General features: G+C 42.8%; 100 protein-coding genes (1 of these 100 cut by a window edge). 62 read left to right on the top strand and 38 right to left on the bottom strand.

All coding sequences use genetic code 11. From position 1 onward, the window contains the following. The 5 genes from G511_RS0107855 to G511_RS0107835 all read left to right on the top strand — a co-directional run. The coding region (locus tag G511_RS0107855) for an integrase core domain-containing protein (RefSeq protein WP_028469156.1) at positions 1-306 on the top strand (306 nt) is incomplete at its 5' end. Positions 307-733: 427 nt separating this feature from the next. Continuing rightward, positions 734-2,056 carry an NAD(P)/FAD-dependent oxidoreductase gene (locus G511_RS0107850; RefSeq protein WP_028469155.1) on the top strand — a complete coding sequence of 441 codons (1,323 nt, stop codon included), beginning with the start codon at positions 734-736 and terminating at the stop codon, positions 2,054-2,056. Between the two features lie 52 nt (positions 2,057-2,108). Then, positions 2,109-3,947, top strand: a complete 1,839-nt coding sequence (locus G511_RS0107845; protein ID WP_028469154.1) for an ABC transporter ATP-binding protein — start codon at positions 2,109-2,111, stop codon at positions 3,945-3,947. A gap of 320 nt (positions 3,948-4,267) precedes the next feature. Further along, positions 4,268-5,650 carry an SLC5/6 family protein gene (locus tag G511_RS0107840; RefSeq protein ID WP_028469153.1) on the top strand — a complete coding sequence of 461 codons (1,383 nt, stop codon included), beginning with the start codon at positions 4,268-4,270 and terminating at the stop codon, positions 5,648-5,650. Continuing rightward, on the top strand, positions 5,650-6,489 hold the full coding sequence (locus G511_RS0107835; RefSeq protein ID WP_028469152.1) for a metallophosphoesterase family protein: 840 nt from the start codon (positions 5,650-5,652) through the stop codon (positions 6,487-6,489). Before G511_RS0107840 ends, G511_RS0107835 begins: the two co-directional genes overlap by 1 nt. Positions 6,490-6,548: 59 nt before the next feature. Here the strand turns inward: G511_RS0107835 and G511_RS0107830 are convergent, their stop codons facing one another. Further along, positions 6,549-7,616 (bottom strand): substrate-binding domain-containing protein, encoded by a 1,068-nt coding sequence (locus G511_RS0107830; RefSeq protein ID WP_028469151.1) that lies wholly within the window; start codon positions 7,614-7,616, stop codon positions 6,549-6,551. 319 nt (positions 7,617-7,935) lie between these two features. Here G511_RS0107830 and G511_RS0107825 point away from each other — a divergent pair, with 319 nt between their 5' ends. From G511_RS0107825 to G511_RS0107800, 6 genes are all read left to right on the top strand, one after another. Next, positions 7,936-8,427 carry a formate dehydrogenase subunit gamma gene (locus tag G511_RS0107825; protein ID WP_028469150.1) on the top strand — a complete coding sequence of 164 codons (492 nt, stop codon included), beginning with the start codon at positions 7,936-7,938 and terminating at the stop codon, positions 8,425-8,427. Then, positions 8,427-9,998, top strand: coding sequence for a formate dehydrogenase beta subunit (locus G511_RS22145; protein WP_051221703.1), 1,572 nt, complete (start codon positions 8,427-8,429; stop codon positions 9,996-9,998). The genes G511_RS0107825 and G511_RS22145 overlap by 1 nt, the downstream gene beginning before the upstream one ends. 1 nt (position 9,999) lies before the next feature. After that, entirely contained in the window at positions 10,000-12,870 is a 2,871-nt protein-coding gene (fdhF, locus tag G511_RS0107815; RefSeq protein WP_028469149.1) for a formate dehydrogenase subunit alpha, read from the top strand. Next, positions 12,870-13,748, top strand: a complete 879-nt coding sequence (fdhD, locus tag G511_RS0107810; RefSeq protein ID WP_245573847.1) for a formate dehydrogenase accessory sulfurtransferase FdhD — start codon at positions 12,870-12,872, stop codon at positions 13,746-13,748. The genes fdhF and fdhD overlap by 1 nt, the downstream gene beginning before the upstream one ends. A 74-nt stretch (positions 13,749-13,822) precedes the next feature. Next, on the top strand, positions 13,823-14,062 hold the full coding sequence (locus tag G511_RS0107805; RefSeq protein WP_028469147.1) for a formate dehydrogenase subunit delta: 240 nt from the start codon (positions 13,823-13,825) through the stop codon (positions 14,060-14,062). A gap of 18 nt (positions 14,063-14,080) precedes the next feature. Next, the gene (locus G511_RS0107800) at positions 14,081-14,476 is read left to right on the top strand and encodes a hypothetical protein (protein ID WP_028469146.1); all 396 of its coding nucleotides are present in this window, start codon (positions 14,081-14,083) and stop codon (positions 14,474-14,476) included. A 96-nt stretch (positions 14,477-14,572) separates the two neighbouring features. On the opposite strand, the gene metH is transcribed toward G511_RS0107800, so the two are convergent. From metH to G511_RS0107750, 10 genes are all read right to left on the bottom strand, one after another. After that, positions 14,573-18,280 carry a methionine synthase gene (metH, locus tag G511_RS0107795; protein ID WP_028469145.1) on the bottom strand — a complete coding sequence of 1,236 codons (3,708 nt, stop codon included), beginning with the start codon at positions 18,278-18,280 and terminating at the stop codon, positions 14,573-14,575. A 227-nt stretch (positions 18,281-18,507) separates the two neighbouring features. Continuing rightward, positions 18,508-18,969, bottom strand: coding sequence for a YHS domain-containing (seleno)protein (locus G511_RS0107790; RefSeq protein WP_028469144.1), 462 nt, complete (start codon positions 18,967-18,969; stop codon positions 18,508-18,510). A 147-nt stretch (positions 18,970-19,116) separates the two neighbouring features. Then, complete coding sequence (locus G511_RS0107785) at positions 19,117-19,638, bottom strand: cytochrome P460 family protein (RefSeq protein WP_028469143.1); 522 nt, start codon at positions 19,636-19,638, stop codon at positions 19,117-19,119. A gap of 116 nt (positions 19,639-19,754) precedes the next feature. After that, complete coding sequence (locus tag G511_RS0107780) at positions 19,755-20,501, bottom strand: NRDE family protein (RefSeq protein ID WP_028469142.1); 747 nt, start codon at positions 20,499-20,501, stop codon at positions 19,755-19,757. Further along, the gene (locus tag G511_RS22140; protein ID WP_036551604.1) at positions 20,501-21,019 is read right to left on the bottom strand and encodes a DinB family protein; all 519 of its coding nucleotides are present in this window, start codon (positions 21,017-21,019) and stop codon (positions 20,501-20,503) included. The genes G511_RS0107780 and G511_RS22140 overlap by 1 nt, the downstream gene beginning before the upstream one ends. A 42-nt stretch (positions 21,020-21,061) precedes the next feature. Beyond that, complete coding sequence (locus G511_RS0107770; protein WP_028469141.1) at positions 21,062-22,327, bottom strand: hypothetical protein; 1,266 nt, start codon at positions 22,325-22,327, stop codon at positions 21,062-21,064. Next, entirely contained in the window at positions 22,327-23,235 is a 909-nt protein-coding gene (locus G511_RS0107765; protein WP_028469140.1) for a cyanophycin synthetase, read from the bottom strand. The genes G511_RS0107770 and G511_RS0107765 overlap by 1 nt, the downstream gene beginning before the upstream one ends. 14 nt (positions 23,236-23,249) lie before the next feature. Further along, positions 23,250-24,011 carry a D-alanine--D-alanine ligase family protein gene (locus tag G511_RS22135; RefSeq protein WP_245573835.1) on the bottom strand — a complete coding sequence of 254 codons (762 nt, stop codon included), beginning with the start codon at positions 24,009-24,011 and terminating at the stop codon, positions 23,250-23,252. A gap of 73 nt (positions 24,012-24,084) precedes the next feature. After that, positions 24,085-24,606, bottom strand: a complete 522-nt coding sequence (locus G511_RS0107755; protein WP_028469139.1) for a hypothetical protein — start codon at positions 24,604-24,606, stop codon at positions 24,085-24,087. Positions 24,607-24,645: 39 nt separating this feature from the next. After that, positions 24,646-25,110 (bottom strand): YHS domain-containing (seleno)protein, encoded by a 465-nt coding sequence (locus G511_RS0107750; protein ID WP_051221701.1) that lies wholly within the window; start codon positions 25,108-25,110, stop codon positions 24,646-24,648. A gap of 529 nt (positions 25,111-25,639) precedes the next feature. On the opposite strand from G511_RS0107750, the gene G511_RS0107745 reads away from it, so the two are divergent. From G511_RS0107745 to G511_RS0107730, 4 genes are all read left to right on the top strand, one after another. Further along, positions 25,640-27,565, top strand: coding sequence for a propionyl-CoA synthetase (locus G511_RS0107745; protein WP_425411388.1), 1,926 nt, complete (start codon positions 25,640-25,642; stop codon positions 27,563-27,565). Positions 27,566-27,786: 221 nt separating this feature from the next. Then, on the top strand, positions 27,787-28,173 hold the full coding sequence (locus G511_RS0107740; protein WP_028469136.1) for a hypothetical protein: 387 nt from the start codon (positions 27,787-27,789) through the stop codon (positions 28,171-28,173). After that, positions 28,146-29,087 carry a DMT family transporter gene (locus G511_RS0107735; RefSeq protein WP_281170407.1) on the top strand — a complete coding sequence of 314 codons (942 nt, stop codon included), beginning with the start codon at positions 28,146-28,148 and terminating at the stop codon, positions 29,085-29,087. Before G511_RS0107740 ends, G511_RS0107735 begins: the two co-directional genes overlap by 28 nt. Before the next feature lie 154 nt (positions 29,088-29,241). Continuing rightward, positions 29,242-30,897 carry a methyl-accepting chemotaxis protein gene (locus G511_RS0107730; RefSeq protein WP_028469134.1) on the top strand — a complete coding sequence of 552 codons (1,656 nt, stop codon included), beginning with the start codon at positions 29,242-29,244 and terminating at the stop codon, positions 30,895-30,897. 30 nt (positions 30,898-30,927) lie between these two features. Here the strand turns inward: G511_RS0107730 and G511_RS0107725 are convergent, their stop codons facing one another. Together G511_RS0107725 and G511_RS0107720 are read right to left on the bottom strand one after the other, a co-directional pair. Next, a complete protein-coding gene (locus G511_RS0107725; protein WP_028469133.1) occupies positions 30,928-31,623 on the bottom strand; it encodes an RES family NAD+ phosphorylase in 696 nt (231 codons plus the stop codon). Next, the gene (locus G511_RS0107720) at positions 31,617-32,018 is read right to left on the bottom strand and encodes an antitoxin Xre-like helix-turn-helix domain-containing protein (RefSeq protein ID WP_028469132.1); all 402 of its coding nucleotides are present in this window, start codon (positions 32,016-32,018) and stop codon (positions 31,617-31,619) included. Before G511_RS0107720 ends, G511_RS0107725 begins: the two co-directional genes overlap by 7 nt. Positions 32,019-32,302: 284 nt before the next feature. Here G511_RS0107720 and ahpC point away from each other — a divergent pair, with 284 nt between their 5' ends. Continuing rightward, positions 32,303-32,872, top strand: coding sequence for an alkyl hydroperoxide reductase subunit C (gene ahpC, locus G511_RS0107715; protein WP_028469131.1), 570 nt, complete (start codon positions 32,303-32,305; stop codon positions 32,870-32,872). 117 nt (positions 32,873-32,989) lie between these two features. Then, on the top strand, positions 32,990-34,564 hold the full coding sequence (gene ahpF / locus G511_RS0107710) for an alkyl hydroperoxide reductase subunit F (RefSeq protein ID WP_028469130.1): 1,575 nt from the start codon (positions 32,990-32,992) through the stop codon (positions 34,562-34,564). 60 nt (positions 34,565-34,624) lie between these two features. Here ahpF and G511_RS22130 read toward each other — a convergent pair whose 3' ends face one another. Continuing rightward, positions 34,625-35,104 (bottom strand): thioesterase family protein, encoded by a 480-nt coding sequence (locus G511_RS22130; protein ID WP_036551597.1) that lies wholly within the window; start codon positions 35,102-35,104, stop codon positions 34,625-34,627. A gap of 151 nt (positions 35,105-35,255) precedes the next feature. Here G511_RS22130 and G511_RS0107700 point away from each other — a divergent pair, with 151 nt between their 5' ends. Both G511_RS0107700 and G511_RS0107695 read left to right on the top strand, forming a co-directional pair. Then, a complete protein-coding gene (locus tag G511_RS0107700; protein ID WP_036551594.1) occupies positions 35,256-35,897 on the top strand; it encodes a glutathione S-transferase in 642 nt (213 codons plus the stop codon). Between the two features lie 89 nt (positions 35,898-35,986). Next, the gene (locus G511_RS0107695; protein WP_028469128.1) at positions 35,987-36,178 is read left to right on the top strand and encodes a hypothetical protein; all 192 of its coding nucleotides are present in this window, start codon (positions 35,987-35,989) and stop codon (positions 36,176-36,178) included. A 23-nt stretch (positions 36,179-36,201) separates the two neighbouring features. Here G511_RS0107695 and G511_RS0107690 read toward each other — a convergent pair whose 3' ends face one another. After that, on the bottom strand, positions 36,202-36,999 hold the full coding sequence (locus G511_RS0107690) for an ion transporter (RefSeq protein ID WP_028469127.1): 798 nt from the start codon (positions 36,997-36,999) through the stop codon (positions 36,202-36,204). A gap of 176 nt (positions 37,000-37,175) precedes the next feature. After that, on the bottom strand, positions 37,176-37,937 hold the full coding sequence (locus G511_RS0107685; RefSeq protein WP_028469126.1) for a DUF4197 domain-containing protein: 762 nt from the start codon (positions 37,935-37,937) through the stop codon (positions 37,176-37,178). Positions 37,938-38,176: 239 nt separating this feature from the next. Between G511_RS0107685 and G511_RS0107680 the strand changes: the two genes are divergently transcribed. Further along, positions 38,177-39,157, top strand: a complete 981-nt coding sequence (locus G511_RS0107680; protein WP_051221699.1) for a TAXI family TRAP transporter solute-binding subunit — start codon at positions 38,177-38,179, stop codon at positions 39,155-39,157. Here G511_RS0107680 and G511_RS22125 read toward each other — a convergent pair. After that, positions 39,108-40,745 (bottom strand): ATP-binding protein, encoded by a 1,638-nt coding sequence (locus tag G511_RS22125; protein WP_084629036.1) that lies wholly within the window; start codon positions 40,743-40,745, stop codon positions 39,108-39,110. The genes G511_RS0107680 and G511_RS22125 overlap by 50 nt on opposite strands. A 320-nt stretch (positions 40,746-41,065) precedes the next feature. Between G511_RS22125 and G511_RS0107665 the strand changes: the two genes are divergently transcribed. The 3 genes from G511_RS0107665 to G511_RS0107655 all read left to right on the top strand — a co-directional run bounded on the left by G511_RS0107665 (position 41,066) and on the right by G511_RS0107655 (position 44,676). Then, positions 41,066-43,243: an adenosylcobalamin-dependent ribonucleoside-diphosphate reductase gene (locus G511_RS0107665; protein WP_028469123.1), complete on the top strand. Its 2,178-nt coding sequence runs from the start codon at positions 41,066-41,068 to the stop codon at positions 43,241-43,243. A 122-nt stretch (positions 43,244-43,365) separates the two neighbouring features. Further along, positions 43,366-44,142: a TSCPD domain-containing protein gene (locus tag G511_RS0107660; protein ID WP_028469122.1), complete on the top strand. Its 777-nt coding sequence runs from the start codon at positions 43,366-43,368 to the stop codon at positions 44,140-44,142. A 114-nt stretch (positions 44,143-44,256) separates the two neighbouring features. Further along, complete coding sequence (locus tag G511_RS0107655; protein ID WP_028469121.1) at positions 44,257-44,676, top strand: group II truncated hemoglobin; 420 nt, start codon at positions 44,257-44,259, stop codon at positions 44,674-44,676. Positions 44,677-44,841: 165 nt separating this feature from the next. On the opposite strand, the gene G511_RS0107650 is transcribed toward G511_RS0107655, so the two are convergent. Further along, positions 44,842-45,744 carry a LysR family transcriptional regulator gene (locus G511_RS0107650; RefSeq protein ID WP_028469120.1) on the bottom strand — a complete coding sequence of 301 codons (903 nt, stop codon included), beginning with the start codon at positions 45,742-45,744 and terminating at the stop codon, positions 44,842-44,844. Positions 45,745-45,842: 98 nt separating this feature from the next. Between G511_RS0107650 and G511_RS0107645 the strand changes: the two genes are divergently transcribed. The 3 genes from G511_RS0107645 (at position 45,843) to bluB (ending at position 47,742) form a co-directional block, all read left to right on the top strand. After that, complete coding sequence (locus tag G511_RS0107645) at positions 45,843-46,562, top strand: NAD(P)-dependent oxidoreductase (protein WP_028469119.1); 720 nt, start codon at positions 45,843-45,845, stop codon at positions 46,560-46,562. 32 nt (positions 46,563-46,594) lie between these two features. Further along, positions 46,595-46,951, top strand: coding sequence for a VOC family protein (locus G511_RS0107640; protein WP_028469118.1), 357 nt, complete (start codon positions 46,595-46,597; stop codon positions 46,949-46,951). A 140-nt stretch (positions 46,952-47,091) separates the two neighbouring features. Next, entirely contained in the window at positions 47,092-47,742 is a 651-nt protein-coding gene (gene bluB, locus G511_RS0107635; RefSeq protein WP_028469117.1) for a 5,6-dimethylbenzimidazole synthase, read from the top strand. A gap of 13 nt (positions 47,743-47,755) precedes the next feature. On the opposite strand, the gene G511_RS0107630 is transcribed toward bluB, so the two are convergent. Further along, entirely contained in the window at positions 47,756-48,637 is an 882-nt protein-coding gene (locus G511_RS0107630) for a LysR family transcriptional regulator (RefSeq protein WP_028469116.1), read from the bottom strand. A 148-nt stretch (positions 48,638-48,785) separates the two neighbouring features. Here G511_RS0107630 and G511_RS0107625 point away from each other — a divergent pair, with 148 nt between their 5' ends. From G511_RS0107625 to G511_RS22120, 8 genes are all read left to right on the top strand, one after another. Further along, complete coding sequence (locus G511_RS0107625) at positions 48,786-49,121, top strand: monooxygenase (protein ID WP_028469115.1); 336 nt, start codon at positions 48,786-48,788, stop codon at positions 49,119-49,121. 21 nt (positions 49,122-49,142) lie between these two features. After that, a complete protein-coding gene (locus G511_RS0107620; protein ID WP_028469114.1) occupies positions 49,143-49,514 on the top strand; it encodes a hypothetical protein in 372 nt (123 codons plus the stop codon). A 170-nt stretch (positions 49,515-49,684) separates the two neighbouring features. Beyond that, positions 49,685-50,569 (top strand): alpha/beta fold hydrolase, encoded by an 885-nt coding sequence (locus tag G511_RS0107615; RefSeq protein ID WP_028469113.1) that lies wholly within the window; start codon positions 49,685-49,687, stop codon positions 50,567-50,569. A 26-nt stretch (positions 50,570-50,595) separates the two neighbouring features. Then, complete coding sequence (locus G511_RS0107610) at positions 50,596-51,327, top strand: ceramidase domain-containing protein (protein ID WP_028469112.1); 732 nt, start codon at positions 50,596-50,598, stop codon at positions 51,325-51,327. An 85-nt stretch (positions 51,328-51,412) separates the two neighbouring features. Then, on the top strand, positions 51,413-51,703 hold the full coding sequence (locus tag G511_RS0107605; protein WP_028469111.1) for a hypothetical protein: 291 nt from the start codon (positions 51,413-51,415) through the stop codon (positions 51,701-51,703). Positions 51,704-51,920: 217 nt separating this feature from the next. Further along, the gene (locus G511_RS0107600) at positions 51,921-54,170 is read left to right on the top strand and encodes a peptidase U32 family protein (protein ID WP_028469110.1); all 2,250 of its coding nucleotides are present in this window, start codon (positions 51,921-51,923) and stop codon (positions 54,168-54,170) included. A gap of 12 nt (positions 54,171-54,182) precedes the next feature. Then, the gene (locus G511_RS0107595; protein ID WP_211224875.1) at positions 54,183-54,869 is read left to right on the top strand and encodes a glutathione S-transferase; all 687 of its coding nucleotides are present in this window, start codon (positions 54,183-54,185) and stop codon (positions 54,867-54,869) included. Positions 54,870-54,876: 7 nt separating this feature from the next. Next, entirely contained in the window at positions 54,877-55,257 is a 381-nt protein-coding gene (locus G511_RS22120) for a LysE family translocator (RefSeq protein ID WP_051221697.1), read from the top strand. A gap of 136 nt (positions 55,258-55,393) precedes the next feature. On the opposite strand, the gene G511_RS0107585 is transcribed toward G511_RS22120, so the two are convergent. Beyond that, entirely contained in the window at positions 55,394-56,323 is a 930-nt protein-coding gene (locus G511_RS0107585) for an NADP-dependent oxidoreductase (RefSeq protein ID WP_028469108.1), read from the bottom strand. 134 nt (positions 56,324-56,457) lie between these two features. On the opposite strand from G511_RS0107585, the gene G511_RS0107580 reads away from it, so the two are divergent. Continuing rightward, entirely contained in the window at positions 56,458-57,378 is a 921-nt protein-coding gene (locus G511_RS0107580) for a LysR family transcriptional regulator (RefSeq protein ID WP_028469107.1), read from the top strand. Positions 57,379-57,471: 93 nt separating this feature from the next. Here G511_RS0107580 and G511_RS0107575 read toward each other — a convergent pair whose 3' ends face one another. Next, positions 57,472-57,966, bottom strand: a complete 495-nt coding sequence (locus tag G511_RS0107575) for a MarR family winged helix-turn-helix transcriptional regulator (protein WP_028469106.1) — start codon at positions 57,964-57,966, stop codon at positions 57,472-57,474. A gap of 216 nt (positions 57,967-58,182) precedes the next feature. Here G511_RS0107575 and ectA point away from each other — a divergent pair, with 216 nt between their 5' ends. From ectA to thpD, 4 genes are read left to right on the top strand one after another with little or no spacing between them, the layout of a single operon-like run. Next, positions 58,183-58,677: a diaminobutyrate acetyltransferase gene (gene ectA, locus G511_RS0107570; protein ID WP_028469105.1), complete on the top strand. Its 495-nt coding sequence runs from the start codon at positions 58,183-58,185 to the stop codon at positions 58,675-58,677. 59 nt (positions 58,678-58,736) lie between these two features. Beyond that, positions 58,737-60,044 carry a diaminobutyrate--2-oxoglutarate transaminase gene (ectB, locus tag G511_RS0107565; RefSeq protein WP_028469104.1) on the top strand — a complete coding sequence of 436 codons (1,308 nt, stop codon included), beginning with the start codon at positions 58,737-58,739 and terminating at the stop codon, positions 60,042-60,044. Positions 60,045-60,091: 47 nt separating this feature from the next. Then, positions 60,092-60,496: an ectoine synthase gene (locus tag G511_RS0107560; RefSeq protein ID WP_028469103.1), complete on the top strand. Its 405-nt coding sequence runs from the start codon at positions 60,092-60,094 to the stop codon at positions 60,494-60,496. Positions 60,497-60,509: 13 nt separating this feature from the next. Next, complete coding sequence (gene thpD / locus G511_RS0107555) at positions 60,510-61,406, top strand: ectoine hydroxylase (RefSeq protein ID WP_036551585.1); 897 nt, start codon at positions 60,510-60,512, stop codon at positions 61,404-61,406. A gap of 77 nt (positions 61,407-61,483) precedes the next feature. On the opposite strand, the gene fghA is transcribed toward thpD, so the two are convergent. Next, complete coding sequence (fghA, locus tag G511_RS0107550) at positions 61,484-62,323, bottom strand: S-formylglutathione hydrolase (protein WP_028469101.1); 840 nt, start codon at positions 62,321-62,323, stop codon at positions 61,484-61,486. 79 nt (positions 62,324-62,402) lie between these two features. Further along, positions 62,403-63,533: an S-(hydroxymethyl)glutathione dehydrogenase/class III alcohol dehydrogenase gene (locus tag G511_RS0107545; RefSeq protein WP_028469100.1), complete on the bottom strand. Its 1,131-nt coding sequence runs from the start codon at positions 63,531-63,533 to the stop codon at positions 62,403-62,405. A 111-nt stretch (positions 63,534-63,644) separates the two neighbouring features. Here G511_RS0107545 and G511_RS0107540 point away from each other — a divergent pair, with 111 nt between their 5' ends. The 4 genes from G511_RS0107540 (at position 63,645) to G511_RS0107525 (ending at position 65,883) form a co-directional block, all read left to right on the top strand. Further along, positions 63,645-64,514, top strand: a complete 870-nt coding sequence (locus G511_RS0107540) for a LysR substrate-binding domain-containing protein (RefSeq protein WP_028469099.1) — start codon at positions 63,645-63,647, stop codon at positions 64,512-64,514. A 73-nt stretch (positions 64,515-64,587) separates the two neighbouring features. Further along, positions 64,588-64,938: a hypothetical protein gene (locus tag G511_RS0107535; protein WP_028469098.1), complete on the top strand. Its 351-nt coding sequence runs from the start codon at positions 64,588-64,590 to the stop codon at positions 64,936-64,938. Position 64,939: 1 nt separating this feature from the next. After that, on the top strand, positions 64,940-65,302 hold the full coding sequence (locus G511_RS0107530) for an MmcQ/YjbR family DNA-binding protein (protein ID WP_028469097.1): 363 nt from the start codon (positions 64,940-64,942) through the stop codon (positions 65,300-65,302). Beyond that, positions 65,299-65,883 (top strand): transglutaminase-like domain-containing protein, encoded by a 585-nt coding sequence (locus G511_RS0107525; RefSeq protein WP_028469096.1) that lies wholly within the window; start codon positions 65,299-65,301, stop codon positions 65,881-65,883. Before G511_RS0107530 ends, G511_RS0107525 begins: the two co-directional genes overlap by 4 nt. Positions 65,884-66,422: 539 nt before the next feature. Here G511_RS0107525 and G511_RS24335 read toward each other — a convergent pair. Beyond that, positions 66,423-66,605, bottom strand: coding sequence for a hypothetical protein (locus tag G511_RS24335; RefSeq protein WP_156905173.1), 183 nt, complete (start codon positions 66,603-66,605; stop codon positions 66,423-66,425). 174 nt (positions 66,606-66,779) lie between these two features. On the opposite strand from G511_RS24335, the gene G511_RS0107520 reads away from it, so the two are divergent. The 5 genes from G511_RS0107520 (at position 66,780) to G511_RS0107500 (ending at position 76,510) form a co-directional block, all read left to right on the top strand. Then, positions 66,780-67,763, top strand: coding sequence for a TAXI family TRAP transporter solute-binding subunit (locus G511_RS0107520; RefSeq protein WP_028469095.1), 984 nt, complete (start codon positions 66,780-66,782; stop codon positions 67,761-67,763). A gap of 75 nt (positions 67,764-67,838) precedes the next feature. Next, positions 67,839-70,463 carry a TRAP transporter permease gene (locus G511_RS0107515; RefSeq protein ID WP_036551582.1) on the top strand — a complete coding sequence of 875 codons (2,625 nt, stop codon included), beginning with the start codon at positions 67,839-67,841 and terminating at the stop codon, positions 70,461-70,463. Between the two features lie 65 nt (positions 70,464-70,528). Continuing rightward, a complete protein-coding gene (locus G511_RS0107510) occupies positions 70,529-70,960 on the top strand; it encodes a universal stress protein (RefSeq protein WP_028469093.1) in 432 nt (143 codons plus the stop codon). Between the two features lie 81 nt (positions 70,961-71,041). After that, positions 71,042-75,850, top strand: coding sequence for an NAD-glutamate dehydrogenase (locus tag G511_RS0107505; RefSeq protein ID WP_028469092.1), 4,809 nt, complete (start codon positions 71,042-71,044; stop codon positions 75,848-75,850). Positions 75,851-76,051: 201 nt separating this feature from the next. Continuing rightward, the gene (locus G511_RS0107500) at positions 76,052-76,510 is read left to right on the top strand and encodes a hypothetical protein (RefSeq protein WP_028469091.1); all 459 of its coding nucleotides are present in this window, start codon (positions 76,052-76,054) and stop codon (positions 76,508-76,510) included. A gap of 30 nt (positions 76,511-76,540) precedes the next feature. Here the strand turns inward: G511_RS0107500 and G511_RS23785 are convergent, their stop codons facing one another. Next, entirely contained in the window at positions 76,541-77,590 is a 1,050-nt protein-coding gene (locus G511_RS23785) for an ATP-binding response regulator (RefSeq protein ID WP_051221695.1), read from the bottom strand. Positions 77,591-77,640: 50 nt separating this feature from the next. Beyond that, positions 77,641-80,796 (bottom strand): AraC family transcriptional regulator, encoded by a 3,156-nt coding sequence (locus G511_RS0107490; protein ID WP_028469090.1) that lies wholly within the window; start codon positions 80,794-80,796, stop codon positions 77,641-77,643. A gap of 165 nt (positions 80,797-80,961) precedes the next feature. On the opposite strand from G511_RS0107490, the gene G511_RS22110 reads away from it, so the two are divergent. The 3 genes from G511_RS22110 to G511_RS0107475 all read left to right on the top strand — a co-directional run bounded on the left by G511_RS22110 (position 80,962) and on the right by G511_RS0107475 (position 83,411). After that, positions 80,962-81,687 (top strand): substrate-binding periplasmic protein, encoded by a 726-nt coding sequence (locus G511_RS22110; protein WP_036551656.1) that lies wholly within the window; start codon positions 80,962-80,964, stop codon positions 81,685-81,687. A gap of 139 nt (positions 81,688-81,826) precedes the next feature. Further along, a complete protein-coding gene (locus G511_RS0107480; RefSeq protein ID WP_028469089.1) occupies positions 81,827-82,030 on the top strand; it encodes a (2Fe-2S)-binding protein in 204 nt (67 codons plus the stop codon). Positions 82,031-82,112: 82 nt separating this feature from the next. Beyond that, positions 82,113-83,411: a tyrosine-type recombinase/integrase gene (locus G511_RS0107475; protein WP_028469088.1), complete on the top strand. Its 1,299-nt coding sequence runs from the start codon at positions 82,113-82,115 to the stop codon at positions 83,409-83,411. Between the two features lie 501 nt (positions 83,412-83,912). Here G511_RS0107475 and G511_RS22105 read toward each other — a convergent pair. From G511_RS22105 to G511_RS22100, 3 genes are all read right to left on the bottom strand, one after another. Further along, complete coding sequence (locus G511_RS22105) at positions 83,913-85,121, bottom strand: NYN domain-containing protein (protein ID WP_051221691.1); 1,209 nt, start codon at positions 85,119-85,121, stop codon at positions 83,913-83,915. Positions 85,122-85,188: 67 nt separating this feature from the next. Further along, positions 85,189-85,365, bottom strand: a complete 177-nt coding sequence (locus tag G511_RS24715; protein ID WP_245573833.1) for a type I restriction-modification system subunit M N-terminal domain-containing protein — start codon at positions 85,363-85,365, stop codon at positions 85,189-85,191. A gap of 420 nt (positions 85,366-85,785) precedes the next feature. Then, positions 85,786-86,727 (bottom strand): MBL fold metallo-hydrolase, encoded by a 942-nt coding sequence (locus G511_RS22100; RefSeq protein WP_051221689.1) that lies wholly within the window; start codon positions 86,725-86,727, stop codon positions 85,786-85,788. A 379-nt stretch (positions 86,728-87,106) separates the two neighbouring features. On the opposite strand from G511_RS22100, the gene rnr reads away from it, so the two are divergent. Beyond that, the gene (rnr, locus tag G511_RS0107445; protein ID WP_028469087.1) at positions 87,107-89,377 is read left to right on the top strand and encodes a ribonuclease R; all 2,271 of its coding nucleotides are present in this window, start codon (positions 87,107-87,109) and stop codon (positions 89,375-89,377) included. Between the two features lie 69 nt (positions 89,378-89,446). On the opposite strand, the gene G511_RS22095 is transcribed toward rnr, so the two are convergent. Further along, entirely contained in the window at positions 89,447-92,113 is a 2,667-nt protein-coding gene (locus G511_RS22095) for a UvrD-helicase domain-containing protein (RefSeq protein WP_156905172.1), read from the bottom strand. 240 nt (positions 92,114-92,353) lie between these two features. Between G511_RS22095 and zigA the strand changes: the two genes are divergently transcribed. Beyond that, a complete protein-coding gene (zigA, locus tag G511_RS0107435; protein ID WP_028469086.1) occupies positions 92,354-93,553 on the top strand; it encodes a zinc metallochaperone GTPase ZigA in 1,200 nt (399 codons plus the stop codon). Between the two features lie 109 nt (positions 93,554-93,662). Further along, the gene (locus G511_RS0107430; protein WP_028469085.1) at positions 93,663-94,997 is read left to right on the top strand and encodes a dihydroorotase; all 1,335 of its coding nucleotides are present in this window, start codon (positions 93,663-93,665) and stop codon (positions 94,995-94,997) included. 53 nt (positions 94,998-95,050) lie between these two features. Here G511_RS0107430 and G511_RS0107425 read toward each other — a convergent pair whose 3' ends face one another. Next, the gene (locus tag G511_RS0107425; protein WP_028469084.1) at positions 95,051-95,668 is read right to left on the bottom strand and encodes a TetR/AcrR family transcriptional regulator; all 618 of its coding nucleotides are present in this window, start codon (positions 95,666-95,668) and stop codon (positions 95,051-95,053) included. A gap of 344 nt (positions 95,669-96,012) precedes the next feature. Here G511_RS0107425 and G511_RS0107420 point away from each other — a divergent pair, with 344 nt between their 5' ends. From G511_RS0107420 to G511_RS22080, 7 genes are all read left to right on the top strand, one after another. Beyond that, positions 96,013-97,263: an efflux RND transporter periplasmic adaptor subunit gene (locus tag G511_RS0107420; protein WP_028469083.1), complete on the top strand. Its 1,251-nt coding sequence runs from the start codon at positions 96,013-96,015 to the stop codon at positions 97,261-97,263. A gap of 31 nt (positions 97,264-97,294) precedes the next feature. Continuing rightward, positions 97,295-100,462 (top strand): efflux RND transporter permease subunit, encoded by a 3,168-nt coding sequence (locus G511_RS0107415; protein ID WP_028469082.1) that lies wholly within the window; start codon positions 97,295-97,297, stop codon positions 100,460-100,462. 3 nt (positions 100,463-100,465) lie between these two features. Further along, complete coding sequence (locus G511_RS0107410; protein ID WP_028469081.1) at positions 100,466-101,854, top strand: efflux transporter outer membrane subunit; 1,389 nt, start codon at positions 100,466-100,468, stop codon at positions 101,852-101,854. Between the two features lie 681 nt (positions 101,855-102,535). Further along, a complete protein-coding gene (locus G511_RS22090; protein WP_051221685.1) occupies positions 102,536-102,964 on the top strand; it encodes a hypothetical protein in 429 nt (142 codons plus the stop codon). Between the two features lie 8 nt (positions 102,965-102,972). Beyond that, on the top strand, positions 102,973-103,179 hold the full coding sequence (locus G511_RS24930; protein WP_036551578.1) for a hypothetical protein: 207 nt from the start codon (positions 102,973-102,975) through the stop codon (positions 103,177-103,179). Beyond that, positions 103,176-103,676: a superoxide dismutase, Ni gene (gene sodN / locus G511_RS0107395; protein WP_028469080.1), complete on the top strand. Its 501-nt coding sequence runs from the start codon at positions 103,176-103,178 to the stop codon at positions 103,674-103,676. The genes G511_RS24930 and sodN overlap by 4 nt, the downstream gene beginning before the upstream one ends. Positions 103,677-103,680: 4 nt before the next feature. Further along, on the top strand, positions 103,681-104,004 hold the full coding sequence (locus tag G511_RS22080) for a S24 family peptidase (RefSeq protein ID WP_051221683.1): 324 nt from the start codon (positions 103,681-103,683) through the stop codon (positions 104,002-104,004). Between the two features lie 692 nt (positions 104,005-104,696). On the opposite strand, the gene G511_RS0107380 is transcribed toward G511_RS22080, so the two are convergent. The 3 genes from G511_RS0107380 to G511_RS0107370 form a co-directional block, all read right to left on the bottom strand. Further along, positions 104,697-104,954, bottom strand: a complete 258-nt coding sequence (locus G511_RS0107380; RefSeq protein WP_028469078.1) for a hypothetical protein — start codon at positions 104,952-104,954, stop codon at positions 104,697-104,699. Further along, on the bottom strand, positions 104,951-106,774 hold the full coding sequence (locus G511_RS0107375; protein WP_028469077.1) for a Na/Pi cotransporter family protein: 1,824 nt from the start codon (positions 106,772-106,774) through the stop codon (positions 104,951-104,953). Before G511_RS0107375 ends, G511_RS0107380 begins: the two co-directional genes overlap by 4 nt. Before the next feature lie 72 nt (positions 106,775-106,846). Further along, a complete protein-coding gene (locus G511_RS0107370) occupies positions 106,847-108,418 on the bottom strand; it encodes an inorganic phosphate transporter (RefSeq protein ID WP_028469076.1) in 1,572 nt (523 codons plus the stop codon). 359 nt (positions 108,419-108,777) lie between these two features. On the opposite strand from G511_RS0107370, the gene G511_RS0107365 reads away from it, so the two are divergent. Next, positions 108,778-109,017 carry a hypothetical protein gene (locus tag G511_RS0107365; RefSeq protein ID WP_028469075.1) on the top strand — a complete coding sequence of 80 codons (240 nt, stop codon included), beginning with the start codon at positions 108,778-108,780 and terminating at the stop codon, positions 109,015-109,017. 6 nt (positions 109,018-109,023) lie between these two features. On the opposite strand, the gene G511_RS0107360 is transcribed toward G511_RS0107365, so the two are convergent. The 4 genes in view from G511_RS0107360 to G511_RS0107345 are tightly spaced (at most 40 nt apart) and all read right to left on the bottom strand, a layout consistent with a single transcriptional unit that may run on beyond the window. Beyond that, entirely contained in the window at positions 109,024-109,839 is an 816-nt protein-coding gene (locus G511_RS0107360) for a hypothetical protein (RefSeq protein WP_028469074.1), read from the bottom strand. Positions 109,840-109,879: 40 nt separating this feature from the next. Further along, the gene (locus G511_RS0107355) at positions 109,880-110,758 is read right to left on the bottom strand and encodes a metal ABC transporter permease (RefSeq protein WP_028469073.1); all 879 of its coding nucleotides are present in this window, start codon (positions 110,756-110,758) and stop codon (positions 109,880-109,882) included. Next, complete coding sequence (locus G511_RS0107350; protein WP_028469072.1) at positions 110,758-111,459, bottom strand: metal ABC transporter ATP-binding protein; 702 nt, start codon at positions 111,457-111,459, stop codon at positions 110,758-110,760. The genes G511_RS0107355 and G511_RS0107350 overlap by 1 nt, the downstream gene beginning before the upstream one ends. After that, positions 111,456-111,861: the final stretch of a metal ABC transporter solute-binding protein, Zn/Mn family gene (locus G511_RS0107345; protein WP_036551574.1), read on the bottom strand. 512 nt of this gene lie beyond the right edge of the window; 406 of the gene's 918 nt are visible here — the last part of the coding sequence; its start codon lies beyond the right edge, outside the window; the stop codon is at positions 111,456-111,458. The genes G511_RS0107350 and G511_RS0107345 overlap by 4 nt, the downstream gene beginning before the upstream one ends.

Genomic DNA, 111,861 nt, shown 5'->3' with positions numbered 1-111,861 from the left:
CAATACTGTTCAGCAGTCTATCAGAAGGCATTGGAGGATAACGGTATGGTGCCGTCGATGACAGATGGTTATGATTGCTATCAGAATGCACTGGCAGAGAGAGTTAACGGGATACTCAAGCAGGAGTTTCTACTGTATCGATGTAAAACGTTTATTGAATTGAAAGTGTTGGTGGCTGAGTCAATCGCTATCTATAACCAAATGAGGCCGCACTTGAGCCTTGGCATGAAAACGCCAGAAGAGGTGCATAAAAAAAGCGGCTGCCTAGGGCAACCGCTTCTATCAAAAACCGTCAACGTATTTTAGGACGGGACAATTCAAATTGCATCATGTAGCTATCGCTTTGCTAGAGGCTCGAGTGCCAATGGGCGTTGAGAAAAGAGAACACATTCGCCAGCTTCTCTTTAAACCGCGTATAAAGTAAGCCTAGTTGGGCGCTCATAGTATGTCGCCTGATGATAACGTAATAGATCAGCTATATGATGAATTTATACCTATTCAAAAGACGAGTATTGCAGACCTGCCAATAAAAAAACGCTCAACTATTTGTTATTCCTAGTGAACTAACGTCTAATGATGCAGCCAAAGTAGCAATGTTTTGCACCTAAACGCCTGATGCCAAGCTGGCTAATGCTTCTGTAACCTGAAATTGGTTTAGGTATGTGCTTTGAGATAGATCAGGCAAGAGCTTTGTCCCTAGAGCTTTCGCCTGACACTATTTTAAGGAATTAATATGAAAACTATCGTAATTGTTGGTGGTGGCGCTGGGGGGCTTGAATTAGCGACTCGGCTGGGGCATCAATATGGTAAAAAAGGCAAAAGTAAATCTGACCAGCAAATAGAAATTATCCTTGTCGATAAAAACCGCTCACATATCTGGAAGCCACTGCTTCATGAAATAGCCACAGGCTCTTTAGATATCAATACTGATGGGGTTGTTTATCGTGCCCACTCTAGTCTTCACTATTACCAGTTCCAGCAAGGAACAATGATAGGTGTTGATCGAGAGAATAAAACTATCCTTCTGCAAGCACTCGATGATAATGAAGGTAAAGAAATACTCCCACAGCGTGAGATTCAGTACGATACGCTAGTAATGGCTGTTGGCAGTGTAAGTAATGACTTTGGCACACCTGGCGTAGCTGAGCATTGTTATTACCTTGATTCACACCTTCAGGCAGAACGCTTTCATCAATCAATGCTTAATCACTTTCTAAGGATTAACCAGCAGCCCGATAGCCCTGATGCGGAGCAAGGTGTTTTAAAGCTAGCCATTGTCGGTGGGGGGGCAACAGGTGTTGAGCTTGCCGCTGAGCTTTATCATGTAGCTGATTTATTAAAAGTTTATGGTATGCCTGAGATGTCAGCTAAGCGATTAAAAATAGCATTGATCGAAGCCGGTCCTCGCTTACTTCCTGCCTTACCTGACCGCATTGCGATGACAGTAAGGCGAGAGTTGCAAAAGTTGGGTGTAGAGATACGTGAAAATACACGTGTTATAGCGGCAGATGCCGAAGGGTTTGAAACAGCAGACCAACAACGTATATCCGCAGATATTACCGTATGGGCTGCTGGAGTTAAGGCACCAGATTTTATTAAATCACTTGATATTTTTGAGACTAACCGGATCGGCCAAATTATTGTAAAGCCAAGCTTACAAAGCAGTGTTGACGATAATATTTATGTTATTGGCGATTGTTGTGCATGTGAGCAGCCAGATGGTAGCTGGGTTCCGCCAAGAGCACAGTCGGCTCATCAGATGGCTGATTTGGTCAGAAAGAATATTAAACTGCAATTAAAGCAAAAGCCTTTGCAAGACTATATCTATAAAGATCACGGGTCATTAGTGAACTTAAGCAAATACAGCACTGTGGGTAGCTTGATGGGGAACCTCAATAAAGGGACTATGTTTATCGAAGGGCGCCTTGCGCGCTTTGTTTACATCTCACTATATAGGATGCACCAGATAGCCATACATGGCTGGTTACGTGCCTCTGCCGTGATGCTTGCACAGAAAATTGCTAATAGCGTTAAACCCAAAATGAAACTGCATTAATGGTATGATTTGTCGCTAGAATTTTTATAACGACAAATCATAAGGACATACCATGTTTGCATTTTTTGAGCGGTTGGTTGCACCGTTTCCACCAGAGGAGCCGCAGCAACCGCCCAAAGGTATTTATGCGTTTTGCCGCCATTATACGAAGGGGAGTGAGGTTTACCTTTTATTGATGGCGGTGTTAACAGCCTTAATCGCTATCTCAGAAGTTATGCTGTTTGGCTTTATGGGAGAACTTGTTGATTGGTTAGTCACGAAATCTCCTGAAACGCTGTTTCAAGATGAAGGTGACCGTCTTATAACGATGAGCATAGTGGTACTGGTAGTTTTACCGTTACTCGTACTGCTACATGGCTTATTAGTTCATCAAACATTGCTTGGGAATTACCCCATGTCGATTCGTTGGATGACTCACCGCTATTTATTAAAACAAAGCATGTCTTTTTATAGCAATGATTTTGCTGGCCGTATAGCGACCAAGGTTATGCAAACCTCTTTGGCTATTCGTGAAACCGTCATGAAGATACTCGACGTACTGATGTTTGTATTGGTGTACTTCATCTCTATCGTTGTACTCGTTGCTCAAGCGGACATTAGATTAATTTTCCCTATGATTATTTGGATGGGATGCTATATCGGTATTCAGATGTACTTTGTACCCAAGCTTAAACGGGTGTCAATGGAGCAAGCTGATGCACGCAGCATCATGACAGGGCGCATTGTTGATAGTTACACCAATATTCAAACGGTTAAGTTGTTTTCTCATACTGACCGTGAATCGCGCTATGCAGAAGAGGGAATGAATGGTTTTTTAGATACCGTTTATCGCCAGATGCGTTTAGTGACAGGGCTTAATTTTTGCGTGCAGTTCATCAATTATTTTTTAGCATTTTGTGTTGCTGCATTTTCAATTTGGTTGTGGAAAGACAGTGCTATTACGGTAGGGGCTATTGCTATTGCAGTGAGCCTTGCGCTGCGTATTAACGGAATGGCTCAATGGATCATGTGGGAAATAAGCTCTCTGTTTGAGAACATTGGAACAGTCAGCGACGGTATGAAAACAATGTCGACACCACAAGAGGTAGCCGATATTCCCAATGCATCAGCATTAGATGTCAAACAAGGTGCTGTTGAATTTGATCAGGTTGGTTTTCACTACGGTCAAAAATCAGGGGTAATTGATCACCTTAACTTAGATATTAAACCCGGTGAGAAAATTGGTATTGTAGGGCGCTCCGGTGCTGGAAAATCAACACTGGTCAATCTGTTGATGCGTTTCTATGATGTCGAGACTGGTCGAGTTGTAATTGATGGACAAGATATCAGCCAAGTGACGCAAGAAAGCTTACGCCAACACATCGGCATGGTGACACAAGATACTTCTTTGTTACACCGCTCGGTGAGAGATAATATTTTATATGGCCGTCCAGATGCAACTGAAGAAGAGCTGCGTGAAGCGACTGAAAAAGCTGAGGCGAGCGAGTTCATACAAAAGTTAACCGACCCAGCAGGGCGAGTTGGCTTAGATGCTCAAGTAGGAGAGCGTGGTGTTAAGTTATCAGGAGGGCAACGCCAACGAATAGCGATAGCGCGTGTATTGTTAAAAAATGCACCCATTCTTATTCTTGATGAAGCGACTTCAGCCCTAGACTCAGAAGTTGAAGCCGCTATTCAGCAGAGTTTAAATCAACTGATGGAAGGCAAAACGGTTATTGCGATTGCGCATCGCTTATCAACAATAGCAGCAATGGATCGCTTAATCGTTATGGATCAAGGTGAAATCGTTGAGCAAGGCACTCATCAGGAGCTTGTAGCTTTAGGTGGAATTTATGCGAAACTTTGGGCGCATCAAACAGGTGGGTTCTTGGGATTGGATGTAAGTGATTAATCTTAATTGTAATGATTAAACAACGATCGGCTCATGTGCACTCCTAACAACCAGCTTACTCTTGTACATTATAAAAGTGAGCTGGTTTTAGAATTACTAGACATAAAGTAAGAAGGGTGTCTCTTCGCGATTACTATTTTCTAGTAGCTTTTATCGGTACTCTTTATTCCTTGACCCTATGTATTGAGAGTGTTGTAAAAACTGGCTTAATATTCGTTAACATCATAAAAAATATAATCTTTATCACTCTATGGAACTAAAAAACATTCGTGTAATCACATCATCTAAAGGGGGTAATTTAGCCCCAATAAGGGGGTTCTATGGAGCAATCGCTCGCCATTGCTGTTGGTTTTATTGCTGTACTCTCTCTCTTACTATCGCCAAAAGCGAAAAGTGACGGAGCATTTTTTAAAGGGTTATCTCCAACAGGGGAGCAACCCGGGTTATTACTCCTTATATTTTCACAAGTGACGACATGGATTTTTGCTCGCTCTTTACTTAATGCCGCAATCCTGGGTTTCTATTACGGTATGTGGGGCACGCTCGCTTATGCCGCATACTATTTATCATTTCTTAGCGGCGCTAAAATTATTGACTCCGTACGTTTTCAACACGGCTTCAGTAGCATTCAGGCGTTTCTAGATGATCGTTTTGGCGCTTGGGGTACTCGTTGTTATAACTTTGTTGTTGGCATAAGGTTAGTGAGTGAAATTTTCGCCAATATTTTAGTTATTGGTATTTTGTTTGGTGTTGCTGGCAGTAGTTCGTACATGTTTGCTGTTATTGCTTTTGCTGTTGTCACACTTGTGTATTCGATGCTGGGTGGCTTACATGCTTCTTTGCGTACTGATCTAATGCAGATGATATTGTTTCTTGTTGTATTAGTTGCGCTTACTATCCTAGTGATCACTAGCGGTAACGCTACACTGGATAACTTACTGTTTAAGCCTTTTGAAATCACTGATCCTGGCCCTATCTTATTGCTGGTCGCTTTGCTGCAAGTATGGAGCTACCCAATGCATGACCCTGTCATGATGGATCGCGGTTTTCTTGCAGACAGAGACACCACACGAAAAAGCTTTTTGCATGCCGCATGGATAAGTGTGATCTGTATTACACTTTTCGGGACTTTCGGTGTAATAGCCGGTGCCCAAGCACAGTCGGGAGAAGCAATGAATGCAGTTTTATTACGCATTTTGGGTGATGTACCGATGTTTCTTTTTAATGTGATGTTAGTGGTTTCAGCTATGTCTACATTAGATAGTACCCTATCGAGTTCTTCCAAGTTGGTCGCTGTTGATATGAAGTGGGTCGCGCCGAATGTGAGAAATGGCCGTATGACGATGGCGATCTTTATGTTGGCTGGTTTGCTTTGTGTTTTCTTAGGTAATAAAGACCTATTTAGTGCCGTTGCTGTAAGCGGTACCGCCTCTATGTATCTTGCACCGGTTATTTTCTTCTCTTTGTGGGGTGGTAAAATAGACATTCCAGTGTGGAGTTATCTGGCAACATTCTTGCTGGCTTTAACAGGTGCCGCGCTCTATTTTGTTGAATCAGCAGGGCATACGCAAATGCTGGGTGAATATCACAAATACACTAAGCTACTGTTTATATCCGTCTCTATTTTAACAGTGGGTTGTTTATTTTTCTGGTTGGGTTCATTAAGTAATTCACAAAAACAACGAATGCAAGTAGCAGCATAATGACAATATTTAACCCTATATCAACGCGCCCCCTTCTTGTTTTTGGAGGGGCTTATAGTAATGCTCAAGCCACTCAAGCATTAATTGCTGAGGCGCAACGGTTAAGCATTCCACCGAGTAATATCCTGTGTACAGGTGATCTTGTGGCTTATTGCGCCTCACCTCAAGAAACAATCGATTTAATCAAAAATTGGCAGGTTGGTGTTGTCATGGGCAACTGCGAAGAGTCATTTGGCAATGATGCTGATGATTGCGGCTGTGGCTTTGAAGAGGGTACAGCTTGTGATTTGCTCTCAGCAGGCTGGTTTAACTTTTCAAAGCCAAGAATTAGCTTAACAGATAAACAGTGGATGAAAGCACTGCCTCGTTCTATTGAGTTTGATTTTGCAGGGTTTCGTTGTAAAGCGATTCATGGCGGAATAGAGCAGATTAACCAATTTATCTACACTTCTGATGAGGACGAAATCGCTCAACAACTAGACAAAGTCGATGCTGATATTGTCTTTGGTGGCCATTGTGGAATCCCGTTTGGTAAACGTTCCGGAAATAAAACGTGGCTCAATGCGGGAGTGATTGGCATGCCAGCTAATGACGGGACACGAGAGGGTTGGTATATGCTTGTGATTCCCACAAAAGAGGGGGTAGACGTTGAGTGGCATCGTTTAGCATATGATGCACAGTCAGCAGCGAATACCATGCAAAAGGTAGGTTTAAATACTGGCTATAAAGACACATTGCTTACGGGCATTTGGCCTAGTACGGATGTGTTACCAGATGAGGAGCGATCCGTTTCTGGACAACAGTTGAATCTAGATAGTCTGTATCTACATCGTAAATAGAGAATGCCTACTTTAAACACCCAGAAAGGGCGTATAGATTTAGGGTGTTTGATATTTTATTAACGTGGCATAAAACCTGATAAATCTTCTATTTTGCCGCTTAGCTCACTTTTATAGCCTGCAAGGTCCTGCACTTTATTATTGAATAGATCACTTTTTATGATCTCTATGAATTGGCTCACCGCGGCCTTTTGAAGACTCTTTTGGTGACAAACAAACACATAATCTTCGCTACATACAGGGATAAACCCTAACCCAAATTGATGCGCTGCCTGCTCAACACCAAAGCCCACATCAGCCATGCCCGCAGCAATATACGCAGCCACTGCTGAATGGGTGAACTCGCGATTGTTATAACCTTGGATATTTTCGGCAAAAATGCCCTCATTAGTAATGAGTTGGTCTAATAATGCACGTGTGCCTGAGTCCTCTTGGCGATTAATAAACCTAATACCCTCGTGCTCTAAGGCGTGTATTGATTGGATGTTTAAGGGATTATCTTTTTTGATCATTAATCCTTGCTGTCGTGATATAAAACGAATGATCTTGTGTGATCGAGGCTTTAAAAGTTGCTGGTAGCGCTCAGTTAGTGAGGGGATAACTACACCGGCAGGCATATGAAATCCTGCAATATCACAAGCGTCACGATTGAGTGCGGTCAGCGCTTCTAATGGACTACTATATTGCAGGTCAAGTTGCAGCCCTGCACAAACATCAGGCAAAAGGGCTACGGCATAACCGTGGCTTGCTTGAATACGCAGTAGAGGAGTGAGGTTGACGAGCGCTTTCTGTATTTCTACATTGAGCTCTGATGCCAAATTAGCCATTTGTGGTTGAAAGCGAGCCATCACACGCTGTTCTGCCCACAGTAATTTTTCTCCTAGTGGGGTAAGTGTTGCTCCTCTGCCTTTTTCAAGTTTAACTAACTGAGCCCCAAAAAAATCAGCCCATTTATTAAGCATATTCCAAGCATGACGATAAGAAATACCGGCAGACTCAGCGGCAGCGGTAAGTTTTTTGTGCTGGTTAATGGCTGCCAATAAGCGAAAGAGCTGTGGGTCCAGTGTATTTCCGGCTTCATCCCGAAACGACCAAGTAGGATCGATATGTATTCTTTTACCAGACATTAACGTATCTCATTCTTAGAAAATCTATTGATTACTCAGTTGTTCAAATAGGTATTAAAGTTCATATATGGTGAATATTTATCAATTTACTAGCATTCAATGCCAGTATTTTCACATAAAATTATAATATGCACAAAAATTCATATTTTTTGTATCCCTTGGGAATGGTAATTTATTAGATATAAAGTATGACAGGTGGATTTATAAGGGTTTCATTATTGTAATTTGTTCCTTTTAAAAGCCTGTTCACAATAAAGCTATTAAATACAGTAGCACTAATAACAAGATCTCTGACAGAAACTGAGTAGGTACCAAACGTATGAATGACAAGGCTAAATGGGATCCCCAAGCAGTACAGGGAATCATTGCATCTCTGCAACATAAACCCGGTGCTTTATTGCCCATCTTGCATGGCATACAGAATGCTTTGGGTTATATCCCACCTGATTCAGTACCAATGATTGCTGATGCAATACAGCAGACGCGCGCTGAAGTACACGGGGTCATCACGTTTTACCACCATTTTCGTTTAACGCCTCCAGGCCGCATCAAGCTAGAAGTATGTCGTGCTGAAGCCTGCCAAGCACGAGGGGCTCGTGATCTTGAATCTCATGTCAAAGAAAAACTAGGCATTGATTATCACCATACAACGCTGGATAGAGAGTTTAGTTTGGAGCCTGTTTATTGTTTAGGGAACTGCGCTTGTGGTCCAACTATCCGTGTTGACGACGATATAATAGGAAGGATCACACCTGAAAAGTTTGACCTTCTCGTCGATGAGCTAACAACCACTGCGTTGGAGATAAGATAATGAGCCATAAAGTTTTTATCCCACGTGATACAACTACTCTAGCCCTTGGTGGTGAAAGAGTCGTTAAAGCTATTCTGAAAGAAGCACAAGCACGCAAATTAGATATAGAAATTGTTCGCAACGGTTCTCGGGGCATGTCGTGGCTTGAGCCTCTTATTGAAGTTGAAACGGAAACAGGGCGTGTTGCATACGGCCCTGTCGAACCACATGATATTGCGGCCTTATTCGATTCAGAATTTTTAAACGGTAAAACTAGCCATCGTTTATCACTGGGTGATCCTGAAGAAATTCCTTATCTGAAAAAACAGCAGCGTTTAACATTTGCCCGTGCAGGTATTACAAATCCTGTTTCTATTGAAGATTACAAAGCACACGATGGTTTTAAAGGGTTAGATAAAAGCCTAACTCTGACTGGCCAAGATATTGTTGATGAAGTTAAAGCATCTGGGTTGCGTGGCCGTGGTGGTGCAGCATTTCCCACAGGTATTAAATGGCAAACTGTTCACGACTGCAGTGCGGATCAAAAATACATCGTCTGTAATGCAGATGAAGGTGACTCAGGAACATTTGCTGACCGGCTTGTTATGGAAGCTGACCCGTTAATGCTGGTTGAAGGCATGATCATTTCAGGCCTAGCGGTTGGAGCTACGCAGGGGTATATCTATTTACGTTCTGAATACCCTGTTGCTCATCAAATTATGAATCAAGCAATTGCCAATGCTTACGCGTCGGGTTATCTCGGTGATGACATTCAAGGAAGCGGAAAAGCATTCGATTTAGAAGTGCGTTTAGGTGCAGCCGCTTATATTTGTGGTGAAGAGACCTCTTTGCTCGAAAGTCTTGAAGGTAAGCGCGGCTTAGTGCGTTTTAAACCACCACTGCCTGCAATAGAAGGACTGTTTGGTAAGCCAACTGTCGTTAATAACGTACTGTCATTGGCGGCTGTACCTTTTATTATGGATAAAGGCAGTAAAGCCTATGCTGATTGCGGCATGGGTCGCTCTCGTGGAACGTTGCCGTTCCAGCTAGCCGGAAACCTTAAACAAGGCGGATTAGTTGAGTTAGCGTTCGGTCCCACACTACGAGAGCTCATTGATGATTTTGGCGGCGGAACCGAATCAGGACTGCCAATGCGAGCGATACAAGTTGGTGGCCCATTAGGAGCTTACCTGCCAGAGAGCCAATGGGATACGCCCCTAGATTATGAAGCCTTTTCTGCTATTGGCGCAGTACTTGGTCATGGCGGTATTGTAGTATTTGATGAATCAGTTGATATGACTGAGCAAGCACGTTTCTCAATGGAATTTTGTGTTGCAGAGTCATGCGGTAAATGTACACCTTGTCGAATAGGTTCGACGCGCGGTGTTGAAGTGATCGATAAGATCAGATCAGGCAATAATGTAGAAGCCAATTTGGCACTATTAAATGACTTATGTGAAACCATGATTGATGGGTCTTTATGTGCCATGGGTAGCATGACGCCGATCCCTGTTAAAAGTGCATTCCAATACTTTTCAGAAGATATAGCACTCGCCAATGCATCTTCTTCAGCTCAGGCGGAGGCTAAATAACATGTTGCAACATTTTGATCCTAATAAAGATTACGGTACGCCAGCGCGTGTATCTGAAAACCTAATTACGCTTGAGATAGACGGCGTTGCTGTCACAGTGCCTGAAGGCACCTCGGTATTGCGTGCCGCAGCATTGGTTGATATCAACATCCCTAAATTATGCGCCAGTGATAACCTAGATGCTTTTGGGTCGTGCCGACTTTGTGCGGTACAGATTGAAGGCCGCCGAGGCTATCCTGCGTCTTGTACTACACCGGTGGATGCCGGAATGAAAGTAGTCACACAAAACGAAAAAATTGCAAAGCTACGCCGTAATATCATGGAGCTGTATATTTCAGACCATCCATTAGACTGCTTAACTTGTCCTTCAAATGGTGACTGTGAACTGCAGGATATGGCTGGTGCCGTTGGCTTAAGAGAAGTACGTTATGGCTTTGATGGCCATAATCATCTAGACGCAGAAAAAGATCTTTCAAACCCTTATTTCAGCTTTGATCCTAGCAAATGTATCGTTTGCTCGCGCTGCGTGCGGGCCTGTGAAGAGGTCCAGGGAACATTTGCGCTAACAGTCGATGGCCGTGGTTTTGACTCTAAAATTGCAGCAGGGCAGGACGACTCGTTTCTTAATTCTGATTGCGTCTCATGTGGTGCTTGTGTACAAGCATGCCCAACCTCAACCTTGATGGAAAACAATGTCATAGAGATGGGCCAGCCCGAGCATAGCGTTGTGACAACCTGTGCATATTGTGGTGTTGGTTGTTCTTTTAAAGCCGATATGAAGGGCGACCAAGTTATCCGCATGGTGCCATACAAAGGTGGAGAAGCTAACCAAGGGCACTCTTGTGTTAAAGGTCGTTTCGCGTTTGGTTATGCAACACATAAAGACCGCATTAAAACACCCATGATTCGCGATAGTATTAACGAAGCATGGCGCGAAGTAAGCTGGGAAGAAGCGATTGGCTTTGCTGCAAAACGCTTAAAAGAGGTTCAAGCAACCTATGGGCGTGAGAGTATTGGCGGCATCACATCTTCACGTTGTACTAACGAAGAAACTTATTTGGTACAGAAGCTTATTCGAGCAGGGTTTGGTAACAACAATACCGATACCTGTGCGCGTGTTTGCCATAGCCCTACGGGTTATGGTCTGAAAACCACACTGGGTGAGTCTGCTGGAACACAAACTTTCGATTCGATTAAATATACCGATACGATGTTAGTTATCGGTGCGAACCCAACCGATGCTCATCCTGTGTTTGGTTCAATGATGCGCCGCCGTTTACGCGAAGGTGCGCAGTTGATTGTTGCTGACCCTCGTAAAATTGATCTGCTCAAAACACCTCATCTTAAAGATGCTATACATCTACCGTTGCGCCCAGGTACCAATGTCGCCTTAGTGAACTCACTGGCACACACCATTATGAGCGAAGGCCTTGAAGATAAAGCGTTTATAGCCTCGCGTTGTGACGATAAAGCATTTATCAAATGGCAGGCATTTATTACAGAAGAGCGGAACTCCCCAGAAGCGATGCAAAGCATTACGGGTGTTGATGCAGAAGATGTTCGCAAGGCAGCTCGCGTGTATGCCAATGCGGGGAATGGTGCGATCTTCTATGGGCTAGGTGTAACTGAGCATAGCCAAGGCTCGACTATGGTCATGGGTATTGCAAACTTAGCATTGGCAACCGGTAACATTGGTCGTGAAGGTGTCGGCGTTAATCCACTACGCGGCCAAAATAACGTACAGGGCTCTTGTGATATGGGCTCTTTCCCACATGAACTGCCAGGCTATCAGCATGTTGCTGATGATGAAGCTCGCGGTCGGTTTGAAGCAGCATGGGGCGTTAAGTTAGATGATGAACCCGGTTTACGTATTCCAAACATGTTTGACGCGGCACTGGCTGGAAGCTTTAAAGCCTTGTATGTCCAAGGCGAAGATATTGCACAGTCTGATCCAAATACTCAGCATGTAGAAGCAGCACTTAAAGCATTGGATTGCGTGATAGTGCAGGATATATTCCTCAATGAAACAGCAAAATTTGCTCATGTTTTATTGCCGGGGTCTACGTTCCTAGAGAAAAACGGCACCTTTACCAATGCCGAGCGACGCATCAACCGTGTTCGTAAGGTTATGCCTGCGTTAGCAGGGAAGGAAGACTGGGAAGTAACAGTAGCATTATCTAATGCGCTAGGTTATGAAATGAATTATAACCATCCGTCAGAAATTATGGATGAAATTGCTAGCCTTACTCCTAGCTTTACCGGTGTGAATTATGAGCGCTTAGAAGAGCTGGGAAGTATTCAGTGGCCGTGTAATGAACAGCATCCTGAAGGGATGCCGATTATGCACGTGGAAGACTTTCCTATTGGTAAAGGCAACTTGGCCATTACTGAATATGTCGCAACTGATGAGCGCGCGACTCGTCGCTTCCCGCTGTTGTTAACAACGGGGCGTATTCTTTCGCAATACAATGTTGGCGCACAAACACGTCGTACAGAAAATCAGACATGGCACAACGAAGATGTCTTGGAACTTCATCCACATGATGCAGAAGAGCGCGGTGTTAATGAAGGCGATTGGTTAGGTATTAGCAGTCGTGCAGGACAAACCGTATTACGTGCAGTAATTAGCGAGCGTATGCAGCCCGGGGTTGTGTATACAACCTTCCATCACCCTGGCAGTGGCGCTAACGTTATTACGACCGATAGTTCAGACTGGGCGACAAACTGCCCTGAGTATAAGGTCACGGCAGTACAGGTTGAGAAAGTAACGCAACCGTCTGAATGGCAGAAGAACTTTGAAGACTTTAACAATAAGCAACAAGACTACCTTAGAAAGGGTCGCCGCAGCCGTTCTGAAGAGGTCGGCCAGTAATGGCTGCATGCCCGCAAATGGTCATTCATAAGGACAATGCACCTCGTTCAGAATCAGGATTGCAACATGAGCCGCAGCTTGAGCTGCAAGCCCGTGTTTCTGTTAGCCGTTGGGAGCAGGGAAATCAAAGCCTTGCTTACGACAACGTCGCTGAAGAGGTGGCGGTTGCTTTAGTCTATAACGGCATTTCACATGTCGTTATGATGACCAGCCCAAATGACTTAAAGGATTTTGCGCTAGGCTTCAGTATTACAGAAGGCATTCTGACAAGTGCTGATGAGCTATATGACATTGAGCTACAACAACACGATAGCGGTGTTGAGGTACAGATGAATATTGCTTCTTCGTGTATGATGCAGCTGAAACAGCAGCGACGAAACTTAACAGGCCGCACGGGGTGCGGTTTGTGTGGTGCTGAATCTCTAGGGCAAGCGGTGCGACCTATTAAGGTGCTGCAAAGCCCAAATAAAGTCACTGATGAAGCCATTCAAAACGCAGTGCTAAAATTAGATGAGAACCAACCACAGCAAGCAATTACCGGTGCTTGCCACGGCGCAGCCTGGTGTAATAAACAAGGCGATATATGGATGGTCCGTGAAGATGTGGGTCGTCACAATGCTTTGGATAAGCTTATTGGTGCATTAGTACGCGAAAGCATAGATATGCAGCAGGGATTTGTATTGATATCAAGCCGTGCCAGCTATGAAATGGTCCAAAAAGTAACAGCCGTAGGTATTAACACGCTTGTAGCTGTTTCTGCACCGACAGGGTTGGCCCTGCGCTTAGCAAGAGAGGCTGGATTGCAACTCATTGGTTTTGCCCGCCCTCAACGGCATGTGAGCTACAGCCCTGAGCCGATGAATAGCCCTGAGCAGTAGAACCAAATAGTTAATAGCACAGAAAAATCATTCTATTTATTACGTAAGATTGGCAGTACTGGAGCAAGCAGAATATGAATCACTCACAGTTAGATCAGCTAATTATCATGGCAAACCAAATTGCTGATAATAACCACTTAGATACAGAGGCTGAGTCCATTGAGTTTATTGCAACGCATATAAAAAAATTCTGGGCTCGTTCCATGAAAGAGGAACTTATAACGTATGCTAAAGAAGGTGGCGACAAACTAAATGTATTGGCAACACAGGCAATAATGGTATTGTCTGAACAATACACCTCACGTAGCACCTAACGCATTAATGGAGTTAATATGCCAATACGTATGACCGAAACGAAAGAAGGCACTCATCAAACGATGATAAACATGTCGTTTGAAAGTCGAGTAGTCAGTTGGTTGATGCAAGACGGTTGGCAGGTTTTCTCCCCAGTATTAGATAATGGCCATCAGACTGATATTCTTATCTCAGACGGCCCTAATTATCACCGTATTCAAATTAAAACTGTTGAAGCCTCGGGTGATGACCATGTTATGCATAATAAATGGAAGGGCAGCAACGTCGATGTTGTGGTGATTTTTGCGCGTAACTCAAATTGGGGTTATGTGGCTCCAGCATTCGAAGAGGATACTCGTCCTCTTAACCACCCTGAACACCAAAAGTTTATGCAATCTAAAAACGAATTTCTGAAAGCCTTTCATAAGCTGTAATTGTAAGGTGCTTAAAAGAGCTTCGTAAGAGGTAAGCCCCTTGCCTTGATGCATACCTCTTCATAATGCGCGCTCAAGAGCGCGCATTACTCAATACTAGCCCTCTTCAGGCTCGTACCCTAAGTTTGGTGACAACCAGCGTTCAGCATGTGCCATCTCCATACCGGTACGCTTCGCGTAGCTTTCAACCTGATCTTCACCAATTTTTGCTACCCCAAAATACTGTGAATCGGGATGGCTAAAGTACCAACCACTCACTGCTGCTGTTGGTAACATCGCATAAGACTCAGTGATGGTAATTCCCGTACGAGCCTCTACATCCAGCAACTTCCACAACAAACCTTTTTCAGTGTGATCGGGGCAGGCAGGGTAGCCAGGTGCTGGTCGAATACCTTGATACTTTTCTTTTATCAGTGATTCATTATCAAGGTTTTCATTAGTACCGTAGCCCCACGTTTCTTTACGCACCAGTGCGTGTAGGTACTCAGCAAAAGCCTCGGCTAAACGGTCTGCCAATGCTTTAACCATAATGCTGTTGTAATCGTCATGATCCGCTTCGTACACTGCTGCAAGTTCATCAACACCAAACCCCGTAGTTACGGCAAACGCACCAAAGTAATCAGCTTTACCACTCTCTTTAGGTGCGATGAAATCAGTCAGACACATGTGTGGTTTGCCGGCAATTTTTTCTGTTTGCTGGCGCAAATGATGCAGTGTCATTAATACTTCTGAGCGTGTCTCATCGGTATAGAGCTCAATATCATCGTCGCCAGCGCTATTCGCCGGGAACAGCCCATAAACTGCACGCGCATGCAGTTTTTTGTTATTAATGAGATCATTAAGCATCAGTTGTGCATCTGCAAACAGCTTGGTGGCTTCTTTGCCAATAATCTCATCATTCAAAATACGTGGATAGCGACCAGCTAATTCCCATGAATGGAAGAAGGGGCTCCAGTCGATATAATCACGTAAAATGTTTAGATCGATGCTTTCCAGTACTTGTACACCGAGTTGCTGAGGTACTGGAGGCGTGTAATCTTCCCAGACAATCTTAAATTTATTAGCGCGAGCCGCTTCTAAACCAATGCGGCGCTTCTCATTCTGGCGCGCAGCATGACGTTCACGCACTGCCTGATAATCTTCTTTTATCTCATTGATATAGCTTTGCTTTTTTTCTTTTGAAAGCAATGCAGAAGCAACACCAACAGCACGTGAGGCGTTGGTTACATGTACCACTTGGTCACGCTTATAAGCAGGTTCAATTTTAACCGAGGTATGTGCTTTTGATGTAGTAGCGCCCCCAATCATCAATGGGATGCTAAAGCCTTGTCGCTCCATCTCTTTGGCAACATGCACCATCTCATCGAGCGACGGTGTAATCAAACCAGAAAGACCAATTAAGTCTGCATTGGATTCGCGGGCAGTAGTAAGAATCTTTTCAGCAGAGACCATGACGCCGAGGTCAATTATCTCAAAGTTATTACACTGAAGAACCACACCTACAATGTTTTTACCGATGTCATGCACATCACCTTTAACGGTTGCCATGACCACTTTACCAGCAGAACTTGATTCGTTGCCGGCTTTACTGGCTTCAATAAATGGCATTAAGTACGCGACTGCTTTTTTCATCACGCGAGCCGATTTAACGACCTGGGGCAGAAACATCTTACCCGAGCCAAATAAGTCACCGACAATGCCCATGCCGTCCATTAATGGGCCTTCAATCACTTGAATTGGGCGCTCATAATTCTGGCGACACTCTTCAACATCATCATCGATAAAGTCAGTAATACCTTTTACCAGCGCATGCGATAAGCGTTCGTTTACTTCCCAAGAGCGCCACTCTTGCGTTTCGGGTGCTTTTTCTTCTGAACCATCGCCGCGATATTTATCAGCAACAGCCAGCAGACGTTCAGTTGAGTCTTCACGGCGGTTCTGAATAACATCTTCTACTAGTTCTTTAAGCTCTTCAGGCAGGTCATCATAAATAGCGAGCTGGCCCGCATTAACAATACCCATATCCATACCTTGCTGAATCGCATGGTAAAGAAACACACAGTGAATGGCTTCACGTACCGGGTTGTTACCACGAAACGAGAAAGAAACGTTAGAAACACCACCCGAGATTTTTGCATAAGGTAGGTTCTTTTTGATCCAGCCCGTAGCTTCAATGAAATCAAGGGCATAGTTGTTGTGCTCTTCTATACCCGTAGCGACCGCAAAAATATTAGGGTCAAAGATGATATCTTCAGGTGGGAAACCCACTTCATCAACTAATATGCGATAAGACTCAGCACAGATTTCGATTTTTCGCTCGCGCGTATCTGCTTGTCCTACTTCATCGAACGCCATAACGATAACGGCAGCACCGTAGCGTCGTACTAGCTTAGCCTGGTGCTTAAACTTCTCAACGCCTTCTTTCATCGAGATAGAGTTAACAATCCCTTTGCCCTGAATACATTTAAGGCCAATTTCGATGACTTCCCATTTGGAAGAATCAATCATGATAGGAACACGTGAGATATCAGGCTCGGAGGCAATGAGTTTTAAGAAACGCTCCATCGCCGCTTCTGAATCCAGCATGCCTTCATCCATGTTGATATCGATGATCTGAGCACCGTTTTCAACCTGTTGGCGCGCAACAGCTAAAGCCGTTTCATAGTCACCTTCTTTAATTAGGCGTTTAAAGGCTGCTGACCCGGTAACGTTAGTTCGTTCTCCAACGTTAACAAACAAGGTATCAGCGCCCACATGCATAGGTTCTAAACCCGCTAAGCGCATTTCGACCGGCAAGTCTGGAATTTGGCGGGGTGGGTGCTTCTCTACAGAGTCACGAATTACACGAATATGTTCTGGTGTAGTACCACAGCAACCGCCCACAATATTCACAAAACCTGAACTAGCCCACTCGCCGATTTCATCAGCCATCTCTTCTGGAGACTCATCATATTCACCAAAAGCATTCGGCAAACCAGCGTTGGGATGAACAGATACATGGCATTGTGCAATACGGGATAGTTCTTCAATATACTGACGCAGTTCTTTTGGCCCAAGAGCACAGTTCAGGCCAATAGCAATCGGGTTAGCATGGCTAACTGAGTTCCAGAAAGCTTCTGTTGTTTGGCCAGATAAGGTACGCCCTGATGCGTCAGTAATGGTTCCTGAGATCATCACCGGCAAACGCATTTCATGATCATCAAAATACTGTTCAACGGCATAGATAGCGGCTTTAGCGTTAAGCGTATCAAATACTGTTTCGATCAAAATTATGTCTGAGCCACCTTCGATCAAGCCATCGATAGATTCAGTGTAGGCTTCAACAAGCTCATCAAAAGATACATTACGATAGCCCGGATCATTTACATCCGGTGAAATAGAACATGTACGGTTTGTAGGGCCTAACACACCAGCAACATAGCGAGGTCTGTCTGGTGTTTCTCGTTGAATCTCATCACATGCTGCGCGAGCAAGTCTTGCGGCTTCTACGTTAATCTCACGGCTGAGGGATTCCATGTTGTAATCAGCCATGGCAATCTGTGTTGCGTTAAAGGTATTGGTTTCAACAATGTCGGCACCTGCATCCAGGTAATCACGGTGGATGTCTTTAATGATCTTTGGTTGAGTTAACACTAATAGGTCATTATTGCCTTTAACATCGGAAGCCCAGTCTGCAAAACGTTCACCACGATAGTCAGCTTCTTCCAGTTGGTAGCCCTGGATCATCGTCCCCATACCCCCATCAAGAATCATGATGCGTTGGTTGAGTGCTGCTTCAAGTTGTTGTGTGATCGTCTGTGCCATCGAATCTAATCCAATACCAATAATAAAAGTGCATATAATAAAGCAAATCACGATTAAATTTACTGAGATCAATTCAATTTAACGTGAATGGCACTCATATGGACGCAATTAAACAGGAAAAGAGATAAAAAGAGAGAATTAAGAAAGGAGATCTAGAGGCTAAAATGGTTTTAACCTCTTATTTTAAGTGCATGGTAGGGTTTCTACCCCTCGGCTGTGTTATTAGTTTATTGTGTTCGCAGGGTTTTCCAAGCATTATCAGCTTCTACTTTATATGCCTCCCAATCGCCTTCTAACCAACGCTGGCGGCCTCTTTCAGCATAAAATAGATGTAGCTTGTCACCAAAAAATTCCCACACCGTTCCATCGGTAGAAATTAAACCTTCACCCAAGCTAAGGGCATTAGAACAAAAGCCGTTATACAAAGGTCGGTAGCGTTCAGGGTGTGCTGCAAATTTATCGGCAGAGGCTTGGGATGCAAAAAACCATTGTGCTTTATTCCACTCAACTACAAAGCGTTTATTACCTACGACTTCCTTATGTTGAGTTCGGACATCATCAGAGTGATATTCAACTGTATCGTGCCCTCCGATTGCTTTTGAGCCCCAATAACTCTTACTAACGGGCCCATCAGCAAAACTGCTGAAACTAGCAAATAATACAACTAGTGCTATTAAAAACTTTTTCATGCTGTTCATCCTTAGTCATTCAAAAACACTGATTAGCTATAAATAGAATATTTGAAATCGATAGCGAAGATTCATTTTCGTTATAAAGCCACTCAGAAAGTGGCTTTATAAAAAGGTGGGTCGAAAATCTAGATAATCAGCGCCGACCTAATAATGCTGCTTTAAGAAGTCTTCGTTTGTAAAGACAAAATCATTCTGTGTAGCAATAGAATGGCAACCGCTACAAAAGGCGTTGGTTTCTTCTAACTTAGCGTTGTAACCTGCAACCCAGCCCCAGTTTTTAGCATCAGGTGTCGCACCGTTTCGTAATTTAACCATAATGGTTAAATCTGTGGGCTTTTGTGCTTTAAAAGCTGCAAGGTCATCAAACTGTTCTTTTACAATCACTGTTCCCTCAGGGTAGTTGTAAGGCGCAGTGCCTTGGATAACAGCTAAACCAATATCGTTTACATAAACGTCACGATAACCGTCACGGCCTTTATGCACTGTGCTGACAAAACCAGTTGGATCCCCTGTACTGGTTCTATTTTCTGTGATTTTTGTCCAATTTTTAAAATTAGCCCATCGGCTATCAGTATTACCGGAGTAATCCGGTGCAGAAGCGCATGCAACAATTAAGCCGCTGATGGATAGAAATAAGCCTGCTTTGAGATAGATACTGGGTTTCATATTATTATTCCCCTGTTTTTATTGCCTGACTAAATCTGTGCTCTTTGTAAGTATAGAGCCTTAAAAGTCTTTATTAAGGGGGATATTAGTACTCTTATATGAAATGAAACTGAAAACTAGACTAAGTAAGGGCTTGATAAGCGCTCTAGCGTTAACCCGCTTTGGTGGTTAATGTACTGCTTTTTATCTTCATCTAGCGAGGCATATAAGCATGGTGAACCGTCAACATAAGTGAAGCTTGCTTGCTCACTGGAAACGCAGATGTGACTAAAGCTGACAGTTTTGGCATCACTTCGATGCATGCAAACGGATTGATAACCTTTATCTGGGTGATGCCCACTATGGTAGAGAATGTGCTGCTGGGAAGTATTCATTGACGCACAATAACTGTTTATACGGGCAGCAGAAACTTTGTCAAACATTACGGACGAAGAGGTTAGGGGGCTATTCACGTTTAGTTGAACAAGCTTACGTCCATCCCATTGATAACCTTTTACACCTGAATAAAGTTCAAAAGCAAGGATTGTAAAGGGGGCATAACACTCAAGATCTAATAACGTCAGCTGCTCGTTGAAAGCGTTAATATCATCACAACACGAAAGTGATTTTAAGAGCTGTCCCCGGCTATATAAAGAACCGCTTGGCATATCCCCTTGATAAAAATTTAATAAGCAAAGACTGAAACCACGCTCGTTAACACTGATCCAGCTTCCGCCACCATCTGGGTCCTTTGGCATGATGACAGCAACGCCGTTGATATTACCATGCTGTGGAGGCAGCGCTTTGCTGCGGCTACGTTGCTCATCTCGGTTAAAGAAAAGCTGGTAACCGTTTTGATTAATTAGCCAACTGACAGTGCACACTACGATTGAGCCAGTTGACGATTATATGTTGCTGTAGCAGGTGCAACACCATAGTTAGCACCAATACTGCAACCCAGCACTTTTGCAATAGTCACCATGAGTGCTAAATGATGAATAGTATGATTAGAAGCAAAAAACAACTCGCGACCAAACGACGTATCTAAAACAGAGCTGTGTTGCTCAGATATCGCTATTTCAGTGCGGATTTTCACGCAACGGGTTATCTCGTGCGGGCAAAGAGCAGCCAGCCATGTTCTTATATCGCTTAATGTTTGTAGGGCATCCCTTCTACTAACTTCAACAGAGCTGCCACGCAGGCGAATATCGTAGTCCACAATATCATCAGTCATGTTTCTGATAAGAGCGTGATAGATATCTAAAACATGTCTTAAGTGCTGCCCAATGCTGCTTTCAAACAAAGAGGATGAATTATCCTGATAAACATCATCATCAATACTTTCAATGAAGTCATTAAGCTGATCAAAAATTTCTATACTACTATCAATTATTTTTTGCATAAAATTCTACCGTGAGACAAATCTTTATAAATTAAGAAGGCGCTAAGTTTTGGATGTCCTCAACGGCGCGTTAGCTGCAACATTCGAGCTAACGTTGGACTCCTTAGGGCCGGAATAAACCATATAGATTAATGCGATAGGAGTTAAAACTAAGTACAGGGTTGCCAGAGAGGCGTGAACGTCTGAGAAGTAAGAGGCAAGTAGAGCAACAGCTAAATAAAAAACAATAATACCCGTTTGAGATAAGTAACTTTTCGCCAGTAAGTAATTCAAAGGACGCTGCTCTTTTGCATGATCAAAAAAGCGTTTATTAAAACTTAAGCGGAAAAATGTAGTTAAAAATGCAATCAGCAAAATGGCTGGGTACACAAAGTGATTAGGGAGAGAAGGGTCCAGTACACTTCTTAGCCACCATGAAACAGCATAAAAAATAACGGCACAAATATATACTTTATTACGGTCAATACTGTCGATCTTGTTTTTTAACAAATAGAAAATGACAGACAGCAAGACGGTCAATGAGACAATAACAATACCTAGCTCCTTGACGCTTTCTTGGGAAATCAAAAACAAAGAGACTACCCAGAAATAGCTTTCAAGAAAAAGGAACACGCCATCAAGGTAAAATACTACAGCAGAGTTGTTAGCGTCCTTAAAGCGAAATATTGAGGTGCTTTTAGGTTTTTGTGCATCGGTATTAACGGGGAAAAACTGGCTCACAGTCAGGAATGCATTCATCCGCTTTGCTTGAAAGAACCACATAAGCCCAGCTAAAGAGATGAACGAGCTAACCAACCATAATGAGTACTTTAGACTATCTTCTAGCATCAGGGCTCCCACTAAAATACCTAACTTTAAAACCACAACAACTAAAATTTGAAAGTTCCCAAACTGCTTGCCGGTTTGGTTATCAGTATTGGTTTGGCTAAATGGATTTTTGGGTTCAGATGTCATCGTGCTGAACAATACTCGCTGTGTTGTCCAGTAAAAACAGTTATATGCGCCGTTTAGTAATGCAGCAAACGCCCATATAAGTGGGGAGTCACTAAAAAGTAAAACGCCAACAAGAATCACTTCCGTAATAAATGATAAACCAATGATCCAGCGCCATTGCGACTGCTGGAACAATGCTTCCCATATCTTAAGTGAAACAATAAAGCCAAAACCGGTAGCGGCAATAAATAAAGCTATTCCCTCAACAGATACGCCTTGTTTTAGCAGCAGCACAGGTATGAAGAAGGGCAGTAGCCCAATCAAAAATGAGTGAATGCCTGCAAATTGGAAGAAACTCGAAGATACGGTTTTCATTAGTAAATATCTGCGTTACTAATTTCGATTTGATTGAGCTTATTGTAATAAGGGCTCAAATCTTCTTTTTTTCCATAGCGAGGGTAGTCATGCATTTTCAGATAAGGACGTGAATTCACTTCTAGGAAAATACACTTCTGATCATGAAATGAATGCTCTATACCCTTTTCGAAAATCACATCAATACCTAGTATGTTTGCATCAAACATGCCCAGTACATCTAAGAACAGTTGTTTGTTATCTTCTGGAATCGTGTCTTTATCAATAGTACGAACAGTACCACCTGGTGCTAACGATATGCGGTAAAAGAGTATGACGTCTTCCCCTTCTGGTGGAATGCTCTCGAGCGTATACTTGCTTTTTTTCAAGTAATTGATGGTTTGCTCGTTCTTTTCTATTGGGTAAATACAAGGATGTAGCTCCATTGCTTTACGAATGGTGTTCTCTTCGTCAATAAGTTCGCTAATCGTGTGTATCCCATCACCTGTAATAGTTGGTGGGTAACGTTCAATCACTGACATTAGCTCGCCTTTGATAGCGACGACACGGTAGTTGTGACCTTTTAAATACTGTTCAACTACGGTGGTAGGCCACCAAATTTTTGCTAGGAAAATAGCTTTCCATAACTCAGTAAAGCTGTTGATAGGAAAGTAACTACCACGAGAATAGCCGCTTACATTTGGCTTAATAACTAAAGGAAAACCATGTGTTTTTGCAAAACGGTGTGCGGTCATTGGGTTTAAAAATATTTGCCCTCTAGCATGAGGGACATTACCTTGACTAAATACAGCGCGAGCTTGTTCTTTAGAGCGGCAGCTTTTTCTCACTTCTAAATTATTGTAGCTACTACAGCCGTTCATATAACGCTGGCTTATCCAGCTATAAATTATCTTTTTTATATTTTGCATTACATGTGCTCGTCTTAGTCAGTGCGCTTAGTGCGCTGCATGAAACCTAGTTTCTTAAAGAATAGAAAAGGCTCATTGTGTTCTTCTGGTATAGTTCTTGTGATTTTTGCCAGCAACCAAGTACATTGGATTGCTAAGCTTAACTTTCTCTTTAGCGATGTGTTTTTGGTCAGCAGTACGAGTGGCATCGGTAAAAACAAGTTGATCTCAATAACTTTAAACTGGCCGTCTATTAACTTCTCTAATGAATCAGCTCGTACGCCGAAACGTGAAATCCGAAAGTGGCCAACCGTCTTTAAATGCCCCCACAATGCTTCGAGCTTTTCTTTGCATAACTGTGCCGTTACATCTTGGTATTCAGTCTGCTTATTATAAATACCATTAATCGGAAACTTGTCTGCACTGTGATTTACCACTTTCGTGACTGACAGCATCGCATACTGATCCGGCGCTTCATCTGATGGTATAACGAAAATTTCAAACTCAATTTTCCCTTGTGCCGCTTCTTGAATTAAGTATTGCGATTGTCCTGGTACCCTTTGGCTGCGAATAGCCTCCAACTCATCGATATTATCTGCTCTTCGAATCCCTTGGGAGTTCTGCCCCCATTCTGGTTTGGCGAAGACTGGGTAGGATTCTGGCTGCTTATCACCAGAGTCCAGCCACTGTTGTAAATGCCATTTTTCCGGAATTAGATCGTTAATATCCTGTTTGGAGTAGATGCCTTTGCCCTTATTAAAATAACCAGCGTTTAATTGAAAGTAATGCCATGGCATTACTCTCAATCGAAAGCACGAGACTATATAGGAAGCCACCAACAGAATTCGAATCATCATAATTATCTAGAACTTACAGTGTGTTGTTGCGGTTAGTATTGTTGTTTTTCCAATACGTAAAGTTAACAGCAGCCATAATCAACCCTAATACAAAGATAGAAACAGCGGCATAAAACAGTGAGCCGTGATCACTTTGACCATTATGCAATACTTCTATTCCTAGTGGTGTTGCTAAGTGGAAAAAAGCGGCTCCTGCCATAATTCCTGCTGCGAGTACGCCACCTACACTATGAATCAATGCACGCTCTGGTGCTTTACTGATAACACCTGCCTTTTTAAGGATAAAGAAGAGAATAGGAAGCAATAAAAAGAGTGAAACAAGCAGCTCGGCACTACCCACCGCGTAAGCTCCATATTCAGTAAACCATTCGCCTAAGCCGTTTGAGATAGTTGTGCTCATCCAAGCACCAATAGTTGAAAAAATATGCTGTGTGTCAGGGTGGCTTGAAAATTTGTAGGGTAAGGAGCTCAAAAATACCTTACATGTCCACGCAACTACCACCCAGCTAAATATTGTGATGATTCGAGATTTCATATCTTATCCTTAATATTCTTATTAGTTTTGTCGATTCAATTACTTAATAACGTTAGGCCAGTTTTTGTCAGCAGAGCTAATAAAGCCTTGTTTATCTTTTAGCCACTTGGATTGCACTTTTGCATCGTAGTTAAGATAAAGTTTCCCTTCATGAACAGTCCACTGAAGAGGATCGCCTTTTGCGGTGTCATTATTGGCAACCGCCCATGCACAATAGCCACCATATTGCGGCGCGTATTTTTCAGGGTTTGCTTTAAAAGCCGCCAAATTATCAGCATTTTTGAAACGCCATTCAGCACCTTTATATTCAGTTACAAAACGCTTATTACCTTCAACGGGCTTGTTTTCAGTAAAGTAAGCAACTGTATCGTAGCCTGCTACAGCTAGGTCACTGAAGTACGACGTATAAATAGGAGATTTAGCACTTGCTTGCAAAGAAAAAACCATCAATATTGCTGCAATTACTGAGCCCCATGCTTTTTTATATGAAAGTAGATTAGTCATTTGCGTACCCTCTGCACTTTTGTACTTGTTATGTCATTTTTGTTTGCATTCAAGTGAATAGCTTGACTACAAAAAGTAAGCTAACTATATATTTTGAATCTGAAATCAAACTGAAAAGAATGATTATTTTAATGTATTTACTCAGACAACACCCATGAAAAGTTATCTGTTTCATATCGGGAGTATTGATTCTAAGCACTTATGCTATAGATGTTATTTATTAACGACGCGGCCTCTCCAAAAACAGCTATTAAATTGATTGTTTTTTAGCCAAAAAATGATAAGTCCTCAGCATGTTTGTTTTTCAAGCCCTGAAAAGGTGGTTTCTGTACAAAAATAGACTAGATTGTCGACAATCTAGTTTTTGAAGATTAAAAAAAACGAATCAAAAATGCATATTTATCTCTAAGAAGGCCATGTTCGCCTTATGTCGTAGTTAAATTCGCCTTTTTTTTAGTTAAAGTACTTGGATCTTGTAGGCCGACTGTCAACAATAACAATAACGGCTCACATTAACGTAGTCCTGAAAATTAACTTACAAGCACAAAGGGCCCGCGCTATGTCCTACCAAGCAGAATATGAAAAATCGATAGAAACTCCAGAGCTGTTTTGGGGTGAGAAAGCAGAAGATATCCATTGGTTTAAAAAGCCACAAAAGATTCTCAGTAAAGATGAGAATGGTATCAGTCGTTGGTTCGCTGATGGGGAGCTTAACACCGCTTACCTAGCATTGGATTTTCACGTTGAAAACGGACGTGCCGAACAAGATGCATTGATCTTTGATTCTCCCGTTACGAATACAAAGATTCGTTATACCTATAAAGAACTGCGTGATGAAGTAGCAAAGTTTGCCGGTATTCTTAAAGCGCAAGGCGTTGCTAAAGGTGATCGTGTCGTCATCTATATGCCAATGATCCCAGAAGCCGTTATTGCTATGCTGGGTGTTGCCCGTCTTGGTGCTATTCACTCTGTAGTTTTCGGCGGTTTTGCTCCACAAGAGTTAGCCGTACGTATTGATGATGCAGAACCGAAAGTGGTTATCACCGCTTCTTGCGGTATAGAAATCAAAAAAGTACTGCCTTATAAGCCACTGCTTGATGAAGCAATTGAAAAATCAGCACACAAACCAAACAGTTGTATCGTATTCCAGCGCCCGCAAGTGACTGCTGAATTAATTGCTGATCGTGATATTGATTGGGCTACAGCCATGAAAACTGCTGAACCTGCTGATTGTGTTCCTGTTAAAGGTACAGATCCTCTCTATATTCTTTATACATCGGGAACTACGGGCAAACCAAAAGGTGTTGTTCGTGATAACGGTGGTCATGCTGTTGCGCTCAAATACAGCATGAAATCTATTTATAATATGGAAGCAGGCGACGTTTTCTGGGCTGCATCAGACGTAGGCTGGGTCGTTGGTCACTCATATATTGTTTACGCACCATTATTAGCGGGTTGTACTACTGTTGTTTTTGAAGGCAAGCCAATCAAAACTCCGGATGCCGGTGCATTCTGGCGTGTATGCGAAGAATACAAAGTAAAATCGTTGTTTGCTGCACCTACTGCATTTCGTGCTATTCGCAAAGAAGATCCTGATTCAGCGCTGTTAAAACCATACGATCTGTCTCACTTGAAAGCTATTTTCATGGCCGGTGAGCGACTAGATCCACCGACGTACACTTGGACGACAGAAACTCTTGGTAAGCCAGTTATTGATCACTGGTGGCAAACTGAAACGGGTTGGGCTATCTGCGGTAACTTGACAGGTGTTGAGATGAAAGAGCCCAAAGCGGGTTCTTCAACACTGCCTATGCCTGGTTTCAATGTGCAGATCGTTGATTCAGAAGGTAATGAGCTACCTGCTGGTGAGCAAGGCAACATTGCCATGAAGCTTCCACTGCCTCCAAGTTGCTTACCGACAGTATGGGGCGACCATGAACGTTTCCGTACGGGGTATCTAGCTGAGTTCCCAGGTTACTATTCAACGGGTGATGGTGGATATAAAGACGAAGAAGGCTATGTATTCATCATGGGTCGTACCGATGATGTAATCAACGTAGCCGGGCATCGCCTGTCAACAGGTGAGATGGAAGAGATTGTCGCTAGCCACTCAGCAGTAGCAGAGTGTTGTGTTATCGGTGTAAATGATCCGCTGAAAGGTCAGCAGCCTATCGGGCTGGTGCTTCTCAAGAATGGTATTGAGTTAGACGAGCAAGAGCTGGAAGCCGAATTGGTTGCCATGGTCCGTAAAGAGATCGGAGCGGTTGCCTGTTTTAGAAAAGCAATGGTTGTGCAGCGTCTTCCAAAAACCCGTTCAGGAAAAATTCTGCGTAAGTTGCTGCGCCAGATTGCTGATGGTTCTGGATACTCAGTTCCTTCAACAATTGATGACCCAGCTAGCTTACCGGAAATCGAGGAAATTTTGACTAATCACGGACTCGTGTCTAGTCAATAGTACCTCACCTAAGACCCTTAGTAGTTTTCAGGCAGCCTTTTGGCTGCCTTTTTTGTGGCTGTTTATTTTTATACCAGTTATGCATTGCCCGCCTTATTCTCTGCTAGGTGTTTAGGAAACAGTCTGTCCCTGTTATCTTTAATTTTTTTGAGTCTGTGTCTTATTGCCTAATTACCCTAATCTTTATGTTTATTCATAAAGGTAGGATAGGTGTGTCAGTAATGGAGATTATTAAATCGTCACAACTTCTAATTGATAAGTCACGTAACCATCTTCTCTATAACGGTGATGTGATCATTTTTGAGCAGCTACCGGCCATATTGGAATTAAATGCTTTAGACAGGCTTGTTCAAAATACCTTTTGGGAGATAGCTAAAGATTTTGTTTTTGGTGAGCCTATTAGCAAACAATTTAGTGCAGCATTTAATACCCAAATAGAGCAACTCCAAAAGTGTTCCTCTGAAGAATCCAAGTTAACTGCTTTGTTTAGATCTGGCCTTAAAAAAATAAGTATGGATATAGAGCGTAAGCATCATAACCTCTTCTGGAGATCTTGCTTGCTCTTCAAGTGCTCATTTACATGCCAGTACATAGAACTGCCACATTAAACAAATTCGATAAAATCGAGATACTCACTACTATGCAGAATACGTTAGCATCATCAAGAAGCTATAGAGGTTGTGTTTTTATGCTTCTTGCTATGGCAGCTTTTTCTATAGAAGACATGTTTATAAAAAGTGCTTCACAAGTTGTACCTCTCGGTTTTACTGTTTTACTTTTTGGCCTAGGAGGTTCATTTATTTTCTATTGTTTGATGAAGCATAAGGCAGAAGCAGTTTTTCCACCAGAAATGCGTAGCCGTACAATGCTTGTTCGTACTTTTTGCGAAATTATAGGACGCAGTTTTTTTGCCTTAGCCATTGTCATGATGCCTTTATCGAGCGCTTCAGCCATTCTTCAAGCCACTCCATTGGTTGTAGTGCTAGGTGCTTCGCTCTTTTTAAAAGAAAAGATACCAGTGACACATTGGATAGCTATTCTTATCGGTTTTATTGGTGTGATAATGATTGTTCGCCCAGGCTTAGATGACTTTGATTTCGCTTCTCTGTTTGCTGTTGTTAGTACCTTAGGTTTTGCAGGACGTGATCTTGCAACACGTGTCGCATCACCCAGGCTATCCAATGCTCAATTAGGGTTTTATGGTTTTCTTGTCTTAATAGCGGCAGGTTGTTGTTTATCACTAACCACTGATAAACCATTTAGCATAAATTTTGACTCTGGCTTACAAATAATAGGCGCAATACTTTTCGGTGTTATTGCGTACCACTCTTTAACAGTTGCAATGCGGTCGGGCTCTATATCGGTGGTTGCTCCTTTTAGATACTCACGAGTGATTTTTGCCATGATTCTAGGCATTATAATTTTTGATGAACGCCCAGATATCCTTACTATTTGTGGGATATTAGTCATAGTAATGAGTGGCTTATACCTTTTATTGAATAAAAGACGAGCTGCTAATTAGCTTCAACAATAAATATATTTCATATTAATAAACCATCTGATTTCTTTTAGAAATCTTGTACTACACTACAAATCAAATTTCAGCTCTAGCACATCTCTTTTCATGCTTTATCCTTTCTTAGGAATGTTGAAGATAAGAGAAAAAGGACTTTTTGATGTTTTCAACGATACGTTTCAAAGCTTACCTATTTGTAAGCTTTTTTGCTGTGACTCTGTTGCTTCAGGGGATTATGCAGCACTTGCAAGCCGAAAGAGTGCATACGCAGAGTGTTTACCTTGCCCATACGCAGAGCGCAATCATGACTCACCTGCATGTAATGCAGCTGGCAGTTATTCAGGTACAACAACGCCTGACGGATATTAGTGCAACGCGAGGGATGGATGGGTTGAATGATGGTTTTGATAAAGCCGCTAAAAGCGTTGAACTTTTTCAAACATCCGTTAAAACATTACGGCAAATAGATACTAAATTCAGTTTTGATTACTTAGCCTTGTTGCCTCTTATGGATAACTATTATGCTGTTGGACAGAAAATGGCTCATGCCTACGTTGATGGAGGTGCTCACGCGGGTAATGAAATTAAAGGGGAGTTTGATGTTACTGCCTCAGTTCTTTTCGGCAAGGTTGCTGAACTATCTAAACAACTTAATAACAAGGCCGATGAGCAGTTTGCCATTGAGCTAGAGTCCACAGAGTCAGCACAAGACGTTAATGTTCTCTTTTTCTGTATATTTGTAATCTTCCTATTAATCGCGCTGTTTGGTATCCATCGGTTTGTCCTTAAGCCGGTTCATAGTATTGTTGAAATGGCGCAAAACCTTGTGAACGGTGAGGGGGATTTGACTCAGCGTTTACCTATTAATGGAAACGATGAGCTAGCTCAGTTAGCACAAGCGTTTAATGCTTTCATTGAGCATACTGATAATCTAGTTTCACAGGTTACCAAGTCTGTCGTTAGGCTGGTACCTATGGCAAAAGAACTATCACAAACCAATAATAATATTGAGCAAGCAGCTACTGAGCAACGTGAGCGTAGTTTACAGGTCGGTAGCTCAATGGAAGAAACGACTGAATCAGCGAAAGAAGTAACTCTTCGGATTCAACGAATATCAAGTTCAGTAAAAGAAAGTGTTGAAACACTAAGTGATGGTCAACAAGTAGCACAGCAAACCATGCAGGGCATGGATCAGCTGTCTCTGGAGATTACCCTCATATCTGAGTCTATCGTTAAATTACGCACGGATAGTGAAAAGATAGAATCTATTATTGATGTTATTAATGCCATTTCTGAACAAACTAATCTTCTTGCTTTAAATGCAGCGATTGAGGCGGCTAGAGCAGGTGAGGCTGGTCGGGGGTTTGCTGTTGTAGCTGATGAAGTACGAACACTCGCTACCCGAACTAAAGATGCTACTGTTGAAGTTCAGAAAATGATCCTGTCAATTCAAAGCGGTGCTCAGCAGGCATCAGAAACAATGCAAAAGGGTATGTCGTCAGCCCAATATAGCGTTACTCAAGTAAATAAAAGCGCTGATGTGCTCAAGGGATTAACATTGGTCATGAATGAAATAGACAGCCAGTCCAATGAAATACAACAAGAAACTAAGAAGCAGAATCACCATTTTGATTCGGTCACTGAAAGCATTCATCTTATGGAATCTGAGTTTAATAATACGCTCGAGCATCTAAGTAGTAGCTTAGAGTTTGGAAACGATTTGAATAAGTTAAGCGATAAATTGCGCAACCTTATGGAAAAAATTAAAGTGACAGATACCGACTATAGCGATATGCCGCGCGCTAAAAAACGTTAATCTGATCTAAGAATGGCTTTTGAAAATGTATCATAATGTCGTTGAAAGCTTGCTTACTCCGGTAATTGTACCGTTCCATACCATCTCATAATGTGCGGCTTGATGTATGGAGCTTACTTGCAAGGGCGTCATTAGCCCCCAGCAAGCAGCTCCATTACGGCGTACTGAATGGTAACGAATACCATCATGTTTTCCTGCTTTAATTGTTGCCCCTAACTCGCGTGCTTGCGTGTAATCTTTAGGAGAGTAAATAGCATCAGTAGGGGCTATAATCAATCCATCCACTATGCCCACTTCGTTAAATTGGCAAATAAGCCCCCGAAAAACAAAGCGTTCATAAGAAAGCTCAGGCACATTGCTCCAGTAGACTTGTTGATGATATTGCACTTCTGCAATCGCCGTTTCTATGCAATCAGCTACATACAGAACACCAAATGAGCCATCACTGAACCGAGAGCCCTCTGGGTTTACGTGAGTAAAGGGGGCGGTAGCGTATGAGCATCCATGAATGCCAAACGGGATTTCAGTGCGAGGAATCAGCTGCAAGTCGCCTACTTCATTTTTAAGGCGAGGGTTAGTCAGGGCTTGCAGCGCATAGAGGCTTTCAAACTCGCTCGCATCAGCAACATCATCAAATAAACTGATAGGAGGGAACTTAGAATTAATTAACCGGTAACTTTTAATTTCTTCACTAGGTAAAATAGGCAGCTCGTTAATGTTTACCACTGGCTACCTCGCATACTGTCTATTCTACGAAAGGTTTCGTAAACAGCGACAAAGTCACCATTTCCCATTACTTGTAGAGGAGACCTACCTGCAAAGAAAGGATTGTAGTTAATCATCTTCATAAATCCGTAAAGGTTTTCAGGATTATCAAACACAATACGCAATGCCGCATGAATGTTTAAAATAAAACTTATGCGGGTAACCTGGTCACGATCTAGGTTGATGGCTTGCATGGCATCTTTCTTTTTAGCGCGAGCATAAGTGCTGTGAGAGACGCGTAAAATAGCCTCTCCTTGCTCCCCACTAGCGCCCCATTTATCTAAAATGGTAACAGCGGCTTTTAAACCTGTAGCAGCAGCGGCTTTATCAAATGAAGGTAATGGTAGATTTAGCATGGCAGCTCCCTATTGTCTTTACAGATACATTATATGTTTATTTATATCTTAAAATACACAAATGTAAATAAATATATGGAATTTAGCTTATGTAGCCCCTGTGTATTCGCAACGCCGCTTTATAAAAGCTATTTAAGCTTCACCTTCTCACTAATAGCGATTGTTCTTAGTTAACAATAGGAATTCTTTATCGAGCGCTTAGTAACGATCAATTTCTATTCCTTATCATCATTTTTTATTATTTCTCTTGTTGAATAACACATCAGTTCTTAAGGAGAAATACGATGTCTCAGTCTCTAATTAATACCGAAGTAAAACCGTTCAAAGCGAGCGCCTTCCACAATGGTGCTTTCATCGATGTCTCTGATGCTGATATTAAAGGTAAGTGGAATGTTTTTTTCTTTTACCCAGCTGATTTCACTTTTGTATGCCCAACAGAACTAGGTGACTTGGCTGATTATTATGAGCAGATGCAAGCAATTGGTGTTGAAGTTTACTCTGTCTCAACAGACACCCACTTCACACATAAAGCCTGGCATGACTCTTCAGAAACCATTGGGAAAATCACTTATCCAATGATTGGCGACCCCACCGGTGCTATTACTCGTAACTTCGGTGTAATGATCGAGGAAGTAGGTTTAGCTGAACGGGGTACGTTTGTGATTGACCCTGAAGGAAAAATCCAAATTATTGAAATCAATGCTGGCGGCATAGGTCGTGATGCAAGCGAGCTACTACGCAAAATTAAGGCAGCTCAATACGTTGCCGCGCATCCTGGTGAAGTATGTCCTGCTAAATGGAAAGAAGGAGAAGCAACACTGGCGCCTTCACTTGACCTAGTTGGAAAAATCTAAAAGACAAAATCTATTTTTATCATGAGCTTATATTGGCTTCTTCATGTGGGAAGAAGCCAATACCTTGGCTTTTAACAATACAGGCACACCCTAAAATAGCGTCAATAGGACACAGTTATGTTAGATACTAATCTAAAAAAGCAACTGGACACATACTTACAGAACATCGTTAACCCGATTGATATTACTGTGTCCGTAAACAGCACACCTAAATCTGCAGAACTATTTGAGCTAGCAACAGAAATAGCTGACATGTCTCAAAAAATTTCGTTGAATATCAACGAAAACAATAGTGGGCGAGTACCACTGATGGCGATAGCTCCAGCGGGTGAAGCTGCACGAGTAGAATTTGCCGGTATACCCATGGGTCATGAGTTCACATCGCTAGTACTTGCCTTATTACAAGCAGGGGGGCATCCGTCTAAAGTTGAGACGGCATTACAAGAACAAGCGAAACAATTACAGGGGGAATTTCATTTTGAGACCTACATATCTTTAACCTGCCAAAACTGCCCAGATGTTGTGCAAGCACTTAACCTAATAGCAACACTCAACCCTAATGTACGCCATACGATGATTGACGGGGCTCTATTTCAAGAAGAAGTGGGCGAGCGCAACATTATGGCAGTACCTTCAGTCTATTTAAACGGTCAGCTTTTTGGCCAAGGCCGTATGACATTAACTGAGATTCTTAATAAAGTAGATAGCGGAGCCAGCGAGAAGCAAGCAGCACAACTATCTGAAAGAGACCCATACGATGTGCTGATTATTGGCGGGGGGCCAGCAGGCGCTGCCGCAGCAGTGTATGCTGCACGTAAAGGTATTCGTACAGCGATTGTAGCAGACAGGTTTGGTGGCCAAGTGATGGACACTATGTCGATAGAAAACTTCATTTCTGTAAAAGAAACAGAAGGGCCCAAATTGGTGGCTCATTTAGAGCAACACGTACTCTCTTATGATGTTGATCTAATCGACAGCCAAAAAGCTAAGAAAGTGACTAAGGGGTCAATGGTCAGCATTGATTTAGAAAATGGTGCAACACTTCAAAGCCGCTCTGTAATCTTGGCCACTGGAGCGCGTTGGCGTGAAATCAATGTGCCAGGTGAACAAGAATATCGCGGTAAGGGTGTTGCTTACTGCCCGCATTGTGATGGACCTCTGTTTAAAGGCAAGCGTGTAGCAGTCATTGGAGGAGGAAATTCCGGCATTGAGGCTGCTATTGACCTTGCTGGAATTGTTGAGCACGTCACCGTACTCGAGTTCAGTGATGTATTGCGTGCAGACGATGTACTGCTGCGCAAAGCACGTTCAATGAATAATATCCATATCATCACTGAAGCGATGACCACGCAAGTGACAGGTGATGGTACTCGCGTGGATGGTCTTAACTATACTGACCGTGCTACTGATGAGTCGCATCATGTTGAAGTGGAGGGTATCTTTGTCCAGATAGGTTTAGTGCCTAATACCGAATGGCTGAAAGGAGATATCGAGCTGAGCGAACATGGTGAGGTCATCATTGACAGCCGTGGTAAAACATCAATACCTGGTGTGTTTGCAGCAGGAGATATGACGACGGTACCGTACAAGCAAATCATTATTGCGATGGGGGCTGGTTCTACTGCCGCGCTAAGTGCATTTGATTATCTAATCCGAACGCCACTACCTGAAACACAAAACCAAGCAGCATAGTTAACATTAAATAAATGGTCATCAGTGTCATGATGACCATCTAGACTAATAAGTGGGTTGCTATGCAGAACAGCCTTGTTCAGGCATAGCAATTGAATTACCAGCACCTTTGGGCCATTCAATATCAAAATGCCTTTCTTGTAATGCTTGTATCGCTACACGTATTGGCTCAGGCCATGCGGCACTGTGTCGGGTCTGCATATCAACACCCACTAATAAACACTCAATTGCCGCTAAGGTTTCTGTACCTTCTTCATTACGTAACTCATGCCATATACGTAAGCGTTTTCTATCACTCGATAGTAATTGAGAATGAGCAATTACCTTTTGGCCTTGGCGAACTTCTTTAAAATAACGTAAGTTGTTTTGCACAGTAAAAGCACTAAATTGGTGTTTCGCTCTGTGCACTTCATCCAAGCCAGCAGCATCCAAAATGGTATCAGTTGCCAATGAAAGCATAACGAGATAATAACCTTCATTAAGGTGCCCGTTATAATCGCAATAGCTTTCAGGAACGGGAGGGTACTGGGTGGTCAACATGACGGAATCCTTTTTCTGGCCGATGTGATTCATCAAGACTACAGGGTTAATAACTTGAGCATAGCGCATATCAAGTATTGGATGCGTATAATGCTACGAACGAGCGCCTGTTTCTAGTGCATGTTAGTAGAACATTAATGAAATCGAGTTTATGTCAATATCACCTAATGCAACAACACTTCCTATTTTGTATTCTTTTCGACGCTGCCCTTATGCCATGCGAGCTCGTTTAGCCATTTATAATAGCCATCTTGATGTAGAGTTACGTGAAGTTGTTTTAAAAGACAAACCCACATCACTACTCACTATTTCACCAAAAGGAACCGTGCCTGTTTTGCAGCTGCCTGATGGTCGTGTCGTAGAAGAGAGCCTAGATATCATGTATTGGGCTTTGCAACAGAGCGACCCTGATCATTGGTTGCCAAGTGAGTTAGTGCCTGTAATTCAGGCATTAGTAAAGCAAAATGACGATGAGTTTAAATATTGGTTAGATCGCTATAAATATGCAGATCGTTACTTAGAGCATCCGATGGAGTTCTACCGCTCTCACTGTGAAAGCTGGTTCGCCATATTAGAACAAAAACTTATATCGAATGATGGTTTCTTACTAACAGATCGCTACACATTAGCTGATATCGCGCTATTTCCGTTTGTGCGTCAATGCGCACATGTAGACCGTAGCTGGTTTTTACAGACACCTTATCTACATTTACAGACGTGGTTAGAAAAAATGATTAACTCAAGTTTGTTTATTCAAGTGATGCAAAAGCATCCACAGTGGCTGGCAGAGTAGAAAAGAATGGAGGTGGGTAAGCACCGCTAGAATATTCCTGCTAAACTTAGGGTATTGCTAGGATTGCGGTGTTATTTCAGGGAATTAATATGGATTGTTTAACGTGTAAAAGTAAGCTTTTACAGCAGGGAGCTGTCGATCAAGCAGCTGTTGTTGACTCATTAGGCGACAATACCAACCACGCATGGTGCAAAACCTGCGAAGTTATCGTCTGCTTGCCCTCCGATATACCTATGGATATCTTCACTGACTATGATCTATGTGAAGCTGAAGAGCATTAGCGATAAAAGTAATTGACGGTAAGCTATCTGTTCTTCAGCATCTCTTTGAGTTCTTTTATTTGATTAGATAAATCTTGAATGGTTGGTTCACCATCGGCTAATGCTTGCTCCCTTGCTTCAATGGCATGCTCTTCTTCCATTACGTTGACGACAATACCAATGACCATGTTTAAAAAAGCAAAGGTTGTGAGGAATATGAACGAGAGGTAGTAAATCCAGCTAAGTGAATACACAGCCATCGTTTCATACATAACATCTGTCCAATCCTCAAATGTCATGACTCGAAACAGTGTCAGCATAGATATTGAGATGTCGCCCCATAATGTGGCATTGATAGACGCGAAAAATGATGCTCCAACAGCCGCATAAATGTAGAAGATGATAAACATCAACAATATGACATAGCCCAGTTGCGGGAGAGCTTTAAGAAGAGAGTTCAGTAATAAACGTAACTCAGGGACAATAGACACCATCCGCAATACACGAAAAATACGTATTAAACGGCCAACCAACGCAAGTTCACTGTCTTCAACAGGTATTAAACTGACTATAACAATGAGGGTATCAAAGACGTTCCATGCATTTTTAAAGAAATTCCGTTTTTTCGGCTCGCCCATAAAACGAACAGACACCTCGAGCAGGAAAAAGAGTGTAATACCAACATCGAGCCAGCCTATAACCATCAAAATGTTATCGGGAATGTCATAGGTTTTGGCACCAATAACGAGTGCTGAAAACAAGATGACACCAACAACAAATAGCTCAAAAAAACGGTTGTGGCGTAATGAGTAAAAGCGAGATTGTAGATTATCAATATTCATGAATGAGAGAGTTCAGCAAAGTATTGTTATGAGATCCTAAGATGAAAGTTTTTCTAAGCCTATTTTGTAAATGCATGATAAAAAATATCGATGTAGCATGTGGAAAAAGCACTGCACAAATAACAAGCTTCTTTTGCTTATGCGGTGCTCCATAAATAGGACCTGTACTTAGTATATTAATTGCTCCAAAGTTTTTTCAGCAATTCGGTTGAGCGCGCCGCTGGATTCTCACGAATCAACTTTTCTTCAGCGGCTAACTTTAGAAACAGACCATCCAAAGCGGCGTTGGTTACATGAGTGGTAAGGTCGCCATCGACTTGTTTACCAATTACGGGTAAGTCTGCTGCTTGTGCTGCTAGGGTGTTGTAATATTTAGTTGCACCCACTTCACCCAAAGCACCATCAACTTCTGGTTTAAATAAAGCGGCTATTTGCGGGCCTGCCTTTTCACGAAAGTATTGGGTAGCTGCGTCATCAGAACCTTCATAAATTTTACGAGCATCTTCAAAGCTCATACTCTTGATGTTATCAACCAAAATAGCCGTCGCCTGTGGGGCTGCACGCTCTGCTGCATGGTTAATAGATTGCTCAAACTGGTCTACTTGTTTACTCATACCAAATTTTCGCAATGGCCCCGCTAATTGATCTAGTCCTGCTGGCATAGGCACGCGAATTTGCGGATCATTAAGAAATCCGCCTTCAGCAGAAATGAGTTTGATCGCACGTTCACTCCCTATAACCAAGGCTTCTCTTAAACCATTAATAAGTGTCTCGGATGATAGTGATGCGCTACTAGCCCCGGAATTACTCGCGGCAGGCTGTTTGATTAACTCTCCACCTGTTTTTTTCACACTTTCAACTAAATCGCTCCAGCCGGCATGGCTGCTAGTCGCGATGGCTGTACTGAGCAGTAGGGTGGTCATTGTTAACTTACGCATTGATGAAAGCCTCCATCCTTGTCTATAGATAGCGCTAGTGTAACGGATTATCACTAGCCAGTTGTGACAATTTATAAGAAATTTCACCAGCAATGATTCTGTAACAACCTCTACCACCGTAAAATAGCTTATTCTTATATGCAGTGAGTAATAGGCAGTGAAATTTTGCTTTAGGTACTGCTAAAGCATTGCTTCTGCTACACTCTTTGATCAAAATTTGTCGGCTCTTGAGAATAATAATGATACATCAGCTGCAGTATATTAAGCGTTGTTTATTGCTCAGTTTTATTCTGAGCATTGTACCTGCTTACGCTGAAAACCAAGTCATCACACTAGGAACGGGAGGAGTAACAGGTCTCTATTATCCGACGGGTGGTGCGTTATGCAGGCTCATTAACCAAACACGCCAAACGCATGGCATCCGTTGTGCAGTACGCAGTACATTAGGCTCTGTTACCAATCTTGTTCAAGTGGCTAATCATGAGTTGGATATGGGAATTGCAGAAGCAGGGCAGCTCTATAATGCTTATAAAAGCGCTTCTGCTCAGTCTAAAATACCTTTACGGCTACTCACTAGCCTATACCCTGAATACATATCGATATTGGTAAGGTCGGATGCTGGCATTCAACGCTTTGAAGACCTTAAAAATAAACGCATCAATATTGGTAAACTCGGTACTAGCCAGCGTTACACCATTGAATTATTAATGAAGGCTCATGGTTTACAGCAGAGTGACTTTAAAGAAGTCACTGAACTCGCACCTGCTGAGCAAGCAACTGCACTGTGTGACAACCGCATTGATGCAACTCTCTACGTAGTGGGCCATCCTAGTGGCACGATCAAAGAAGCACTAAGAGACTGTCAAAGCCAATTAATTGGTTTATCAAAACAAGACAGAAACACACTTATACGACAAAATCCGCACTATAGAGAAATGAGTGTTTCAGGGAATATTTATTCAGAAGATGTTCCTGATGTGTTAACAGTGGGAGTCAACGCCAGCTTATTTGCTCGTGCTGACCTTCCGGACGATGTTGCCTATGCCGTAGTTAAATCACTGTTTGAGCAGTTTGAAAATTTTAAAAAGCTCCATCCTGCTTTTCGTCTGCTCAATCCAGAGCAAATGATGGCACCTTCGGCGATGCCTCTACCACTTCACCCAGGTGCTGCTAAGTATTTTCGGGAAGTGCAGCCGCTATCACAGGCCCAGCTAGAGTAACCGATGTATCAGAAACGGGCTTTTGCACTAACGCCATAGGCAGCTCCAAGCGAAAGTGAGCACCTGATGTGTCGGCTAAACAGTAAATATGCCCTTGCAGTAACTGACTTACCAAATTAAAAGCGATATGCATCCCTAAGCCACTACAGCCTTCATTACGCTTTGTGGTCATGAATGGTTCAAATACCTTGTATTGCCAGTCTTTAGGAATACCCACGCCGTTATCACGATAATCAATAATCAGGTTATCTTCATCTGCTTTAACATCAATCGTAATAACGCCACCTAGGCGATCCTCAAAGCCATGAATCAACGAATTCAGAATCATGTTAGTGAGCACCTGATAGTAACAGCCGGGGTAGCTATCAATCATGAGATGCTTAGGACCAGTAATAACAACGTCAGGTTTGCACTGCTTAAGACGTGGGTTGAGCGATAAAAGCACCTCATCAAGATACTGGATCAAATCAAAGCGCCGGCACTGCTCACTTGATTGGTCTACAGATACCAGCTTAAATGCATTAATCAACTGCGCTGCACGCTCTAAGTTTTGGCAGATTAAACGGCTACTCTCTACGGCAGTGTTGGCTAAGGGATCATTGGGTGAATGTTGTTGGTATAAGTTGGCTTGATCGGCGAGGAACGAGGCTGCGGTAAAGCCAATGCCAATGGGCGTGTTAATCTCATGAGCAACACCGGCAACTAAACCACCCAGTGCTGCTAGCTTCTCAGACTCAACCAGTTGCTGCTGCGTTGATCGTAATGTTTCTAATGTATCGTGTAATTCTTGGTTTCGCTCTTCTAGCTCTTTGGTGCGATCAACAACACGTTGTTCCAGCTCTGTATTGAGCTTAGCCAATGAGCGCTCTGCATCTTCTCGCTTACTCATATCGTGCAGCATAGAGCGGCGCATGCTGTTCATTGCATCAACAACTTGGCTTAACTCATCATCCTGATGCTTACTGTTGCGTTTAAGGTCAAGCGGAGTGCCTAGGTGGTCTAGCTTAAGACGACGTGCATAAGCTGCCATACTACCTAAATGCTGAGTTATGAGCTGGTGAAATAAGGTAAGGATAAAAATGGAGACAAGAAACGTCTTGATTCCCTGTGATGCCAATATAACGAGTACTTTATCTGCTAAGCGTCGATAAACCTCTTCAAGGCTAAGAATCAGAGTAAGCTCACCAACGGAGATAGACCCTCTGTCTGCATCATGATGCTCAAGTTCATAGTGGCGCTCGACAATAGCCCCGGTAGTTGGCTTACTTCCCGCCACATAAAAATCATTAAACGATGAGTTAATCTCTAAATAGCGCACATCGGGAAGTTGCAACAATCCATCAAGTTGTACTTGGATCTGTGCAGGGCTAATTTCCCACAAACTGTTTGCAAGGCTATTTCTAGAGCTGGCTTCGATCTGCAATAAACGCTCATCAATGGCAGATAATTCGTAACGGTAGTCTAGCCATAGCTGTGTACCGGTAGCAATTAACGTAATAGCAGAGCTATACAGCAAGATAGCCGCAAGCAAGCGTGTCCCGAGTGGTTTTTGATGGCGGAGCTGACGGAAGCGTTGCAACAGTCGCATAGTAATAAATCTTTAAAGACGAATGATCTGCTTATCATAACCGCACAAACGCCAGACGAAACCCTATTCATTCACTTTGTATAGATGAAAGTATACAAACATGATTTTCATTTACTTCATTCACCCACAGAAACACGAATGATTTCACCGATATATTGTTGAAATCATTATTTACTAGGTGGATTGTTTTTTCTTCTTGATACAAATCAAATACTACATATAGTGTTTTTAATAATATTAATATCAACATATAGTTATTTGTATGCATCTATCATCTATTCTTGTCTATATAGGTGCTTTTTATATCAGAGGAAAAACGCATGGCAGCATCGTTAGAAAACACCGTACTCGAGAACCCATTAAATACCTCAGAGCTAGCGGCAACAGAAATCACCCTGCAAGATACATCTCTTGATATTTGGGATACCAAGTATTGTTTAAAATCGAAGCAAGGCGTAATGCTTGACAACTGCATTGATGATTCCTTTATTCGTGTTGCTCAAGCTCTGGCAGCTGTAGAGAGTGATGAGAAAAGCCAATCACATTGGTATAAGCAATTCTTATGGGCATTACGCCATGGCGCTGTTCCCGCAGGCCGGGTTATTTCCAACGCTGGAGCGCAACAGCACAAGCCTGCTACTTCAACAATAAACTGCACCGTCTCCGGTACGATCTACGATTCTATGGATGACATCCTAGGTAAGAACCATGAAGCAGGGCTCACTTTAAAAGCAGGTTGTGGCATTGGTTATGAGTTCTCTACCTTGCGACCTAAAGATGCCTTTGTCTCAGGTGCTGGGGCTTATACCTCTGGGCCTTTGTCCTTTATGGATATATTTGATCGTATGTGTTTTACCGTATCCTCAGCGGGTGGTCGGCGCGGTGCCCAGATGGCAACTTTTGATGTGGGCCATCCTGATGTGCTGGAATTTATTAAAGCCAAACGCGAAGATGCGCGCTTACGGCAGTTCAACCTGTCATTACTTATTACCGACCAGTTTATGCATGCCGTCAATGCAGATAATGACTGGCCGCTGGCGTTTCCAATGACTGAAAAAGAACAACAACGAGACAACATCAGCCTTGATGATACACAGAAGATTTTGTGGCGAGAGTGGCCGATTCAACAAGGTTATATCACTAATAGCGAAGGGCTGGTGGCCTGTAAAATTAATAAAACAGTAAGAGCAACACACCTATGGAACGCCATTATGAGTTCCACATACGACTTTGCCGAACCCGGCTTTATTTTAATCGACAAGGTTAATGAACAAAATAACAATTGGTTCTGTGAAAATATCCGTGCGACTAACCCCTGCGGAGAACAGCCACTACCGCCTTACGGTAGTTGTTTGCTAGGTTCTATCAATCTTACCAAATTCGTACTAGATCCATTTACTAGCCAGGCTCGCTTTGATTGGGATAGTTTTAAAAGCACGGTTATCATTTTTACCCGTATGCTGGATAACGTTGTAGAGATCAACGGGCTACCGTTAGCAGAGCAGCGTCATGAAATTAATCATAAGCGCCGCCATGGTATGGGCTATCTGGGGCTCGGTTCTACTATTACTATGCTTAAAATGAAGTACGGTGATGCAGCATCCGTTACCTTTACCGAACAAGTGACCAAAGAATTAGCCATTACTGGCTGGCGAGCAGGCCTTGATTTGGCAAAAGAGAAGGGCGCAGCGCCCATCATGGAAGAGCAGTTCGAAGTCACGGGCGAGATGCTACGCAAACGCCCCGAGATGCTAGATGATGGTTATAAAGCAGGGGATTCAGTTGCCGGTAGAGTGCTTCACGCCCGTTATAGCCGCTATATGCAAAAGATAGCTAAATGTGAACCTGAGCTAGTTAAGCAATTAGCAGAGCATGGCTGCCGGTTTACCCACCATAGCTCAATCGCACCAACAGGAACCATTGCACTCTCAATAGGTAACAACGCCAGTAATGGGATTGAGCCGAGCTTTGCGCATCACTACTCACGAAATATTATTCGCCAAGGGAAAAAATCTAAAGAGAAAGTAGATGTGTTCTCTTATGAGCTTCTAGCGTATCGCCATCTGATTAATGTAGAGGCCATGCCTTACAGTGATAACACAGAGCAGCAACTTCCTGACTATTTCATCTGTGCTGATGATATTCATCCAAAGCAACATGTCGATATACAAGCGGCCGCTCAAAAATGGATAGACTCCTCCATATCTAAAACTGCCAATGTGCCCACCGAATACCCTTATGATGAGTTCAAAGATATTTATCTTCATGCGTATGAGCAAGGGCTAAAAGGTTGCACTACTTTTCGTTTTAACCCTGAAGCTTTTCAAGGTGTATTAGTAAAAGAACAAGACCTAGAAAATACCCTATATGAGTTTACGCTGGCTGATGGCAGCACCGTAGAATTAAAAGGTAATGATGAGGTTGAATACGATGGGGAGCTGCACACAGCGGCCAATCTATTTGATGCACTAAAAGAAGGCTACTACGGTAAATTTTAAATACCTATTATATCAAATACTTAAATAGCTAATCTAATGTAGAAACTATACGCATGCAAATAAAAATCAGCGACTACCTTACAAAAAAATTTCCAAAAGTAATCAGCCTAGAGGATAGTTAAATGCCATCAATAGAACAGAAAACGGTCATTAAAATTGACCAAGCTATCGTTAGTTATAAAGTCATTACCACACAAGATACCGCGGAAGCACAGGCTGCTATAAAGGCAGTAGAACATAATCCAGAGAAGAAGGCTGAGCCGTGCCTAGAAACAGTACATGAGAACCTAAGCCGCCCCGACTTTCTTATGGGCTCAACCTATAAGATAAAAACCCCGATGTCGGAGCATGCGCTGTACATCACCATAAACGATATCGTACTCAATCAAGATACTCCGCACGAACAACGTCATCCGTACGAAATATTTATCAACTCCAAGAACATGGATCACTTCATGTGGGTGGTGGCGCTTACACGAGTCATTTCAGCTGTATTTCGTAAAGGCGGCGATGTCACCTTTATGGTTGAAGAGCTAAAAGCGGTATTCGACCCCAAAGGTGGTTACTTCAAAAAAGGCGGTAAGTTTATGCCCTCATTAGTCGCTGAGATAGGCGAATCGATAGAGAATCACCTAAAAATGATCGGCTTAATTAAAGATCAATCAATAAACCCGCACCAGCAAAAAATTCTTGATGAGAAGCGTGCTGAGTTTGACCGAAGGAGCGCCACACAGAAAGAACTCGTTAGTAATAGTCCTGTTAATAATAGCGCAGTGAATGATGATAACGGTGGTTTCCCTGCTAACGCTAAGCTATGTAATAAGTGCCACACAAAAGCCGCTATATTAATGGATGGTTGTTATACCTGCCTAAGTTGTGGTGACAGTAAGTGCTCTTAAACACTCCATATTTTTGTATAGCTTTTTAGCTAATCAGTAGCACTGAGTTCTGCTGGTGGATATTATGCACTGGCAGAAGTTAACTCAGATATTGAACAAGCCACGGTAATATTTATGAATACAAGCAATAATGAATACGGAGTAAATGATAACTCTTATAAAGCGGCAGGGGAGCTTCCAGGGCTAACCCAGTTGGTTGATGACTTTTACGATAATATGAGTGAATTCGCAGAATCTAAGAAAATTCGGGATATGCACCCAAGCGACTTAACTGAATCAAGAACAAAACTGGCTTACTTTTTATCAGGTTGGCTCGGTGGTCCAAGGCTCTACTCACAACACTTTGGCGGCATGAGCATTCCTGCATCACATAAACATCTACCCGTAGGTGAAGCAGAAAGTGAAGCATGGCTACACTGCATGCAAAAAGCCATAGACGTACAACCGTATGAAGAATCATTTAAAGTGTATTTAATCACGCAGCTACGTGTGCCAGCAGAACGAATCAGAGCAGTTTGTGCGAGAAATATTTAGCTAAGGAAAAGCAAGTATATACCGTGCCGTGCTTGCCATATTATGTATTAGCTATACTGTCAAAAGGCGTTCTTGGATGAGCATTACTTCTAAGAATGCTTTATTAAGCCTTAATACGAAGGTACGTATGGCAGAAGCAGGGTTTTAGCAGGTTAACTAACTCACTCATTGATCTAAAAACTGACTAAACTCATTAGCTATAAAATCAAAAACTCGGCGAACCCTAAGACTGGTTCTTAACTCCTGATGGCATACTAACCAAACGGGTAGTCGTATTACAGGTCCCATGTGTTCAAATGCACGAATTAAACTTGGGTCATTATCCCCCAAGTGCTCGGGGAAAAAAATAAGCCCCATTCCTTCTTTGCAAAGCTCAAGTTGTAATAACTGGAATGAAGTGATGAGCTTGAAATTATGTTTAGAGAGTTGCCAACCCTGCTGATTGAGCACGTTCGACACCAAGTTACTTCGATCAAAACCAATAATCTGGATATCTTTGAGCTCAGAAAAATCCGTAAATTGTGGTAACTGTTCTAAATAATCCTTTGTCCCATAGAGCCAACCAACTTCTTCACCGAGCTTTTTAGCGATTAAATCATTTTGCGTCGGGCGAAAATTGCGAATAGCAATGTCTGCCTCTCGCCGTTTTAGATCACTCGCGGCATTCGTCACAATCACTTCTATATTAATACCCGGTTCTTCTCGGCGTAATTTTGCGATAATCTTTGGTAATCGAAATGCTGCATCCAACTCTCCGGCAGAAACAATGACAGAACCTTCAATCTGTTGAGATTGCCCTGTGGCTGCTAGTGAAAACTGCAGGGCTGCATCGGCCATTAAGCGTGCATGTTCTAATAGCTCCATTCCGCTATCAGTTAAAACGAGCCGCTGTCCAACCCGCTCAAATAACGTGATACCCAGATCAGACTCAAGTGCCGACACTTGGCGGCTCAATGTAGGTTGTGTTAAACCTAAAGCCTTTGCTGCAGCAGATAAAGTGCCTTCTTCTGCCGTCACCAAGAATGCACGAGTGTGGTTCCAATCAAAATTAACAGCGTTCCAGTTCATACGAATATGCATACCAATTATTCAGAACCTGCAATATATATTCTATTTTTGTATAGGTATAGTTTGCTTCCAATGAATAAATATGCGGAGAACACCCTATGACTACTCTCGTTGTTGGGGCCAGTGGGGCAACCGGTCGGTTGTTGGTTGAGGAGTTATTAGCTCGAGGTGAGCAGGTTAAAATCATCGTTCGTTGCGCTGATAATTTGCCAGATACCTTAAAACAAAATGATCGGCTAATGATTACTGAGTTCAGCCTATTGGATATGACCGATACAGAGCTATTAGAACAAGTTCAAGGATGCAGCGCTGTAGTTTCGTGCCTTGGTCACAACTTAACCCTTAAAGGCATGTTTGGTCACCCAAGGCGCTTAGTCACTGATGCAGTTCAACGTTTATGCAGTGCCATTGAGAAAACAGCACCAGCTGTTCACGTAAAATTTATCTTAATGAACACCAGCGGAAACCAGAATACGCGAGCGGGTGAAAAGGTATCGGCTGCACAATCTTTCATCGTTGGCTTGATAAGGTTTTTGTTGCCCCCACATGCCGACAACGAGCTTGCAGCAGAGTATTTACAACTGAGCTTTGACGATAATCAAAAGTTGATTGAGTGGGTTGCTGTTCGTCCCGACAGCCTCATCGAGCAAGAATCAGTCACAGAATATAATGCCTATGCATCTCCCATTCGCAGCGCTATTTTTGATGCCGGCAAAACAAGCCGAATCAACGTAGCTCACTTCATGTCTGAATTGGTAACAAATAGCGGAACATGGAATAAATGGAAGCGCCAAATGCCTGTAATTTACAATACTTAAATATGTACATGTAAGCATACGGAAACAAAAATATGAAAATGAATTACGTCGTCTTCGGCACTAATGATATGGAAAAATCTGTTCAGTTTTACGATGCACTATTTGAAGGAGATGAAATCAATAAAGTGCATGCACAAGGGCGTATGACGTTATGGGCAGGACAAGGTTTCATGTTTGCTGTTGCAGAGCCATTTGATGGTGAAGAAGCAACTTTTGGAAACGGAACAATGGTTGGATTCAACCTTGGCTCATCATCTGAGGTTGAGCGCTTATACCGCAAAGCTCTAGAAATAGGTGGTATCAATGAGGGCAAGCCGGGCATACGCTCAGGGAGGTTTTCTGCTTATGTAAGAGACCTAGATAAAAACAAAATATGCTTGTTCGAGTAGCAGTGCATAACAAGCCCAAGTAATGTACTGTCTGGCGCATAATATCGAAAAATCATAATCCAAGATTCAAATAACGTTTCCAGCTAAATTAAGCTAGGCAAGGAATATAAGCGTGTATGAATTGATAAAAACGGGCGAATATGAAGATTAATGATGCTGAAAGAGATGCTCTATATAAAGTGATATTTTCTCGTAGAGATGTACGCAAAGACTTTATCTCTACGCCTATTCCTAATGATGTATTAGAACGGATCCTCAAGGCCGGGCATCATGCTCCAAGCGTTGGTTTTATGCAACCTTGGGATTTTATCTTGGTCACTGAAGATCAAACAAAAAACGCGCTAAAAAAAGGCTACGAATCAGCCAGTCTTGAATCGGCTCAGAAGTTTTCCGACGAAAAAAGAGGTGAATACCAAAGCTTAAAGTTAGAAGGTATCCTTGAAGCACCGTTAGGCGTATGTGTTACTTGTGATAGAGAACGGAATGGACCTGTCGTCATAGGCCGAACAATCAAACCTGAAATGGACCTATATAGCACGGTATGTGCTATTCAAAATATGTGGTTAGCGGCAAGAGCCGAGAATATAGGCTTAGGCTGGGTAAGTATTATTCATGATGATGTATTGAGAGAAACATTAGGTATACCAGACAATATAGAGATAATTGCCTATTTATGCTTAGGTTATGTTTCAAATTTTAATGATAAACCTGAATTAGAAGAGTTTGGCTGGTTGCCAAGAGGCGACATTAATCAACTTATCCATAAAGAAAAGTGGACGAATAAAGCGTAATGCAACGAGCAAGTTACCTCTCGTTTATTGATGCTAGTAACAACTCATATAAGCGCTTAGCCGCAGGCCCGGTTTTTGCGCCCTTAGGCAAGGTTAAATGCAACGGAACCTGATAGCAGCTTGAGTGCTCAACATTAAGAATGAGCATTTCAGGGTCGTTATGACTTTCAATAACGTGCATTGGTAAACGACAGTAACCTAACCCTTGTTTGGTCGCTTGCCAAGCATGATCAAAATTATCTACGGTTACCCGCTGGTTTGATTTTAACCAACCTACATCTCTATTGTCAGACTCCCCCAAATCTCTCACTACAATTTGTCTATCCATAGCCAGATCAGCCAAACAAGGCTCTAGCTTGCTCGCTAATGGGTGAGTGCTAACCGCCACAGGCAACATACTAACAATGCCAAAGGCTTCACAAGGGTGGTTAGTGATAGGGAGGTTAATAATCGAAATGTCCGCGTTTTCCTCCACCACCATACGTGTTGTTTTCGAGAGAGAGGTCTCAACAATTTGAATGGATGTCGTATTGTTTTGATCAAGGAATTTAGCCAAAGGCTCGTATAGCCACTTTCGGTCACACAAGTGATCAATAGCAACAACTAACTCCGACTCACACCCTTGAGATAACTGGGTACTGATCTCTTCAAGTACTTTAGCTTGTTCAATCATAGACTTCGCTCTGCGCAACAATGACTTTCCATCGTCAGTCAGCACAGCTCGACGCCCTTCAACTCTTACGAGGGCAACATCAAGCTGATCCTCTAGCTTTTTTATCGCATAAATCAACGTGGTATGGCTTTTATTCATCTGCGTTGCTGCTGCTTGAATACTGCCGGCTTTATCTATTTCAAATAAAGTTAACCATTGCTCTAACGTTGTTTTAAGTCTCATGTGTCTATTTTACTCACAGTAAAGCGCAAATTTATAAACTTTTATGTTTATTTTATCCAGATATTATAACGCATATACCCAAGTGCAAAGGCAAAACATATGGCTTGCTTAGTCAACTTTGGAATAGATGAAATAATTGGAGAAGACGATGAACACATTACTGCAAGTAGATTTTGATTACACTGGCCCGTTTGGCGAGGAAATGGCAGGAATGCTTACTAACTTGGCAGAGTCGATTAACAATGAGCCTGGTATTATTTGGAAAATTTGGACTGAAAGTGAGCAAGACAAATTAGGCGGTGGTATCTATCTTTTTGAAGATAAAAGTGCTGCCAGTGCTTATTTAGCAATGCATACCGCACGCTTGAAAGAGATGGGAGTACAAAAGGTAAGAGGGAAAATCTTTGATATAAATGTTTCTTTATCAAGTATTAACAAAGGCCCGATTAATAAAAGCCTTATCAATAAAGACCCAGTAACTTAAGGCTTGACCAAGGAGAAGATAATGAACAACAAAACGTTTCTAACCATACATAGTGCAATCTATGTAGTATTTGCTTTAGTTCTGTTTTTTATGCCACAAACGGTATGGCCAATCTACGGTGTGGAGTTGAATGATCAGTATGCTTTTTTCTTATCGCAACATACCAGTATTTTTCTAGGTGGGATTGGCGTAATAAGTTACCAACTAAGAGATATCGAAGTAGGAAAATTAGCTAAAAAGTTGTTCATTGCACTACTCATCTCCAATCTATTGGGTGTTGTTGTTACTTTGTATGCAGGCATAACAGGCATCTTTACTGGTTTTGGTTGGAGCGACCCGGCATTTTTTACTTTGCTTTCGATAATGAGTTATTTGCAGTTTAAAAAGCAGTAGGTGAATGGGAAATCTGTGAAATAGATTCACGAGTTAAGGGAGCTGGCACTCCTGTTTCTAGGCCGAAGGTACAAAACCTATTTAATAATTTTCCTTTCAAATGGTTGGAATTATAAACGTGGAAGAATTAGCCTAAAGTCAGTGATGCACTGATTAAGGGATCAATATAGATGATATTTGGAAAAGGGTTTACCAAAACGCGCGTACAAACGGCCTCAGCTGAAATAAATCTCGTACAAGGCGGCTCAGGGGCTCCATTGCTTCTTTTACATGGTTATCCTCAAACCCACGTCATCTGGAAAGAGGTGGCTACACAGCTGATGAATAACTTCCATGTGATCTGTCCTGATTTACGTGGCTACGGTGACAGCGAAAAGCCGCCAAGTGCTGATGACCATTTCCCTTATTCAAAACGCGTGATGGCTCAAGATATGGTCGAGGTGATGGACGCTTTGGGTTATCAGGAATTTTTTGTAGCAGGCCATGACCGCGGAGCCAGAGTGGCACATCGGATGGCGCTCGATCATCCTCTTAAAGTTAAAAAGGCATGTGTGATGGATATCGCCCCGACTCATCATATGTTTACAAATACTAATCAGGCTTTTGCGACAGGCTACTATCATTGGTTTTTTCTTATTCAGCCTAATGGGCTTCCTGAGCATATGATTGGTGCTGATCCTGCTTACTATCTAACTGAAAAAATGGAACGCTGGAGTGCCCCAGATGCCGTATTTGATAGTGAGGCAATGGCCGAATACATACGTTGTTTTAGTTCTCCAGAGTCTATTCATGCCAGTTGTGAAGATTACCGCGCTGCTGCGACTATCGACTTGCAGCATGACGAAGCTGATTTAGAGAATAAAGTTCCGTGCCCGCTGTTGGTCTTGTGGGGTACAAAAGGGTTTGTGCATCGTCATTATGATGTGCTGGGTGTATGGCGTGATAGAGCAGTGCAGGTTGAAGGTAGAGGTATCGAGTGCGGCCACTTTCTACCAGAAGAGGCCCCTGAACAAGTTACCACTGAGCTGCTTAGGTTTTTTGGTGGCTCACAATGATAAAAGCGCAAAGGTTATCTCATAATATGCGCTACACAATACTGGCACTTATCTCTGTTATTGCCGTTAGTGTGCTTGCTCTTGTAGGGCCTATTCCTCAAGACCCACATTATCATCTGTTTGCAGACTCGCAGCAGATTGCGGGCATTAATCATTTTTGGAATGTTGCCTCTAACTTACCTTTTCTGTTAGTTGGAATTCTTGGGCTGTACCGTTACCCGCAGCTACTACACAAAGAAAGTAGCCAAGGCTATTTACTGATATGCGTAGGAACCATTTTGGTGAGCTTAGGCTCCTCTTATTATCACTATGAACCGACAAACCAAACTTTGTTTTGGGATAGGCTCCCAATGACAGTGACTTTTATGGCGCTAATCTCTCTCTTGATAAATGAGCGAGTAAACAAAAAGCCACAACCGCATTTATTATGGTGGCTTATCGCAGTAGGTGTAGCATCGGTATTGTATTGGGCTTGGTCTGAATCCATAGGGCAGGGAGACCTTCGCCCTTACGCGTTAGTGCAGTTTTTGCCAATAGCCTTAATACCGCTCATTCTTATCATGTTTCCTCAGCGCTATCTTAATAATAAGCTGCTAGTCGCAACGCTGTGCCTGTACTTTATCGCTAAAGCGCTTGAACACTTTGATGCAGAAATACTGTCAGCTACAGGGTTTATGGGTGGACATGCTATTAAGCATGTTGCAGCAGCATTGGCTACTGGGTGTGTTGTTTATGCGAATCCCACAAAAGGTGAGTGATAATGTTGCGGGTAGGTGGCACATAGTAAATTCTGTAAACTATCCGTATTACTTAATCAAAGCGTTACATAACTAGGTTTAGATGATGGAAATCGCAATAGATATTCAACAAAAATTGGCACTGGATTTTGGATCAGAAATGCCTTTTGCTAAAGATGAGATTGAAGCCTTATACGCTGCCACTAATTGGCGCATCAGTGACAAAATGATTCGCTCTATTATTTACCTATCCAAAGGTAATATCACTTCACTGAAGAACAGCATACAGCTTGCAAGAACAGATTATAAAGACGTACTGTGGCAAGCGGAATACGACCGTGGTGACGATCAACTAAGAGATTTCAATAAAACTTTTGATGAGTTAGGGCTTCTATAGGTTTAGGTATAGATAGTTAAAAAAATAGCTTAAACAATAAGATAATTACTAAATCGAGTTGATGAGATAGCACCGCTTATCAACTCTGCTTAACCACACTAAAAACATGACATTTCGTATAAATGGGTTATCAATAGCATTACTCATTCGTTCCCGTTAAAATTCCGCGTTAAACCCGCCTGTACGTAAGTATCCAGAATAAAGTGAGTTCGCCACAATGAGTAGAAAGATTGAATTATTAGCACCCGGTGGGGATGTTGAAGCCATTAAAGCCGCTGTTATTGCAGGCGCCAATGCCGTTTATTGCGGTTTGGATACCTTCAACGCTCGTAACCGTGCCACCAATCTATCTTATGAAGACTTAACCGGCATCTTACGTTTAGCGCACAAATACGATTGCGAAGTGTTTTTGACCTTAAATGTCGTCATTCTTGAACACGAAATCCCTGGGATGATCAAGCTACTTAATAAGCTAGTGAATTCCGGTATCGACGGCATCATTGTGCAGGACTTAGGTGTTTTTAATCTCGTTAAGAAACACTTCCCAACGCTTGATATCCACGCATCAACGCAGGTAACTACGCATAACGAAGGCCAAATTCTATTCTTGGCAAAAATCGGTGCATCACGCGTTAACTTATCACGCGAGCTAAACCTACCTGAAATCAAATCACTAACGGCGCTAGCACATGAACACGATGTACTGACAGAAGTGTTCGTACATGGCTCATTATGCATTGCCTTTTCTGGCCAGTGTTATTCCAGCTCGGTGAGCGTGGGTAACTCGGGTAACCGTGGACGCTGCAGCCAAGCATGTCGTGATGAATATGAGATAACGGCTGCTGGTAATCGCTTCCCACTTAATCTGAAAGATAACTCTGCTTATTTTGATTTGCCACAATTAGTCGATGCGCAAGTGGATTCATTGAAAATAGAAGGGCGCATCAAAGGTGCTCACTATGTTTATACCGTCGTTGATACGTGGCGTAAGCAGGTTGATCAGTTTGTTGAAACAGGAAAGCTGTTAGCTGATGATTCTAACTTACACCGTGTATTTAACCGCGACTTTACGAATTCGTTCTTAAAGGGCAATCTCACTAAGGATATGTTTATCGACAATCCACGTGATTACAGTGTTCACCATGCGGTTGAAAAAAGTAATGCTATTTCTGTGGTACAGGTCCAGGAAGCAAGAGAAGAGCTATATGCTCAGAGAAATGATCTTGGGGTAGAGCTTGCCGATAAAATAAAATACCTTAGCATTGCTAAGCAACCTTTAGCGCTGGCCTTTTCTGGTAAGTTGGATGAGCCTTTATGCTTAACCATGATTATTGGCGATAATGACAAGGTCTATACGCTACAAACCACATCATCACTTAGCCCAGCAACAAAGCTAACTATTGACCAAGCGGCGCTAGAAAAGCGCTTTAAAAACTTCGCAATTAGTGATTATACGGTTGAGTCTTTTGATTGTGATGGGTTAGGCGAAGCGCTTAGTCTGCCGTTTAAAGAGCTTACTGAGCTCAAAAACCAAGCTGCCTTATTACTAAATAATTCCGTAAAAATTATTCCTCAGGTCGAAGTAGCACCATTAGAGAAGCACAAAAAAGCACCCGGTAAGCCGACTATGTCGATCTTAATTGCTGATGAAAAAGACCTTCACCTGTGCGACCTGACAACTGCTGATGTATATTTCAAGCTACCCGAAAGCTGGAAAAAAGACTGTAATAAACATATTGATATTTTTAAGCGCAACCCGCACCTGATCCCGTGGTTCCCTGCCGTGTTAATCGGTAAAGATTACGACGAATCAGTAAGGCTACTTGAAGAAATTCGTCCGGCGCGTATCGTTAGTAACAATACAGGCGTGGCGTACAAAGCGTTTGAGATGGATATCGAGTGGATTGCGGGGCCGTTTTTGAATACGACCAATTCCTACGCATTGTTAACATTTAAAGAAGAGTTAAACTGCGCGGGAGCATTTATCTCGAATGAAATTAACCGCATGCAAATTAAGAATATTGCACGTCCGGATAACTTCAAAATGCTCTACAGTATTTATCACCCAATCCTGATGATGACCAGCCGCCAGTGTTTCTTCCAGCAAACCGTGGGCTGTAAAAAACCAAGTATCGAAGATGGCTGTATGCTCAAGTGCGAGAAAGCGACCACCATTACTAATGTTAAAGGTGTTTCTTTCGCTATTGATAAACAGAAGGGCGGCTACCCAAGCATTTACAACGATGAGCAGTTCTTGAACTTCGACGTTGTAAATGACCTTGCTGACCTATTCGATGAATTCTTTATTGATCTCACTAACATTGGTGCAGGCTCAAAAGCAGAGCAAGACAAAGCGCAATTGGTAACGCATTTTGATAACTTCTTAAAAGGTGATGAGCTAGCCCAGCAACAGTTGAGCAATATGATTACTGTATCTACTAATGCTCAATACAGCCAAGGCTTGTGAGGCATTTAATAAATGATGACACTGCCAATTTTGTACTCATTACAAAACTGCCCATACGCGATGCGTGCAAGGTTGGCGATATTATTAGCGCAACAGTCTGTTAGGCTACGGCCTATTGTGATGAAGAATAAACCTGCAGAGATGCTAGCAGTCTCACCAAAAGGCACCGTGCCTGTTTTAGTGCTCAAAAACAGTAAAGATAGCTTAGAATTAAACCATAATAATCAAAGCATTATCGATGAAAGTTTAGATATCATGTTATGGGCACTTAATCGAAACGATCCGCACGATTTACTCTATTCTAACAATGAATTAGCACTGCCTGAGATGCTAAAAATCATTGAAGAAAACGACAAGCAATTTAAGCCAAGCTTAGAGCTGTACAAACACGCCAAGCGTTTTCATGAAGATACGCAAGAGCAGTATCGCTTAGCATGTGAGCCTTTTGTTCAGGTGCTAGAGCGGCGCTTAAGTCGACACAAGTTCTTAATGGGAGACACGCCCAGCTTGCTTGATTATGCGTTACTTCCTTTTGTTCGGCAGTTTTCCAAAGTGAATCGGCAACTCTATTTGCAAGGCCCTTATACGCATTTACAGCGCTGGCTCAACAGCCATCTACAAGGTAGGCTATATGCACAAGCCATGTTCAAGCATCCGCTATGGTTAGATAATCACGAAGAGTCTTTATTTGGCGGATGACATATTTATGTCAGCACAACTAGCATGGAATATGTGGAAGGGTGCAGGGGCTTTTGCATTAGATGATAGTAAGCGTACAGAGAGTATGCTGAAGGTTAGTATTAAAGGTTTTTTAATTAATATTTTAAACCCAAAACTATCACTGTTCTTTTTAGCATTTCTACCTCAATTTATCCCACAAAATACAAACACCCCATTACTCGGTATGCTATTACTAGGTGGAGTGTTTATGGCATTAACGTTATTGGTCTTTATTGGGTATGGATTGCTAGCAAATAAAGTCAGTCGATATGTGGTTAGCTCACCTGAAGCTATGAAGTATATCCAACGCACTTTTTCAGCCAGTTTTGCCATGCAGGGTACTAGGCTGGCATTTTCAGAACATTAAATACATGCCTGTATAGGGCTTAGTTAGAGTGGTTACTCATTAAGTCTGAAAATTATGCGCTAATAAGAGAAAGAGCGAGCTTTAGAGCGCCACTCTTTATGGCGTGGAAAATTGTTATATATAAATCAGTAGCCTTTTATTCCATGTTTATAATAATTTTACCTACGGCTCGGTTACTCTCGCTTTTGAGTACTGCATCGTTTGCCTCAACCAAGGGGTAAACTGAGTCAATTTTCACTATGATTTTTTTATTATCAATCAATTCGCAAATTTCCTCTAAATGGCTGCTATTAGGTTGGACCCACATACGGCTGAAGTTCACAGCAGACGCCTCAGCAACACTGCTATCAATATCATCTAGTGTTGATACTACGTAACCTCCTTTTTTAGTGATCTGTAGCGATCGCGCTACTACATCATTACCATTGGTTGTGACAAAAACCACATCAATATTTTTTACAACATCATCAAACTCTACGCTTTTATAGTCGATAACCTCATCAGCACCTAAGCTCTTAACATATTCCTCATTTTTAGCTGAAGCGGTAGTGATTATATGAGCCCCAATGGATTTGGCAATTTGAATCGCAAAACCACCCACCCCCCCAGAGCCACCTAAAATCAGAACGCTTTGGTCTTTTTTGAGCTGCCCAGCCATAAGTCCTTGCAGTGCTGTCAGCGCTGCCAACGGCACACCAGCGCTTTCAGTCATACTTAACGCGGTTGGTTTTATAGCTACCAAGTTGGCATCAACAGCCAAAAACTCAGCGTATGTACCTTGTTGATCAATAGGAGAAAAGACAAACACTTCGTCACCTACCTTTAGATGATCAACATCGTCACCTACATGAGCAATTATGCCGGCAGCATCCCAACCTAAAATCAATGGAAGGGTATGAGTATTTGAATTAGACAGCATGCCGTTGCGGACATGAAAATCAACAGGGTTAACACCTGCAGCGCTTACTTTGATTAACACTTGAGTAGATGAATAGGCAGGCGTAGGAAGATCGCCTAGCGTAACTTTTGCGTCGCTACCATATTGAGTAATAAATGCTGCTTTCATGATGCTTATCTCTTAATGAGTTATTAAATGTTGAGATAAAGTTTCACAGAATTTATTCATTCTTTCTAATTTATAGTTAATATGTTATTCATTGATTTATATGATGATTTAAAAAGAATGAACGGGAAGCAATTATGTCTAAAACCGATTTAAACTTAATTGTAATGTTTGATGCGATTATGACTGAGCAGTCTGTTACTGCAGCCGCTGAGCGTTTATCTATGACTCAGCCTTCGGTGTCGAATGCTATCGCTAGAATGCGCCATTATTGGAAAGATCCGCTCTTTGTTAAACACGGCCGTGGAGTACGCCCCACACCTTATGCCGAAAAACTGTGGCAACAAGTATCACCACCACTTGCTGAAATTCAGCAAGCAGTTACTCCCGCTCACTTTGTTCCTCTTTATGCGAAACGGCAATTTAGAATTGCATTAACGGACGGTATGACAGGCATGTTATGGCTTCCTCTACGCAAACATATCGAAAAGCATGCTCCTGGTATCGATATACATGCAGTGCCCTATAAAGCGGATGGAGAGCAGCTCTTGCTCGATGCGGATGTAGACTTAGTATTAGATTACTACCCAGGCTCAAGCCCTTTGATTCATAGTAAGTGGATACTTGATAACCACTTTGTTTGTTTAATGCGTCCTGAGCATGAGTTAGCTAGCTCTGTGTTAACGCTCGGTCGCTTTATTAGCCACGACCATCTATTTGTATCCTTATCGGGGGATGCAAAAGGTATCGTTGACTCTGAGTTAGAGAAACAAGGTTTGCAGCGGCGTATAGCGATGACCGTTAACAGTTTCTCTGGTGCTGTAGAAATAATACGTGGATCAAATTTGATTACTGTTTTGCCTTACCCAGTTATTGCAAATGCAGCCATAAGGGGAGAGGTCATTGTAAAACCTGTACCGCTAGCAATCCCACCAGCGTCTATATCCATAGCGTGGCACACTCGTAACGATCGAGATGTAGGGTTAGAATGGCTAAGAGGCGTATTGGGTGAGCTAATATCAGAACTGAGCATTAGTTATGGAGAAGCCAATAGCTAGTCTTCTCCAAAGAATAATAGTATTTTAATATGTCAGCCTTCAATAATTAGCATAAAATAATTATATATTTATACTGAAAATTCAATGAGTTATTTAGATTTCTAAATCCTCATTCTGCTCACGATCAAGCTGGCCAATATCTAATACGGGTGCAGCATTTAAGTGCTGCGCATTTAACATGAAAGCTACTCTCTCAAGACTAGCCACGACCATTGATTGCTCCCAGTCTTGGATGTCATCAAAGTGCCGCAAAAAGATATCCTGCTGTGTTGTGGGAGCCCCTTTCATTAAGTCGGCTCCTTCATCGGTAAGGCTCACCCAAACTTTTCGTTTGTCGTTTGTACCGCGCTCCCGGGCGACCAATTCCTTTTTCTCAAGACGGTCCAAAATACTAGTGACAGTAGCCTGAGTAAGCACTATCTCTTTGGCAAGTTCTCCCGAAGTGAGTTGACCACTTTCACGCAATGTTTGCATTACCATAAGTTGCGGCGGGGTGAGTCCGGTTCGGCTACTGATTTCTTTTACCTGCATATCGGTAGAGCGAATGATCTGGCGTAGCAGTACTAGTGCTTTCTGGCTGTTTTCCATCAATTTCTCTGTACTTATATTTGTTGGGCAATTCTACGTATACCCTCGTCTTTTATCTATTGATTAATAGTATTTGTTTGCATTACAAATTAAATAATATGCCCGTTTGCTCAAAATATAACCATCTTTAGGGTTGTATAGCGAGTTTTAGTATGTACATAATATATAAGTAATTCGTAACACTAAATATATCAAATACTAAATATTCGGAACTCAATGGACTTTTCAAGCGTTATTTTACGCCAACCTACAGCCGAAGATGGCGCTTCTGTTCACCAATTAATTACACGCACACCCGAATTGGATAGTAACTCATGCTATTGCAATCTCCTTCAGTGTAGTCATTTTTCAGAGACTTCCATCATTGCTAAAAGAGATGAAGAAACACTAGGGTTTATAAGTGGCTACATTAAGCCGCAGTCTCCAGAAACACTCTTTGTTTGGCAGGTCGCAGTAAGCGCTAAGGCTCGTGGTAATGGGCTTGGAGTGAAAATGCTGCAGAATTTACTGGAGCGAGAAGAAAACGTTTCGGTTACCCATATTGAAACAACAATTACTGAAAGCAATGACGCATCTTGGGCGCTGTTTAACAGTTTAGCTGGCCGCTTTGGTGCCCCTATCAAACACTCTATCATGTTCGATCGAGCTACACACTTTCATGGTGAGCACGACTCTGAGCTACTGGCTCGTATCGGGCCTTTGTCGCGTTAATACTTAGCTTTTCTAATAAAAATCACACTTATTATCAACTAATTATCAAGAGCACTTTTATGAAAATTTTTGAAGAGATTGAATCTGAGGTTCAATCCTATGCCCGATCTTTCCCGCGAATCTTTAACAAAGCTCAAGGCGAATTCCTTTACGACGAGGATGGCACCCAATATCTGGATTTTCTAGCAGGTGCTGGCACACTAAACTATGGCCATAACAATCCAATATTTAAAGAAAAACTACTGGACTACATCCATAGCGACGGCATCACTCACGGACTTGATTTGCACACCAAAGCAAAAGGTGAGTTTATGGAGGCCTTCAATGAAAAAATCCTTAAGCCGCGCGAGCTCAATTATGTAATGCAATTCACTGGGCCTACGGGTACCAATGCAGTTGAAGCAGCCTTAAAACTAGCTCGTAACATTACTGGACGTGAAAACGTAATTAGCTTCACCAACGGGTTCCATGGTGTCAGCATGGGAGCGCTAGCAGCTACCGGCAACTCACACCACCGTGGTGCTGCTGGCGTAAGTTTGAGTGGTGTTAGCCGCATGCCTTATGACGGATATCTAGGCGATGATATTGATACAACCGTTTATTTAGATAAAGTACTTTGTGATTCAAGCAGCGGTATTGATCTTCCAGCAGCGGTTATTGTAGAAACAGTTCAGGGCGAGGGCGGTATCAATGCTGCCGACCTTGAATGGCTTAAGAGTCTTGACCAAGTCTGTAAAAAGCACAAGGTTCTATTAATAGTTGATGATATCCAAGCGGGCTGTGGCCGTACAGGCACTTACTTTAGTTTTGAGCAAGCTGGAATCAAGCCAGATATTGTGACGCTGTCTAAATCACTAGGCGGATACGGGTTGCCGTTTGCAGTTGTTTTATTTAAACCTGAATTAGATCTATGGAAACCAGGTGAGCATAACGGTACTTTCCGTGGTAATAACTTTGCTTTTGTTACAGCAAAAGCCGCTATTGATCACTACTGGTCTGATGATACGTTTGCCAAGGAAGTTCAAACCAAAGGGCGCTATGTTGCGGATCGCTTGGCAGCAATTATTAACAAATACGGTAACGATAACTTCAGTACACGCGGTCGCGGTATGTTCCAGGGAATTAACTGCGTTAACGGCGAGCTTGCTGGGAAAATCACTAAAAAAGCATTCCAAAAAGGCATGATGATCGAAACCAGTGGCGCAGATGACCATGTTGTTAAGCTGCTTTGTCCTCTAACTATTGAAATGAAAAACCTAGTTAAAGGCATTGATATTCTTGAAGAAGCTATTCAAGAAGTATGCGCTAAAGAAGATTCAATTCCGGAACAGAAGAAGTATTTTGATCCGGTCGATCTTGCTAGCTAAGCAAGCCACTAGCAGAGATGGAATAGAATAATTTAAAAGGAAAAAAAATGATCGTACGCGACCTAATATCGGCAGAGCAGAGTAATCGTAGAATTGTATCCCCAGACGGTAACTGGGAGAGTACTCGAATGCTGCTCAAAGATGATAATATGGGCTTCTCCTTTCATATCACCACTATTTATAAGCATGCAGATTTTCAGATGCATTATCAGAACCATCTGGAATCTGTTTACTGCATATCGGGTGAAGGCGAGGTAGAAACCTTGGCTGATGGAAAGAAGTTCCCAATTAAGCCGGGTACGCTCTACATACTTGATAAACACGACAAGCATATTTTGCGTGCTTTTGAAGAGATGAAGATGGCCTGTGTATTTAACCCACCACTCAGTGGTAAAGAGGTTCATAACGCAGAAGGCGCATACGAATTAGAAGCCGAAGCAATATCAGCTTAAGTGGAGCATTTGTATGAGCAGTCTAAAGAAAACGACTGATATTTATCCTTCTCGTCAGGGAGGCGCTCAATTTATTGAGCGCCAGGACTCTACCGTTTATGCCCCACAAGATAAGGAGCGACCGGTTTCTGCGCAGCAGATTACACACTACGCAGAGAAGGGGTTCATGCTATTGGAAGGCGTGTTTTCAGAAACTGAAATACAAACGTTTCAAGATGAACTGGAGCGTTTGCGTCGTAGTTCTGCCGCGGTAGCGCCCGGAGAAACAATCACCGAACCAGAAAGCGGTGATGTACGCTCAATTTTTCGTATACATGAAAGCAGTCCCACTTTTAAAGCTCTAGCCGCTGATAAGCGGCTAGCTGATCTGGCTCGCTATATTCTCGATGATGAAGTTTATATTCATCAATCCCGGCTGAACTATAAACCTGGCTTTCGGGGAAAAGAATTCTATTGGCATTCAGACTTTGAAACTTGGCATGTCGAAGATGGAATGCCTCGAATGCGAGCATTGAGTATGTCGATTACGCTAACCGAGAACTTTGAGTATAACGGCCCATTGATGCTGATCCCAGGCTCTCATCTACAGTATGCCGCTTGCGAAGGGGAGACGCCGGATAACCATTATGAAGCATCACTCAAGAAGCAAGAGTACGGTGTGCCTTCAGATACGCAGCTAGAGGATATGACTAATAAGGGTGGTATTGTATCGGCCAAGTGCAAACCAGGCAGCGTCATTATATTTGATTGCAATACTATGCACGGATCCAATGGCAACATCTCACCAGAACCCCGCTCAAACGTATTCTTTGTCTATAACGCTGTCAGTAACCAGGTAACTTCGCCTTTTTGTGAGCAGCCACCAAGACCTGAATACATCTGTAGCCGTGAGCATATAAAGCCTCTGTAATAAACAAAAATGGAGTACATAAGGGCGATACAATTGCCTTGATATACTCCATTTATTTAACTCGACGACTGGATTACCTAAGTCTTAAAAAGCTCTGCATGAAAGCGTAAATGCTCTTCAATAAAACTAGCGATAAAGTAATAGCTGTGGTCATAGCCTTCATGGTGGCGAAGCTGTAACGGGTAGCCACTTACTTGGCTTGCAGCTATCAAAGCTTCAGGCTTTAGCTGTGTCGCTAAAAAGTCATCTGCTTCACCCTGATCAACCAGCGCTGGCACTAGCTGTGTTGCTGACTTCATCAGCTCACTAGCATCGTGCTGGCGCCATGTCTCTTTGTCCTTCCCTAGGTAAGCAGAGAATGCTTTCTCACCCCACGGGCAGTTCATCGGATTGTTGATTGGACTAAATGCAGATACAGAGCTGTATCTGTCTGGGTTGCGCATAGCGATAGTCAGTGCGCCGTGCCCACCCATAGAGTGCCCGGAGATGGCTCGCTGCGCAGTAACCGGGAAAGTCTTTTCAATAAGAGCCGGAAGCTCTGATACGACATAGTCGTACATCTGATAATGGCTCTTCCAAGGCTCTTGTGTGGCATTAACATAGAAACCAGCACCTTTACCTAGATCGTAGCTATCTTCATCTGCAACATCATCACCGCGAGGGCTAGTGTCCGGCGCCACAATAGCAATACCCAATTCAGCAGCAATACGCTGAGCATTGGCTTTTTGCATAAAGTTTTCATCACTACAGGTGAGGCCAGACAACCAGTACAGCACAGGTACCTTGGCCCCCGTTAGTGTTTGAGGTGGTAAGTAAATAGCAAAGCGCATCTGGCAATTCAAGCTTATTGAGTGGTGGCTATACTGTTTGTTCCAGCCACCAAAGCTTTTATTGCGACTAAGATTTTCTATTGTCATACAGGACTCCGTACGGCCTTTTGTGTAGTTTCATTTGTTATAAAAAAAGCGTTACAAAAAGGCCGCCGCATTAGCTCAGTTATTTATCAAAGTGAATTACAGTACGAATACTTTTACCTTCATGCATCAGATCAAAAGCTTCGTTGATACCTTCCAAGCCCATCGTATGAGTGATGAAATGATCCAGTTTGAATTCACCCTTCAAATAACGCTCAACGTATTCAGGCAGTTCTGTGCGGCCTTTAACACCACCAAAGGCGGTACCACGCCAGACTCGCCCAGTGACCAACTGGAAAGGACGAGTAGAAATTTCTTGGCCCGCACCGGCCACACCAATAATGACCGACTCTCCCCAGCCTTTATGACAGCACTCTAAAGCAGAGCGCATCACGTCAACATTACCGATACATTCGAATGAGTAATCAACGCCGCCATCCGTAAGGTCTACGATCACTTCTTGAATAGGTTTGTCGTAATCTTTTGGGTTAATGCAGTCAGTAGCACCGAGCTGACGTGCTAAATCGAATTTACTTTCATTAATATCAACAGCAATGATACGGCTGGCTTTTGCCATGGTCGCACCGATAACTGCAGATAAGCCAATGCCGCCAATACCGAAGATAGCAACCGTTGCGCCTTCCTCTACCTTGGCGGTATTCATTACCGCACCCATGCCAGTAGTGACACCACAACCCAGCAAGCATACTTCTTCTAGCGGTGCTGTTTTGTTTACTTTCGCTAACGATATTTCTGGCAGCACTGTGTACTCAGAAAAAGTAGAGCAGCCCATATAATGGTAAATAGGCTGTCCATTTATTGAGAAGCGTGTCGTACCGTCAGGCATTAAGCCTTTGCCCTGTGTTTCGCGAATTTTTTGGCAAAGGTTAGTTTTACCGGATTTACAAAATTTACATTCACCGCACTCTGGCGTGTAAAGAGGGATGACATGATCACCAACAGCGACACTGGTCACACCTTCGCCAATTGATTCAACAATACCGCCACCTTCGTGACCCAAAATGGCAGGGAAAATTCCTTCTGGATCTTCACCTGAAAGCGTAAAGGCATCGGTATGACATACACCAGATGCAAGTATGCGTACGCGTACTTCACCCTTTTGAGGAGGCATAACATCGACTTCTTCAATAGAAAGAGGCTGGCCTGCAGCCCAAGCAACTGCCGCTTTTGATTTAATAATATTTCCGCTCATGACTTACTCTCTTATCTGGTTGTCTATTAAAAACTGATAAGTAGATTCTAGTTGTTTCCTAATAAATGATAATCTATTGTTTTATCAAATCACTTTTACGAGCTGGTAATAATGTTTAATTGGGAAGGCGTATCGGAGTTTGTTGCTGTAGCCGAAAAAGAAAGCTTTACCGCTGCGGCTAAACAGCTCGGAATCTCGACGGCTCAGGTAAGCAGGCAGGTGAGCGCTCTAGAGAGTAGACTAGCGACCAAGTTATTTTACCGCACTACCCGCAAGGTCGCGGTAACAGAAGCAGGAGAGATCTATTATCAACACTGTCGCCAAGTATTGGATGGATTAGAAAATGCTGAACGCGCCTTAAGTAATCTTCAAAGCGCGCCGCGGGGAAATCTAAAAGTCACAGCGCCAACCACTTATGGTGAAAGCAAAATAGCGCCCTTGATTAATGATTTTGTGAACCAGTATTCTGATCTTGCTGTTCATTGTACGTTTACCAATCAAAAAGTTGACCTGATTGAAAGTGGCTTTGACTTGGCAATACGTCTAGGGAAGCTTGAAGACTCTAGCATGATGGCAAAACGACTCTCGTCTCGTCGCTTATATGTGTGCGCATCACATGATTACCTTTCTACTCATGGTGAGCCTCATCTCATATCAGAGTTAGAACATCATAACTGCTTACAAGGCACTCTGGAGTACTGGCGCTTTCAGGATAATCGACAAGAGCGAAACGTTAAAATACATGGTCGCCTTAACTACAACAGCGGTGTCGCTTTACTGGATGCAGCTTTAAAAGGCTTAGGCATTGTTCAGCTGCCTGATTACTATGTGCAAGAGCATCTTCAAAGTGGTGAGCTAATAGCGCTACTAACGAACCACCAGCCATCAGATGAAGGCGTTTGGGCGCTGTACCCGCATAACAGACACCTTTCACCAAAGGTAAGGGGCTTAGTAGATTATTTAAGTGAACACTTAGATTGATAAATCTGTAGGAGTTATTAGTATTCCCAATCATAATTAACAGATTGTTTACTATTGCCGGAATACGCTAGAAATGAACGCAGAAATAGAAGAGAAAAAGAAGTACCTACTTCATTGGATGTACGATTTCATCGAAGATGACGATGAGCCTGCATATTTGAAAAAAGATGTTGATGAGTGTGATGAAATTCTAACTGCTTTTATTAATACGATTGATAGCAGCGAGCAAAAATCTGATTTCTCGTGGATCTCCACTCAAGTAGAGCGATTAGTAAAAACGCTTAATATGATTAATGAAAAGCACGAAAAGCAACTACTCGAAACGCATCAGCAAGAAGACTTTTGTGCATTAGTCAGCTTGGTAATTCAGCATGCAGGGCATGACTACGAAGACGATTTAACAGAGCAGTGGCGCGACTGGTAAGGTGAATACCGATCAGCTAAAAAGCTACTGCCAATCTTTTGCGGGTGCAGCTGAGAATGAAAGCATGCACCCCTCTAATATCTTGTCATTTTCGATTGGCCAAAAGAAGTTCGCCTATTTTAAAACAAGCGAGCCTGAAATATGGCGCTTCAGTATTAGAGTGACACACGAAAGGTTTCTTGAGCTAACAGATCAAGCAGGTATAAAGCCCGCCAGATACATGCACCGTTTTCACTGGATTACTATCATCAATGTACAAGCAATGAATGAAGAGTACCTCAAGCAGCTGGTGTTATGGTCTTATCAAAAAGCAATGAGCAGCCTGTCTAAGAAGCTACAAAATCAATGGACTGAAAATGAATGAATACATACTTAGAAGTAAGCGAGCATATCGACTGGCGAGCGCCAGCGGTTTTTTCTAAAGCGAGAAATTTAGCAGAAGGGCTTAGTGACCCTGAGGAAATTGCCAGAGCATGCTTTGAATTTGTTAGGGATGAAATTAAGCACAGCTGGGATTATAAAATGAATCCCGTGACCTGCAAGGCCTCTGATGCACTTGCACACAAAACAGGTTATTGCTATGCCAAGAGCCATTTGTTGGCGGCCTTGCTGCGTGCTAATAATATTCCCGCAGGTTTGTGCTACCAGCGTTTGACCATTACTAATGATAAATCACCATTTTGTTTGCACGGCCTTAATGCCGTCTACCTTGAGAAATTCGGCTGGTATCGTCTGGATGCCAGAGGTAACAAAGAAGGTGTATCTGCACAGTTTTGCCCGCCGATAGAGAAGCTCGCGTATTCCATTTCCACTCAAGGTGAAGCTGATCTGCCTGAAATATGGGCCCAGCCCCATCCTGCTATTATCAAAGCGCTCTCATTAAAAAGCTACCAAGAGGTAGCAGACAACCTACCTGATATAGAGATATTACCTATATATAAGTAACGCGAGAGCATATGTCTACTTATCTGCGCGGCTGGTTCTTTATTTGTGGCGTTTTTTAGGTATCGCTTATAGTTCGGCTAATATGGCTCTAAACGATTAAAATGCTGGAATGGAATTATTAAAGCTAGTTCAGGGATGTTATTCAATAATGGAACGTAGATCAGGAAGACCAAAAGAAGTTACTTTGCCGTATGAAAGCGAAGAGGATAAGTCGACTCGACATTGGCGAAGGGAAAACTTTGGTTGGACGTCTTTAATTTTATCTATTTCGTTGATTTCTTGGTACGTGGTTTTTGGTTGGGGTAATCTTAGTCTTGAAGGTCGAGTAAATTATGTTCTTATTGGGGGGGATTAATATTATTTGTAGACCGATTGGTTCTACGCCATTTTATAAGACTAAGTACGGCAGGTGCTTTTGCTTCCCTACATCGTTATCTTTTTTTTATTTATGAATTTATCTTTATCAACATTGTGGTAGTGGTAGTGGTAGTGGCTTACATTGTCTGGGCTATTTGGCCAATCCTAACAAGAAATTACACTTAAACAGGTACGCGTATTTTCTTCCAAAGAAAGGAGCACTCATGAGCATGAATACTACCGCTTTTGCGAGCAGCGATAGCTAACAAGGCTTTTACATAGGGTAAAACGTTTGAAACAGCATAATTGCGGGCCAGCAATGTACTAAATAGTGAAAATGGCACGCTAGGAGGTTTAATTGGCATGGAAGGGGGTCTTCTAGTCACGTTGTTTCTCGTATGTTGTACTTACTTCCTCAACGCAGGAAGCAGGGGTCATGCTGTTAGGCATTTGCCATGCAGCTTTTAGTTCGTATTTTGTACGACTAAGATGACTTCACGCAACTCCCTTACGGGAATATAACGATAAGAAGGATTACCATGTCTCTTAAAAGTAAACTCGCTACTACGCTTCTGTCCTCAGCTGTAGGCCTCTCCGCTTCTTTTGGTGCAGTGGCTGCAGAACAAACCTACGTAACTATCGGTACCGGTGGTCAGACGGGGGTTTATTACGTTGTTGGTCAGTCTATCTGTCGTCTGGTTAACCGTGGAACTGACGAGCACGGCGTTAAATGTACAGCGCCATCTACTGGCGGCTCTGTTGCCAACATCAATGCTATCCGTCAGGGCCAGCAAGATATGGGTATGGCGCAGTCTGACTGGCAGAACTATGCACTAAAAGGCACAACTCATAAGTCATTTGAAGAGCAAGGCGAATTTAAAGACCTACGTGCACTATTCGCTGTTCATAACGAGCCTTTCACTGTTGTAGCGCGTGCTGATTCAGGCGTTGAATCTTTCGATGACCTAGTAGGCAAGCGTGTTAACCTGCAAAACCCAGGTTCTGGTACGCGTGGCACAATGGAAGTTCTGATGGATAAAAAAGGCTGGACGCGTGAGTCGTTCAAGCTGGCTGCAGAACTAAAAGCATCAGAGCAGGCTCAGGCACTTTGTGATAACAAAATTGATGTCATGATTTATTCTGTTGGTCACCCATCAGGCGCAATCAAAGAAGCAACGACGTCTTGTAACGCTAAAGTGATCCCTGTCACTGGCGCTATCATCGATAAGCTTATTTCAGAAAACGCTTACTATGCTCCTGCAACTATTAAAGGTGGCATGTATAAAGGCTCTGAAGCTGACGTACTAACTTTCGGTAATGCTGCCACTATGGTGACATCTGCGAAGGTTGATGCTGATACTGTTTATCTCGTAGTTAAGTCTGTATTTGATAACTTTACACGCTTTAAAAAGCTACACCCAGCTTTTGCTAACCTTAACCCTAAAGATATGATCGCTAACGGTCTATCTGCTCCTTTGCATGAAGGTGCAGTTCGTTACTACAAAGAAAAAGGCTGGATGTAATTTACCACTAGCCATATGAAGAGGTGCTTAGCACCTCTTTTTTCTTATTTCTGATTCCAATTTTGGGAGCTGAATATGACGAGCTCGAACAGTAAGCAAACTGAACTCGATGAAAAAGAACTGCAGGAAATGGTCGCCGCCAGTGATACCGGCGCACGTATTCCGCACGGCTGGCAAGGTAAGCTACTTTTAGGTACCGCATTGTTTTGGTCACTTTTTCAGCTATGGATAGCATCTCCACTACCTTTTTATGACTGGCCTATCATTGGCAGTTTTGGCATATTTAACGACACCGAAGTCCGCGCCATCCATTTGGGCTTTGCGATGTTTCTTGCATTTACGGCTTATCCAGCCTTAGCTAATTCGCCACATCACCGTGTACCCATTAATGACATGGTACTCAGCGTTATCGCTGCTTTTTGTGCCTCTTATATCTTCCTATTTTATGAGCAGCTAGTTAGCCGTCCCGGTCTTCCTAACACTCAAGATCTAGTCGTCTCTATTGTCGGCCTATTACTCTTACTGGAAGCAGCACGAAGAACTCTTGGTCCACCGTTGATGATTGTGGCCATTGTGTTTTTAACGTATTCGCTGGCCGGTCCTTATATGCCGGATATCATTGCCCACAAAGGCGTTACACTTAAAGAGCTTGTTAATCACCAGTGGCTAACAACTGAAGGCGTTTTTGGTATTGCGCTTGGGGTGTCATCTGGTTTTGTATTCCTGTTTGTTTTATTTGGCGCATTGCTAGATAAAGCCGGTGCAGGTAACTACTTCATCCAGGTTGCGTTCTCCCTGCTAGGGCATATGCGTGGCGGCCCTGCAAAAGCAGCCGTGGTTGCATCAGGCCTTACGGGTCTTATCTCAGGATCCTCCATTGCTAACGTAGTCACTACCGGCACGTTCACCATTCCGATGATGAAACGTGTTGGCTTTTCATCTGAAAAAGCCGGTGCCGTAGAAGTCGCTTCTTCTGTTAATGGGCAAATTATGCCACCGGTCATGGGCGCAGCTGCGTTCTTGATGGTGGAGTATGTTGGCATCTCTTATGTTGAAGTTATTACGCATGCATTTTTGCCTGCGCTGATCTCTTATATTGCGCTTGTTTATATTGTGCATTTAGAAGCACTTAAGCTTGATATGCAGGGTTTACCACGTCGTGGGGCTATTAAACCTTGGCACCTTCGTATCATCGGATTGCTTACCGGATTTATGGTAACAGCGGTGATTGCAGCAGTTGTGTATTACGGTATTGGCTGGATTAAACCAACCTTTGGTGCATCCGCTGGGTGGGTCATTGCAGTATTACTGACTATCGTTTATCTCTACCTCGTACGCTTTGCCTCTTCAGTGCCTGACCTTAAACTGGATGACCCTCAGTCACCGATGATTCAGCTTCCTGAAGTTGGTCCTACGGTAAAGTCTGGGCTGCATTTCTTACTGCCTGTGGTTGTACTCGTGTGGTGTTTGATGATCGAGCGTTTATCACCTGGCCTGTCTGCATTTTGGGCAACAGTATTGATGGTGGTGATCTTAGTGACACAGCGTCCACTCATGGCTTTTTTCCGCCAGCAAGACAATGTAGCTACTCAGTTGCGCAAAGGCGCTAACGAGCTAGTCGATGGCCTTATTGTCGGTGCGCGCAACATGATAGGGATCGGTATTGCGACAGCAACCGCCGGTATTATTGTGGGTGCAGTATCGCAAACAGGTGTTGGTTCTGTACTGGCTGATCTGGTTGAGATTCTCTCGATGGGTAACTTGTTACTCATGCTCATGCTTACAGCTGTGCTGAGTTTAATACTGGGTATGGGCTTACCAACCACCGCTAACTATATTGTAGTGTCATCATTGTTAGCGCCTGTGGTTGTCTCATTAGGGCAAGACTCTGGTTTAATCGTTCCATTAATCGCTGTTCACCTGTTTGTGTTTTACTTCGGTATTATGGCCGATGTGACACCACCCGTTGGATTAGCATCATTTGCTGCGGCCGCCGTATCAGGTGGAGATCCTATCCGTACTGGCTTTGTTGCGTTTAACTACAGCTTACGTACTGCCGTTCTGCCGTTCTTATTCATTTTCAACACAGATCTATTGTTGATCGATGTCACTTGGTTACAAGGCATACAAACCTTCATTGTTGCTACCATTGCGATACTGATCTTTACCGCTGCGACGCAAGGCTTCTTTATCGTGCGCAACCGCTGGTATGAATCAGCTCTGTTGATCTTGGTCGCTTTCTCTTTGTTTCGTCCGGGTTTTTGGATGGATCAAATAGTGCCGCCTCATCAACAAATTGCACCGACCGAGTTGGTACAAGCCGCCGGTTCAATTGAGTCAGGTACACCATTACGCCTCTGGGTAGATGGTGAAGATGATGTAGGTAATCAACGATCCTTTATGGCTCGTGTATCACTTGGTGACGGCGATGATGGTACATCACGCTTAGATTCAGCAGGTTTAGCCTTAATAAGCAGTAAAGGTAAAACTGTGATTGATTATGTAGGCTACGACAGCCCTGCAGAAAAAGCCGGATTGGTTTTTGATCAGGTGATTACTGGAGTAGAAATACCACAGGCACAACCAGCTAAACAGTGGATCTATATACCCGCACTCGCTTTATTTGCAGTGATTGTTTTATTACAGCGTCGCCGTAAAAAACCTTCTGCTGCGAGCCCTAGTCCGGTACATGCTAACTAAACTGTAAACACAGAAGTACTCTCGCTGTTACAGCGAGGGCCACTGTTTTGTAAGAGGTATGAGCGATGTTTAAAAAAGTACTCGTCCCCATCGATTTAAATGAACCAGCTTTTGCTGATCAAGCACTAAAATTGGCTTTACGCGAAGCACAAAAAGAGGGATCAGAATTACACATGATCACCGTTGTTCCTGGTTTCACCAATGCGTTTGTAGCGTCTTATTTTAGTGAGAAAGACCACAAGAAAGCAGTAAAAGAAGTAGCGCGTAAACTACAAGAATATGCACAGAAAGTGGTGCCTTCTGAAATACAGCCTACACTACGTGTATATGAAGGTTCGCCGGCAGAAGTTATTGTCAATTATATCTCTTCAAAAGAGATTAATTTGGTTATCATGCCCGCTCACCATCGTTCTAAAATTGATGAATTTTTATTGGGTTCAGTATCTGCACGTGTAGCTGAGCGCGCTAAATGTTCTGTATTTTTATTAAAAGACTAATCATGAGCTTTGCGGCAACTACAAAACGAGTTGTCGCAGAGCTAAATCAATCATCCTAACTGGGTTAAAAAATAAACAAACATGTCTGAACTAGCATCCAACAATAATCCTTTGCTGGCTCCACTGATCGACCTTCTGAACTCAAAACTCCCCACCGATAGCATTGATGCTGTTAGGGATTTTGCACAACAGTATTATCAAGCGACGACAAAAGAAGAACTGAGTGAACGTTCGCTAGATAACTTGTATGGTTCAACATTATCTTGCTGGCAGTTTTTACAAAGTTTTAATGCTGAGCAACCTAAAGTACAAGTACACAACCCTGATTTAGAACAACATGGTTGGCGTGCTCAGCACACTGTTATTGAGATTCTGCAGTCAGACATGCCGTTCCTTGTCGATTCAGTTCGCATGGAACTTAATCGCCGCGGCTTAGTTATTCATACCATCCATAACGAAGTTATTTTTACTCAGCGTGACGGCGATAAATTAGTAAAATTAAGCAGTGCTACCGATAAAGCGGCCCGTGCCGAAGCATTAATTTATCTTGAAGTAGACCGTACCAGCGATGCATCAGAACTCAAAGCAATCCTCGCTTCGTTACAACAGGTGCTTGATCAAGTTAATGTCGTTGTAGATGATTTCCCTCAAATGCAAACGTGTGCGAATGCCTTGCTAGATGAGTTATCTTCGCAGAAGGGAGATCAAGCAGAAGATGCACAAGCATTTCTAAAATGGATGCTTAATGATCGTTTCACCTTTTTGGGCTACGACGAAATCAGCATTGAGAATGGTACAGTAGGCTGTATTCCAGACAGTGAGTTGGGCATACTAAAAATCAAGCAATCAGTTGATTCCAATGAGCGAGCCTTTGATGAGCTACGAGCAGCTGAACAAGCTTTCTTACTAGAACCAAGCATCATCATGTTTGCAAAAGATGCGCATTATTCGCGTGTACACCGCCCAGCATACATGGATCGCGTTATTATTAAGCGTTTTGATGAGCAAGGTAACGTAACCGGAAAATGTCGTTTCTTTGGCCTATATACATCACCTGTTTACTCAGAATCGATCGCTATTATTCCTGTTATGCAGCGCAAAGCGGAAAACGTACTTAAGCGTTCTGGTTTTGATCGTCGTAGCCATAATGGTAAAGAGTTAATGCAGATCATGAACGACCTTCCGCGTGATGAGCTGATGCTTTCAAGTGAAGAAGAGCTTCTTGCACTATCGATGGGTGTCTTTAGTTTGCATGATCGACGTCGTATTCGCTTACTGCATCGTCAAGATCGTTGTAACCAGTTTGCTACATTTTTATACTACGTACCACGTGATATTTTTAATACCGCACTTCGAGTGCAGGTACAGGAAATTCTTTCTAAAGCCTGCGCCTCAAGCGATGCTGAATTCACCACAACTTTTAGCGAATCAATCCTTGCAAGAGTGCAATTTGTACTGCGCCTAGACCCAGACAAGCCCGTTGAAGTTAACCTAGCTGAACTTGAAGCTGAGATCATTAATGTTTCTCGTGATTGGGGAGACGAGCTGCATACAGCACTGATGGACTCATGCGGGGAAGAGCAGGGCAACTATTTACAAAATAGTTACCGTAACGCTTTTAACAGCGCTTATCGCGAGCACTTCAAAGTGACTAGTGCTGTGTTTGATATCCAGCGTATCGAAGAACTTAACGATAGCACGCCTGTAACGATGAGCTTTTACCGTGTGCTAGAGCAAAGCCAAGATATTCTGCGCTTTAAACTGTTTAATGCAGGACAGCCTTTAATACTCTCCGATGTCATTCCTGTACTAGAAAACCTAGGCATGCAAGTTGTAGGTGAGCACCCCTACGCAGTACAAAGAAGTGATGGAGACGTCTTTTGGATTCATGATTTCACTCTCATTTATCAAGGTTCAGAAACAGTCGTACTGGATGAAGTGAAAGATGTTTTTCACAATGCATTTGCTAACATCTGGAGTGGCAATGCAGAAAATGACGAATTTAACCATCTCGTCATTGGTGCAAACCTTAGCTGGCGTGAAGTATCTATGCTGCGTGCTTATGCGAAATACAGTAAACAGATACGCTTTGGTTTTTCACAGCCTTATATTGCGGGCACACTGGCACGCCATATACAGGTTACTAAACTTCTCGTTGCTCTATTTAGAGCAAGATTAGAACCTGGCCGCCAAGGCAGCGCTAAAGTAAGTGCTTTGGCTGATCGTATTGAAAGCAGCATTATCGATGCACTCGATAAAGTAGCCAATATCAACGAAGACCAGATCCTACGCCGCTTCCTTGAATTAATAAAAGCAACGCTTCGCACCAGCTACTTTAAGCAAGACGAAAATGGTGAGTTTAAAGACTACTTTGCTTTTAAGCTGAATCCACATGCCATTAATGACATGCCACTACCACGCCCAATGTTCGAAGTTTTTGTCTACTCCGCTAGGGTAGAAGGTGTGCACTTGCGTGGTGGAAAAGTTGCCCGTGGAGGTTTACGTTGGTCGGATCGTTTAGAAGATTACCGTACCGAAGTACTTGGGCTAGTCAAAGCACAGCAAGTTAAAAATTCCGTCATTGTACCCGTGGGTGCTAAGGGCGGGTTTGTTGCTAAGAAACTGCCTACCAATGGTGACCGCGAAGCATGGATGGCAGAAGGCATTGCTAGCTACCAGATCTTTATCAGTGCTTTGCTAGATATTACTGACAATCTAGTAGGCGGCGCAGTTGTGCCTCCTATTGATGTGGTTCGTCACGATGAAGATGACCCATACTTTGTAGTCGCTGCCGATAAAGGCACAGCAACCTTCTCTGATATTGCCAATGAGATCGCAGAAGAACGTGGCTTTTGGCTAGGAGATGCCTTTGCTTCAGGTGGATCACAAGGTTACGACCACAAAGGCATGGGCATTACCGCACGTGGTGCATGGGAATCCGTCAAATTACATTTCCGTGAACTCGGCCTAGATACTCAAACCGAAGAGTTTAGCGTTGTAGCGGTAGGGGATATGGCGGGAGATGTTTTTGGTAATGGCATGCTGTTATCTGAGACAATCCAACTTTGCGCAGCATTCAACCATCTACATATCTTTATCGACCCAACACCTGATGCAGCCAGCAGCTTTGTTGAAAGAGAACGGCTCTTTGCGTTACCTCGCTCAAGCTGGGAAGACTATAACGCCGATCTCATTTCAAACGGTGGCGGGTTATTCTCGCGTGCATCCAAATGGATTGATATCACACCACAAATGAAAACCCGCTTTGATATCAGCGAAGACCGCCTATCACCAAATGATTTGTTAACTGCGCTACTAAAAGCGCCTGTTGATCTGATTTGGAACGGTGGTATAGGCACGTATGTTAAAGCAACCCATGAAACGCATGCTGAAGTGGGCGACAAAGCCAATGACAGCTTACGTATTAATGGCAACCAACTACGTTGCAAAGTATTGGGCGAAGGTGGAAACCTTGGGTTTACACAGCTAGGGCGTATCGAGTTCTGCTTGCATGGAGGTAAATCAAATACTGACTTTATCGACAATGCCGGTGGTGTAGACTGTTCTGACCATGAAGTGAATATCAAAATTCTACTCAATGAAGTCGTTGTTAATGGTGATATGACTGTTAAGCAGCGTAACGCGTTACTACGAGAAATGACTGACGAAGTTGGTATTCTGGTATTAAAGAACAACTATAAACAAGCACAAGCCATTAGTGTTGCGCATACTCATGCACGTCGCTCTATGGATGAATACATATTACTTATCAATCGCTTAGAGTCAGAAGGTAAACTAGATCGTGATCTTGAGTTTATCCCATCAGATGAAGTGTTACAGGCACGTAAAGCATCTGGGGAAGGTTTAACACGCCCTGAACTTTCAGTACTGATTTCATACACTAAGGGTGAGCTAAAAGAGAAACTCAATGTTTCTTCTATTACCCAAGATGAGTACTTAAGCCGTGCAATCTTAACGGCGTTCCCACAACGCTTAGTGAACGACTTTGGCCAAGAAATTGAAGATCATCGCCTACGTGGTGAAATTATCGCCACACAAGTAGCAAACAATATGGTCAACAGTATGGGTATTACCTTTACTGAACGTCTTTGCCAGATCAGTGGTGCGAGCTTAGCCGATGTCGCAGCAGCCTTTGTTATCGCTCGCGATGTATTTGGTATTGATCAGCTATGGGAAGAGATTGAAGCACTCGATAATCAAGTGTCTTCGGCGTTACAGCAGCAAATGATGGGTGACCTAATACGCTTGATTCGTCGTGCGACTTATTGGTTCTTGCGCCATCAGCGACCAAAAATTGATGTTAGCGCAGCCGTATCTCAATTCCGTCCTGGTAGTTTACAGATTAGTAAGCAGCTGTCTGACTTATTAAAAGGAGAGCCACGTGCACGCTGGCAGCAAAAACATGACGACCTTGTTACTGCCGGTGTTCCATCTTCTTTAGCAGCGGTGGTTGCTGGAGCTGATAATCTCTACTCATTGCTTAGTATCATTCAAGCGACTGAGCAAACAGGGCAGTCGCTGGAGCGTGTCGCTCAAATCCACTTTGCTTTGGGTGATAACTTAGAACTGCATTGGTTTGATCATCAGATTAAAGAGATCGACACAAATAGCCATTGGGAATCTATGTCCCGTGACGGCTTCCGTGAAGACTTAACAAACCATCAGCAAGCAATTACCGTTAACGTATTAAAAAGCGGTACAGATGAAGAAGAGGGCGATGCACTGGTCAAACAGTGGTTGCAGAACCGCCATCAGTTAATGCAGCGCTGGCAGCATTTGCTGGGCGAAATCCGCAGCTCATCACAACCCAACTCTGCAATCTTCGCTGTTGCTATTCGTGAGCTACAAGAACTAGCTCAAGCACGCTAAACAACACTCAAGGCACAACGACAGCAGTGCAAGACTGCTGTCGTTTCTTCATTTTAAAACCCCCTCATTCTTCTGCAAACCTCTTAACAACTAAAGCTAATAATACTCTTGTAATATTAACGCTAATGAGTATGATTATCATTTATATAATGATATATCCTAAATCACAGTAACGTTAATAGAATATATAAAGAGGCTTTCATGCAGTTTATTTGTCCAAAACATCGAAGCCAGTACGCTAGTGCTACTGAGAACGAACTCATTAACTACTGCTTCCACTGGATGCAAGAATCAGAAAAACATTATAAAAATAGAGAATGGGCAAAAGTCCTTCCCTATGTTGGAAGCGCTTATGACATAGCAAACATGCTGATGGAAAGGGGCGGTTTCAATCGTATGCCACCCTCATTAATGATGTTATCCGCTATGTACCTGTCCAATGTTTTTCATCACATGGATAGGGAAGAAGATGCAGATATGGTGCTGATTCTTGCCTATAACCGTTTGGCAAAAAGTAAACTTGCTGAGCAGATTAAAACCGATAAAGCACTTGATTATGCCGAGCACCTTATGGATGAACCATCTCATGGGCACATACTGCAAAGCCAGCTAAATATGAAAATGCTTCAGCGCTCATATGATAGCCAGCTATTACATTAATAACGCCTACTCATGCAAAACACTGATAGTTTAATAAGGGATCATGCAATGAATAGCGCCGTTCTCATCTCTTTCTAAAAGGTCACCTAGTAACTCATCACATAAACGTTGAAGATATTGTTGTAGTAAGTTGGACCATTGCGTAGCGGGAAAAACAGGTAAACCGCTACTCTGTTCGACACTCAGTAAAATATGCCCGGTTTGCTTTGCTCGTTGCAGGGTTATTTTTAAATCATTGCCATCAGCTGAAAGAATCGCCAACTCAACGGCGCTTATCAACAGTTGCTTAAAGCGAACAGCATCCGACTTTATTTGGCTAGGTAAAGCGTCTTCTGAACCATTGCTCAGCCGATAATCTAGCAGCCAGCCTTCACGTCGGCTTTGTGGCAAGAATATCTGCAGCACTTCATTGAGCAAATCCACAAGCTCTATAAACTCTGGTTGAAAAGAACAATCTTCTTGATCAAGCAAGTTAATACTATTATTAAGCCGTTGATGCTGCGCATGTAGATTAGCCGTAATATCCTGTGCAACAGGATTAAGATCAAACTTCTGTAAACGCAGGCTATGTTTGAGAATGGGCAGCATTTGTTTTTGGAGCTGCTCTGCTGCAACTTGGCTACTCGAAAACCCCGCATCATTGATGCTCACAGGCTGTACCCGAGCACTTTTAATATCTCTGTATGAACGCAGCCCGACAACGACAGATGTTAATAATCGAGAAGCCGACAGTTCTGCTTTGCTGAGGTAATCATTAATATCGTAATTAACAATGACCTGTGCTTCGGGAGCGTAGCCTGGATGCCCCGTTCGTAAAATAATCCGAATATCACGGTTATTAAGCTCATTACGAATATGCTCAACTAGCTGTAAACCTTCACTGTCGGTTTCCATCACAACATCTAGCAACGCCAATGCAATATCCGAATGCTGATGAAGAAGATCGCGAGCCTGGGCGCCACTCATAGCGCTGATTAATTCAATAGGGCGTTGCTCAAACTCGTAACCACGAAATACCATGCGGGTAATACCGTGAATACCTTCTTCGTCATCTACAACCAGAACTTTCCATGGAACCATAATCGATTAATCACTATTTTTTAGGTATGAGGGCTGCTGCAATATCTGCTCTATATTGCCAGTAAAGCGTGTGTCTGTCTTAGTTGTTTTACTTTTTCGACTGCTCCCCAGCATTGATATAAGTAACAGGCTTCATTTAGACAGAAGCGTGCCAGTCGCGTTTGCTCTTGAGCATATAAGTAGTCTGCATAACGTTCATAACAGAGTGCTTTATGATATCCAAATTCGTGCGCTTCTGTTGCTTTAATAGCTTTCTCAAATAAAACAGCAGGAGCCTCTTTTTTACTATTTTCATCTGAAGAATCTTGCTTAACAAGACGCGCTTTTTCAGCTTGAAGTAAGAGCCATTGCCCTTTGAAATTATCAGGACAGCGACGCGCCCAAAGCTCCATCCTAGATTCAATTTGTTCAATTTCTACTCGCCGCCTACGACCCAGGGTATGTTGTTGCTGTGATTGTATTAAGCGCATCATTGCCGTGCAAAAAAGCGCTTCAGTTACACAAAAGTACCCGGCAAGCTCATTCTCTAACAAGGCCTCCCAAGAGTATAATTCAGGCCAAATAGACTGTCGGTCTAATAATAGAGCACCGATAATAGTGCTTACAGCCTGCCAACCGTGTTTGTATTTTACGGTAGCGGGAAATGCTTTTTCAGAACACAATTGTTCAAGTAATAACTGAGTAGACTCACCTAAATATGTTGCTTTAAATGTCTGCCCCTGATTGATCATTGTATTGTGATTGTCTTGGCAACGTACTAGCTGCTCACTCAATGGCATTGCTGAAAAAAACAATAATTGGTGACGCAGTAATCGACAGTCACTCTGTATTAGCCACTGATTGTGTGTCGTTGCCTGCTCATCAACGCTCAGCAATTGTGAAATAGCGGTTTCTAGCGGGGTAAACCAGTGCAACACTTGGCTACTTTGTAATAACACTGCATTCAGTGATACGTCTTTTTGATCAACTTTTTCGGAACCTGGAAGGCAACCCGCCTGACCATATTGATTAGCTAGGTGCATACCTTGTGCAGAGAACGTCTGAGCTAATGCATAATCAGCACAAAACCAACTGGCTACCCAAGCATAACTAACAAAAGCAAATGCCGTGAAAGGGCTGCGGCCATATTGAATGCTGAGCAAAGTCATACGACTAATGGCACAAGCAGCCAACAAAGGCAGGCCCAGGTGTCGTGCTAACAAGCTGACCTGCTCTAGTAGTTGTAGTCTTAGTAAATGTTTTTGATCATATATTTCAGGCATGCTCGCCATAAACACTGCATCAAAGCGCTCGCTGATCTCATATAATTGAGTTAATAACAAAGACAATTGCTGAACTTCATCAGGCGGGAGTGGCTCCTCAAGTAGCAACATGATATTTAGTAAGTGTGTTAATGACTCCGAATGTAAGCCATTGTGCTGGTATATTTGGGCCTGCATCAAAGCAGCATTTATCGTTTCTTCTAGGTTTATATTTGAAGAGAGTTCTTGTAAGGTTTTTTGAGCGCTTTCGATTTTCCCACCCAATAAAAGTAACCGAGTACGCTGTAGCAACAACGGGGCGCTATTGACGCTTTCTGCATCTGACAACAAATGCTTAGCATGCTGTAAAAATCCATCTGCGCCCAAGTAATCTTGTTGAGCTTCGGCAAGTGACGCTGCCTGAATATTTAATGCTACCAGATTGTTCGGTATGGTATTGCTTTCCATACCGGCTTGCACTGTTAAGCGAGCACCTTGGTTAAGGTGAAACAAAACGGGGGATATCTGCTCAAGTAAAAAAGGCAGAGATAACGTATTAAGCATCGCCTCACCAATGCACAAATGGCGTTGAGCTTGGTTTCTCTCTGTCATACGCTCATAGAGTGCCGAACGAATATCTGCATGTGTAAAAGCGAAACCTGCTTTATCCTCTACCTCAGCATTTTTACTCAGAGGAGGTATTAGTACAGGTTGAATCAACCCTAATTGCTCTGCTCGCCATAGATGTATGGCTACACGTGCTACCGGGTTATTTGTTGCTTCTCCTAACTCGGTAAGATCAAACTTATCGCCGAGTAAAGCAGCATATTCTAGAAGCTCCACACTAAAACCATTGAGCGCTGCAATGCGGTGTTGAATCTCATCATTAATACTGTCGGATTCAAGCCATGCGGTATTGGTAGGTTTTGGCGCAGAGGATGTAACCTGACTTGAGAAAATAACAGGGTTTATTTGCTGACGGTACGCACTAGGAGCAACACCCATCCAGCGCTTGAAGGCTTTTTGAAATGCCGACTGATTAGAAAAGCCAAGCTGAAATGCTATCTCACCAAAACTTAGTTGCCCACGCTGTATGAGCTGCAAACTAACTTCACGGCGAGTGTGGTCATAAACATCTTGAAAACTAGTCCCTAAAACACCTAACTTTCGCTGAAGAGTACGCAAGCTAAGGCCCACACTTGCAGCGACTTGATCACGGCGAACAGTACCGCCACCTTCGTTAAGCTGCTGGCGTATTAAATGACGGGTTTGTGCAATCAACGCGCTTTGTTGGTTGGATTTACTGAGCAGAGAATCAGCAAATTCACGATGTAATTGATGCATTTCTTCATTAGCATCTAAACAGTTATGTGCAAGATAATAACTAGGCAACAATATTTGGTTAGAAGCTGAATCAAACTCTACTTCGGCTGCAAAAAAGCGTTGATAATCTTGTGGATTTTCTGGTTCTGAGAAGGTAAAACTAACAAAGCTTACCGGCACCTGCTGGCCGGTTAATGAGCGGGGCCAATTGACTAAACAGGCAAGAAAGTACTCTATAGGTTGTAACTCAGGAGAGTTCATTTCAACGGTAAGCAACGTTCCTTCGAGCGTTTGCTCCATGTGCAGCACTGCGCCCTCAAACAAAAGAGGAAAGTAATCCACGAGTGTTTGATACGCCTTATCTAAAGTTGGCGCTGTAGACATAAGAAAGCCGATAGAACCGAGTAAACGCGGCTGAGTAGCTTCGCCTAAAGTGAGGGCAATCAACGGATTATTAGATGCTTGTGCTAGCGCTTGTAAAACATCGTTAAAATGTAGAGCAGGAAAACGAGACCCTGGCTTTGTAAATTCATCCGCAGAGAGTTGAGCACTGCTAAAAACCTGCGACGGTTCCATGCGATAGTGTTGAGCCAACTGTAATACAGGCTCCAAGAGCTTTGCAGAAGCCGTTATAACCGACATATAGATGCTACTGGCATGAAAAGAGTCTTTTAATTAGACAGAGTAAGATATTATTGCTTCAAGATTAACATAGAGTGCTTGATAAATATGTCCTTGCGCGCCATTTTTAGAGTAATAGATGATTCAGTGATAGCGAGCCTACTACAACGCTATAAACAATTGTGCATGACAACAGCAAGCTTATGTTTCATCGTTCTCAGCAACACGTCCATAGCGGGTACATTACGTGTTGGTGTTCCTACACCCGGACAAATTCCTTTTTTTTGGCAAGATGAGGCAGGGGAGTATCAAGGGATTTATCCTGATACCTTGCGCTTGATAGCTAAAGATTTGGATCTGACGCTATCGTTCGAGCCTTTGTCACAAGCGCGCTTAAGAAGGCATTTTGAAATAGGTGAGATTGATATAGAAATGGGTGTGTCCGCTAACGTTGACGATAGGTTAGAGCTCAAAAAAGTCTCGCTGTTTACGCGCCCCTTTAGTGTTGTTAATGAAGTGATCATCTATAGGCCTGAGCTTTCATTCCCCGTGTTTATTCTTAAAGACCTCGCAGGGCAGCGGGTAGCAACTGTACGAGGCAATACCGTTCCTGATAATCTAATACGCGAAGACTTCACCAACGAATGGCAGATAGCCCAGCGAGTACACCGTGGCTGGAATAACATTGGGTTAATGAAAGAGGCGGTTGCTCTGTATTATCAGCGCGAGGAAAATCTAGACTATGAAACATCTCTTCCTTACGCCAGTAACCCTGTGTCTTTTCGCATAAATACTCGCATTAAAGAGAAGCTGTCGGATATGAACTCAAGCATTGATCAACTAGATGAGCAGGGGGTCTTAGAACAACTGGTTTGTAAGTATCTTTGCGGGCCCACGATCAATACACAATGATGATGCTAATAGTAGATCGTTAGTAAATGAGTATCTAATTTAAGCATCATTAACTTCATCAAGAGTTGCATCGAATTCACTGCAGGTAATATAAAATACTTATAAGATACATTTTTAACTAGATGTACTTGGAAGTAGTATGAACTTCGACCGCAAAGAGGCAGATCCAACATTGGTATGTACTTGTAATGACTTATATTTGAACGACATACAAGAATCTATTGATTACGGAGAAACAGAGTATCGTGAAATTTTTGCCGTTCATGGTTTACAACCGCGCTGCGGTGAATGTGTTGATCATGTTAACGAAATACTAAATCACAAAGCTGATATCGTCACATAATGCCGATAATGCTATTTATCGGCATTCGCATATAACACATTGTTTTTGCTATACTAGTTGAAATTATTCCAACGTGAAATCAATGCAAAATCTACCTCCTGCGTTACCTTTGTTTGACTCCATTAGCCATCTCGAAGATGGAAACCCAAGCGTTAACCAATTCATTGCAAACATCACAATGCACCGGGTTAACGATGCTGCTTTGATATACGAACACACAGTAGATTGGCTGCTAGAACAAAGACATAGCGAGAATAACTACAAAACGTATCGAAGCGAATTAACCAGCTTTCTATATTGGAGCTTTATAGAGGAAGGCGTATCTGTCTGTGATATTACACGGCGTGTATTGTTACGTTATATCGACTATTGCACAAAACCACCACAGCACCTGATTGCCTACCGTAATGTAGCTCAATTTGTAGTAGATAAAGAGTTAGAAGAACGTGTACCTAACCTTCATTGGCGCCCGTTTCTAGGCAAAAAACAGGAGGGCATTGAGCAACCTTACAAGATTACAGACAAGGCATTAAAAACGAAATTAGCCATACTTTCATCGTTTTTTAGCTACCTTATTAATGAGGAATATACTGAACGTAATCCAGCTATGATGTTGATGAAAAATGGACGATTTAAGTCAAACTCTCAAAATCTAGTGATGAACGAAGATAATGAAGAAGTTCGCTCGTTTACCCAATTACAGTGGTCTTACGTTATCTCGACATCTCTTAAACTGGCTGAATCAGAACCAGAAAGACACGAACGTACACTGTTTTTAATGAGCTTAATGTACAGCTGCTATCTACGTATTTCAGAAGCTGCAGCACGCCCTGGGTTTTCACCAATGATGGGCCAATTTAGGCGCGACACAAAAACATCAGTATGGGGGTTCCATATTCCACGCAGTAAAGGCGGCAAAAAAAGAACCGTTGCGGTCTCTGGCCAGCTACTAAAAGCGTTACAAAGATATCGATGCTTTCTTGGTTTGAGCCCATTGCCAGCACCTAATGAAAATACGCCACTGTTTATTCGACATCGCGCAGCAGGACGTGGCCGTGACGTTGGTTTATTAAATGCTAACTTGGGTATTCGCCAGCTACGCGAACTGATAAGTTTAGTTTTTGACCTAGCCGCTAATGCAGCACACAAAGAAGGTTTTGAACAAGACGCCGTCGAAATGCGGCAAATGACACCACACAGTATTCGCCATACCGGAATATCACATGACATAAATATTAATAACCGGCCACTGTCACATGTTCAAGCAGATGCTGGCCATGACAGCATCAACACCACATCACAATATCTACACACCACGAGAGTAGAACGACACGAATCTGCAGCTAAAAAACCGATCGATCATCTAGCAGACTCGTACTAATTTTGGTGCTGTACGTGCTGCTCAGTGATACTTGGTCCACACAAAATAAATCTTGGCGACTCTCCATACGAAGGCATTTCCCTAGAATTCCAGTGAAGGGTAAAGCAGCTTTTTATCAAACCTCATAATTTATAAGTAAGCACTAACCGCATTTTATAGTACCAATTAACGGGTTCCGTACTTATATATATAACTTCGCATAATGTATATTATGTTAAATTGTATGTTATTCTATTCTAGAGCTCTCCTGATCCTATTGATTTTAGCTAAGCCATAAATTTGAGATTATCTTAGTTAAAACGACCACATCTATCTATTGCAACCACTACACTCTATTCATGGCGTTAACGAGTTTTGATGCTGATAGTTTTAGACAAGCTTTGTTGGATTTATAGTTTCGTGCGGAGAGCGCCGAAGAATACTTTTTCGTGGGTAAAGTGACGCTGTGTGCAACGTACGTGCATGCTTATTTTGTTTAGATATCGGTCTAGATTATTAGTACTAATTCGAGAGCAACAAAATAATATGTATTATGTATCGCTTTAATTGTATTTTTAATACAGATAAACCGATACATAAGCTTCTTAGTATTAAAGCCTGATCTAGCAGTTTTGAATCAAACGCCACATGCTCTTTGCCGCATGCAGACCTAACTCTGACGGTCATCGCCTTGTTTATTTCACTCAGGTAGTTAGCTTTGCCTACGTATTTCCAGTATTTCTCATCCTCCTTGTCAGCTGTCACATCAAATAATTTTGCTTTGAATAAGACTGTTAATCCTTTCTTTATATCGTTGGCCGTTGTTCCAATCATTAGCTTGCTCTTATGCTTAACAGAAACAAGTTGAAACAAATTTTCCTTTAAGTCAGAAACCTCTATTGGTTGTGTGTTGAGCAATGCATCATGAATGTTAATGATTAAACTACGAGGTACAAAAGGCCAATTCATTGTCCGTAATAGTTGTCTATAGGTTTCTGTATTGGCAGGCTGGAGATCTGAAAGGCTACCCTGCTTCACTGCTTTTCTTTTAAGCTGCCCAAGCCAATGTGTCTTGCCTTTCTCTTGAAACATTTCAACGGATTGAATATCACGAATGAAAGCAGTGAAATTTGTATAACCCCAATTGCGTTCATCAAAGGCGTTATCCATAGAGATAAGTTGATTCTTTAACGTACTTAGCCCCATTGGATCACCATACTCATTGAGCATGGTTTCAACCATTGCCACTGCTTCACTCAGTTCGTATTGCGCTTCTTGCTCCTCAGCTACATCGGTATAGATATAACGGGTGCAGGAGGATTTAACACACTCACTTAAAGGAGATCGAGGGCCAACACCGATGACCTCTTTTCCCATTTCGCGTAATCGTCGAAACAGTGGTGAAAAGTCAGAATCACCCGTGGCTAATACAATATGTTCAATATCGGTTGCGCGGATAGCGCTTTCCAGTACATCCATAGTTAGCTGGATATCAGCTGAGTTTTTACCACTAACAGGGTGAAAACTATGAACAAGATCAAACCCTAAGCGATTAAGTGGAGCCTGAAGATTTGATATGTGGTTGTTGCTCCACACGCCATAGGCTTTACGTGTAACGATTCGCCCTGCGGTACTACCCAAATCCGTGACTAGCTTTTCTAGCCCATCTTCTTTTACCCATTTAGTAAGGTTTTCGACATCTACAAATATTGCTATTTTTGACTTTTCCATACATCCTTGTCCTGCTTTCCCTAACTGTATTTATCAAATCTCACGACGGCTATTTATGATTTTTTAATCAGCATATTAAATAGGTGTTGTAAAAGTTTTGCTCGGTGGCCCTTAACACTAACTTCTCTGCTGCCTCTTCAGGCAGGCTCATGCCTTTAACCTTGTCGTTCGCATCCAGAACCGCTTGCTTGTCTGCTTCTAAAACACACTCAAGACGACGTAACAGCGTAAAAGGTAGAATCACTCGGCCATACTGGCTTTGCTTAAACCACCGCGAAGTAGATCAGCGACTGACCAGATAAATGCAGCCGTTTGCGAGAAGTTGTCCATTGATGCGTATGCCTTAAATGCTGATACGCAGGGGAATAACCAGATGAAGCGTCCCCTGCCTCAATTTTGTTTAAAAATCAGTGTACTACATGGCGCTATATGGACTACAGCTCTTGCACTCGGAGTAGATGATAGCGTTGAGAAAGGACGATACGTGGGATTTAAATCGATGATTATTTCTGAAAATACATATAGGCAATCACTGCTGCATCCAAGACTACAAAAATTATCGCTACAGTGATTATTAGACCTATTTTCCCCTTTAATTTCATCACTACTCCGTACTATTTTCCACGAAAGATTAACGATCTTATTAGTCGTAACCAAAACTGCATTATTCCCACTCCATCTCTTCGAATACACGCTGTGCGTTTCGGTTTTTAATCTGCTCGTACACTTTTAAGTAGCTGAATTGGGATTGGTCGATGGCGCTGGCTGAGCTAATGTCTTCATCTGCTTGTAGTAATTTGCTTACTTCATTTCTCAAAAATGTGAGGTAGTTATAGGTATCTTGAGTTGCTATTGCTAACGTGGTCGGGTGCCCATGCCCTGGGACTATTATCTCTGGCTGCAATTCCACAATTTTTTCAAATGCTTTAATCCATTCGTGATGATGAGACTGCGAACCAATGCCCAACATGCGCTCTACATAAACAACATCACCACTAAAAAGTACTTTTTGTTTAGGCAGCCAAACGAGGGTTTCCCCTCCTGTATGGGCTGGCCCCACAGGGATTATTTTCAGTGTGATGCCTGAGATTTCTAATCTTGTGCTATCGGAGAGCGCTTTTTGAGCGGCGTGAGGCTCTGTGCCCGTCCAGCTTGGGCCTGTTAACCTTGCAGTGTTGTCGGCCTGCGATGAGCCGCGTTGTTGCTGGTCGGCTTGTGTCATTGTCGAGGTGATCGTGACCGCCCCTTTTTCCGTAAAATAGTGATTACCAAACCAACGGTGATCTTGCCCACCGGTGTTGATTATATGAGTGATAGGCTTGGGCGTTATTGTGTGAATTACTCTCTCTAATGCTTTAGCACCCTCAAGGGTTCCGCCACTATCAATCAAGATAACTCCCTCGTCTGAAACGATAAAACCAAACGTCGCATTATTGGCTAGGTTTAGTTCAGAACGCTGCTCCAGTGGGCCAATAATTGCGTAGATATTCGGTGCTACTTGTTCAATATCTAAGCTTGCGGCCCTTGCTATGGATGCATAGCTGCTGAGTATAGAAGCTACTAAAATGTATGCGCATTTTAATATGAAGCTTTTATTTGTATTCATAGGAACGCCTTATAGTTTAGATGAGGTCCTAGCCGCTTCGATTCATTGACAACGTACTGTAACTCTATATAGTGGTGGCAGCTTAGAAAAAGCGTATTTTAACCCCTTGTTATGGTTGTATTACTCGTTAGTATCCTCGTTTCACCGTTTTAAATTCCAGTCTTATTTTTCGCTAACGTTATCATTAATGATCAGAACCGTATTCTGGCTGTGATTTGCTACTCCCGTTTGGCTGTCCCCCTTCTGAATACTAATTATTTTTTCACTCACAATATTGAGTGATAACCGCCTATGTATTGCCCCGTTATAACTGTGCTCTCTCTACACTAAAGATCGAGCCGCTACGAAAAATACAAGGCTGTCTTTATTTGAGAGATATATGAGCAAAGATTTACAAAAGGCTATTAATGCCGCCGATTATGAAAAATACAGTAGTCCCATCCCTAGCCGAGAATACATTATGGGGCTACTCGATGAACCAGGAAAAGCCTTGGATCGAGATCAACTCGGCCAACTATTACAGCTTGTCAGCAGTGATGATAAAGAAGCCCTAAGACGACGCCTTAGGGCGATGGAGCGTGACGGACAATTAACTTTTGACCGTAAAAAGGGTTACAGCTTACTACGTGAAGACGACTTTATTGAAGGGTTAGTTATCGGCCACCCCGACGGTTTTGGATTTCTGGCACAGGAAGGTACGGGTAACGATATTTTCTTGCATGATAGCCAGATGCTTAAAGTGTTTAACGGTGACAAGGTTCGCATCGTTATGAGCGGTGTTAATCAGCGTGGCCGCCAGCAAGGACAGATTGTTGGCATTATTGAGAAGAATACCTCTCTGATTGTTGGCCGTTTGATGCAGGAAGAAGGTGATTATTTTCTACAGCCTGAAAACAGCCGCATTCGTAATGAGATCGATATTGCAGGTGATCAGCTAAACGGTGCCAAAGCAGGCCAATACGTCAATGTAGAGATCACTGAATATCCGTGTAATCGCTTTAATGCTGAAGGGAAAGTTGTTGAAATCCTTGGAGATTCAATGGCGCCTGGTATGGAAATTGATGTGGCTATTCGTAGCCATGATATTCCTCATAAGTGGCCGCAAACGGTATTAGATGAAGCCGCAGCGATGCCTGATGAGGTTAAAGACGCCGATAAACTTCATCGGTCTGACCTAAGACACTTACCCTTTGTCACTATTGATGGTGAAGATGCTCGGGATTTTGATGACGCTGTCTACTGTGAAAAAAGAAAATCCGGTGGCTGGCGCTTATATGTCGCTATCGCTGATGTTTCGCATTACGTTGTACCCGGTAGCGCACTGGATCAGGAAGCAGAAGAACGTGGCACCTCAGTCTACTTCCCAGGTCACGTGGTGCCGATGCTGCCAGAAGCACTGTCTAATGGTTTGTGTTCGCTCAACCCCCATGTAGATCGACTGGTCATGATCTGTGAAATGGCGATTAGCCGTGGTGGGAAAATATCCGCCTATAAATTTTCTGAAGGCATCATCAACTCGCATGCCCGCCTGACCTATAACCAAGTTGGTGCTTTATTAGCCTCTTCTGATCAGGGGTTGGGTAAGCAGGTTGCTAAGAATCATCATGCTGTCGTGCCACATATCCATGCCCTGCACCAATTGTATGCGGCGTTAAGAACGGCCCGCACCAAGCGCGGATCGATTGATTTTGAAAAACAGGAAGTGCAGTTCAAATTCACAAAAGGCAGAAAAATTGATCAGATAGTGCCGGTTATCCGTAACGATGCCCATAAGATGATCGAAGAGTTTATGCTCTGTGCTAACGTGGCTACCGCTCAATTTTTAGAAAAGTTAAACTTGCCAGCACTCTATCGCGTGCATGAAGGTCCTGGCGAAAAGAAGCTCACAAATTTGCGTGAATTTCTCAGTGAGAGAGGCCTTAATCTGGCGGGTGGCGATAAGCCAACACCCGCGCATTATGATCTTTTGCTGCGCAACATTAACGAGCGTAGCGATGCTCAGGTCATCCGTATGATGATGCTTCGCTCGCTTAGCCAAGCGGAGTATAGCGCCGATAACCAAGGGCACTTTGGCCTTGCCTATTCTGCTTACGCTCACTTTACCTCACCGATTCGCCGCTACCCTGACTTATTAGTTCACCGTGCTATTCGTTCGGTTATCCGTCGTAGTGAGAGTGGGAGTAAACTGCACCGAGTACTTAAAAAGTTTACCGGCATGGGCTCCGATCCAGTACACAGGATTAAAAGTGCTAGCCCTCTGGAGGTAGGCAAGAGCTACCCGTACGATCTGGATAAAATGAAGACGATGGCGGATCATTGCTCGCGTGTATCCCGCCGAGCCGACAAAGCAGGCTGGGATGTAGAAGCTTGGCTAAAGTGTGAATATATGCAGGATCAAGTGGGGGATACTTTCAGCGGCGTAATAAGTAGTGTCACTAATTTCGGTTTGTTTATTGAGCTTGACGATACGCTGATTGAAGGCCTAGTACATGTCACCGCCCTAAACAATGATTATTATCAGTTTGATACGGCACAACAACGTTTAGTAGGTGAGCGAACCCGAACCAGTTTTGGCATCGGTGATGACATTACTATTCGTGTTGTGCGGGTCGATATGGATCAACGCAAAATTGAATTCGAACTGGCCTAGATACCCTGCTGAGCTAAGCACTGCTTCAGCTCAGAAATCTATGTAACCGGATAAGAGTGGGCGGTTAGTTTAGCTAATCGTCTTTTCTTTATGGCTACACAGTGGGTAATGCGTGCATCCAAAGAAAGCCCCGTACGGCCCTTTCCTCTTTACGAGTGTTCCTGTGTTGCAGGATGGACACTCATGCTCTGGCGCTGTTCGCTGGGAATCTTCACTATTGAATTCATTGAGTTCAATAGCGTAATTATCGGTTAACAACTCTTTTACAAAATCCGACGTTTTGTTCATGTCTGTTAGTAGGTAGCATCGATGCTTGGCACGTGTCATAGCCACATAGAACAAGCGCCTTTCTTCAGCATCAGGAAAAGGCTCTGCTATGGGTAATAAAATTTCTAAAAGCGGATCGGTCAACTTTCGTGAAGGAAATCCATTTTTAGTGTTATCTAACCCCAAGATAACAACGTAATCAGCTTCTTTACCCTTGGATGCGTGGAATGAATGCTGCTCGATATCAAGCGTCGGAACTGAACGCTTTAGCTGCACCAGTTGGTGAGGTTCTAACAACCTGAAGTGATACCTGGCTAATAAGTAGACACAAGCCCCCTGCTTGGCTATACCTGCAATTTTCTTGAGTATCTCTAAAGTTGCTTTGAATATGTCGTTATCTGAAAGAGGCTTCATAACCAACGAAACAGCAGGCTCTTGCACAACGCTATGTGTTGTAATCTGCTTCTTCACCTGAGATGGATTTCGCATCACAAACTGTGAAGCCACCTCATTAATACTGTTGTTAAATCGGAAGGTTTTATCTAACGATGTTATTTGTGTAGGGCCAAACAATGACTCAAAACCTGTGGTGAGGCTTACATCACTGCCAGTAAAACGATAAATTGCCTGCCAATCATCACCAACACAAAACACGGATGTATTCTTTTTGGAGTCTCTTAATGCCTTGACTAATCGCGCACGGGGTTTGGAGATATCCTGAAACTCATCGACCAGAATATACGACCACGGCGATGTGAACGATCCCTCTTCAATGTACCCAATGGCTTTAGCGATCATATCTTCAAAATCGATTTCTTTATTCGATTTTAATAGGGCTTGGTAACGCTCAATAATGGGCCTTAATAAATCCATTGCTGCTTTTAGCTGGCCCGTACTTTCTACGTGGTTTGCTAACCGCTCTAACTCACCGGGTATGTAACAATTAGCGCGATAACGCTTTAAAAGGCTCGACAGCAGTAGGGAAAACTTACTAATAGCGCCAAATTCACGCAATGTATGTAAAACCGAATCCGCCGGTAAAGGCTCGAATACAACACCCTGACTCGCTAGTTTTAATTCCAGATTAGATAACAAGCAGCCTTCGCGTTGCTCATAGTGGTATGTCTCAATGAGTTGTGTAGCGTGTTTACTATGCAGTTGTCGTTTCCACTGTATGCCTGCGTTATAGCGTGCTGCATCGACATAAGGCGCTGTGTTTCCCTCTCTGTCTATACCAAAGTGCTCAATATAGATGCCGAACTCGGTGAGGTAAAAGTCAGGCTGGTACTGCTTGTAATCAGGCGTTCTGGTATTGCTTTCAAGGTACGATAACTCGTATTGATACTCAATTCCCATAGCAAACAACCAATTCGCAATGAGGCACTCTTCAAAGCTCTTAACGGCTTCGCCTTTTAGTGTTCTTATTTCATTCGCTCGGATATATTCGAAGTACTCTCCCTGCGTTTTAAAATCGAAAGGGTTGGCTTCTGGGAAGAGATGATTTTCAAAATACTTCAGGGTTGCTTCTTTGTAAGGCTGGATCTCCAGTAAGTCTGAAAACCATTGCTCTATGTGGTTATTTAAGAGCTTTTCATCACTTGCTAACGGCGAAATCGACGGTTTCTCACCTTCCACACTTGTGATAACCATTTGGCCTAGAACATGAAACGTCCATGCGCTTACGGTGGTACTTCCCAGTTTATCAGTGACTCGGTCACGCATCTCAAGGGCAGCTTTTTTACCAAAAGCGAGCATTAATATTTCTTGCCCTACGGCCTGCTTACTTTCTAATAAGTAAGCCACTCTACCCACCATAGTACTCGTTTTTCCCGTACCTGCACCGGCTAAAACAAGGTTGTTATCATCATCGATGATGCAGGCTTCGCGCTGTTTTTCTGTTAATAGATTAGATTCAATAGTGTCAAAAAGCCTTTGATAATTTTGCTTTTGTTTACAAATATATCTCGTTCTTATTTCATCGATCGCTGATGCATCTAACTCAGCCCAACGCTTAAGTTGGGATAAAGTGTCATTGCTACCTGCTAGCAAATTTAAATCGTCAGAGGGCACTGGTATCTTTACCAATGTTTTGCTGATGAAGTCACTAATGGCCTTACAGTGGCTACTTCTTAGATAACCCGTTTTTTGTAGGTAAGCCGATATTTTGACGAGAACTTTTTCGGCAGATGTGCAGTGATAGCTGTAATATTTTTCTGTAAATAAGTTCGTTAACGATGATGCGTTATTTTTATATAGCCACCCAATTGAAACTGTCATTTCTGCCGACTCAAAGACAACCTTGTCAAAAATAATGCCTGGGGTATGTTTAGCAAGACTACTAATACCCTTCCAAGCCAATTCTGTAGGCTCTTGGTCACTGTTAACCAGCACAAGACCTGATTCGTCTAAATGCACTTCTTCAAATTGATTACCAAAATACCTTCCTAACCAATGGGGTTTATAAGACAATTTTTTTACCACTGAGCAACGCCCATAACGTGTATTAACAAGGCAATACCTACCGCGACAACAGCCATATTTACGATTAACAAATAGCGAAAGACTTTGCGGCGTATTTTCCGTCTATTTTTATAAAATGTAAATCTAGCTTGCTGATTAAGTGACTCATGAGAAATCCAGACTTTACGCTCATTAATGTTATGTTATGTTATAACATAATAGAATTGAAATTTAATGGAGCCCCTTCTCATGACCCAACTACCTGTAACAGTGCTTTCAGGATTTCTTGGCGCAGGTAAGACAACAGTGCTCAGCCATATTCTCAATAATCGTCAAGGTAAGAAAGTGGCGGTTATTGTCAATGATATGAGTGAGATCAATATCGACGCAGCCATGATTCAAAGCGAGGTATCGCTGAGCCATAAGGAAGAGAAATTAATTGAAATGAGTAATGGGTGCATTTGCTGCACCTTACGAGAAGACCTGTTATTAGAGGTCAACAAGTTAGCACAGGACGGAAAGTTCGATTATCTAGTGATTGAGTCGACAGGTATTTCCGAACCGTTACCGGTTGCAGAAACCTTTACGTTTGCCGACGAAAACGGTGTATCGCTGTCAGATGTGGCAATGCTGGATACTATGGTCACTGTGGTCGACGCTGTAAATTTTCTTAAAGATTATGACGAAGCAAAATATTTGCAAGAGTCTGGTGAATCTCTAGGTGAAGAAGATGAGCGTAGCGTCGCCGACTTATTGGTTGATCAAATCGAGTTTTCTGATGTACTTCTCATCAGTAAAACCGATTTGGTAAAGGAGCCTGAAGTCGAGAGGCTAAAAGCTATTCTCAAGACCCTCAATACTCACGCGAGAATAGTCCCTATAGCTCATGGCCAGGTGGCTATCGAAGAGGTACTCAACACAGGGTTGTTCGACTTTGAGCGCGCTCAGCAAGCACCGGGCTGGCTTAAAGAGATGCGCGGGGAGCATGTGCCTGAAACTGAGGAATACGGCATTAGCAGTTTCAGCTATGCCGCACACCGCCCGTTTCACCCAGAGAAGTTCTATCAGTTTCTTCATGACACTCAGAAGTTCGGTAAATTAATTCGATCAAAAGGCTACTTTTGGCTGGCCTCTCGACCTGAGTTTGCCGGGCAGTGGAGCCAGGCTGGGGGAATCGCACGCTATGGCTTTGCAGGGATGTTTTGGAAGTCCGTTCCAAAAGAAAGCTGGCCCACAGATGAAGAGTCTCTAGCCGCAATATTTAAGCAATGGGAGGAACCTTTTGGCGACATGCGCCAAGAACTAGTATTCATTGGCCAAGAGCTTGACCAGCAAGCCATGATCAATGCCCTTAACGACTGTCTATTGTCAGAGAATGATGTACTCAAAGGAAAAGAGTATTGGACAACACTGAAGGACCCTTTTCCAGAGTGGAACGAAAGCGCATAAATATTATTCCACCACCATAGTGGTTTCTTCATTGAATGAGTGAAAACCATATATTTACACATAGCACTCAATAAGCAACACGTTTGGCAGCCGGAGATTATGCATAACCATGTCAGCAACACTTATAAAACATGCCCTCGTCGTGAACGAAGGACAGATCACAGAAACTGACTTACTTATAGTGGGTGATAAAATTGAAAAGATAGCCACCGATATACCTGCGCGACAAACCGACCGTATCATTGAAGCCAACGGTTGCTATCTACTTCCCGGCATGATTGATGACCAAGTGCATTTTCGAGAACCGGGTTTAACCAATAAAGGCACTATTGCTAGTGAGTCTCGCGCAGCTGTGGCTGGTGGTATTACCAGTTATATGGAAATGCCTAACGTTAATCCGGCCACGACAAACATTGAAGCACTCGAACAAAAATATGCCATTGCTGCTGAAAAATCTTATGCTAACTATGCGTTTTACTTAGGAGCAACTGAAGATAATATTGAGCAAATAAAAAGCCTTGATCCTAAAATTCACTGCGGTGTAAAGGTATTTATGGGAGCATCAACCGGGGATTTATTGGTTGAAGCGCCTCAGGCTCTTGATGCTATTTTTCGTGAATCACCAGTACTGATCGTTACTCATTGCGAGAGTAGCCCTGTCATTCGTAAAAATAGAGAAGCACTCCTTCGCTCAAAAGCCGTGCTGACCATTGAGGACCACCCTAAGCTTCGTGACGTAAATGCTTGCTATGCATCCTCTTCATACGCTGTGGACTTGGCTAAAAAATACCAAAGCCAATTGCACGTATTGCATATCACTACAGAAAAAGAACTTAGTTTGTTTGAACCTGGCCCCATTAAGAATAAGCATATTACTGCCGAAGCCTGTGTTCACCATTTATGGTTTAGTGATCGTGACTACGCATCTTTGGGGAATCTAATTAAGTGCAACCCATCGATAAAAAGCGCGAATGATCGTGATGCATTAATTCATGCGCTACACACCAATCAAATTGACATTGTTGCGACAGATCATGCGCCGCATACCTTGGCAGAAAAGAGAGTTGGTTATGAACAGGCCCCCGCTGGACTGCCACTTGTGCAGCACGCACTATTAAGTTTATTGGAGCATGTAAAGCATGGTCGCCTCAGTTTAACCCAGGTCGTCGAGAAAACCGCACACAATCCAGCACTTCGATACGCTATCGCTAAACGAGGGTTTGTGCGTGAAGGTTACTACGCAGATTTGGTCCTTATAGACAGCCAATCATTCACCGCGGTTACGCACGAAAACAGTTTATACCACTGCGCTTGGTCACCTTTTTCTGGGATTGAGTTTTCTTCAAAAATTAAATCTACTTGGGTAAATGGCCGACAGATCTTTTGCAGCGATAACACTGCCATAGATAAACCGTTAGCCATGCCTCTTGTGTTTGATCGTTAATCAACAGAGTTGTCATGCTTTTTTAGGCTCAATATAAGTGCAAACACTAGGTGCTATTGGTTGATAGATGGCATGGCAGAAAGGGCTAGCTCAGCCACTTCCGTTAACTCTTCAGAAGTTGCACCATTATTAGCTTGGATCGCCATACCTTGAATAACGGTTCCAAGATAACGTGCCAACGTCACTACATTAGTGGTAGCCGGGATATCGCCTTCGGCTTGGGCGCGTAATAAGCGGTCACGTACCTTTTGCTCCCCTTCTTGTCGGCGAGCAATGAGGGCCTCTTTTACGGCACTGGCTGTTTCGCTGCACGATAAAGCACCTTGTATAATAACGCAGCCTTGCGGGTGACTTTTATCTGCAAAATTTGTGGCAGCACCATACAGCATTTTTTTAACCACTTGGTGGGCTGTCGGCTCATCAAGTGCTGGCCCAAAAAAAGCACAAGGCCTCTTTTCATATACTTCGATGGCTTTTAAAAATAACTGATCTTTATTACCAAAAGTAGAATATAAGCTTGGTTTATTAATGCCCATTGCTTCCGTCAAATCTGCTAGCGAAGCGCCGTCATAACCCTTACGCCAAAAGACGTCCAAGGCTTTCTCCAGTGCAATTTCTGGATCAAAAGCACGCGGCCTGCCGACCGAAGCTGTACAACGTGATTCCGACATGACTATTCCCCTAATGACATTTATTTGTATTGCTAATCTTTTGTAGTCTAAGTGTAACGCATAGCCATACAAACTACAGGTATATACGTACAGGCAGGCTAAATTACATAGCCATATACCCCTGATTAAAAGCATTGTTGCAATCTTAAGATACTGTGTTCGAAAAATAAAATACCGATCAGTACAAAATAGATTGTACATAGCATATGCAAATTATATTCTTACCGGTCGGTACAAAACTAGTGCAAGCGTCAAGAAAATATAACTTTTCTGCAACCGCTGTACTCAGACACCCGCGGCAAAACGGTTTTACTAAAAATCACATGACTCAGGATAGTAGCACTATGAGCACAACAAAAATGATCAGGAACCTTACGCTTGGAGGCATTGCTGCCATGGTGTTAACTGCGTGTGGTGGTAAAGAAACAAACGCCCCTAGTGCTAGCGCACCTCCCCCACCCGTAGTCTCCGTTGCACAAGTCATTCATGAACACATTACCGAGTGGGATGAGTTCACAGGTCGTTTAGAAGCGCCACAAACAGTGAGCCTTGTCCCACGAGTCTCTGGCTATATCAAAAGAGTTATGTTTCAAGAAGGTGCGTTGGTAAAAAAAGGGGATGTGCTTTTTCTTATCGATTCACAACCGTTTAATACTGAGGTAAAACGCTTAAAAGCAGAGTTGAGTAAGGCTAAAGCAGCGGCACAACTGGCAAGTCATGATTACGACCGAGCAAAGAAACTGGGTAAACAGCGCGCAATTTCTAACGAGGCTGTCGATAACCGACTCGCTCAGCAACGACAAACAGCCGCACAAGTGGCTTCTGTTCAAGCAGCATTAACAAGAGCGCAATTAGACGTCGCATATACTAAGGTTACCGCCCCGATTGATGGACGTGCATCCTATGCACTGGTGACTGAAGGGAATTTTGTTAATGCGGGCCAAAGTGAGCTAACCAGCTTGGTGTCGACTGATACCATGTACGCCTACTTTAATCTGGATGAGCAAACTTACCTTAAATACAACAAGCTAGCTCATGCCGGTAAACGTGTTGATACACGTGATACTAATACCAACAATCCTGTGTATATGGGACTTGCTAACGATACTGGCTATTCCCACATCGGTCATATCGATTTTGTTGATAACCGTATGAACCAACAAACCGGCACCATTCGCGTTCGTGCCCGCTTTGCAAACCAAGATAACAACTTAATTCCAGGTTTATTTACACGCCTTAAGCTCATCGGGAGCGATACCTATAAAGGCATTCTTATCGATAATAAAGCCATCGGTACAGACCTTAACAACAAATTTGTTTTAGTTGTAAATGCCGAGAACACACTGGAATACCGCCCTGTTACCCTTGGCGAAACGATCAACGGCCTTCGCATTGTGACTCAAGGGTTGTCACCTGAAGATGTCATTGTTGTTAATGGTTTACAGCGTGTTCGCCCCGCTATGCAGGTCAACCCGAACTCTGTTTCCATGGCGAGCGATGAAGAGTTAGCAGCACTGCTCTCAGAGCAACAAACCTTAGATCGAGCCAGTGCAGCACTTGGCAGCGCTGTAGAACCAACAGAAAACCGCGGTTAAGCCAACGCTCTAGGTTCAGTAAGGAGCCACTATGTTATCCCAATTTTTTATCAAGCGACCGATATTTGCGGCCGTGCTTTCTTTGTTATTTTTTATTGGCGGGGCAATAGCTGTATGGCAATTACCCATTACCGAATATCCCGATGTTGTACCGCCTACGGTTGTCGTCACGGCTAACTATCCAGGCGCCAACCCAAAAGTTATTGCTGAAACGGTCGCCTCACCGCTTGAACAAGAGATCAACGGTGTAGAAGACATGTTGTATATGTCGTCTCAGGCCACGTCAGATGGACGCATGACACTGACCATCACGTTTGCGATTGGTACCGATATTGACTTGGCACAAACCCAAGTGCAAAGCCGTGTAGAGCGTGCGAAACCGCGTTTACCACAAGAGGTACAGCGCCTTGGCGTAGTCACAGAAAAATCTTCTCCTAGTCTCACTATGGTGGTGCATTTAACATCGCCTGATGACAGATACGACATGCTCTATCTTTCTAACTACGCAGCACTCAACGTTAAAGATGAGCTAGCGCGCATTGAAGGTGTGGGTGCTGTACGTTTGTTTGGTGCGGGTGAATACAGCATGCGTGTTTGGCTTGACCCCAATAAAATCGCAGCTCTTAGCTTATCTCCTTCAGACGTTATTGCCGCTATTCGCGAACAGAATCAGCAAGCTGCTGCCGGAAGCTTAGGTGCTCAACCGAGTGGTAAAGCAGACTTTCAACTCCTGATTAATGTTAAAGGACGTCTTTCAAAAGTAGAAGAATTTGAAGATATCATTGTGAATGTGGGTGCTCAGGGAGAGATCACACGTTTAAAAGATGTTGCACGAGTAGAGCTGGGTTCTTCTGCTTACGCCCTTCGTTCTTTATTAGATAACCAAGACGCCGTTGCTATTCCGGTCTTCCAAGCTTCGGGCTCAAATGCTATTCAGATCTCTGATGATGTTCGCTCAAAAATGGCAGAGCTCTCACAAACCTTTCCGGAAGGTTTGAACTATGACATTGTCTACGATCCCACCGTGTTTGTACGGGGCTCTATTGAAGCGGTGGTTAAAACCTTACTCGAAGCCATCTTATTGGTGGTTATTGTTGTGGTACTCTTCTTGCAAACATGGCGCGCCTCTATCATTCCATTGGTAGCAGTGCCTGTCTCCTTAGTTGGTACCTTTGCGTTTATGCATTTTTTAGGTTTTTCATTAAACGCGCTCTCTTTGTTCGGGTTAGTGTTAGCGATCGGTATCGTCGTGGACGATGCTATTGTTGTCGTTGAAAACGTTGAGCGAAATATCGAAGACGGCTTATCGCCTATCGCCGCAACACAAAAAGCCATGAAGGAAGTAACAGGCCCTATCGTAGCAACCACCTTAGTGTTAGCCGCAGTCTTTATCCCTACGGCCTTTATGTCGGGCTTAACGGGCCAGTTCTATAAACAGTTTGCCCTCACTATTACTATCTCTACCTTTATTTCTGCAATCAATTCGCTAACACTCAGCCCTGCTTTGTCTGCTTTACTACTAAAAGGCCGCCACGAAAAAAAGGATTGGTTAACACGGAGCATGGACACCTTGCTAGGTGGCTGGTTGTTTAAACCATTTAACCTATTTTTTGCAAAGTTATCTCATGGTTACGGCTGGCTGGTTAAAAAAGTAATCCATTTTGGTGCAGTGATGGGCATACTCTATATTGGTTTAATTGGTCTAACCGGTTACCAGTTTAACACGACACCAACGGGTTATGTGCCAGGTCAAGATAAGCAATACCTGATTGCTTTTGCACAGTTACCTGATGCAGCATCATTGGAGCGTACCGAGGCTGTCATTAAAGAGATGTCACGTATTGCTCTTGAGCAACCCGGTGTTTCTCACTCCGTCGCGTTTCCTGGCCTTAACATCAATGGCTTTACCAACAGTCCAAATAGCGGTGTTGTATTCACGCCATTAACGGACTTTGATCAGCGTACAGATCCTTCACTTTCAGCTAAAGCGATAGCCGGTGCACTCAACCAAAAGTTTGCTGGAATCGAGGATGCATTTATTGCCATTTTCCCGCCTCCACCGGTCATGGGTTTAGGCACCATTGGGGGATTTCGTCTGCAAATACAAGACCGAGCAAACTACGGTTATGACGAACTCTATAAGGTCACAATGCAAGTCATGCAAAAAGCATGGGCTACACCAGAGTTGGCTGGTGTTTTCTCAAGCTATCAGGTAAATGTTCCCCAGCTGGATCTGGATATAGACCGGACTAAGGCTAAGCAGCAATCCGTGTCATTAAATGAGCTATTTGACACACTGCAAGCCTACATGGGTTCGGCTTATGTTAATGACTTCAATCAGTTTGGGCGCACCTATCAGGTTAACGTACAAGCCGATGAACAATTCAGGCAAACACCTAAGCAAATAAATCAATTAAAAGTCCGTAACCAAAACGGTGAAATGATTCCTCTAGGCTCATTTATTAACGTAAGTAATACCGCAGGCCCTGACCGTGTTATGCATTACAACGGCTTTACTACTGCAGAGCTAAATGGTGGCCCAGCACCTGGTTTTAGTAGCGGCGAAGCACAAGCGGCTATAGAAAAAATTCTTGCAGAAACTTTGCCTAACGGCATGACCTATGAGTGGACGGAGTTAACCTATCAGCAAATTTTGGCAGGTAACGCCGGCATGTTTATTTACCCATTAGTCATATTATTGGTGTTCATGGTATTGGCCGCGCAGTACGAAAGCTTGAGTTTACCAATGGCTATCATCCTCATCATTCCAATGACGCTGTTATCAGCGCTAACAGGAGTACTTATTTACGGCGGAGATAATAATATCTTCACACAAATAGGCCTAGTGGTGTTGGTGGGCTTAGCAACCAAGAACGCGATACTGATTGTTGAGTTTGCGCGAGAGCTGCAAGATCACGGCATGAATCGACTTGATGCCATTTTAGAAGCAGGACGACTACGTTTACGCCCTATTTTGATGACCTCTATTGCCTTCATCATGGGTGTAGTGCCTATGGTTTTCTCCAGCGGTGCTGGTTCTGAAATGCGCCAAGCGATGGGCGTAGCCGTGTTCTCTGGCATGATTGGTGTCACTATTTTTGGTCTAATTTTAACGCCACTGTTCTATTACGTACTGGCAAAACGCGAACCAAAAACCAATGTTATTGCCGATGAAACCAAGCACAAGGTAGGAGTGTAAGTCATGAAAACAGCCGTCCTTGCCTTGATTGTCGGCACACTCACAGCGTGTGCTGTTGGTCCAAACTACCAAGCACCTTTAGAAGTTAAAGATGTGCCTTTTAGCAGCCCTTATCAGCACTCGAATCTAGCGATTAACTGGTGGAAAGCCTTTGATGATCCAGTACTCAATCAACTAATAGAAAAAGCGTTAGTGGAAAACAGCACAATTACTAAAGCGCGCGCCAATGTAGGACGTGCTTATTTAGTCTTTAAGGATACAGACAATAACAGCTTGCCAACGGGCACCTTGGATTCAGGTTATCAAGCTTATGAGAACAGCACTTTAGCCTCGAGTAATGATGGCGTCATTAGCCGTGGCTACACAACGGGGGCTAGCCTATCGTGGGATATAGATCTGTTTGGCAAGATCCAACGCGCCAGCGAAGCGGCTCAAGCCAATCTACAGCAAGCGAATATTTTATGGCACGATGCACAACTACAGATCATAAGCCAGGTAGCTGTCAGCTACGGTGACTATCGAGGCGCACAATTGCGTCTACAGGTCGCCCAAGAGAATCTTGATAACCTCGAACAGAGCAGAGCCATCGTTCTTGCTCGTTTACAGGTCGGCATGGCATCAGAGCTTGAACTAGCACGTATGGATGCTCAACTTTACGAAGTAAAAGCAAACATCCCCGCCTACGAAAGCCAACTACAATCAGCCGACGCGACACTTTCCTCGTTACTTGCACAAAGCCCTGGACAGCTCGCTTTAGACGAGAGTAAAAACTCACCTCAACTCATACAACTCCCGCAATTACAAAAACCTGTCACGATTGTACAAGGTGAAAACTACCTACGCTATCGTGCAGACGTTGCCAGTAGTGAGCGTGCGCTTGCTGCAAGTACTGCTCTAATAGGTGTCGCTACAGCAGATTTATATCCTAATTTATCTATTGGCGGTTTTCTGGGCTTCTTATCTGGCCCTGGGTTTTCGTTAAATAGTGCTAGTCAAAGTTGGTCGATAGCCCCAACACTTAGTTGGCAAGCAGCTGATTTAAGCTCGGTAAGAGCACGCATTAATTCAGCTAAAGCCAGTTCACGCATGGCTTTGGCTGATTTTGAACAAAGTGTATTTACTGCTCTTAATGAGATGTCGCTATCACTTAAAAATTACAATCTAAGCCGTCAACAAGAGATAATGACAATACAACAGCGTGAAGCGAGCCAGAAAGCCGTTCGTATTGCTCGCCAACGTTATAACGCCGGTAGTGGTGAGTTTCTTGATCTATTAGATGCTGAGCGCGAATTGCTACGCAGTCGTGATCAAAAAGCGCAACTAGAACAACAAACCTTTACTCGTTTAGTGGGTATTTATCAGGCATTTGGCGGAGGTGTAAATGTTCTATAATTCAGATGCCAAATAGAGCTAGCATTTTATAGTGACAGGGCTACCAAGACACCAGTAAGCACCATTTGGTTTACTGGCTTGGACTTACTGGAAAAACAAGCACGAGAACAGCTTATACCATTGTGCTTGGTCGCCTTTTTCTGGGATTGAGTTTTCGTCAAAAATTAAATCGACCTGGGTGGGTCAGGAGAAATGAGCCCACCTCTGCAGTATACAATCTCTGTTCAAGAATCGTGCATCAATACTATTCATACAAAACACCTTAGATATCTTCATCTTTCGTTTATTCTTCTGTAAAGCCTTGACTCAGGTCCAACTTATGATTTATAAATAATAATCATTATCATTATCATTATCATTATCATTACTGTTAGCATTAAAATGAATATTTGGCTATTTCTCTTATCTTATCTAGAACTAAATGTCCGCCATGATAGGTGTCTGGATAACCCTAAAATACTCCTGTACGGCCCCAAGAAAATCATAGAGCGGACCGGCTCTACTCATACAAGAGCACGACGCTCCACTCACAATTTAAAAACTTACTTTTTAGGCGTCCTCGATTCTCTAGTGCAAAGAACACAGTTATCAGTGTGGCATAAAAAGTTTGGTAAAAAATAACTTGCAGAGTCTAGATAGTAGTCAACAGGCATCAGTTGTGAGAAACAAGAGAGCCCAAAAATGAAACAATGGAAAAAGAACATATTAGCTGGGAATCAGCTCTTCGATCTACAACAGTATAGCGAAGCAACTAACTACTACCTACAAGCTAAAACATGTGCGAGAGACCTACTCAATAATTGGAATAATGCTGAAGAAGCTATAGCAGCCATCGTTGTAAGCCAACTAAACATGGCTGATTTGCATTCTCACAGGCAACATTTTCAACAAGCAGAACACGAATTACAAAACCTTCACACATACTTACTTCAAGCGTTAAAAGAAAATGCCGACGGTGACCGTGAACCAGCAATTCGTAACGGTCTGCGACGCAGCTACACAGCCTTACTTCAATTTATAGCAGTACATTATTCACAAGAGAACCCCCCTATTCCCACCGCGCAACCCTGGTTCACTGAACCTACTACAAAAACCAGCTCCATTAACTAAGGATAATTATGAAGCATAACAATATATTACTCACTTTCTGCCTACTACTTGCCAGTAGTAGTGCATCAGCTCACGTAGGGCATGATCATAACCACTGGAGTAGCGAGCCAATTCACATGTTGTTTTACTGCGTGATAGCTTTAACTGCTGTCACAGCCACGATATGGACAGTAAAAGTTAAACGTAAAAAAAATGCGAAGGAGTACCAACAATGATCTACTCCATATTTAAATCCCTTGATCTAGTAATGGATTTTACTCCTGCAGATGCCCACTGCGATATTCCATGTAAAATATACGACCCTCAAGTTGCTCAAATAGCAACATTAAGTGTTATTCGCTTCATTGATTTAATTCAGGAGTTGGAAAAAAAAGATAAACTAACACTAGCAGAACAAGCCACTTTAAGTCGCTTAGTACAGGAAAAAGAGAGTCACGCAACCAAGGTGAAAGAAGAAATTCGCGTTATTTGGGGCGACTATTTTAAACAGCCTCAGTTTACGCAATTTCCAGACACCAACGCATTAGTGCACAACATTATGCTAACCGCTTCTAGCTGCAAGCAACATATCAGTCGTGATCATGGTGAAAAATTACTTAAACTAGTAAATGAATTTTCAGCCAACTTTTGGGCCACGAAGGGAATTTCAACCTTCTCAGCTGACTGCCCATACCCCCCATCAATGCCAGTAATCTATCCAAAATTGGGGTAACCAAATGGGCGTACGTATCCACTCTGTTCGTGGTCGTAGTATGGATCCCATTTTTCGGGACGGCGATTATATTGTGAGCTTCAGCTGGCGCTTTAGTCGATATCGTGTCAATGATGTGGTAATCGTACGCCACCCCATATATGGCTCCATTATCAAGCGAATTATTGATATCGATAATGCAGGAGCCGTGTTGTTAGCCGGTGATAATCCGGCTAGTACTTCCAGCGAAAAGATAGGGAGGCAACCCAAACAACTAATAATAGGTAAATTGCTGTGGCATATACCTTATAAAGAAGAGCAACCTGTTCAGCACATCGATTTCAGATAGTACGAGAAATAGACCTTGTAATTACCTATAAAATGATTACAAGGTTTATAGAATTTTTATCATTTTATAAATCATGCTCGTGAAGACAGCGTGTCGTAAAAGTAAATACAAGAAGCTATTGGAATCAGTAAATGCTCAGCATAAATATAAACAAAGGGATATTTTTCACGTGTTTAATATTTGGGCCTATGATTAGCGCAATTTCATTTGTATTCAGTAGCTTAATAATAGTTCTTCTTTCAGGAGATTCTGTTCTTATTACAAGATGGCTAGACAGTGGGCAAACGTTAATATACTGGACAGTGTTTTTTTCATATTTTTTTGTTATAGCCTCCATCTTCAATAACTTTACTGCCACACTACCAATATTAATATATTCATTGCTTTTATCTATCTCTATCAAGCCATATTTAAGTTGCATTTCAAATTATGGATTAAATAATAATATAAAAGTTATCAGTATTATATGTCTTAGCATTTTATACGGAGTGTCTATTTATGGATTTTTTATATGCACTGGATCTGCATTTTTCATAAAAAACGCTTTGAATATATTGTATTCTGTTGTTATTCCTACGTCATCAATACTTGGACTATGGTTTGGCTTCCTTGAGGTGGATAAAAAACCTTAAGAGTATTTACTGATGATGAGTGAATACACAGCCAGCCCTTACTCCTACCCGTATTTTAACCTATTTATGTATTTCACTCTTAAGTTCTTTTAGTAATTTCAAGCCTTTCTTTCGCTGTGCTTTAATAACTCTTAGCTTTTCTTCAAGCCTTTTTTTAGTTTTTTTATTACTCTCCTTCTTAACCTTATCTTTAAGTAGATTTTGTTTTATCTTTAGCTTTTTCAGAAGGCGTTTTAGTGACTCATACTTTGTAATTTGTTCGCGCCTATCCGTACCGAGAAAGCTCTTCACTTTTTTTAACAAATCATTAGTATTCATTTACTTGTATCCTCAACATACCCATCTACAACCTCTTTGATCTCTACCTCATCAAGAGCAACACTATTTTCTGCCACCTCATCATCTTGATCTGAAGAGGTAAATAGAATTCCTCCCATATGAATAAGGTTTCGACAGATATCCTGATAGTAAGCACTATCATTCATAAGAGAGATTGCCATTGCTGCGCTGATACGGTGCTCGCGAATCAGTCGATCCAACCTCCCTGTTTTAATAATGTCTCCCTCTTTTATTTCTACTTTAAGCTGATCAAGTGATAAAATCGTTGCTGACTCATCGTCTCCGGCTCGTATAACTTCTAATTCCTGCAGCACGCAACATATTTGAATACGCATATTGTTATATTCTTGGCGAATATCCGAGTTCGCCGAAATACTATAAAGCTTCAGGTTTTTTTGCAGATGTTTGATACCTTTAATGGTCTCAACTAGGTCGCGACCAACTTCTCTCAGTAACAAGAGTCTATCCAAGTGGCCTGCTGCCCCTACTGAGTTTTGAGACTGACTAATAAATGCCACGATGTCTGCATAAATAGACTTGATGCGTCTTTCGTATACATCATCAATATCTTGCTGCAAAATAATTTTACCCGAGCTATTAATGATATCTTCAATTTCATTTTCTGGAGCAAGCACACTTCTATTTAAACTTAGACCTTGAATGATGATATCTACCGACAAATCATAAAGGCGTACTGTCTCTTTTCTAACCGCTTCTATAGCAGCGGCAGGGATCTCTGCTGATGCAGAAGAGAGATAGCGAGATTTTTCAATTTGTGGGGCCTGAACTGGCAGCACACGCTCAAGAAGTGAGACTAACCTCTCTGTAAATGGCACCATAATAATGACACCGGTGATATTAAAAATGGTGTGGAATACGGCTAGCTTGAGTGTGTAATCATCTTCAGCAATACCTATTGTGGTGGACACCATGTCTACCAAATCAGTAACAGGATTTATAGCCAGCATGAAAAAAACACCAGCTGCAACTTTGAAGAGCACATCAGATAACGCAAGCCGCTTTCCGTCAGTATTAGATGTCAGCGACCCTAACACAGCAGTGATAGTGGTACCCACATTGGCACCAATCACTAAAGCAAGAGCATTCCCATAAGTGACCTGCTGTACCGAAAGCGCGGTAATGACCAGCACTAGCGTCGCATGGCTAGACTGCATAATAATAGTCGCCACAATGCCTATCAGCGTAAAGACCAGCACCCCAACAAAGCCTTCCATGGCATAATCAGTTAGGCTGATTTGATTTTGGAAGGCCTCAAAGCCCTCTTTCATATAGTGAATGCCGAGGAAAAGAAAACCTAACCCAGCTAGGATGTAGCCAAACCCCTTCAGGATTTTTGCTTTTTGAAAAATAAAAATGACACCAAACACCAGTATTGGCATTGCATAAGCAGAAATTTTCACCTTCAAGCCAAAGCCTGCAATCAGCCAAGCTCCAGTGGTACTACCAACATTGGCGCCAAAAATAATACCCATACCCTCAACCAGCCCGATAAGGCCTGCACTGAGAAACGAGATAGTAATAACAGACACCAATGAACTGGATTGCATCACAGTTGCCGCGGTAAAACCAAACGTCAGGCTTTTCCACATTTTGTTGGTACTTTTACGCAGGCTCCTTTCAAGAGCCCCGCCTGCGAATGCATTAAAGCCTTGCTCAAGGGCTAGCATTCCAAACAGGAAAATGGCCACGCCCGCAGTAATGACCTTAAAGTCAGGGCTAAGCCAAAACCCGTAAGTTAATAATAAAAAAATTGTAGGTAAAAATATTTTTTTAACCATACAAACCTATCAGTCAAATTTTCTATATTACATTCAACATATCTTATTACTAATAATAGACTCTGAAAGCCATCACTGTGGCAGCATCATCCCTCTGATAGTAAAGTAAATTATGGCCGCCATCACACCCGATGCAGGTACTGTAATAACCCAAGCAGCGGCAATTTTCAGCAGTGCTGAGCGCTTTACTAACTCTGTTTTATAGACTTTACGCAGCTCCTTGCGTTCTTTTTTAGATAAATGCTCTTTATTAGAGCTTTTCTTAAGCTGTTGTAACATTTCCCCTTTTGTCTTAATGGATGCTTGTCCAAACTCAGCTAGATAGGCTTCTACTTCTACAGGGTTATCATTTTCATGATGGTGCATAATCTCTATGGTCATTTCAGTGTAGCTTGCCTTTAAAAATTCTCGCAAAAAACCAACACCGAAAACACCGCCTACAGCAATATGCGTAGAGCTAACGGGTAAGCCTAGTTGCGAAGCAATAATCACCGTAATGGCTGCAGCCATAGCAATGCAAAAAGCGCGCATCTTATCCAGTTCAGTGATTTCACTTCCTACAGTACGAATGAGCTTTGGTCCATAGAGCGCCAACCCTATAGCAATACCTACGGCCCCAATCAACATAACCCAGAGTGGTATAGACGCTTTTGTTGCAAGCCCGCCACTTAAAACCGCATCATTGATTGCCGCTAATGGACCTACGGCGTTGGCAACATCATTTCCGCCGTGGGCAAAACTTAGGAGTGCAGCCGCAAAAATCAAAGGCACTGTAAATAAACTGTTAACGCTCTCTTTATCGTTGCTGAGAAGATCGGCAGCGCGCTGAATAAGTGGTCTTACCAAAAAATAAACAACGCCAGCAACAGCCGCACCTATCAATAAAGCGGTTACCAAGTCGACCTTCCAGATCTTTTTAAAGCCTTTCATCATTAAGTAAGTGCTAAACGCCCATGACATAAAGAGAACCAATAATGGCACCATACGCTTAGCTGCCGCAATCATATCGTCTTGATAGGTAATCGTTCGCTTAATTAATAAGAGAAATGCAGCGGCAATCATTCCGCCAAAAACAGGAGATATAACCCAGCTTGCCGCAATGCTGCCAAGCTGTGGCCAATTGGCTATTTCCCATCCGCCAGCAGCAATACCCGCGCCCAATATACCGCCGACTATTGAGTGTGTAGTTGAAACCGGAGCACCTGCAATAGTGGCTAAGTTTAACCAAATAGCACCGGCCAACAACGCCGCCATCATTAACCAAATAAACGTTTGGCTGCTGGGTATAAGAGAGGGATCAATAATCCCCTTCTTGATGGTACTCACCACATCACCGCCAGCAATTAAAGCGCCGCTGGCTTCAAATATGATCGCTATTAAAATAGCACCGGTCATTGTTAATGCTTTTGAGCCTACAGCAGGCCCTACATTGTTAGCCACATCATTGGCACCAATGTTCATCGCCATGTACCCGCCGATCATAGCGGCAACCACGAGCATTACATGGTCTGTGCTATCCATTCCTATCCGGCTTGTATACAGCATGATGCCCACAATAAAAAGCAACGCCGTTCCACTTCGAAAAAGCTCTTTACGCCCATGGCCAGAGGCTGCTTCTAAATGATGAAGGTTGTTAATATCCATAAAACCATTACCTGCTTAAAAGTTACTATTGTTACAAGTTAATAATGCCTAACCGACCCAAACTTTGTCGGTTCAAACACGCTTAAAATTCATACTGACATTGCTTTTTAGGCATAACCGGAACGGTAACGGCATTCAGGGCTTCTATCAATGATTTGTGTCGTTTTTTTGTCATTATTATGTAATATAAAGTACATTTTTCACGAATCATTAATCTGGTCTTTGCTGTGTAGCGCTAAACGCTTTAAGCACTGTTTCTTTCAAATATATAACGGGCATCTATACACGGAGGGATTTACTCGCACAACCTAAGTGATATGATCAACACTCATACCTTCCGACTAGGCAGCAGCACTCTCATGAAGAAAAAAGGCTTTCTACAAAAAACCTCTCTGGTCGCAGGTATTATCAGCGAATTACTTTGCGTGTTCTGTCTTGTAATGCTTGTTATTAAAGCGCAAGAGCTAGGTATGGAAGATGTCATTTCTGCCAGCTATATGGCCTCTGCTTTTTTCTTTTTCACAACGGGTTTTGTGTTAATTATTATCGCTAAAGCGAATGTGCCAAGTTTTAGTTTTGATGAGTCTGTTGAAGATTAATAATGTCTAACCACCTTCTAGCCCTTTAGCCAGTGCTTTAATATTCATCTTCAGCCAAGCCTCTATACCTGATTTTAGCGGTTTTTCAGCAGCATCAAGACTCCATTGGCTATTAGTGTTTTCAGAGTTATTATTTTCATACTTAAGCAACTGTAATGCCCCATCACTACAGCCACCTTTCTCTTCTATAGGCAAGAACAAAGCTTGAGCCAGTGGATTAAGTTCGGGGCTCATTACACAGATAGCCATCGGACCTTCACTCATCAAATACTGATCCAGCTGCGATGAGTAATTTAAAACCTGTAGGCGTAACTGTTGTTGGTTACTATGTATCATTTCGGATTTTTCTGGCCAGAGACGACTCAAGTCATGTGCAAGAATACGCGACATAACCAGCAAGTTATCAGGGGCTAACCAAAAATAATCCTGCTGTCGTACCGGATCGGCACTAAGACTTATCTGGCTTCCAGGTATATCAAGCTCTCTCGCAATATCAATTGGCACTATGCGTATATTCTGGCTACGTAATTTGCCGTACACGCGATAACGAGGCCAAATTGATTCCACAGTAATCACAGCCTGATACGGACTACTGTGCTCAATACGTTGACCACTCTTATGCTGTAACCAGTTAGCAATACGCTTAACCGGTAATCGAGACGGAGGAAGATAAACTGGCGTAATACCGGTACCTATCAAAAGGCTCTCAGCTAGCGCTTGAGAGATAGGCAATGTAGTAGCGATCCTAGTTTTGTCAGCGGCCTGTAAAGGTTGAAAAACGAATAAAAACACAAGAGTTAGCGTTGGCCACAATAGCTTCATTTATAAACACTCATCAACTACATCACTTTAAAAAATAAATTTAAATCATTGTTTTTAATCTATTTACCAGTACCGCAACAATAAACCCAACGCTTGCAAGCAACACAATTGAGGCACCCGATGGAAGCGGCAGATCAAAAGCCATTGGCAATAAAATGCCTGCGATACAACAAAGGGTTGAAAGTAGAATATTGGTCCAAAAAAATTGCATCACATTACGGGTAACAAGGCGCGCTGTGGTCGCTGGTATCAGCAACATAGCTCCCACTAAAATGGCTCCAGCAATCTTTACTGCGGCTACGGTAATCAATGCAATTAACACGACAAACACATAGTCATAAACTCGTACATTAATACCACTAACACGAGCAAGCTCAGGGTTAAGTGTAGCTACTAGCGCCCTATTACCAAACACTAACATAGCCAAAATACAAAGCGCTGCGATCAAGGCTAGAATGGCCAGATCAATATCTTGAACCGTTAAGATGGAACCAAACAATACGTTTTCTAGGATATGAATATTCACCTTACGGGCAACATAGAGTAATAACGCGGCTCCCATAGCAATAGCGACGGCTAAGAAAACGCCGACCAGTGCATCATAAGGCACAGCAGTTCGACTCTTAACCCAGTGCAATAACAAGGCAAATATAAGACAAAAACTAAACAATGCCGCAAAAGGATGTGACGCAGGCTCTCCTAATAGAATACCTATCGAAATACCTGTTAATGCAGCATGGCCTACTGCCTCAGAAAAAAAAGCTAATCGTTTAATCACGACCAGACTGCCCATCCCGCCCAGTAAGGGGCCAATCATAAGTGCTGCGATTAAGGCATTAATTAAAAAACCATATTGAAACATCTCAGGTAAATACCCACTGGCTTGTAATTCAAATAAATAACTACGTATGAATTCCATCAAGCAACCTCAGCGGTCAGATTAGTGCGACCTAACACTTGCTCTGCACTACCCGTGGCCTTCAGGCCACCATCGATCAGCAATAAGTTATCGGCATAACGTCGTACATAATCCATATCGTGATGCACCATAACTAAGGTGCGCCCCTCTGCTCGAAGACGGTTTATCAACGCCATAATGATTTCCTGCCCTTCTCCATCCAAGCCCGACAGAGGTTCATCCATAAACCATAAAGGTGAGTCCCAATGTAATGCCTGTGCAAACATCAGGCGCTGTCGTTCGCCACCGGACAATTCGCCCAACTGCAATTGCTGCTTATCATCCATTCCCACTTGCTGTAACAACGCATGTACACGCTCAAATACTGTCGAAGACTGTCTAAAAAATAAGGGCCTTTTACTGATACTTGCCATTAAATAATCTGCCACAGTAACGGGAAGCACTGCATCAAATAGCGGTTGTTGAGGTATATATGCAGGCTTGTTAGTAGCATTTTTCTTATCAGGCCAGCACCTTATGACCTCTCCACGATGCGGTTGTAAGCCCAGCATTGTTTTTAGCAATGAGGTTTTTCCAGCACCGTTAGGGCCAATCAATAGGTGTAAGTTTCCTGCCGCAAGCTCTGCATTGATGGGTGCAAGTATGCAGTTGCCATTTAAGGTCAGGCCAACATCTTTAAGCATAATTGAGGGGCCGATCACTGAGAGCCTCCCGCTATACTTGCTGAGTTTCCAGCATATTGTCGAAATGCCAACACTAGTGTTCTTAAATTCTGCTCCATCTCACGACTGAACTGGTCACGGTCGTATGCGCCATAGGTCATATGAGAAAAGTGATAGATACGGATACCCGTTGCCTGCTCAATAATCTTCACATATCGGTTATCCATATTAAGCTCAGTAAACAAAACCTGAACATCCGCCTTACGGATCCTATCGATGGTTTTTTGCAACTGACTAGCACTGGGCTCTACTCCATGAGCAGGCTCAATAACGGTATCAATAGAAATACCAAACTCCTGAAGTAAATAGCCATAGGCATTATGAGTGCTAGCAATACGGATACCCTTAAGATCCAGACCGAATAATTGTTCTGCGTAACGT

Origin of the sequence: Neptunomonas japonica DSM 18939, from assembly GCF_000422765.1 — a bacterium.
Classification (GTDB): Bacteria; Pseudomonadota; Gammaproteobacteria; order Pseudomonadales; family Balneatricaceae; genus Neptunomonas; species Neptunomonas japonica.
Note: the sequence above shows the minus strand (reverse complement) of the source record. Positions and strands in the feature narration are given on the sequence as shown.

What these genes read in the sequence shown, in the direction of transcription:
- G511_RS0107840 (WP_028469153.1), top strand. Translation starts at nt 4,268, where the DNA reads ATGGAGCAATCGCTCGCCATTGCTGTTGGTTTTATTGCTGTACTCTCT.
- G511_RS0107615 (WP_028469113.1), top strand. Translation starts at nt 49,685, where the DNA reads ATGATATTTGGAAAAGGGTTTACCAAAACGCGCGTACAAACGGCCTCA.
- G511_RS0107375 (WP_028469077.1), bottom strand. Translation starts at nt 106,774, where the DNA reads ATGGTTAAAAAAATATTTTTACCTACAATTTTTTTATTATTAACTTAC.
- G511_RS0107690 (WP_028469127.1), bottom strand. Translation starts at nt 36,999, where the DNA reads ATGAATATTGATAATCTACAATCTCGCTTTTACTCATTACGCCACAAC.
- G511_RS22110 (WP_036551656.1), top strand. Translation starts at nt 80,962, where the DNA reads ATGACAACAGCAAGCTTATGTTTCATCGTTCTCAGCAACACGTCCATA.
- G511_RS0107720 (WP_028469132.1), bottom strand. Translation starts at nt 32,018, where the DNA reads ATGCTAAATCTACCATTACCTTCATTTGATAAAGCCGCTGCTGCTACA.
- G511_RS0107730 (WP_028469134.1), top strand. Translation starts at nt 29,242, where the DNA reads ATGTTTTCAACGATACGTTTCAAAGCTTACCTATTTGTAAGCTTTTTT.
- G511_RS0107650 (WP_028469120.1), bottom strand. Translation starts at nt 45,744, where the DNA reads ATGAACTGGAACGCTGTTAATTTTGATTGGAACCACACTCGTGCATTC.
- G511_RS0107600 (WP_028469110.1), top strand. Translation starts at nt 51,921, where the DNA reads ATGAGTAGAAAGATTGAATTATTAGCACCCGGTGGGGATGTTGAAGCC.
- G511_RS0107425 (WP_028469084.1), bottom strand. Translation starts at nt 95,668, where the DNA reads ATGTCGGAATCACGTTGTACAGCTTCGGTCGGCAGGCCGCGTGCTTTT.
- G511_RS0107610 (WP_028469112.1), top strand. Translation starts at nt 50,596, where the DNA reads ATGCGCTACACAATACTGGCACTTATCTCTGTTATTGCCGTTAGTGTG.
- G511_RS0107830 (WP_028469151.1), bottom strand. Translation starts at nt 7,616, where the DNA reads ATGTCTGGTAAAAGAATACATATCGATCCTACTTGGTCGTTTCGGGAT.
- G511_RS0107520 (WP_028469095.1), top strand. Translation starts at nt 66,780, where the DNA reads ATGTCTCTTAAAAGTAAACTCGCTACTACGCTTCTGTCCTCAGCTGTA.
- G511_RS0107805 (WP_028469147.1), top strand. Translation starts at nt 13,823, where the DNA reads ATGAATCACTCACAGTTAGATCAGCTAATTATCATGGCAAACCAAATT.
- G511_RS0107515 (WP_036551582.1), top strand. Translation starts at nt 67,839, where the DNA reads ATGACGAGCTCGAACAGTAAGCAAACTGAACTCGATGAAAAAGAACTG.
- G511_RS0107850 (WP_028469155.1), top strand. Translation starts at nt 734, where the DNA reads ATGAAAACTATCGTAATTGTTGGTGGTGGCGCTGGGGGGCTTGAATTA.
- G511_RS0107355 (WP_028469073.1), bottom strand. Translation starts at nt 110,758, where the DNA reads ATGGAATTCATACGTAGTTATTTATTTGAATTACAAGCCAGTGGGTAT.
- G511_RS0107790 (WP_028469144.1), bottom strand. Translation starts at nt 18,969, where the DNA reads ATGAAAAAGTTTTTAATAGCACTAGTTGTATTATTTGCTAGTTTCAGC.
- G511_RS0107620 (WP_028469114.1), top strand. Translation starts at nt 49,143, where the DNA reads ATGAACAACAAAACGTTTCTAACCATACATAGTGCAATCTATGTAGTA.
- G511_RS24335 (WP_156905173.1), bottom strand. Translation starts at nt 66,605, where the DNA reads ATGCCAATTAAACCTCCTAGCGTGCCATTTTCACTATTTAGTACATTG.
- G511_RS0107370 (WP_028469076.1), bottom strand. Translation starts at nt 108,418, where the DNA reads ATGGATATTAACAACCTTCATCATTTAGAAGCAGCCTCTGGCCATGGG.
- thpD (WP_036551585.1), top strand. Translation starts at nt 60,510, where the DNA reads ATGAGCAGTCTAAAGAAAACGACTGATATTTATCCTTCTCGTCAGGGA.
- G511_RS0107785 (WP_028469143.1), bottom strand. Translation starts at nt 19,638, where the DNA reads ATGAAACCCAGTATCTATCTCAAAGCAGGCTTATTTCTATCCATCAGC.
- G511_RS0107630 (WP_028469116.1), bottom strand. Translation starts at nt 48,637, where the DNA reads ATGAGACTTAAAACAACGTTAGAGCAATGGTTAACTTTATTTGAAATA.
- G511_RS22145 (WP_051221703.1), top strand. Translation starts at nt 8,427, where the DNA reads ATGAGCCATAAAGTTTTTATCCCACGTGATACAACTACTCTAGCCCTT.
- G511_RS0107420 (WP_028469083.1), top strand. Translation starts at nt 96,013, where the DNA reads ATGAGCACAACAAAAATGATCAGGAACCTTACGCTTGGAGGCATTGCT.
- G511_RS23785 (WP_051221695.1), bottom strand. Translation starts at nt 77,590, where the DNA reads ATGGTTCCATGGAAAGTTCTGGTTGTAGATGACGAAGAAGGTATTCAC.
- G511_RS0107680 (WP_051221699.1), top strand. Translation starts at nt 38,177, where the DNA reads ATGATACATCAGCTGCAGTATATTAAGCGTTGTTTATTGCTCAGTTTT.
- G511_RS0107660 (WP_028469122.1), top strand. Translation starts at nt 43,366, where the DNA reads ATGCCATCAATAGAACAGAAAACGGTCATTAAAATTGACCAAGCTATC.
- G511_RS22090 (WP_051221685.1), top strand. Translation starts at nt 102,536, where the DNA reads ATGAAACAATGGAAAAAGAACATATTAGCTGGGAATCAGCTCTTCGAT.
- G511_RS22120 (WP_051221697.1), top strand. Translation starts at nt 54,877, where the DNA reads ATGTCAGCACAACTAGCATGGAATATGTGGAAGGGTGCAGGGGCTTTT.
- ahpC (WP_028469131.1), top strand. Translation starts at nt 32,303, where the DNA reads ATGTCTCAGTCTCTAATTAATACCGAAGTAAAACCGTTCAAAGCGAGC.
- G511_RS0107640 (WP_028469118.1), top strand. Translation starts at nt 46,595, where the DNA reads ATGAAAATGAATTACGTCGTCTTCGGCACTAATGATATGGAAAAATCT.
- G511_RS22135 (WP_245573835.1), bottom strand. Translation starts at nt 24,011, where the DNA reads ATGCCATGGCATTACTTTCAATTAAACGCTGGTTATTTTAATAAGGGC.
- G511_RS0107560 (WP_028469103.1), top strand. Translation starts at nt 60,092, where the DNA reads ATGATCGTACGCGACCTAATATCGGCAGAGCAGAGTAATCGTAGAATT.
- G511_RS0107685 (WP_028469126.1), bottom strand. Translation starts at nt 37,937, where the DNA reads ATGCGTAAGTTAACAATGACCACCCTACTGCTCAGTACAGCCATCGCG.
- G511_RS0107655 (WP_028469121.1), top strand. Translation starts at nt 44,257, where the DNA reads ATGAATACAAGCAATAATGAATACGGAGTAAATGATAACTCTTATAAA.
- fdhF (WP_028469149.1), top strand. Translation starts at nt 10,000, where the DNA reads ATGTTGCAACATTTTGATCCTAATAAAGATTACGGTACGCCAGCGCGT.
- G511_RS22105 (WP_051221691.1), bottom strand. Translation starts at nt 85,121, where the DNA reads ATGGAAAAGTCAAAAATAGCAATATTTGTAGATGTCGAAAACCTTACT.
- G511_RS24930 (WP_036551578.1), top strand. Translation starts at nt 102,973, where the DNA reads ATGAAGCATAACAATATATTACTCACTTTCTGCCTACTACTTGCCAGT.
- G511_RS0107695 (WP_028469128.1), top strand. Translation starts at nt 35,987, where the DNA reads ATGGATTGTTTAACGTGTAAAAGTAAGCTTTTACAGCAGGGAGCTGTC.
- G511_RS0107360 (WP_028469074.1), bottom strand. Translation starts at nt 109,839, where the DNA reads ATGAAGCTATTGTGGCCAACGCTAACTCTTGTGTTTTTATTCGTTTTT.
- G511_RS0107770 (WP_028469141.1), bottom strand. Translation starts at nt 22,327, where the DNA reads ATGAAAACCGTATCTTCGAGTTTCTTCCAATTTGCAGGCATTCACTCA.
- G511_RS0107845 (WP_028469154.1), top strand. Translation starts at nt 2,109, where the DNA reads ATGTTTGCATTTTTTGAGCGGTTGGTTGCACCGTTTCCACCAGAGGAG.
- G511_RS0107700 (WP_036551594.1), top strand. Translation starts at nt 35,256, where the DNA reads ATGTCAATATCACCTAATGCAACAACACTTCCTATTTTGTATTCTTTT.
- G511_RS0107415 (WP_028469082.1), top strand. Translation starts at nt 97,295, where the DNA reads ATGTTATCCCAATTTTTTATCAAGCGACCGATATTTGCGGCCGTGCTT.
- G511_RS0107605 (WP_028469111.1), top strand. Translation starts at nt 51,413, where the DNA reads ATGGAAATCGCAATAGATATTCAACAAAAATTGGCACTGGATTTTGGA.
- G511_RS0107825 (WP_028469150.1), top strand. Translation starts at nt 7,936, where the DNA reads ATGAATGACAAGGCTAAATGGGATCCCCAAGCAGTACAGGGAATCATT.
- G511_RS0107535 (WP_028469098.1), top strand. Translation starts at nt 64,588, where the DNA reads ATGAACGCAGAAATAGAAGAGAAAAAGAAGTACCTACTTCATTGGATG.
- metH (WP_028469145.1), bottom strand. Translation starts at nt 18,280, where the DNA reads ATGGCACAGACGATCACACAACAACTTGAAGCAGCACTCAACCAACGC.
- G511_RS0107595 (WP_211224875.1), top strand. Translation starts at nt 54,183, where the DNA reads ATGATGACACTGCCAATTTTGTACTCATTACAAAACTGCCCATACGCG.
- G511_RS0107540 (WP_028469099.1), top strand. Translation starts at nt 63,645, where the DNA reads ATGTTTAATTGGGAAGGCGTATCGGAGTTTGTTGCTGTAGCCGAAAAA.
- G511_RS0107480 (WP_028469089.1), top strand. Translation starts at nt 81,827, where the DNA reads ATGAACTTCGACCGCAAAGAGGCAGATCCAACATTGGTATGTACTTGT.
- fdhD (WP_245573847.1), top strand. Translation starts at nt 12,870, where the DNA reads ATGGCTGCATGCCCGCAAATGGTCATTCATAAGGACAATGCACCTCGT.
- G511_RS0107505 (WP_028469092.1), top strand. Translation starts at nt 71,042, where the DNA reads ATGTCTGAACTAGCATCCAACAATAATCCTTTGCTGGCTCCACTGATC.
- G511_RS0107510 (WP_028469093.1), top strand. Translation starts at nt 70,529, where the DNA reads ATGTTTAAAAAAGTACTCGTCCCCATCGATTTAAATGAACCAGCTTTT.
- G511_RS0107665 (WP_028469123.1), top strand. Translation starts at nt 41,066, where the DNA reads ATGGCAGCATCGTTAGAAAACACCGTACTCGAGAACCCATTAAATACC.
- G511_RS22140 (WP_036551604.1), bottom strand. Translation starts at nt 21,019, where the DNA reads ATGCAAAAAATAATTGATAGTAGTATAGAAATTTTTGATCAGCTTAAT.
- G511_RS0107645 (WP_028469119.1), top strand. Translation starts at nt 45,843, where the DNA reads ATGACTACTCTCGTTGTTGGGGCCAGTGGGGCAACCGGTCGGTTGTTG.
- G511_RS22130 (WP_036551597.1), bottom strand. Translation starts at nt 35,104, where the DNA reads ATGTTGACCACCCAGTACCCTCCCGTTCCTGAAAGCTATTGCGATTAT.
- G511_RS0107410 (WP_028469081.1), top strand. Translation starts at nt 100,466, where the DNA reads ATGAAAACAGCCGTCCTTGCCTTGATTGTCGGCACACTCACAGCGTGT.
- G511_RS0107525 (WP_028469096.1), top strand. Translation starts at nt 65,299, where the DNA reads ATGAATACATACTTAGAAGTAAGCGAGCATATCGACTGGCGAGCGCCA.
- G511_RS0107475 (WP_028469088.1), top strand. Translation starts at nt 82,113, where the DNA reads ATGCAAAATCTACCTCCTGCGTTACCTTTGTTTGACTCCATTAGCCAT.
- ahpF (WP_028469130.1), top strand. Translation starts at nt 32,990, where the DNA reads ATGTTAGATACTAATCTAAAAAAGCAACTGGACACATACTTACAGAAC.
- G511_RS0107430 (WP_028469085.1), top strand. Translation starts at nt 93,663, where the DNA reads ATGTCAGCAACACTTATAAAACATGCCCTCGTCGTGAACGAAGGACAG.
- G511_RS0107750 (WP_051221701.1), bottom strand. Translation starts at nt 25,110, where the DNA reads ATGACTAATCTACTTTCATATAAAAAAGCATGGGGCTCAGTAATTGCA.
- G511_RS0107835 (WP_028469152.1), top strand. Translation starts at nt 5,650, where the DNA reads ATGACAATATTTAACCCTATATCAACGCGCCCCCTTCTTGTTTTTGGA.
- sodN (WP_028469080.1), top strand. Translation starts at nt 103,176, where the DNA reads ATGATCTACTCCATATTTAAATCCCTTGATCTAGTAATGGATTTTACT.
- bluB (WP_028469117.1), top strand. Translation starts at nt 47,092, where the DNA reads ATGAAGATTAATGATGCTGAAAGAGATGCTCTATATAAAGTGATATTT.
- G511_RS0107765 (WP_028469140.1), bottom strand. Translation starts at nt 23,235, where the DNA reads ATGCAAAATATAAAAAAGATAATTTATAGCTGGATAAGCCAGCGTTAT.
- G511_RS0107585 (WP_028469108.1), bottom strand. Translation starts at nt 56,323, where the DNA reads ATGAAAGCAGCATTTATTACTCAATATGGTAGCGACGCAAAAGTTACG.
- G511_RS0107490 (WP_028469090.1), bottom strand. Translation starts at nt 80,796, where the DNA reads ATGTCGGTTATAACGGCTTCTGCAAAGCTCTTGGAGCCTGTATTACAG.
- G511_RS0107755 (WP_028469139.1), bottom strand. Translation starts at nt 24,606, where the DNA reads ATGAAATCTCGAATCATCACAATATTTAGCTGGGTGGTAGTTGCGTGG.
- G511_RS0107625 (WP_028469115.1), top strand. Translation starts at nt 48,786, where the DNA reads ATGAACACATTACTGCAAGTAGATTTTGATTACACTGGCCCGTTTGGC.
- ectA (WP_028469105.1), top strand. Translation starts at nt 58,183, where the DNA reads ATGGACTTTTCAAGCGTTATTTTACGCCAACCTACAGCCGAAGATGGC.
- zigA (WP_028469086.1), top strand. Translation starts at nt 92,354, where the DNA reads ATGACCCAACTACCTGTAACAGTGCTTTCAGGATTTCTTGGCGCAGGT.
- G511_RS22080 (WP_051221683.1), top strand. Translation starts at nt 103,681, where the DNA reads ATGGGCGTACGTATCCACTCTGTTCGTGGTCGTAGTATGGATCCCATT.
- G511_RS0107365 (WP_028469075.1), top strand. Translation starts at nt 108,778, where the DNA reads ATGAAGAAAAAAGGCTTTCTACAAAAAACCTCTCTGGTCGCAGGTATT.
- G511_RS0107580 (WP_028469107.1), top strand. Translation starts at nt 56,458, where the DNA reads ATGTCTAAAACCGATTTAAACTTAATTGTAATGTTTGATGCGATTATG.
- G511_RS0107735 (WP_281170407.1), top strand. Translation starts at nt 28,146, where the DNA reads ATGCCAGTACATAGAACTGCCACATTAAACAAATTCGATAAAATCGAG.
- G511_RS0107740 (WP_028469136.1), top strand. Translation starts at nt 27,787, where the DNA reads ATGGAGATTATTAAATCGTCACAACTTCTAATTGATAAGTCACGTAAC.
- ectB (WP_028469104.1), top strand. Translation starts at nt 58,737, where the DNA reads ATGAAAATTTTTGAAGAGATTGAATCTGAGGTTCAATCCTATGCCCGA.
- G511_RS0107500 (WP_028469091.1), top strand. Translation starts at nt 76,052, where the DNA reads ATGCAGTTTATTTGTCCAAAACATCGAAGCCAGTACGCTAGTGCTACT.
- G511_RS0107575 (WP_028469106.1), bottom strand. Translation starts at nt 57,966, where the DNA reads ATGGAAAACAGCCAGAAAGCACTAGTACTGCTACGCCAGATCATTCGC.
- rnr (WP_028469087.1), top strand. Translation starts at nt 87,107, where the DNA reads ATGAGCAAAGATTTACAAAAGGCTATTAATGCCGCCGATTATGAAAAA.
- G511_RS0107800 (WP_028469146.1), top strand. Translation starts at nt 14,081, where the DNA reads ATGCCAATACGTATGACCGAAACGAAAGAAGGCACTCATCAAACGATG.
- G511_RS22125 (WP_084629036.1), bottom strand. Translation starts at nt 40,745, where the DNA reads ATGCGACTGTTGCAACGCTTCCGTCAGCTCCGCCATCAAAAACCACTC.
- fghA (WP_028469101.1), bottom strand. Translation starts at nt 62,323, where the DNA reads ATGACAATAGAAAATCTTAGTCGCAATAAAAGCTTTGGTGGCTGGAAC.
- G511_RS0107545 (WP_028469100.1), bottom strand. Translation starts at nt 63,533, where the DNA reads ATGAGCGGAAATATTATTAAATCAAAAGCGGCAGTTGCTTGGGCTGCA.
- G511_RS0107380 (WP_028469078.1), bottom strand. Translation starts at nt 104,954, where the DNA reads ATGAATACTAATGATTTGTTAAAAAAAGTGAAGAGCTTTCTCGGTACG.
- G511_RS22100 (WP_051221689.1), bottom strand. Translation starts at nt 86,727, where the DNA reads ATGAATACAAATAAAAGCTTCATATTAAAATGCGCATACATTTTAGTA.